Annotated in this window: 109 protein-coding genes, 1 tRNA gene and 1 riboswitch (1 of these 111 running past the window's edge); of the genes, 29 read left to right on the plus strand and 81 right to left on the minus strand. The window is 70.3% G+C overall.

From position 1 onward, the window contains the following. Positions 1-16: 16 nt before the first annotated feature. On the minus strand, positions 17-319 hold the full coding sequence (locus tag ACF1AJ_RS05200) for a thioredoxin family protein (protein WP_391506397.1): 303 nt from the start codon (positions 317-319) through the stop codon (positions 17-19). Positions 320-415: 96 nt separating this feature from the next. Between ACF1AJ_RS05200 and ACF1AJ_RS05205 the strand changes: the two genes are divergently transcribed. The 4 genes from ACF1AJ_RS05205 (at position 416) to ACF1AJ_RS05220 (ending at position 3,794) form a co-directional block, all read left to right on the plus strand. After that, the gene (locus ACF1AJ_RS05205; RefSeq protein ID WP_391506398.1) at positions 416-1,279 is read left to right on the plus strand and encodes an SGNH/GDSL hydrolase family protein; all 864 of its coding nucleotides are present in this window, start codon (positions 416-418) and stop codon (positions 1,277-1,279) included. A gap of 9 nt (positions 1,280-1,288) precedes the next feature. Then, on the plus strand, positions 1,289-1,912 hold the full coding sequence (orn, locus tag ACF1AJ_RS05210) for an oligoribonuclease (protein ID WP_029042786.1): 624 nt from the start codon (positions 1,289-1,291) through the stop codon (positions 1,910-1,912). Positions 1,913-1,960: 48 nt separating this feature from the next. Beyond that, positions 1,961-2,036, plus strand: a tRNA-His gene (locus ACF1AJ_RS05215). 180 nt (positions 2,037-2,216) lie between these two features. Further along, entirely contained in the window at positions 2,217-3,794 is a 1,578-nt protein-coding gene (locus ACF1AJ_RS05220; RefSeq protein ID WP_391506399.1) for an alkaline phosphatase family protein, read from the plus strand. Between the two features lie 61 nt (positions 3,795-3,855). On the opposite strand, the gene ACF1AJ_RS05225 is transcribed toward ACF1AJ_RS05220, so the two are convergent. After that, positions 3,856-4,410, minus strand: coding sequence for an ArsR/SmtB family transcription factor (locus ACF1AJ_RS05225; protein ID WP_391506400.1), 555 nt, complete (start codon positions 4,408-4,410; stop codon positions 3,856-3,858). A gap of 74 nt (positions 4,411-4,484) precedes the next feature. On the opposite strand from ACF1AJ_RS05225, the gene ACF1AJ_RS05230 reads away from it, so the two are divergent. The 4 genes from ACF1AJ_RS05230 to ACF1AJ_RS05245 all read left to right on the plus strand — a co-directional run bounded on the left by ACF1AJ_RS05230 (position 4,485) and on the right by ACF1AJ_RS05245 (position 8,353). Further along, on the plus strand, positions 4,485-5,753 hold the full coding sequence (locus ACF1AJ_RS05230; protein WP_391506401.1) for an MFS transporter: 1,269 nt from the start codon (positions 4,485-4,487) through the stop codon (positions 5,751-5,753). A 353-nt stretch (positions 5,754-6,106) separates the two neighbouring features. Further along, positions 6,107-6,886, plus strand: a complete 780-nt coding sequence (locus ACF1AJ_RS05235) for a hypothetical protein (RefSeq protein WP_391506402.1) — start codon at positions 6,107-6,109, stop codon at positions 6,884-6,886. A 47-nt stretch (positions 6,887-6,933) separates the two neighbouring features. Beyond that, positions 6,934-7,992: a hypothetical protein gene (locus ACF1AJ_RS05240; protein WP_391506403.1), complete on the plus strand. Its 1,059-nt coding sequence runs from the start codon at positions 6,934-6,936 to the stop codon at positions 7,990-7,992. Positions 7,993-7,999: 7 nt separating this feature from the next. Then, complete coding sequence (locus ACF1AJ_RS05245; protein WP_391506404.1) at positions 8,000-8,353, plus strand: metallopeptidase family protein; 354 nt, start codon at positions 8,000-8,002, stop codon at positions 8,351-8,353. A 39-nt stretch (positions 8,354-8,392) separates the two neighbouring features. On the opposite strand, the gene ACF1AJ_RS05250 is transcribed toward ACF1AJ_RS05245, so the two are convergent. From ACF1AJ_RS05250 to ACF1AJ_RS05285, 8 genes are all read right to left on the minus strand, one after another. Then, the gene (locus ACF1AJ_RS05250) at positions 8,393-8,671 is read right to left on the minus strand and encodes a hypothetical protein (protein WP_391506405.1); all 279 of its coding nucleotides are present in this window, start codon (positions 8,669-8,671) and stop codon (positions 8,393-8,395) included. Then, entirely contained in the window at positions 8,668-9,300 is a 633-nt protein-coding gene (locus tag ACF1AJ_RS05255; RefSeq protein ID WP_391506406.1) for an ATP-binding protein, read from the minus strand. The genes ACF1AJ_RS05250 and ACF1AJ_RS05255 overlap by 4 nt, the downstream gene beginning before the upstream one ends. Then, positions 9,284-10,063 (minus strand): energy-coupling factor transporter transmembrane component T family protein, encoded by a 780-nt coding sequence (locus ACF1AJ_RS05260; protein WP_391506407.1) that lies wholly within the window; start codon positions 10,061-10,063, stop codon positions 9,284-9,286. Before ACF1AJ_RS05260 ends, ACF1AJ_RS05255 begins: the two co-directional genes overlap by 17 nt. After that, positions 10,060-11,562 carry an ABC transporter ATP-binding protein gene (locus tag ACF1AJ_RS05265; protein ID WP_391506408.1) on the minus strand — a complete coding sequence of 501 codons (1,503 nt, stop codon included), beginning with the start codon at positions 11,560-11,562 and terminating at the stop codon, positions 10,060-10,062. Before ACF1AJ_RS05265 ends, ACF1AJ_RS05260 begins: the two co-directional genes overlap by 4 nt. 5 nt (positions 11,563-11,567) lie before the next feature. After that, positions 11,568-12,197, minus strand: a complete 630-nt coding sequence (locus ACF1AJ_RS05270) for an ECF transporter S component (RefSeq protein ID WP_391506409.1) — start codon at positions 12,195-12,197, stop codon at positions 11,568-11,570. A gap of 33 nt (positions 12,198-12,230) precedes the next feature. Then, positions 12,231-12,341: riboswitch (TPP riboswitch) on the minus strand. Between the two features lie 46 nt (positions 12,342-12,387). Continuing rightward, entirely contained in the window at positions 12,388-12,720 is a 333-nt protein-coding gene (locus tag ACF1AJ_RS05275) for a spore germination protein GerW family protein (RefSeq protein ID WP_391506410.1), read from the minus strand. A gap of 43 nt (positions 12,721-12,763) precedes the next feature. Beyond that, positions 12,764-14,038, minus strand: a complete 1,275-nt coding sequence (locus ACF1AJ_RS05280) for a DNA polymerase IV (protein ID WP_391506411.1) — start codon at positions 14,036-14,038, stop codon at positions 12,764-12,766. Continuing rightward, entirely contained in the window at positions 14,005-14,169 is a 165-nt protein-coding gene (locus tag ACF1AJ_RS05285; RefSeq protein ID WP_391506412.1) for a hypothetical protein, read from the minus strand. Before ACF1AJ_RS05285 ends, ACF1AJ_RS05280 begins: the two co-directional genes overlap by 34 nt. On the opposite strand from ACF1AJ_RS05285, the gene ACF1AJ_RS05290 reads away from it, so the two are divergent. Next, the gene (locus ACF1AJ_RS05290; RefSeq protein WP_391506413.1) at positions 14,168-15,172 is read left to right on the plus strand and encodes an aldo/keto reductase family protein; all 1,005 of its coding nucleotides are present in this window, start codon (positions 14,168-14,170) and stop codon (positions 15,170-15,172) included. The two genes, ACF1AJ_RS05285 and ACF1AJ_RS05290, sit on opposite strands and share 2 nt — an antisense overlap. Before the next feature lie 15 nt (positions 15,173-15,187). Here the strand turns inward: ACF1AJ_RS05290 and ACF1AJ_RS05295 are convergent, their stop codons facing one another. The 4 genes from ACF1AJ_RS05295 to ACF1AJ_RS05310 all read right to left on the minus strand — a co-directional run bounded on the left by ACF1AJ_RS05295 (position 15,188) and on the right by ACF1AJ_RS05310 (position 17,560). After that, positions 15,188-15,916 (minus strand): hypothetical protein, encoded by a 729-nt coding sequence (locus ACF1AJ_RS05295; protein ID WP_391506414.1) that lies wholly within the window; start codon positions 15,914-15,916, stop codon positions 15,188-15,190. Positions 15,917-15,994: 78 nt separating this feature from the next. Beyond that, on the minus strand, positions 15,995-16,270 hold the full coding sequence (locus ACF1AJ_RS05300; protein WP_391506415.1) for a hypothetical protein: 276 nt from the start codon (positions 16,268-16,270) through the stop codon (positions 15,995-15,997). Between the two features lie 123 nt (positions 16,271-16,393). After that, positions 16,394-17,167, minus strand: coding sequence for a YidC/Oxa1 family membrane protein insertase (locus ACF1AJ_RS05305; RefSeq protein ID WP_391506416.1), 774 nt, complete (start codon positions 17,165-17,167; stop codon positions 16,394-16,396). 90 nt (positions 17,168-17,257) lie between these two features. Then, positions 17,258-17,560 (minus strand): DUF6412 domain-containing protein, encoded by a 303-nt coding sequence (locus ACF1AJ_RS05310; RefSeq protein ID WP_391506417.1) that lies wholly within the window; start codon positions 17,558-17,560, stop codon positions 17,258-17,260. 98 nt (positions 17,561-17,658) lie between these two features. Here ACF1AJ_RS05310 and ACF1AJ_RS05315 point away from each other — a divergent pair, with 98 nt between their 5' ends. Both ACF1AJ_RS05315 and ACF1AJ_RS05320 read left to right on the plus strand, forming a co-directional pair. Further along, entirely contained in the window at positions 17,659-18,321 is a 663-nt protein-coding gene (locus ACF1AJ_RS05315) for an SDR family oxidoreductase (RefSeq protein ID WP_391506418.1), read from the plus strand. Between the two features lie 10 nt (positions 18,322-18,331). Beyond that, entirely contained in the window at positions 18,332-20,077 is a 1,746-nt protein-coding gene (locus tag ACF1AJ_RS05320) for a long-chain-fatty-acid--CoA ligase (RefSeq protein ID WP_391506419.1), read from the plus strand. 15 nt (positions 20,078-20,092) lie between these two features. Here the strand turns inward: ACF1AJ_RS05320 and ACF1AJ_RS05325 are convergent, their stop codons facing one another. The 12 genes from ACF1AJ_RS05325 to ACF1AJ_RS05380 form a co-directional block, all read right to left on the minus strand. Further along, a complete protein-coding gene (locus ACF1AJ_RS05325) occupies positions 20,093-20,635 on the minus strand; it encodes a PaaI family thioesterase (RefSeq protein ID WP_391506420.1) in 543 nt (180 codons plus the stop codon). Positions 20,636-20,709: 74 nt separating this feature from the next. Next, entirely contained in the window at positions 20,710-21,630 is a 921-nt protein-coding gene (locus ACF1AJ_RS05330; RefSeq protein ID WP_391506421.1) for an oxygenase MpaB family protein, read from the minus strand. A 10-nt stretch (positions 21,631-21,640) separates the two neighbouring features. Further along, on the minus strand, positions 21,641-22,195 hold the full coding sequence (locus tag ACF1AJ_RS05335; protein WP_391506422.1) for a YbaK/EbsC family protein: 555 nt from the start codon (positions 22,193-22,195) through the stop codon (positions 21,641-21,643). A 4-nt stretch (positions 22,196-22,199) separates the two neighbouring features. Continuing rightward, complete coding sequence (locus ACF1AJ_RS05340) at positions 22,200-22,772, minus strand: GNAT family N-acetyltransferase (RefSeq protein ID WP_391506423.1); 573 nt, start codon at positions 22,770-22,772, stop codon at positions 22,200-22,202. An 8-nt stretch (positions 22,773-22,780) separates the two neighbouring features. Next, a complete protein-coding gene (gene gatB / locus ACF1AJ_RS05345) occupies positions 22,781-24,301 on the minus strand; it encodes an Asp-tRNA(Asn)/Glu-tRNA(Gln) amidotransferase subunit GatB (protein ID WP_391506424.1) in 1,521 nt (506 codons plus the stop codon). After that, positions 24,301-25,848 carry an Asp-tRNA(Asn)/Glu-tRNA(Gln) amidotransferase subunit GatA gene (gatA, locus tag ACF1AJ_RS05350; protein WP_391506425.1) on the minus strand — a complete coding sequence of 516 codons (1,548 nt, stop codon included), beginning with the start codon at positions 25,846-25,848 and terminating at the stop codon, positions 24,301-24,303. The genes gatB and gatA overlap by 1 nt, the downstream gene beginning before the upstream one ends. Positions 25,849-25,854: 6 nt before the next feature. Next, the gene (gatC, locus tag ACF1AJ_RS05355; RefSeq protein ID WP_172823262.1) at positions 25,855-26,142 is read right to left on the minus strand and encodes an Asp-tRNA(Asn)/Glu-tRNA(Gln) amidotransferase subunit GatC; all 288 of its coding nucleotides are present in this window, start codon (positions 26,140-26,142) and stop codon (positions 25,855-25,857) included. A 90-nt stretch (positions 26,143-26,232) separates the two neighbouring features. Then, entirely contained in the window at positions 26,233-27,990 is a 1,758-nt protein-coding gene (locus tag ACF1AJ_RS05360) for an alkaline phosphatase family protein (protein WP_391506426.1), read from the minus strand. A 53-nt stretch (positions 27,991-28,043) separates the two neighbouring features. After that, positions 28,044-29,342, minus strand: coding sequence for an alpha/beta hydrolase (locus ACF1AJ_RS05365; RefSeq protein ID WP_391506427.1), 1,299 nt, complete (start codon positions 29,340-29,342; stop codon positions 28,044-28,046). Positions 29,343-29,577: 235 nt separating this feature from the next. Further along, positions 29,578-31,836 carry an NAD-dependent DNA ligase LigA gene (gene ligA / locus ACF1AJ_RS05370; RefSeq protein WP_391506428.1) on the minus strand — a complete coding sequence of 753 codons (2,259 nt, stop codon included), beginning with the start codon at positions 31,834-31,836 and terminating at the stop codon, positions 29,578-29,580. A gap of 137 nt (positions 31,837-31,973) precedes the next feature. Further along, entirely contained in the window at positions 31,974-33,074 is a 1,101-nt protein-coding gene (gene mnmA, locus ACF1AJ_RS05375; RefSeq protein ID WP_391506429.1) for a tRNA 2-thiouridine(34) synthase MnmA, read from the minus strand. Between the two features lie 110 nt (positions 33,075-33,184). Further along, a complete protein-coding gene (locus ACF1AJ_RS05380; protein ID WP_391506430.1) occupies positions 33,185-34,366 on the minus strand; it encodes a cysteine desulfurase family protein in 1,182 nt (393 codons plus the stop codon). Positions 34,367-34,411: 45 nt separating this feature from the next. On the opposite strand from ACF1AJ_RS05380, the gene glgX reads away from it, so the two are divergent. From glgX to ACF1AJ_RS05395, 3 genes are read left to right on the plus strand one after another with little or no spacing between them, the layout of a single operon-like run. Then, the gene (gene glgX / locus ACF1AJ_RS05385; RefSeq protein ID WP_391506431.1) at positions 34,412-36,490 is read left to right on the plus strand and encodes a glycogen debranching protein GlgX; all 2,079 of its coding nucleotides are present in this window, start codon (positions 34,412-34,414) and stop codon (positions 36,488-36,490) included. After that, the gene (gene ybaK, locus ACF1AJ_RS05390) at positions 36,490-36,978 is read left to right on the plus strand and encodes a Cys-tRNA(Pro) deacylase (protein ID WP_391506432.1); all 489 of its coding nucleotides are present in this window, start codon (positions 36,490-36,492) and stop codon (positions 36,976-36,978) included. The genes glgX and ybaK overlap by 1 nt, the downstream gene beginning before the upstream one ends. After that, a complete protein-coding gene (locus tag ACF1AJ_RS05395) occupies positions 36,975-37,460 on the plus strand; it encodes a GNAT family N-acetyltransferase (RefSeq protein ID WP_391506433.1) in 486 nt (161 codons plus the stop codon). The genes ybaK and ACF1AJ_RS05395 overlap by 4 nt, the downstream gene beginning before the upstream one ends. A 76-nt stretch (positions 37,461-37,536) precedes the next feature. Here the strand turns inward: ACF1AJ_RS05395 and glgP are convergent, their stop codons facing one another. Further along, the gene (gene glgP / locus ACF1AJ_RS05400; protein WP_391506434.1) at positions 37,537-40,110 is read right to left on the minus strand and encodes an alpha-glucan family phosphorylase; all 2,574 of its coding nucleotides are present in this window, start codon (positions 40,108-40,110) and stop codon (positions 37,537-37,539) included. 58 nt (positions 40,111-40,168) lie between these two features. Between glgP and ACF1AJ_RS05405 the strand changes: the two genes are divergently transcribed. Together ACF1AJ_RS05405 and glgB are read left to right on the plus strand one after the other, a co-directional pair. Then, positions 40,169-42,235 carry an alpha-1,4-glucan--maltose-1-phosphate maltosyltransferase gene (locus ACF1AJ_RS05405; RefSeq protein ID WP_391506435.1) on the plus strand — a complete coding sequence of 689 codons (2,067 nt, stop codon included), beginning with the start codon at positions 40,169-40,171 and terminating at the stop codon, positions 42,233-42,235. 30 nt (positions 42,236-42,265) lie between these two features. Then, a complete protein-coding gene (gene glgB, locus ACF1AJ_RS05410) occupies positions 42,266-44,473 on the plus strand; it encodes a 1,4-alpha-glucan branching protein GlgB (RefSeq protein ID WP_391506436.1) in 2,208 nt (735 codons plus the stop codon). A 22-nt stretch (positions 44,474-44,495) separates the two neighbouring features. Here glgB and ACF1AJ_RS05415 read toward each other — a convergent pair whose 3' ends face one another. The 3 genes from ACF1AJ_RS05415 to ACF1AJ_RS05425 form a co-directional block, all read right to left on the minus strand. Beyond that, on the minus strand, positions 44,496-45,281 hold the full coding sequence (locus tag ACF1AJ_RS05415) for an SDR family oxidoreductase (protein WP_391506437.1): 786 nt from the start codon (positions 45,279-45,281) through the stop codon (positions 44,496-44,498). An 82-nt stretch (positions 45,282-45,363) separates the two neighbouring features. Next, complete coding sequence (locus ACF1AJ_RS05420; RefSeq protein ID WP_391506438.1) at positions 45,364-46,326, minus strand: tetratricopeptide repeat protein; 963 nt, start codon at positions 46,324-46,326, stop codon at positions 45,364-45,366. Positions 46,327-46,497: 171 nt separating this feature from the next. Continuing rightward, complete coding sequence (locus tag ACF1AJ_RS05425) at positions 46,498-48,402, minus strand: hypothetical protein (RefSeq protein ID WP_391506439.1); 1,905 nt, start codon at positions 48,400-48,402, stop codon at positions 46,498-46,500. Positions 48,403-48,593: 191 nt separating this feature from the next. Between ACF1AJ_RS05425 and ACF1AJ_RS05430 the strand changes: the two genes are divergently transcribed. Further along, complete coding sequence (locus ACF1AJ_RS05430; protein ID WP_391506440.1) at positions 48,594-51,428, plus strand: DivIVA domain-containing protein; 2,835 nt, start codon at positions 48,594-48,596, stop codon at positions 51,426-51,428. A gap of 13 nt (positions 51,429-51,441) precedes the next feature. Then, complete coding sequence (locus ACF1AJ_RS05435; RefSeq protein WP_309858893.1) at positions 51,442-52,479, plus strand: AI-2E family transporter; 1,038 nt, start codon at positions 51,442-51,444, stop codon at positions 52,477-52,479. Positions 52,480-52,491: 12 nt separating this feature from the next. On the opposite strand, the gene ACF1AJ_RS05440 is transcribed toward ACF1AJ_RS05435, so the two are convergent. The 10 genes from ACF1AJ_RS05440 to ACF1AJ_RS05485 form a co-directional block, all read right to left on the minus strand. After that, positions 52,492-53,256 (minus strand): alpha/beta hydrolase, encoded by a 765-nt coding sequence (locus tag ACF1AJ_RS05440; RefSeq protein ID WP_391506441.1) that lies wholly within the window; start codon positions 53,254-53,256, stop codon positions 52,492-52,494. Further along, positions 53,253-53,552, minus strand: coding sequence for a hypothetical protein (locus ACF1AJ_RS05445; protein WP_309858888.1), 300 nt, complete (start codon positions 53,550-53,552; stop codon positions 53,253-53,255). Before ACF1AJ_RS05445 ends, ACF1AJ_RS05440 begins: the two co-directional genes overlap by 4 nt. A gap of 77 nt (positions 53,553-53,629) precedes the next feature. Continuing rightward, the gene (locus tag ACF1AJ_RS05450; protein ID WP_391506442.1) at positions 53,630-54,337 is read right to left on the minus strand and encodes a lytic transglycosylase domain-containing protein; all 708 of its coding nucleotides are present in this window, start codon (positions 54,335-54,337) and stop codon (positions 53,630-53,632) included. 54 nt (positions 54,338-54,391) lie between these two features. Continuing rightward, the gene (locus ACF1AJ_RS05455) at positions 54,392-54,937 is read right to left on the minus strand and encodes a DivIVA domain-containing protein (RefSeq protein WP_309858885.1); all 546 of its coding nucleotides are present in this window, start codon (positions 54,935-54,937) and stop codon (positions 54,392-54,394) included. A gap of 12 nt (positions 54,938-54,949) precedes the next feature. Next, complete coding sequence (locus tag ACF1AJ_RS05460; protein WP_391506443.1) at positions 54,950-56,035, minus strand: phosphatidate cytidylyltransferase; 1,086 nt, start codon at positions 56,033-56,035, stop codon at positions 54,950-54,952. A gap of 3 nt (positions 56,036-56,038) precedes the next feature. Further along, positions 56,039-56,593, minus strand: a complete 555-nt coding sequence (frr, locus tag ACF1AJ_RS05465) for a ribosome recycling factor (protein ID WP_018190706.1) — start codon at positions 56,591-56,593, stop codon at positions 56,039-56,041. A gap of 102 nt (positions 56,594-56,695) precedes the next feature. Then, positions 56,696-57,424 carry a UMP kinase gene (pyrH, locus tag ACF1AJ_RS05470; RefSeq protein WP_018190705.1) on the minus strand — a complete coding sequence of 243 codons (729 nt, stop codon included), beginning with the start codon at positions 57,422-57,424 and terminating at the stop codon, positions 56,696-56,698. Positions 57,425-57,552: 128 nt separating this feature from the next. Further along, positions 57,553-58,383 carry a translation elongation factor Ts gene (gene tsf, locus ACF1AJ_RS05475; RefSeq protein WP_391506444.1) on the minus strand — a complete coding sequence of 277 codons (831 nt, stop codon included), beginning with the start codon at positions 58,381-58,383 and terminating at the stop codon, positions 57,553-57,555. 48 nt (positions 58,384-58,431) lie between these two features. Continuing rightward, on the minus strand, positions 58,432-59,394 hold the full coding sequence (gene rpsB, locus ACF1AJ_RS05480; protein WP_391506445.1) for a 30S ribosomal protein S2: 963 nt from the start codon (positions 59,392-59,394) through the stop codon (positions 58,432-58,434). 228 nt (positions 59,395-59,622) lie between these two features. Next, positions 59,623-61,059: a sugar porter family MFS transporter gene (locus ACF1AJ_RS05485; protein WP_391507441.1), complete on the minus strand. Its 1,437-nt coding sequence runs from the start codon at positions 61,057-61,059 to the stop codon at positions 59,623-59,625. A 291-nt stretch (positions 61,060-61,350) separates the two neighbouring features. On the opposite strand from ACF1AJ_RS05485, the gene ACF1AJ_RS05490 reads away from it, so the two are divergent. Then, complete coding sequence (locus ACF1AJ_RS05490; protein ID WP_391506446.1) at positions 61,351-62,028, plus strand: murein hydrolase activator EnvC family protein; 678 nt, start codon at positions 61,351-61,353, stop codon at positions 62,026-62,028. 168 nt (positions 62,029-62,196) lie between these two features. On the opposite strand, the gene ACF1AJ_RS05495 is transcribed toward ACF1AJ_RS05490, so the two are convergent. From ACF1AJ_RS05495 to ACF1AJ_RS05530, 8 genes are all read right to left on the minus strand, one after another. Then, a complete protein-coding gene (locus tag ACF1AJ_RS05495) occupies positions 62,197-63,315 on the minus strand; it encodes a tyrosine-type recombinase/integrase (RefSeq protein WP_391507442.1) in 1,119 nt (372 codons plus the stop codon). Positions 63,316-63,417: 102 nt separating this feature from the next. Continuing rightward, a complete protein-coding gene (gene dprA / locus ACF1AJ_RS05500) occupies positions 63,418-64,953 on the minus strand; it encodes a DNA-processing protein DprA (RefSeq protein WP_391506447.1) in 1,536 nt (511 codons plus the stop codon). 23 nt (positions 64,954-64,976) lie between these two features. Continuing rightward, positions 64,977-66,518, minus strand: coding sequence for a YifB family Mg chelatase-like AAA ATPase (locus tag ACF1AJ_RS05505; protein ID WP_391506448.1), 1,542 nt, complete (start codon positions 66,516-66,518; stop codon positions 64,977-64,979). Continuing rightward, positions 66,518-66,874: a YraN family protein gene (locus ACF1AJ_RS05510; RefSeq protein WP_018190697.1), complete on the minus strand. Its 357-nt coding sequence runs from the start codon at positions 66,872-66,874 to the stop codon at positions 66,518-66,520. Before ACF1AJ_RS05510 ends, ACF1AJ_RS05505 begins: the two co-directional genes overlap by 1 nt. A gap of 136 nt (positions 66,875-67,010) precedes the next feature. After that, entirely contained in the window at positions 67,011-67,334 is a 324-nt protein-coding gene (locus tag ACF1AJ_RS05515; RefSeq protein WP_018190696.1) for a DUF2469 family protein, read from the minus strand. Between the two features lie 85 nt (positions 67,335-67,419). Then, positions 67,420-68,085, minus strand: coding sequence for a ribonuclease HII (locus ACF1AJ_RS05520; RefSeq protein WP_391506450.1), 666 nt, complete (start codon positions 68,083-68,085; stop codon positions 67,420-67,422). A 160-nt stretch (positions 68,086-68,245) separates the two neighbouring features. After that, on the minus strand, positions 68,246-68,593 hold the full coding sequence (gene rplS / locus ACF1AJ_RS05525; protein ID WP_018190694.1) for a 50S ribosomal protein L19: 348 nt from the start codon (positions 68,591-68,593) through the stop codon (positions 68,246-68,248). Between the two features lie 226 nt (positions 68,594-68,819). Further along, positions 68,820-69,317 carry a hypothetical protein gene (locus ACF1AJ_RS05530; RefSeq protein ID WP_391506451.1) on the minus strand — a complete coding sequence of 166 codons (498 nt, stop codon included), beginning with the start codon at positions 69,315-69,317 and terminating at the stop codon, positions 68,820-68,822. A gap of 95 nt (positions 69,318-69,412) precedes the next feature. Here ACF1AJ_RS05530 and map point away from each other — a divergent pair, with 95 nt between their 5' ends. After that, on the plus strand, positions 69,413-70,177 hold the full coding sequence (gene map, locus ACF1AJ_RS05535; RefSeq protein ID WP_391506452.1) for a type I methionyl aminopeptidase: 765 nt from the start codon (positions 69,413-69,415) through the stop codon (positions 70,175-70,177). 93 nt (positions 70,178-70,270) lie between these two features. On the opposite strand, the gene trmD is transcribed toward map, so the two are convergent. Next, a complete protein-coding gene (gene trmD, locus ACF1AJ_RS05540) occupies positions 70,271-70,954 on the minus strand; it encodes a tRNA (guanosine(37)-N1)-methyltransferase TrmD (RefSeq protein ID WP_391506453.1) in 684 nt (227 codons plus the stop codon). 26 nt (positions 70,955-70,980) lie between these two features. Then, complete coding sequence (locus ACF1AJ_RS05545) at positions 70,981-72,192, minus strand: MFS transporter (protein ID WP_391506454.1); 1,212 nt, start codon at positions 72,190-72,192, stop codon at positions 70,981-70,983. Between the two features lie 47 nt (positions 72,193-72,239). Between ACF1AJ_RS05545 and ACF1AJ_RS05550 the strand changes: the two genes are divergently transcribed. Continuing rightward, positions 72,240-72,908, plus strand: a complete 669-nt coding sequence (locus tag ACF1AJ_RS05550; protein WP_391506455.1) for a GntR family transcriptional regulator — start codon at positions 72,240-72,242, stop codon at positions 72,906-72,908. 3 nt (positions 72,909-72,911) lie between these two features. On the opposite strand, the gene ACF1AJ_RS05555 is transcribed toward ACF1AJ_RS05550, so the two are convergent. From ACF1AJ_RS05555 to rpsP, 4 genes are all read right to left on the minus strand, one after another. Beyond that, on the minus strand, positions 72,912-73,304 hold the full coding sequence (locus ACF1AJ_RS05555; protein WP_391506456.1) for a hypothetical protein: 393 nt from the start codon (positions 73,302-73,304) through the stop codon (positions 72,912-72,914). Between the two features lie 75 nt (positions 73,305-73,379). Next, on the minus strand, positions 73,380-74,042 hold the full coding sequence (rimM, locus tag ACF1AJ_RS05560; protein WP_391506457.1) for a ribosome maturation factor RimM: 663 nt from the start codon (positions 74,040-74,042) through the stop codon (positions 73,380-73,382). Position 74,043: 1 nt separating this feature from the next. Beyond that, a complete protein-coding gene (locus ACF1AJ_RS05565; RefSeq protein WP_018190686.1) occupies positions 74,044-74,274 on the minus strand; it encodes an RNA-binding protein in 231 nt (76 codons plus the stop codon). Between the two features lie 4 nt (positions 74,275-74,278). Then, positions 74,279-74,761 carry a 30S ribosomal protein S16 gene (gene rpsP, locus ACF1AJ_RS05570; RefSeq protein ID WP_309858829.1) on the minus strand — a complete coding sequence of 161 codons (483 nt, stop codon included), beginning with the start codon at positions 74,759-74,761 and terminating at the stop codon, positions 74,279-74,281. Between the two features lie 180 nt (positions 74,762-74,941). Here rpsP and ACF1AJ_RS05575 point away from each other — a divergent pair, with 180 nt between their 5' ends. The 4 genes from ACF1AJ_RS05575 to ACF1AJ_RS05590 all read left to right on the plus strand — a co-directional run bounded on the left by ACF1AJ_RS05575 (position 74,942) and on the right by ACF1AJ_RS05590 (position 78,394). Beyond that, positions 74,942-76,078, plus strand: coding sequence for a glutamate--cysteine ligase (locus ACF1AJ_RS05575; RefSeq protein WP_391506458.1), 1,137 nt, complete (start codon positions 74,942-74,944; stop codon positions 76,076-76,078). A 78-nt stretch (positions 76,079-76,156) separates the two neighbouring features. Beyond that, positions 76,157-76,840 carry an SGNH/GDSL hydrolase family protein gene (locus ACF1AJ_RS05580; RefSeq protein WP_391506459.1) on the plus strand — a complete coding sequence of 228 codons (684 nt, stop codon included), beginning with the start codon at positions 76,157-76,159 and terminating at the stop codon, positions 76,838-76,840. A 35-nt stretch (positions 76,841-76,875) separates the two neighbouring features. Next, positions 76,876-77,565: an SGNH/GDSL hydrolase family protein gene (locus ACF1AJ_RS05585; protein ID WP_391506460.1), complete on the plus strand. Its 690-nt coding sequence runs from the start codon at positions 76,876-76,878 to the stop codon at positions 77,563-77,565. 82 nt (positions 77,566-77,647) lie between these two features. After that, entirely contained in the window at positions 77,648-78,394 is a 747-nt protein-coding gene (locus tag ACF1AJ_RS05590) for an SGNH/GDSL hydrolase family protein (protein WP_391506461.1), read from the plus strand. Positions 78,395-78,412: 18 nt separating this feature from the next. On the opposite strand, the gene ffh is transcribed toward ACF1AJ_RS05590, so the two are convergent. The 3 genes from ffh to ftsY are packed head-to-tail and all read right to left on the minus strand — an operon-like array spanning position 78,413 to position 81,430. Next, complete coding sequence (ffh, locus tag ACF1AJ_RS05595) at positions 78,413-79,990, minus strand: signal recognition particle protein (protein ID WP_391506462.1); 1,578 nt, start codon at positions 79,988-79,990, stop codon at positions 78,413-78,415. A gap of 49 nt (positions 79,991-80,039) precedes the next feature. Next, complete coding sequence (locus tag ACF1AJ_RS05600) at positions 80,040-80,543, minus strand: DUF2004 domain-containing protein (protein ID WP_391506463.1); 504 nt, start codon at positions 80,541-80,543, stop codon at positions 80,040-80,042. Positions 80,544-80,554: 11 nt separating this feature from the next. Beyond that, entirely contained in the window at positions 80,555-81,430 is an 876-nt protein-coding gene (gene ftsY / locus ACF1AJ_RS05605; protein WP_018190678.1) for a signal recognition particle-docking protein FtsY, read from the minus strand. Between the two features lie 35 nt (positions 81,431-81,465). On the opposite strand from ftsY, the gene ACF1AJ_RS05610 reads away from it, so the two are divergent. Beyond that, positions 81,466-82,272, plus strand: coding sequence for a CHAD domain-containing protein (locus tag ACF1AJ_RS05610; RefSeq protein ID WP_391506464.1), 807 nt, complete (start codon positions 81,466-81,468; stop codon positions 82,270-82,272). A gap of 28 nt (positions 82,273-82,300) precedes the next feature. Here ACF1AJ_RS05610 and smc read toward each other — a convergent pair whose 3' ends face one another. The 6 genes from smc to ACF1AJ_RS05640 form a co-directional block, all read right to left on the minus strand. Beyond that, positions 82,301-85,843 carry a chromosome segregation protein SMC gene (gene smc / locus ACF1AJ_RS05615; RefSeq protein ID WP_391506465.1) on the minus strand — a complete coding sequence of 1,181 codons (3,543 nt, stop codon included), beginning with the start codon at positions 85,841-85,843 and terminating at the stop codon, positions 82,301-82,303. 140 nt (positions 85,844-85,983) lie between these two features. Further along, positions 85,984-86,691, minus strand: a complete 708-nt coding sequence (locus tag ACF1AJ_RS05620; protein WP_391507443.1) for an ABC transporter ATP-binding protein — start codon at positions 86,689-86,691, stop codon at positions 85,984-85,986. Next, complete coding sequence (locus ACF1AJ_RS05625) at positions 86,684-87,595, minus strand: ABC transporter ATP-binding protein (protein WP_391506466.1); 912 nt, start codon at positions 87,593-87,595, stop codon at positions 86,684-86,686. Before ACF1AJ_RS05625 ends, ACF1AJ_RS05620 begins: the two co-directional genes overlap by 8 nt. Continuing rightward, positions 87,592-88,827, minus strand: a complete 1,236-nt coding sequence (locus ACF1AJ_RS05630; RefSeq protein ID WP_391506467.1) for a branched-chain amino acid ABC transporter permease — start codon at positions 88,825-88,827, stop codon at positions 87,592-87,594. Before ACF1AJ_RS05630 ends, ACF1AJ_RS05625 begins: the two co-directional genes overlap by 4 nt. Continuing rightward, positions 88,824-89,831, minus strand: coding sequence for a branched-chain amino acid ABC transporter permease (locus ACF1AJ_RS05635; protein ID WP_309858779.1), 1,008 nt, complete (start codon positions 89,829-89,831; stop codon positions 88,824-88,826). The genes ACF1AJ_RS05630 and ACF1AJ_RS05635 overlap by 4 nt, the downstream gene beginning before the upstream one ends. A gap of 116 nt (positions 89,832-89,947) precedes the next feature. Then, complete coding sequence (locus tag ACF1AJ_RS05640) at positions 89,948-91,171, minus strand: branched-chain amino acid ABC transporter substrate-binding protein (protein ID WP_391506468.1); 1,224 nt, start codon at positions 91,169-91,171, stop codon at positions 89,948-89,950. Between the two features lie 222 nt (positions 91,172-91,393). Here ACF1AJ_RS05640 and ACF1AJ_RS05645 point away from each other — a divergent pair, with 222 nt between their 5' ends. Beyond that, positions 91,394-92,455, plus strand: a complete 1,062-nt coding sequence (locus ACF1AJ_RS05645) for a GNAT family N-acetyltransferase (protein WP_391506469.1) — start codon at positions 91,394-91,396, stop codon at positions 92,453-92,455. Between the two features lie 140 nt (positions 92,456-92,595). Here the strand turns inward: ACF1AJ_RS05645 and mutM are convergent, their stop codons facing one another. The 10 genes from mutM to ACF1AJ_RS05695 all read right to left on the minus strand — a co-directional run bounded on the left by mutM (position 92,596) and on the right by ACF1AJ_RS05695 (position 103,267). Then, on the minus strand, positions 92,596-93,522 hold the full coding sequence (gene mutM / locus ACF1AJ_RS05650; RefSeq protein ID WP_391506470.1) for a bifunctional DNA-formamidopyrimidine glycosylase/DNA-(apurinic or apyrimidinic site) lyase: 927 nt from the start codon (positions 93,520-93,522) through the stop codon (positions 92,596-92,598). Beyond that, positions 93,500-94,213, minus strand: coding sequence for a ribonuclease III (gene rnc, locus ACF1AJ_RS05655; protein ID WP_309858765.1), 714 nt, complete (start codon positions 94,211-94,213; stop codon positions 93,500-93,502). Before rnc ends, mutM begins: the two co-directional genes overlap by 23 nt. Before the next feature lie 25 nt (positions 94,214-94,238). Further along, the gene (rpmF, locus tag ACF1AJ_RS05660; RefSeq protein WP_018190667.1) at positions 94,239-94,442 is read right to left on the minus strand and encodes a 50S ribosomal protein L32; all 204 of its coding nucleotides are present in this window, start codon (positions 94,440-94,442) and stop codon (positions 94,239-94,241) included. 2 nt (positions 94,443-94,444) lie between these two features. Beyond that, on the minus strand, positions 94,445-94,996 hold the full coding sequence (locus tag ACF1AJ_RS05665) for a YceD family protein (RefSeq protein ID WP_391506471.1): 552 nt from the start codon (positions 94,994-94,996) through the stop codon (positions 94,445-94,447). 11 nt (positions 94,997-95,007) lie between these two features. Beyond that, entirely contained in the window at positions 95,008-97,275 is a 2,268-nt protein-coding gene (locus ACF1AJ_RS05670) for a transglutaminaseTgpA domain-containing protein (RefSeq protein ID WP_391506472.1), read from the minus strand. Next, positions 97,265-98,596 carry a DUF58 domain-containing protein gene (locus ACF1AJ_RS05675; protein WP_391506473.1) on the minus strand — a complete coding sequence of 444 codons (1,332 nt, stop codon included), beginning with the start codon at positions 98,594-98,596 and terminating at the stop codon, positions 97,265-97,267. The genes ACF1AJ_RS05670 and ACF1AJ_RS05675 overlap by 11 nt, the downstream gene beginning before the upstream one ends. Position 98,597: 1 nt before the next feature. Further along, positions 98,598-99,674, minus strand: a complete 1,077-nt coding sequence (locus ACF1AJ_RS05680) for an AAA family ATPase (protein ID WP_391506474.1) — start codon at positions 99,672-99,674, stop codon at positions 98,598-98,600. Between the two features lie 11 nt (positions 99,675-99,685). After that, complete coding sequence (gene coaD, locus ACF1AJ_RS05685) at positions 99,686-100,168, minus strand: pantetheine-phosphate adenylyltransferase (protein ID WP_391506475.1); 483 nt, start codon at positions 100,166-100,168, stop codon at positions 99,686-99,688. Between the two features lie 73 nt (positions 100,169-100,241). Next, a complete protein-coding gene (locus ACF1AJ_RS05690) occupies positions 100,242-102,473 on the minus strand; it encodes an ATP-dependent DNA helicase RecG (protein ID WP_391506476.1) in 2,232 nt (743 codons plus the stop codon). Continuing rightward, a complete protein-coding gene (locus ACF1AJ_RS05695) occupies positions 102,470-103,267 on the minus strand; it encodes a tol-pal system YbgF family protein (protein WP_391506477.1) in 798 nt (265 codons plus the stop codon). The genes ACF1AJ_RS05690 and ACF1AJ_RS05695 overlap by 4 nt, the downstream gene beginning before the upstream one ends. Positions 103,268-103,316: 49 nt before the next feature. Between ACF1AJ_RS05695 and rsmD the strand changes: the two genes are divergently transcribed. Beyond that, positions 103,317-103,895, plus strand: coding sequence for a 16S rRNA (guanine(966)-N(2))-methyltransferase RsmD (rsmD, locus tag ACF1AJ_RS05700; protein WP_391506478.1), 579 nt, complete (start codon positions 103,317-103,319; stop codon positions 103,893-103,895). Between the two features lie 118 nt (positions 103,896-104,013). Here rsmD and thiL read toward each other — a convergent pair whose 3' ends face one another. After that, entirely contained in the window at positions 104,014-105,015 is a 1,002-nt protein-coding gene (gene thiL, locus ACF1AJ_RS05705; RefSeq protein WP_391506479.1) for a thiamine-phosphate kinase, read from the minus strand. A 25-nt stretch (positions 105,016-105,040) separates the two neighbouring features. Here thiL and ACF1AJ_RS05710 point away from each other — a divergent pair, with 25 nt between their 5' ends. After that, entirely contained in the window at positions 105,041-105,538 is a 498-nt protein-coding gene (locus ACF1AJ_RS05710; protein WP_391506480.1) for a DUF3515 family protein, read from the plus strand. Between the two features lie 25 nt (positions 105,539-105,563). Here ACF1AJ_RS05710 and ACF1AJ_RS05715 read toward each other — a convergent pair whose 3' ends face one another. From ACF1AJ_RS05715 to ACF1AJ_RS05745, 7 genes are all read right to left on the minus strand, one after another. Next, positions 105,564-106,658 carry a D-alanine--D-alanine ligase family protein gene (locus ACF1AJ_RS05715; RefSeq protein ID WP_391506481.1) on the minus strand — a complete coding sequence of 365 codons (1,095 nt, stop codon included), beginning with the start codon at positions 106,656-106,658 and terminating at the stop codon, positions 105,564-105,566. After that, on the minus strand, positions 106,570-107,700 hold the full coding sequence (locus tag ACF1AJ_RS05720; RefSeq protein ID WP_391506482.1) for an NAD(P)H-dependent glycerol-3-phosphate dehydrogenase: 1,131 nt from the start codon (positions 107,698-107,700) through the stop codon (positions 106,570-106,572). The genes ACF1AJ_RS05715 and ACF1AJ_RS05720 overlap by 89 nt, the downstream gene beginning before the upstream one ends. Further along, positions 107,693-108,448, minus strand: coding sequence for a lysophospholipid acyltransferase family protein (locus tag ACF1AJ_RS05725; protein ID WP_391507444.1), 756 nt, complete (start codon positions 108,446-108,448; stop codon positions 107,693-107,695). Before ACF1AJ_RS05725 ends, ACF1AJ_RS05720 begins: the two co-directional genes overlap by 8 nt. Before the next feature lie 87 nt (positions 108,449-108,535). Continuing rightward, entirely contained in the window at positions 108,536-109,906 is a 1,371-nt protein-coding gene (gene murA / locus ACF1AJ_RS05730) for a UDP-N-acetylglucosamine 1-carboxyvinyltransferase (protein WP_391506483.1), read from the minus strand. Continuing rightward, a complete protein-coding gene (gene leuD / locus ACF1AJ_RS05735) occupies positions 109,903-110,502 on the minus strand; it encodes a 3-isopropylmalate dehydratase small subunit (RefSeq protein WP_391506484.1) in 600 nt (199 codons plus the stop codon). The genes murA and leuD overlap by 4 nt, the downstream gene beginning before the upstream one ends. Beyond that, positions 110,502-111,986: a 3-isopropylmalate dehydratase large subunit gene (gene leuC, locus ACF1AJ_RS05740; RefSeq protein WP_391506485.1), complete on the minus strand. Its 1,485-nt coding sequence runs from the start codon at positions 111,984-111,986 to the stop codon at positions 110,502-110,504. Before leuC ends, leuD begins: the two co-directional genes overlap by 1 nt. A gap of 153 nt (positions 111,987-112,139) precedes the next feature. Continuing rightward, a protein-coding gene (locus ACF1AJ_RS05745) for an FHA domain-containing protein (protein ID WP_391506486.1) crosses the window boundary here: on the minus strand, positions 112,140-112,338 show its 3' end. The gene runs 290 nt beyond the window's last position; only the last 199 of its 489 coding nucleotides appear in the window; the start codon falls outside the window, past its right edge; the stop codon is at positions 112,140-112,142.

Genomic DNA, 112,338 nt, shown 5'->3' on the forward strand with positions numbered 1-112,338 from the left:
GCACCAGGAGCAGCCGTCAGAGGGCGCGGCCTGCGGCCGCGAGCACCTGGGCGAGGGTGGGCACGCCCTCCGCGCGGAACACCTCATCGCCGCCAGGCGACGCGACGATCACCGTCGGGGTCGAGCGAATGCCGTCGCGCTCCGCGCGTTCCAGGTTCGCTGCGACATCCAGTTCGGTCACCGCAATCCGCGGCGCGACCCTGACCGCCTCTGCCAGCACCGCGCGAGTCTGCATGCACGGCTCACAGAAGGCGGAGGTGTACAGCGTCAGCTGCGCCGCTCCGGTGTCCGCCGGGTCAACGGCCGGTGTCGTATCCACCACCTCAGTGTACGGCCGGGAAAATCAGCGCGACGATCGTCTCCCGCTCGCCGCGGTCGCGAGACGACTGCCCCCTGCACGACCCACAATCGTCCCGTGAGCCGAACGACCTTCACGCGCTACGTCGCCCTCGGTGACTCGCTCACCGAGGGCCTCTGCGACCGCGCCCCCGGGCAGGCGGACGCATACCTCGGCTGGGCCGACCGCCTGGCCGGCATCCTCAACGGCGACGCCCGGCTCGCCGGCGCTTCCCTGGAGTTCGCCAACCTGGCCGTGCGCGGCCGCCGCATCGCCGACGTGGTGGATGGGCAGATCCCGCACGCCGTCGACCTCCGGCCCGACCTCGTCTCCGTCATGATCGGCGGGAACGACCTGATGAGCCCTGCGGCGGACCCGGACGCGCTCGCCACCCGCCTCGAGGCCGGCATCCGCGACCTCCGTGCCGCGGGCGCGACGGTCCTGCTCGCCAACATCTTCGACCCGCAGTTCGCATTCTTCCTCAAGCCGTTCCGAGGGCGGGCGGCCGTCTTCAACGCCAACATCTGGAGCATCGCACGGGATCAGCGCGCGATCGTGCTCGACGTGTGGGGCGTCCGCGAGTTCCGCGACCCGGCGATGTGGGCGTCCGACCGGGTGCACCTGAGCACGCGCGGGCACCGGCTGCTCGCCGCGCAGGCGGCCCACGCGCTGGGCGTGCCGTACGCCGAGGTCAGCGGGCCGGAGACGACGGTCGCGGCGGAGGCGACGGCGCCGGTGCCGCCCGACTCGGTGCCGTTCCGGACCTGGCTGCGGGTGTACGCCATCCCGTGGATCGCCCGGCGGGTGCGGCATGTGTCGACCGGCGACGGGATGGGACCGAAGCTCCCGGTGCCGCAGCGAGTCGAGTTCGGGGCGCTGTCCGGGCCTGTCGGTCTGTCCGGCCCTGTCGGTCTGTCCGGCCCTGTCGGGGGCCAGCATTAGACTCCTGTTATGGCTACTTCCTCGGATCGACTGGTCTGGATCGACTGCGAGATGACCGGCCTCGACCTGGAGGTCGATGAGCTCGTCGAGATCGCGGTGGTCATCACCGACTTCGAACTGAACGTGCTCGACCCCGGTCTCAGCATCGTCATCAAGCCCGACGACTCCGCGCTCGAGAACATGGGCGACTTCGTCCGGCAGATGCACACCACCTCGGGCCTGATCGAGGAGATCCCGAACGGCAAGAGCCTCGCCGAGGCCGAGTACGAGGTGCTCGAGTACGTGCTGAAGTTCGCGCCGACCGCTCGGACGGCCCCGCTAGCCGGCAACACGATCGGCACCGACCGCATGTTCATCGCCAAGTACATGCCGCGGCTCGACAACCACCTGCACTACCGCAACGTGGATGTGTCCTCGATCAAGGAGCTCGCTCGCCGCTGGTTCCCGCGCATCTACTTCAACGCCCCGGAGAAGAACGGCGGCCACCGGGCGCTCGCCGACATCCTCGAGTCGATCCGCGAGCTGGACTACTACCGCTCGGCCGCGTTCGTCGCCCCGCCCGGGCCCACCACGGAGGACACCCAGGCCCTGGCCGCGGGCGTGGTGGAAAAATGGGCTCCCCGCATGTACTAGAATCGATGAGTTGCTTCGGTCGGTCCGCGTGATCGGCGAGGCGCCGTGGTGGGTATAGCTCAGTTGGTAGAGCGCCTGGTTGTGGTCCAGGAGGTCGCGGGTTCAAGCCCCGTTACTCACCCCAAGGTAGGCCAGCTGTGAGCGTCCCTTCGATGACGCTGACAGCTGGCCTTCTTCGTCGCTCTGACCTCTGGTCCGGAACCGTGTCACTAACTGTCTCTCGCTCGGCGCGACTGCTCATTACGCTCGTGCGCATCAGCTCGGGTCGGTGACCGCCACCCACGGAGACGACGGAGGGGCGCACATGACACGCCAAGGCCCGGAGAACGCACTCGACCACGTGGTCGTGGTCATGTTCGAGAACCGCTCGTTCGACAACCTGCTCGGCCGACTCTATGAACCCGGCGAAGTGCCCGCCTTCGAAGGGGTGCTGGGGAAGGACCTGATGAATCCGGTACCGGAATGGCTGCCGGATGCCGGACACGGACCGGTCCCCTACGGCGTGGCCACAGACATGAATACGCCGGCGCCCGATCCCGGCGAGGAGTTCCACCACGTCAACACGCAGCTGTTCGGCATCCTCGATGAGGCCAACGTCGGACACTCTGAGCCGCGCGGATCTTTCAACCTCCCCGCCAGCGGGCGCATGCCGACGATGAGTGGATTCGTGTCCGACTACGCAAGCATGCTGCTGTTCGAGAACGGCCGCATGCCATCGGTCGATGAGTACGCACAGATCATGACCGGATACACCCCCGAGCAGATGCCGGTGATGTCGACGATCGCCCGAGGATTCGCGACATTCGACCATTGGTTCTGCGAGGTTCCCTCGTGCACGTTCCCGAACCGGTCGTTCTTCCACGCGGGCACCTCCTCCGGCCATGTGATCAACTTCCCGCCTGTCGACGCCTTCCCGGTCCACAATCCCGCCGAGACGCTCTTCGACCGGCTGGACGCCGCAGGGCTGACGTGGAGGGTGTACTGCGATCCGCCCTGCCACGCCTCCCTGACGGGGATCATCCATGCGGCCCGCCTGCGGCCGAAGTTCGCGACCCACTTCCTGTCAACGGCGCAGTTCTTCGAAGATGCCGAGAAGGGGAACCTGCCGACGTACTCGTTCATCGAGCCGCAGATCATCGGCACGGCGCACAATGACATGCACCCGCCGTTCGGCGACCTGTTCGAAGCCGTCGCCCGAGCCCAAGGCGTCGAACCCGACCACATCCTCGCCGACCCGCCGTCCTCGATCATCGCCGGGGAGGACCTTCTCGCGCGGATCTACCATGCGATCCGCTCGTCCACGGCGAACGGCTCCAATCACCTCAACACCACCCTGGTGGTCACCTTCGATGAGCACGGCGGCACCTACGACCACGTGCCCCCGCCGCCCGCCGTGCCCCCGACCGCCGCGTCCGCAGCCGGGCAGATGGGCTTCGCCTTCGACCGCTCGGGGGTGAGGATCCCCGCACTGGCGATCTCCGCGTGGGTGCCGGAACGCACAGTGGTGTCAGAGGAATTCCGGGCCACGTCGGTCATCGCCACGATGCGCGAGCGGTGGAATCTCGGCTCGCCGCTGACCGCTCGCGACGCGAGCGCACGCAGTTTCGGAGACATCTTCACGTCGCCCCGCCCTCGCCCGCAGGATGACTGGCCCGATGTCGCGGCCCGGCCCGGCCCGGCCCGCCCTGCGTCGTTCGTTCCGCTGGATGCGCCCATGGGTGGGCTGGGGAAGGCGCTCCTGGGAGGGGTGTACGCGCTCGGCCGGGGAATGGGCCTGGAGGTGCCGTCGCTCGACCCGACGCAGCCGCTCACCGGGAAGGAGGGCACGGAAGCAGCTCAGCACCTGCTCGCCGAGCTCTTCCCGCAGCTGCAGGGAAGGTAGCGGAAAGGGCGCTCACCGCCGCGAGCAGGCACGGATTGGTGGAGGCAGGCCCCGTTGCGTCTCAGTCACCGCTCGTCACCCTGTGCAGCAGGAACAGCCCGCCGTGCGCGGGCAGGTGCCGCCGCTCGGCGTCGGTCTCCACGTACTCGTCGATGACGGCGACGATGCGGCGGTCGAGTTCGGCGACGTCCTCCGGCGAGAGGTGTAGGGAGAAACGCGCGTACGTGGCGATCGACGCCGGACCGGCCTCGGCGAGCTCCTGCTGGAACGCATCCACCGGCGCGAAGCCGTCGCTCAGGTCGAGATCCTCCAGAGGGACGGACAGCCACCAGGTCCGCCCGGTGGAGCGGTACGGCTTCTCGAGGGCGCCCGTCTCCCCCGTCCGCACCTCCGCCGGCTCCAGGAACCCCGCGTCGACCAGCTGGCGCACGTGGTAGTACACCGTGCCCGGGTCAACGCCCAAGCGGTCGGCCAGTTGCTTGTTGGTGAGCTCGCGGTCGCCGCAGAGCCGCACGATGCGGACACGCAGGGGATGCGACAGAGCCTTGAGCTCCTGCGGCGTCGCGGGCCGACGCTTGGCGTCGGGCCCTGCGTCAGTGCTGCGTTCGTCGGTCACGCTCCGACTCTAGCGCGGATTGGGGTTTCATCTATCGATTGAGTTTTCTCAATCCTTATGCAACGCTTGCCGGTATGACCGCGAACGGACTCGGCGCACGGTACTGGAAGCTGTGGACGTCGGCAGGCCTCTCCAACCTCGCCGACGGCGTGATGAAGGTCGCGCTGCCGCTCGTCGCCATCCGCTACACCGACTCCCCGGCGCTCATCGCAGGTCTCTCCTTCGCGTTCACCCTCCCCTGGCTGCTGTTCGCCCTGACGGCCGGAGCGCTCGCGGACCGGCTGGACCGCCGCCGCCTCATGCTCGTCGCGAACGCGGCCCGCGCCCTCTTCCTCGCCTTCCTGACGGTCGTCACCCTGACCGGCATCGGGTCGATCTGGATGCTTTATGCCGCGGCGATCTGCATCGGTGTCGCCGAGACCGTCTACGACACGTCGTCGCAGTCGATCCTTCCGCAGCTCGTCCCGCGCGACCGCCTCTCCCGGGCGAACGGGCGCCTCTACGCGGTGGAACTGACCGCGAACGAGTTCGTCGGCCCTCCGCTCGGCGGCTTCCTGGTGGCGACCGGTGTCGCCCTCGCGTTCGGCGCGCCGGTGCTGCTCTGGCTGGCCGCGATCGGGATGCTGCTGCTCGTCCGCGGGCGGTACCGGGCCGATCGCCTCGAGCGCACGACCATCCGCGCCGACATCGCCGAGGGCCTCCGCTTCCTCCGCGGCAGCACGCTGCTGCGCACGCTCGCGATCATGGTGGGCGTCTTCAACTTCGCCGCCTCAGCCGTCTACACCGTCTTCGTGCTGTTCGCCGTCGGCCCGCAGTCGGCCATGAAACTGACCGACCCGGGATACGGCCTGCTGCTGACGGCGTCGGCCGTCGGGAGCGTGCTCGGCACCTTCCTCGCGGAGCCCGCGGAACGGCTGGTCGGGCGAGCGCGCGGACTCGCGTTGACCATCGTCGGCTCCCTCTTCACGGTCGCAACGCCCTTCTTCACCACGAATCCCTTCATCATCGCGGCGGGGATGCTGATCGGCGGCGTCACCGTCTCGATCTGGAACGTGATCACCGTCTCGCTACGCCAGCGCGTCACCCCCACCCGCCTCCTCGGGCGGGTCAACAGTGCATACCGACTGCTCGCGTGGGGCACAATGCCGCTGGGCGCGCTCGCCGGCGGCCTCATCGGTCAGCTGTTCGGCGTGCGCTGGGTCTTCCTCGTGATGGGGATGCTGGTCGTGCTGCAGCTCATCCCGATGCTCTGGGTGACCGACCGGCGCATGGACGCGGCGGAGGCGGAGGTGGAGGCCGAGGAGCACTCGGAGGCCACCACCGACTCGCCGACAGGTCGTTGACGCGTACACGACTTTGCCAGGCTCTATGCCCGAACCGTCCAGAAACAGCGCCTAGGGTCGATGGTCGACGGCAGTGAAAGCCGTCCGTGCCGCGCAGGCGCGTATCCAGGCCCCAAACCCTCAAGGCCCCCAACCTGAGACGTCCCCCGGCGTCGCCCTGGACACGCAGCCCTTCCCACGCCCGGCACACCCGCGCCGCATGCCGCGCCTTCCGGACCACGGGTCCACCAGGCGCTTCCGCGCGTGCCGCGCGGCAGTCAGCCCGCAGGACCACCCGAAATCACACGGTCCGGTCGCATGGACGCCCACGGCGTCGCCACGCGTCAGGCGGGGAAGCCCGATCCAGGAAAAGCATGCTGAGTTCTCTCCGTACCACCGTCAAGAACAGTCCCATCCCCTTCGGCCGCATCGTCTCCGGTGCCGCCGCCGTGCTGGTCAGCGCCAGCCTCCTCGCCCCCGCGATGGCCCAGCAGCAGGAGAGCGAGCGGAAGACGCAAGAGCTCTCCGAGGCCACGGGGATGCGTCACGAACAGCTCTCCGTGTACGACTCGATCGTGCGCGACCGCCTCGAGCGCCAGGCGAAGACCACGCTGACCGGCGCAGAGGCCACCGTCAACGCGAACCAGGCCAAGGCCGACGCGTCGGCAGCGAAGACCGCGATCGCCGGTCTGAGCGGCTACACCAAGCTCGACGAGGACACCCTCCGCGACAGCATCGTGGCGACCCAGGCCGCGTCCGACGCCCTGGCCGCCGCCGGCGCCGAGGCCGACCGCCGCGCAGCCGAGGCCGCCGCTGCCGCTGCCGCGGCCCTCGCCAACGCGAACACTCCGGCGGGCGCCAAGGCGACCGCCGCGAGCCTCGCCGCCAGCCAGTACGGCTGGGGCGCCGACCAGTTCCAGTGCCTTTCGCAGCTGTGGCAGCGCGAGTCGCAGTGGAACTACCAGGCCTCCAACCCCGGCAGCGGTGCGACCGGCATCCCGCAGGCCCTCCCGGGCAGCAAGATGGCGTCCTTCGGCACCGACTGGGCGACCAACGCCACCACCCAGATCAAGTGGGGACTCGACTACATCGCCCGCGGGTACGGGACGCCGTGCGCCGCGTGGGGCCACTCCGAGGCCGTCAACTGGTACTGACCTGAGAGCCGGGGAGGCGGGCGGCGGCCGCCGGTAGACTCGCGCGAGTGAGCACCGAGCACGCCCCCACCTCCCCCGCTATCCGCGGAGCCCATCTCGTCGGCAGCGTCAACCTGCCCGATGCCGAAACGGTCTTCCGCACCGTGAACGCCCATCTCGGCGACCGGATGCGCCGCATCCCGGACGGCGAGGTGGGCGAGCGCTTCTACTGGGTGCAGTTCCAGACCGGCCGCCTCGACACGATGAGCGGCCTCTCGCGCATCCCCGGAGACGCGCCGCTGCTGCGCGGCGTGTTCGATCCCCGTCCGTTCCGTCTCGACGACGGCGTGTCGGCCGGCGACCTCGTCTTCCCCGACCTCGGCTACGCGGACGCGGCTCTCGACTCGTACGCCGTGTTCCGCAGCCTCCGCGAGGACGGCGTCATCCCGCAGGGCGTGCGCTTCCAGGTGTCTCTGCCGACACCCGCCGGCGTGGTCGGGCCGTTCATCGTGCCGGAGGACCGCGCCGCCGTCGAACCCGCCTACGAGCGGGCACTCTTCGGCGAGTTGCAGCGCATCCTCGACGGCATCCCGCACGAGGATCTCGCGATCCAGTGGGACACCGCCGTCGAGTTCGCGCTGCTCGAAGGGCGGATGCCGTCGTGGTTCGGCGAGGACGTGCTCGCCGGCGTCGTCGAGCGCGCCGTCCGGCAGGCTGCCGCGGTTCCCGTCGACGTGCAACTCGGCTACCACCTCTGCTACGGCGATGTCGAGGAGCAGCACTTCGTGCAGCCCACCGACGCCGGGCGCCTCGCCGCGGTGCTCCGCGGCATCCTCGACGCCGCTCCGCGCCCCGTCACCTGGGTGCACCTCCCGGTGCCGATCGAGCGGGACGACGAGGCGTACTTCGCCCCGCTCGCCGATGTCGTGGTTCCTGCCGAGACCGAGCTGTACCTCGGGCTGCTGCATCACGAGGACGGCGTGCAAGGTGCCCGCCGCCGGGCGCAGGCGGCCGCGACCGCGCAGCCGCGCTTCGGTGTCGCGACGGAGTGCGGATTCGGCCGCGGCCCGAGCGAGCGCACGGCCGGGCTGCTCGACCTGCACGCCGCGGTCGCCGAGGCGTGGTGAGCCGCGCGTGACGCTCGACCTCGACCAGGACGCCTTCGAGGCGATCGTCACGGACGAACTCGACCAGCTGCCCGACGAGATGGTCGACGGGCTGGACAACGTCGTATTCGTCGTCGAGGACCGCCCGGAGGACGGCTCCCTCGACCTGCTCGGCCTGTACGAGGGTGTGGCCCTCACCGAGCGCGACACGTACGGGTTCGGCGAGATGCCGGACCGCATCGTGCTCTACCGCGAACCGCTCCTCGCGATCAGCGCCGACGAGGACGAACTGCGCGACGAAATCCACATCACGCTCGTGCACGAGATCGCGCACTACTACGGCATCGACGACGAGCGCCTGCACGAACTGGGTTGGGCTTAGCCAGGACGGCCGGCGTAGCCCACGGGAATCAGCGGCAGGTCAGGCGCCGTTCCCGAAGATCGACTCGTCTTCCTTGTCGGCCTCCACCGGGTCGGAGTCCGGAGCATCGAAGCGGTACGACACCAGCTTCTGACCCTCGACGTCGCGCTCTTCGCCCGCGACGTACCAGAACGTCGACTCCAGGCCCTCGACGGCGGCGATCACGCCGATGCGCTCATCCACCTTGCCGTCCACCAGGAAGCGGCGGTCGGTCTGCCCGGCGAGCGGGCCGTCGGCGTACTCGACGATGTATTCGGGGTCCTGTCGTGCGTCGGTCATGACTCCACCGTAGTACCCGATCGCGCATCGGTGATCCCACCCGGCAGGTCGAGTCCCGTCACGTCCAGGACGAGATCCGCCGAGACGCGTGGATGCTCGCGGGCGACGAACCGTTCGAACTGCGCCTGCCAGCGGTCCCACTCCGCTGCGAACGTCTCACCGTCACGCGCGAGTGCACGCTCTTTGCGCAGGGCGTCGTCCGCTTCCAGCCAGACGGTCAGGTCAGCACGGGCGGCGTTCCGGCGCGAGAGCGTTCCGCATCCCTCGACCACGAGCGGCTCGCCGCCGGCCACCAGCTCGACCCCGGCCGGATGATGGCCCGCCCAGTCCCAGCGCTGCCAGCTGCCCGCGTCGATCGCACGGAGCGGCTCGAGCAGATCGCGGCCGAGAGCCTCGCTGCCCGCATCGAGACCGTCCCATCCCGGGTACAGGTCGTCCATGCGCACGAGCCGCGGGCGCCCCTCCGCCGGCCAGCGCGCGATGAGGAGGTCGGCGAGCGTGCTCTTGCCGGCGCCGCTCGGTCCATCGATCAGGACGATCGGGGTCCGCGCGGCGCTCGTCGCGCGGGCGACTGCCCGTGCGACGGCTGAGCGGAGCAGGCCAATCGGGTCGTCAGCTGAGCGGTGCATTCCAGCTCCCCGCTGCGACGGCCGCCGCGATCGCGAGCCCGGCGACCAGCGCCGCGACGACCAGGGCGGCCCAATCGCGCCCGCGGAAGACGGAGGGGCGCGCCCACGTGCGCGTTCCGGGCGCGCCGAAGCCGCGCGCCTCCATCGCCGTCGCCAGTTTCGTCCCGCGGCGCAGCGACAGCACGAACAGGGCGAACGACTGCCCGAGGAAGCGCCGGAATGCGCCCGACTCCGCGACGCCGCGTGCGCGGCGCGCCAGGGTGAGGGCGCGCCAGTCCTCCGCGAACAGTCCGACCAGACGCAGGGCAGCGAGCCCGCCGATTACGAAACGCGCGGGCAGGCGCACCAGCTGCGCCAATCCATCCGCCAGGTCGGTCGGGTCGATCGTGACGAACAGCAGCACGGCGGGCAGGCCGATGGCGAGCACGCGCAGGGCGGTCGCCACGCCCAGGGCGATCGAGCCGTCGCTGATCTCGACCGCCCACCACTGCACGTAGACGGTGCCGGACGTCTGCCCGTAGAGCACGGTCGTGAGTCCGGCGAGCGGGGCCGCGATCCACACCGGGGCGGTCCGCACGATGACGGAGCGGAGCGGGATGCGCGCGAGCGTCAGCAGGACGAGCTCCAGCCCCAGGGCGACGCCGGCCGAGACCGGGTCGATCGACAGGAGCAGGGCGACCGTGACGATGAGCGCCGCGCCCAGCTTCGCGACAGGATTGAGCGTCGCGAGCGGCCCTGTGCGCAGCGGCTGCAGCAGGGTCATGCCCGCACCGCCGCGACGTCGAGACGGAGCGCGGCGGCACCGACGGCCTCGATGAACTCGGCGTCGTGCGTCGCCGCGACGATGGCGTGACCGTCCCGGCGCAGCTCGGCGATCATCCGCACGAGGCCGTCCCAGGTGCGCGCGTCCTGACCGAAGGTGGGCTCGTCCAGCACCAGGAGGCGTGGCCGGGTCGCAAGCGCGGTGCCGACCGACAGCCGCCGCTTCTGACCGCCGGACAGCGTGAACGGGTTCGCGCCGGCCAGGTCGGTCAGCGCGAGGCCGTCGAGCAGCTCGTCCACCCGGCTCTCGACGTCGTCGGCCGCCAGCCGCAGGGCTCGGGGTCCTGCAGCCAGCTCCTCTCGCACGGTGGAGGCGATGAACTGGTGCTCGGGGTTCTGGAAGACGCTGCCGATCCGGGTCAGCAACTCGCGGGAGCGCCAGGCCGCCGGGTCGGTGGATGCTCCGGCCGCCAGCGCCGGCTCTGCGACGAGCGCACCGCCGAGCGGTGGCAGCAGCCCGCCCAGGGTCAGCGCGAGGGTCGATTTGCCCGCACCGTTCGCGCCGGTCAGCGCCAGCGCCGTGCCCTCGCGGACGTCTACGTCGACCGGACGGCCGACCGGGACACCGACCGGCGGACGGCCGCGCTTCCGGCCCCGCGTCACCGCAGGTCCCCGGCCGAACACCAGCGACCGAGCCGTCAGCAGCGGGGCGCCCTCGGCGACGGACGGCGAGCGTGGCACCGGCGTGCCAGGCAGCCACACGCCGGCGCGCCGCAGCTCGCCCGCCGTATCGGCGAGGACCTTGCCGGGTTCGCCGTCGGCCAGCACACCGCCGTCGGCTCCGAGCACCACGACGCGCGTCACCAGGTCGCGCCACACCGCCACGCGGTGCTCGACGACGACCAGGGTGGCGCCGGTGGCGTCGACGGCCGAGCGAACCGCATCCCGAACCTCCAGCACCCCGTCGGGGTCGAGGTTCGCGGTCGGCTCGTCGAGCAGCAGCAGACCCGGCTGCATGGCGAGCAACCCTGCTAGGGCCAACCGTTGCTTCTGCCCGCCGGAGAGCTGGCTCGTCGACCGGTCGAGCGGCACGTCGAGACCGACGTCGCTCAGTGCCCGCCGAACGCGGCCCCACAGCTCGTCGCGCGGCACTCCGAGGTTCTCGCACGCGAACGCCACATCGTCGCCGACGCGAGCGAGGATGACCTGGGCGTCCGGATCCTGCAGCAGCAGTCCCGCCGTCCCCCGCGCCGACGCAGGCGGTCGGCCGCCGACGGTCAGCGACCCTTCGGCCTCGCCGTCGTCATCCCCGCCGAGCACACCGGCCAGGCCCGCGAGCAGCGTGCTCTTGCCCGCGCCGGACGCGCCGAGCAGCAGCACGCGCTCCCCCGGCTCGATGCACAGATCGACGCCGCGCGCCGCCCAGGCGTCCCGTCCGGCGTAACGCCAGCCCCAGCCGTCGACCCGGACGGCAGCAGGACCGGCCAGTCCCGACTCCACGGCCGTCAGGCCCGCGACGCCGTCCGCGTCTCGCGGCCCGCGGCGAAGCGGCTGAGCGCCCCCGTCTTCGCGAGGGCGCGGACCAGCAGCCACGAGCCGAGGCCCGCGACCACGATGCCCGAGATCGTCGTGGTGATCGCGTACGTGATCGCGAACTCGGGCTTCGACCCGGGGTACCAGTACAGGAGGTCGAGGATCGACTCGGCGATCCCGGCACCGGCGCCGGCCAGGAGGGCGGGCACCAGGCGCCAGTTCGCGTAGAGGAACAGCGCGAAGACGATCTCGGCGCCGAGTCCCTGAACGACGCCGGAGAGCAGGGTCGCGAATCCCCACTGCGTGCCGATCAGCGCCGAGACGGTCGCGGCGACGACCTCGCCGAACAGGGCGGCACCAGGCTTGCGCACGATCAGGGCGACGAGCACCCCGGCGAACAGCCACGGGCCGTTCAGGATGCCCTGGAACCCTGGGAGGAGGGCTCCCACGGGCTCTGAGATCGGGTTCTGGACGATGCCCCAGACCCAGAAGACGACGCCGGACGCGACGGCGACGACGCTGGCGACGACGATGTCGACGACGCGCCAGCGGAAGACGCGCGAACGCGCGCCGGTGGACGTGGAGAGAAGAGTTGCATGCACTGGACGTGCCCTTTCATTCAGCGAAACAGGGCACGGGATGTGAGATGGCCTCCCTGCGCTGGCATGACCCAGATCAGGTTCGACGGTCGAGACTTGGAGAAGTCTCCTCTCAGCCCGGCTCACCGGACTCCCGTGTTCGCCCCCAATACTAGTCCGCTGAGGGCGGCGCGGTGTTACGTCTGGGGCGCCGCTACTTCTTGAGCGCGCGGATCACCCGCGACCAGGCGTGCCCAACCACCCAGACGAAGGGGATGCCGACGGCCAGGAGCGTGATGAGGTTCGGGCGGAACCGGACCCCGGTCTCGTCAGAGACGTACGCACCGAAGGGCACGGCCCATCCTCCGCCGCCACCGCCGCCGGGGGCGTCCTCGCCGCCCTCGCCCACGACTCCCGCGCCGAACCCGAACTGGACGGCCGCCACCGGCACGATGGTGGTCCCGTCGACGACGACGGGCTCGCCGTAGACCGACTTGATGCCGGAGGCGCTGAGGGTCTCCGCGAGCTTGAGCGAGATGTTCGTCATGCAGCCAACCGTAACGCCCGGCACCCGACGCGGCCAGACCCGTTCAGTCGCTCACGTACTTCGGATTGCGACCGTCGCGCTCCTCCTGGTCGGCGTCGCGCGCGCGACGCACCAGTGAGGCCGGTCCGATCATCCCCCGGCCGAACCGCGCGCTCACCGCGTCGAGGGTGCGCTCGGTCTCGCGCCACTCCTCGTCCGGATCCCAGAGGGCGACCGCGTCGCCGCCCGCGTCGAGCAGCTGCTCCGCGCGGACGCCGATGAGCCGCAGCGGCGTCTCCCGGATGTCGAGGTTCAGGGCGCCGAACACATCCCACGCCTCCTCGAACAGGCGGCGTCCGACGTTGGTCGGCTCCGCCAGCGTGCGCGACCGCGTGATGGTGCGAAAGTCGGAGAATCGCACCTTGATCGACACGGTGCGAGCGATCATGGCGTGCTTGCGGAGCCGCTCACCGACCCGGCCCGATAAGCGCAGGAACTCGCGGCGGAGGACGTCGAGGTCGCCGACATCGGTACCGAAGGTGTTCTCGTGGCCGATGCTCTTCTCACGCGACTCGGTGACGATGCGGCGGTCGTCCCGGCCGTTGGCGAGTTCGTGGAGCTTGCGTCCGCTCGCATCGCCGACGGCCTTCTGGAGCACGTGCAGCGGGGCGTCCGCGAGGTCGGCGACCGTGAGCAGCCCCATCCTCTCCAGCGACGCCTGCGTGCTCGCCCCGACACCCCACAGCGCGCCCACCGGGAGCGGGCGGAGGAACGCGAGCGTCTCCGAGCGCGGGATGACCAGCAGGCCGTCCGGCTTGGCGCGGCCGGAGGCGAGTTTCGCCATGAACTTCGTCGCAGCGACCCCGACCGAGCAGGTCAGCCCGGTCTCCTCCTGCACCCGCGACCGGATCAGCTCGGCGATGCGGCGCGGCGACCCGAGCAAGCGGCGGGCGCCCGACACGTCGAGGAACGCCTCGTCGATGCTGAGCGGCTCCACCAGCGGCGTGACCTCACGGAAGATGTCCATCACCTTCGCCGAGTACTCGGTGTACCGGTCGTAGTGGGGCGGGAGGATGATCGCGTTCGGACACAGCCGGAGCGCCTGCGACATGGGCATGGCGCTGCGCACGCCGTACCGCCGCGCCTCATACGTCGCGCTCGTCACGACCCCACGGCCGCCCGCGTGCCCGACGATCGCGGGCTTGCCGCGGGCGTCCGGGCGCTCCAGCAGCTCGACGGACGCGAAGAACGCATCCATATCGACATGCAGGATGGCGGACTCGGAGTCGTCGACGTCGGCCGCGCTCACCTGCCGCTGGCTGCCATCCGCTCGTCCCACGACTCCAGCTTCTCACCCGCCGCCGACACGCGGGACCCTCCTCCGCCGAAGTGCACGTCGCGGCGGCTAAAACCGGCGAATAGCGACCACGACGTGCACTTCGCGAACTCGGCGACGTACGTTGGGGGCATGGAATTCAGGTACCTCGGCAACAGCGGACTCAAGATCTCCGAGATCATCTACGGCAACTGGCTCACCCACGGCTCCCAGGTCGAGAACGACACGGCGACGGAGTGCGTGCACGCCGCGCTCGACGCGGGCATCACCACGTTCGACACGGCGGACGCCTACGCCAACACCGTCGCGGAGCAGGTGCTGGGCGACGCTCTCAGGAACCAGCGCCGCGCCTCCCTCGAGATCTTCACCAAGGTGTACTGGCCGACCGGCCCGAAGGGTCACAACGACGTCGGCCTCTCGCGCAAGCACATCCTCGAGTCGATCGACGGGTCTCTGCAGCGCCTCGGCACCGACTACGTCGACCTGTACCAGGCGCACCGGTACGACCACGAGACGCCGCTCGAAGAGACCATGCAGGCCTTCGCCGACGTCGTCCGCGCCGGCAAGGCCCTCTACATCGGCGTCAGCGAGTGGACGGCCGACCAGCTGCGGGCCGGACACGCGCTGGCGAAGGAGCTGAACATCCAGCTCATCTCGAACCAGCCGCAGTACTCGATGCTGTGGCGCGTCATCGAGAAGCAGGTCGTGCCGACATCGGGCGAGCTCGGGATCTCGCAGATCGTCTGGTCGCCCGTCGCCCAGGGTGTTCTCACCGGAAAGTACACGCCGGGACAGCAGGCGCCGGTGGGCAGCCGCGCGGCCGACGAGAAGGGCGGCGCGGACGCCATCCGCGGATTCATGCGCGACGAGGTGCTGACCGCGGTGCAGGGGCTCCAGCCCATCGCGGACGAGCTGGGGATCACCATGGCGCAGCTCGCCGTGGCGTGGGTGCTTCAGAACCAGAACGTGTCCGGCGCGATCGTCGGCGCGTCGCGCCCGGAGCAGGTGCGGTCGAACGCCGCGGCTGCGGGGGTGCGGCTCTCGGGCGACATCATGGCGCGCATCGACGAGGCCGTCGGCGACGTCGCAGAGACGGATCCGGCGCTCACCGCATCCCCCGCCAAGCGCCCCGCCTGATCCGCCGCTCGGGCGTCAGACGAGGGCGGCCACCAGCGGGCGCAGCCAGTCGCGGAAGGCGACGGAGTCGTTGCGCAGCGACGCACTGACCACCACGGTGTGCGGACCGACGATCCAGGTGCCCTTCTCGGCGAGCGGCAGCACGTCGATGTCGAGCCGGAAGTACCCGGCCTGACGCCGGAGCTCGTGCTCCCTCTCGCGCACGACGTCCACGATGTCGGCGGCGCGGCGGGCGTGGTGCTTCGCGCTCTCCTCCAGGTACTCGGCGTGCCGCGCGGTCGCCCACCCGGCGGCCGCGTCGTAGTGGGCGATCACGGCATCCTGCAGTTCGATCACCCGGTCGAACGCCTCGAAGTGCGGGGGCCGTAACAGCGGCGCCGTCAGGCGGCGGTGCCGGTCCGCCGCCACCTCGAACCACGCCTCCCACTGGCGCGCCAGGGCCTCGGTGCCGTCCTCCCGCGCAGCATCCGGGTCAGTGGTGGGGGCGGCCGGCCTGCCCGCCGGACGAGCGGGATGGATGAGCGGAGCCGGCCGGGTGGTCGGCAGCGGCCCCGACGCACCGCGCCCGTCCACCGCCTCCGTCCGCCCGGAATGCAGCACAGGGACCACCGCAGGCTCGAGTCGCGGAAGCGCGGGCTCGACCCGGCCGTGCAGGCCGGCGAGCTCACGCACGGCGAGGGCGACGAGCAGGTCCCACGGGCAGTCCTCCGTGACCTGCCATCGAAGGGTGCCCTCGACGAACATGCCGACATTGTAGGTTCGCGGCGCGCCGGGAGGTAGTGGGTTGCCGAACCGGTTCAGCGGCGACGCGGATGCGGAGCATCAGCGGTCGTACGGCTCCTCGGCCACCAGCAGCGACGCCGGGATGATCGCGGTCTCGTACGGTCCGCGTCCGTCGCGGCGGTGCTGCGGCTCGAAGAACGACACCGTCCACGTCGTCAGCCCGTCCTGGGGTCCGTAGACGTTGCGCAGCCCGCGATCGCCCGGCGCGATGATCACGCCCGTCGGCTCGCCGATCCAGTCGTCCGAGGACGCGGGATCATGCTCGCGCACGTAGACCTGGACGCCGACGCCCAGCCCGGGCCCACGTCCCGTCACATCGGGACCCCCGCCCGTCGCCGATCGATCACCGGATGCGCGTCTCCACATGCCGTCCATCGTGCCACCCCGGGGCTGTGCGACCGCTCAGTACCGGCTCTGCGCTGTCCGTCAGGGCCTTCCTCAGTGCGACGTGGTCGGCCGCGTCGATCCCCCGGCACGGCGCGCCGGATCGAGGAGCCGGCGCAGCGTCCACCGCTCGGCGACCGTCCACGTCGTCGACGTGAGGATGTAGACGGCGGCCGCGAGCGGGACGAACGCGGCGAACACCACCGTCACGTAGGGCAGGAACGACAGCGCGCGCAGCATCCCGACCGGCGCTGTCGAGCCTTCCGGCTGCGGCAGCGTCAGCACCCGCCGCGAGATCGTCGTCACGATGGCGATCAACGCGAGGACGCCGAAATAGACGAGGATCGCCGGCCAGACCCCGGCCCCGGCGCCGGTGAGCCCGACGAAGCTGGTGCCGAGCGGTGCGCCGAAGGCGTGCTCCCCGAGCAGCGCGTTGGCGTGCCCGGCGATGGTGGGATGCGTGAAAACGGCGTACAGCAGCGTCACGACGGGGATCTGCGCGAGCAGCGGCAGCATTCCGGAGAACGGCGACACCTGCTCCTCGCGGTACAGCTCCATCGTCTTCTGGGCGAGGGTCTCGCGGTCGCCCTTGTGGCGGCGCTGCAGCTCGGCGAGGCGCGGAGCGATCCGCCGCCGGCTGTACTCGGCGCGCACCTGGCTGACGCCGACGGGGATGAGGACGACGCGGACGAGGAGCGTCAGCATGACGACGGCGACGAGGCCGGCAGCGGTTCCGGCAATCGGCTCGACGGCGGCGGAGAGGGCGGTGACGAGGCCGTACGCCCCGTCGAGAAGGGCCGCGATGGGCGGCCAGGAGAAGAAGTCCATGATGGTGTGATCCCTGCGATTCGGACGGATGCGGACGCGTCTGGTCGCGCGGCGCCGCCGTCCGCCCGGTGGCGGGATACGGGGATGCGGCTACGCGACCGGCAGGGAGGCGCCGGGCGCTCTGGGCCGCGGCCGGCCGTCGGCGTCCGGAGCGGACTGGCTCTCGGCGAGCCATCCCGCGACGGGCAGGATCGGCCGGGACCACGCGGAGCGCACCCGCAGGGAGGCGGCCAGAGCCGCCACCGACCGCAGGGCCGCCGCGGCCACCACAGCGACGAGACCGAGAGCGCCGGCCACACCGGCCAGCGCGACGACTCCGGCGGGGCTGCCGCCGCCGAGCATCCCGAGCGCGGACGCGAAGGCGCGTCCGAGGAGCTCGAGCAGGGCGGTCATGGACTCGACCGTAACAGAGCCCGGCCGGAACGCCGAGAGCGTTCGCGCCAGGCGGACGCGTGTCGCGTCCCGCCGACGCACGGTGGAAGGATGGGGTCATGACTCGAGTCGCGATCATCGGAGCCCACGGAAAAGTCGCCCAGCAGCTCATGCGGGTGCTCTACGACCGCGGTGACGACTTCGTCGGCGTCGTCCGCAACGACGAGCACGCCGAAGATGTCTACCGCCTCGGCGGTCTCGGGGCGCTGGTCGACATCGAGCAGGCGGACGCCGACGCCCTCGCCGAGGCGATCCGCGGCTGCGACGCGGTCGTCTTCACCGCCGGGGCCGGAGCCGGCTCGGGCATCGAGCGGAAGCGCACCGTCGACTACGGCGGCTCGGTGAAGTCGCAGGAGGCGGCAGCGAAGGCGGGCATCCGCCGGTTCGTGCAGGTCTCGGCCTGGGGCGTCGACGCTCCCGTCGACGACGCCGACCCGGTGTGGAAGGCGTACGTCGACGCCAAGCGCGACGCCGACACGGCGCTCCGCGCCTCCGGGCTCGACTGGACCATCCTGCGCCCGGGCGGCCTCACCACCGACGAGGGCACCGGACGGATCACGCTCGGCGACAGCGTTCAGCGCGGCAGCATCGCCCGCGAGGACGTCGCCACCCTCATCGCCGTCGTGCTCGATGAGCCCGCGGCGATCGGCCGGCAGTGGGAGGTCATCGGCGGCGACACCCCGATCGAGGACGCCGTGCGGGCGCAGGTCGCGTCCGCGTAGGCTTGCCGCCGTGACCACCGACAGCGCGACGAGCGACGGAGCCGCGACCGCGGGCGCCGAGCACCTCCCGTACAGCACCAAGCCCTGGATCGCCGGCTATGCGCCGGGCGTCCCGGCCGACGTGGAGGTGCCCGCCGGGTCCCTCTCCCACCTCATCGACGAGTCGGTGAAGACCTACGGCAAGCACGTCGCCCTGGAGTTCTTCGGCTCGACCACCACGTACGCCGAGCTGGGCGACCAGATCGCGCGCGCCGCCGAGGGCCTGCGGAAGCTCGGCGTCTCGAAGGGCGACCGCGTCGCGCTCGTGCTTCCGAACTGTCCTCAGCACGTCGCGGCCTTCTACGCCGTCCTGCGTCTCGGCGCCGTGGTCGTCGAACACAACCCGCTGTACACGCCGCGCGAGCTCCGCCACCAGTTCGAGGATCACGGCGCGACCGTCGCCATCGTCTGGGACAAGGTCGCCGCGACCGTGCAGGACCTCCCCGCCGACCTCGGCGTGACCACGATCATCTCCGTCGACCTCACCCGCGCGATGCCCGCGTCGAAGCGGCTCGCTCTGCGGCTCCCCGTCCCGGCTGCGCGCAAGGCCCGCGAGCAGCTGACCGCAAAAGTGTCCGGAACCATCTCGTGGGATTCGCTGGTCGCCTCCCGCCGGATCGCGAAGTCCTCCCCGCGTCCCGAGCGTGACGACCTGGCCCTCATCCAGTACACCTCCGGCACCACCGGCACACCGAAGGGCGCCATGCTCAGTCACGGCAACCTGAACGTGAATGCCGCGCAGTCCCGGGCCTGGGTGCCGACCATCGAGCGCGGCACGTCGGTCGTCTACGCGGTCCTCCCCCTCTTCCACGCCTACGGGCTGACCCTCTGCCTCACCTTCGCGATGAGCATGGGAGCGCGGCTGGTGCTGTTCCCGAAGTTCGACCCCGATCTGGTGCTGGATGTGGTGAAGAAGCACCCGGCGACCTTCCTGCCCGCTGTCCCTCCGATCTACGAGCGGCTGGTGCAGGCGGCCGAGAAGCGCAAGGTGTCGCTCTCCGGCATCCAGATCGCGATCTCGGGAGCCATGAGCCTGCCGCAGGGCATCGTCGACCTCTGGGAGCACGAGACCGGCGGCTATCTCGTCGAGGGCTACGGCCTCTCCGAGTGCTCGCCGGTGCTGATGGCGAACCCGGTGGGCGCGACCCGTCGCGAGGGCACGGTCGGCCTGCCGCTGCCGGGCACGGAGCTGCGCGTGGCCGACCCGGACGACCCGTCGGTCGACCGCCCGTTCGGCGAGGCGGGCGAGCTGCTCGCCCGGGGTCCGCAGGTGTTCTCGGGCTACTGGCGGAAGCCCGACGAGACCGCCAAGGTGTTCTCCGACGACGGCTGGTTCCGCACCGGCGACATCGTGACGATGGATGAGGACGGCTTCGTCCGCATCGTCGACCGCATCAAGGAGCTCATCGTCACCGGCGGCTTCAACGTGTCGCCGACCGAGGTGGAGGACGCCCTGCGCTCCTTCCCGGGCGTCGCCGACATCGCTGTGGTCGGACTCCCCCACCGCCGCGGCGGCGAAGACGTGGTCGCCGCCGTCGTGATGGAGCCCGGCGCCTCCTTCGACGAGGAGGCCATCCGCGCATTCGGCCGCGACTGCCTGACCCCGTACAAGGTCCCGAAGCACGTCGTGCAGGTGGACGAGCTGCCGCGCTCCATCGTCGGCAAGGTCATCCGGCGCAAGGTGCGCGATCAGCTGCTCGCCGCACAGGCGAAGTAGCAGCGCGGTCGGGCGTCAGCCGCCGATCGGGAACACCAGCAGCGAACCGGTCGCCGTCGCGACCGTCTTGCCCGCGGCATCCGTGATGACTCCGTCGGCGAAGGCGACGCGGTTGCCCGGCTTCGTCACGGTCGCGGTGCAGGTCAGCGGGCCGGTCCCCGCGTGCACCGGACGCAGGTAGTTGACGGTGATCTGGATGGATGTGTAGCCCTGGCCCTGCGGCAGAGTCGTCTGAACCGCGCAGCCGAGGGCGGAATCGAGCACGGTGCACACGAATCCGCCGTGCACCGTCCCGATGGGGTTGTAGTGCGACTCGTCCGGCTCGCACACGAACGTTGCGGTGCCGGGGTCGGCTTCAACCAGCGTCATCCGCATCAGCTCGGTGATGGGAGGCGGCGGCAGCTCGCCGCGCAGCATCGAACGGAGGTACTCGAGCCCGGTCATGGAGGGCATCCGCGCGACGCCCGGAGCCGGGTCCTCCCAGTGGACGGTTCGGGTGCGGGTCTGCGTCTCGGTCTGGGTCTGGGTCTGCGTCTGGTCGGCGCCGGCGTCGCTCATGCCGTCATCCTCGCACGCGCGGCGCCCGCGGGTCAGGCGGCGCGGGTCAGGCGGCGCGGGTCAGGCGGCGCGGGTCAGGCGGCGCCGAGCCGGGCGAGCCGTCGCCGTGCCGCCAGCTCCGCCTGCGGCTGCGGGCCGAGAAGGGTGCGGGCCCCGGCGAGCACCGCGGACGTCGCGCCGTGGAGCGGAAGCATGCGCTCGGCCGCCGTGGTCGGCAGCCCGAGGAGGTCGCGGTGCCGCGGTTCGAGCGTGGACACGGCGGCACGGAACACGATGCGGTACGACGGTCGCAGCGTGCGGCGGAGCGGAGCCCGGCGGATGAACCGCACGATCTCCTCGACCTCCGGACCGCCGCGCAGCTCTCCCGCGTCGGTGATCGCGCCGATCTCGGCCCGGAGCGCCGCCGCGGAGCGCGGAGCGTCCGGCACCCCCATGAGCTCCGCCGCCGTCGCCCACTCGGCCACGTAGCCGTCCGCTCCGCCCGGGATGGGACTGCCCCAGTGCTCGTGCGCCGTCAGGAACGCGTCGGTGAAAGCGAGGTGGACCCAGCGGGCGAGGTCGGGGTCGTTGGCAGAGTACGGCCGCTCGACGCCGTGCCCGTCGACGTAGGTGCCGGTGACCCGGCGGTGGAGGGACCGCACCATCTCGGAACCCGCGATGGCCTGACCGCGGCTGCCGAAGGTGACGGTATGGATCCATTGAATGGTCCCCGCCAGCCGGCCGAGCGGGTCCTCCCGGTAGCGGGAGAAGTCGCGCACTCCGGCCAGCGCGCCCGGGTGCAGGGCTTGCAGCAGCAGGGCACGCACACCGGCGACGAGCGTCGGCATGCCGCCGTGTACGACCCAGGCGGCGCTGTTAGGACCGAAGAAGCCCTCATCCTCGCCATCCTCGAGCCGCAGGATCCACGCGGGCACCTCGTCCGATCGCCCGGCCAGGGTCTCGATCAGACGCGAGCGCACGGGTGCGAGCACCCGTTCGACGGCGGCTCCGGTCATGCGGCCACGCTCATCCCGGGATCTCGAGGCCGAGACCGTCGATGACCTGCGCGTCGGGCAGCTCGCCGAGCAGACGGCCGGGGAGGAGGATCTTGGAGCGGCGGACGCCGGACCCGATGATCACGACGCCGTCGTCGATCACGCGTGCGTCGACGAGCACCGGCCAACCGGAGGGCAGGCCGATCGGGGTGATCCCGCCATACTCCATGCCGGTCAGCTCCACGGCGCGGTCCATCGGCAGGAAGGACGCCTTGCGCACGTCCAGGAAGCGCTTGACGGTGTTGTTGACATCCGCCCGGGTGGTCGACAGGACGACGCACGCGGCGATCCGCTCCACACCCTCGCGCTTGCCCGCGACCACCACGCAGTTGGCGAGGTCGGCGGCATCCAGCCCGAACTGGTCGCGCGTCGCGGCCGTGTCGGACACGTCGGGGTCGATCTCGACGATGCCCACCTCATCCAGCCAGCCGAGCGTCTCGAGCGCCTCGAGGGTCGCCGGAGCGAGCAGGTCGGTGCGGGAGGAGGCCGGTGCGGAGGTCAGTCCGCCGAGAGTGAAGACGCCCATGCGCCTACTCTGCACGCGCCGCCTGGGAGTCCGCAAACAGCTCCGGAGCCGGGGTCGCCTGGCCCACACGCTTGTACATGATCGTCGTGCCGCCGAGCGCTCCGGACGGGCTGACGGCGAAGTCCGGGATGCTGCCGGCCGCATTCCAGCCCCACCGGCGGTACAGCGTCTCCGCCAGGCTGCCGGTCTCCGTGTCGAGCACGAGGAGGGTGAGCCCGGTCTGCTCCGCGTGCCGTTCGAGCGCCGCCATCAGTGCCGGAGCGACGCCGCGACCGCGGGCGGCGGGATGCACCATGAGCTTGACGACCTCCCCGCGGTGAGAACCGTTCGGCTTCGGGGAACGCAGCATCGTGATCGTGCCGACGGCGCGCCCGTCCGGCTCGCGGGCGACCCAGGTCGTGGCTCCCGCATCCGCGAACAGCGCGCGCCACCACGCGGTCGCCTCGTCGGGGGACGGCGGCACGATCCAGCCGACGCTCGCACCGGCCGCCACCGTCTCGGCGAGCACGGCTGAGAGTGCGGCGGCGTCGGCCTCCGCACTCTCCGCCGTCACCCGTTCGACGAGGATGCCGCCCACAGGGCTGATTACTCCGTTGCGCTCGCGCGCTCGAGCACCAGCTCGCGCACGCGTGCCGCATCCGCCTGGCCGCGCATCGCCTTCATGACGGCGCCGATGACGGCACCGGCCGCCTGCACCTTGCCGTCGCGGATCTTCGCGAGCACATCCGGCTGCGACGCCAGTGCCTCGTCGATGGCCGCGATGAGCGCGCCGTCGTCGGAGACCACCGCGAGCCCGCGGGCGTCGACGACCTCCTGGGGCCGCCCCTCCCCCGCGATGACGCCCTCGAGCACCTGACGCGCCAGGCGGTCCGTCAGCGTCCCGGCCTCGATCAGGGCGGCCAGTTCGGCGACGTTCTGCGGGCTGACCAGCGTTCCCGCCGGGACGTTGTGCGCGTTCGCGAGACGGGCGATCTCGCCGGTCCACCACTTGCGGGCGGCGGCCGGGTCGGCGCCGGCGGCGATCGTGGCCTCGACCTCGTCGAGCAGGTCGGCGTTGGCGACGTCCTGGAACTCGAGGGCAGTGAAGCCCCACTCGGCCGTCAGGCGCTTGCGGCGCAGCGACGGCTGCTCCGGGAGCGTGCCGCGGAGCTCTTCGATCCACTCGCGGGCCGGGGCGACCGGCACGAGGTCGGGCTCCGGGAAGTAGCGGTAGTCGTCGGCGTCGGACTTGGGGCGGCCGGCGCTCGTCGTGCCGGAGTCCTCGTGCCAGTGGCGCGTCTCCTGCACGATGGTGCCGCCCGCCTCGAGGATCGCGGCCTGGCGCTGGATCTCGTAGCGGACCGCGCGCTCGATGGAGCGCAGCGAGTTCACGTTCTTCGTCTCGGTACGCGTACCGAGCTCGGTCGTTCCGCGACGGCGCAGGGAGACGTTGGCGTCGCAGCGCACGTTCCCCTCCTCCATGCGGGCGTTCGAGACACCGAGCGCCTTCACGATGTCGCGGATGGCGCGCACGTACGTGCGCCCGACCTCCGGCGCGTCGGCCTCGGCGCCCTCGATGATCTTGGTGACGATCTCGACCAGCGGCACGCCGCCGCGGTTGAAGTCGACTAGAGAGTAGTCGGCGCCCTGGATGCGGCCGGTCGCGCCGCCGACGTGGGTCAGCTTGCCCGCATCCTCCTCCATGTGCGCGCGTTCGATCTCGATCGTCAGCTCGCGGCCGTTCTCCAGCTCGATGGTGATCGACCCGTCGTGCGCGATCGGCTCGTCGTACTGCGAGGTCTGGAAGTTCTTGGCCAGGTCCGGGTAGAAGTAGTTCTTCCGCGCGAACCGGCTCGACTCGGCGATGTCGCAGCCGAGGGCGAGGCCGAGCCGAATGCTCGACTCGATGGCCTTCTCGTTCACCTGCGGCATACCGCCGGGGAGCCCGAGGCAGGTCGGGCAGGTGTTCGTGTTGGCGCCCGAGCCGAACTCGTTGGCGCAGCCGCAGAACATCTTGGTCTTGGTGTTGAGCTCGACGTGGACCTCGAAGCCGAGGACGGGCTCGAACAGTTCGAGCGCCTTCTCGTAGTCCATCAGCTCCGCTGTGTGGGCAGTGGCGTTCGCCATCAGACGGCTCCCTCTTCGCTCGCGAACATCTCGGTGGCGCTCAGATCCGGCGCCTGGCTGAGCAGCGTGCCGCCCCACTTCTGCTCGAGCAGCTGCTCGAGCGCCGCCCCGAACGTGTAGAGGCGCGCGTCGGCGCGGGCAGGCGCCATCAGCTGCAGGCCGACCGGCAGGCCGTCCTCCGGCGCCAGGCCGATCGGGAGGCCCATGCCCGGAACGCCGGCAAGGTTGGCCGGAATGGTGGTGATGTCGTTCAGGTACATCGCCATCGGGTCGTCGATCTTCTCGCCCAGCTTGAAAGCCGTGGTCGGCGCGCTCGGGCTGACCAGCACATCCACCTTCTCGAAGGCGGCGGAGAAGTCGCGCTGGATGAGCGTGCGCACCTTCTGCGCGCTGCCGTAGTAGGCGTCGTAGTATCCGGCGCTCAGGGCGTAGGTGCCCAGGATGATGCGCCGCTTGACCTCCGGGCCGAAGCCGGCGTCGCGGGTCGCCGCCATGACGCGCTCGACGGTCACCGGCGGGTCGGCGGGGTTGACCCGCAGCCCGAAGCGCACCGAGTCGAAGCGCGCCAGGTTGCTCGACGCCTCCGCGGGGAGGATCAGGTAGTAGGCCGAGACCGCGTACTCGAAGCTCGGTGCGCTGACCTCGACGATCTCGGCGCCGGCGGACTCGAGCAGGGCGAGCGCCTCATCGAAGCGCTGCTTGACACCGGCCTGGAAGCCGTCGCCGGCGATCTCGCGGATGACGCCGACACGGACGCCCTTCAGGGCGCCCTCCCTATGTCCGGCGCGGGCGGCGTCGGCCATCGACGGCCAGGTGTCGGCGAGCGAGGTGGAGTCGAGCGGGTCGTGCCCGGCGATCACATCGTGAAGCAGGCCCGCGTCGAGCACACTGCGGGACACCGGGCCCACCTGGTCGAGCGAGCTCGCGAGGGCGATCGCGCCGTAGCGGCTGACGCCGCCGTACGTGGGCTTCACGCCGACCGAACCGGTGACCGCGGCGGGCTGCCGGATCGAGCCTCCGGTGTCGGAGCCGAGCGCGAGCGGGGCCTCGAAGGCGGAGACGGCCGCGGCCGAGCCTCCACCCGATCCACCGGGGATGCGCTCCAGATCCCACGGGTTGCGGGTCGGGCCGTACGCCGAGTGCTCCGTCGAGGAGCCCATGGCGAACTCGTCCATGTTCGTCTTGCCGAGGGGCACGAGGTCGGCCTCACGCAGCCGGCGGACGACGGTGGCGTCGTAGGGCGGGATCCAGCCCTCGAGGATCTTCGAGCCGGAGGTCGAGGGCATGTCCTCTGTCGCCAGGACGTCTTTGATGGCGATGGGGACACCCGCGAGCGGGCCGAGCGGGTCGCCCGCCGCGCGGCGGCCGTCGATCTCGGCGGCCGTGCGGATGGCCTTCTCACCGGCGACGTGGAGGAACGCGTGCACGTCCGCATCGACGGACTCGATGCGGTCGAGGTGGGCGCGGACGGCCTCGACGGAGGAGACCTCGCCCGCGGCGAGCTTTTCGGCGAGGGCGGAGGCGGAGAGCCTGATCAGGTCGGTCATGTCGTCCTACTCCTCGTCCAGGATGGTGGGCACCTTGAAGCGGTCGCCCTCGCGCTCCGGAGCACCGGACAGCGCCTGCTCCACGGTCAGCGACGGCCGGACCTCGTCCTTCCGGAACACATTGGTGAGCGGGAGCGGGTGGCTGGTCGCAGGGACGTCGGGCCCGGCCACCTCCTGGACTTTCGCGACGGACTCGACGATCTGGCCGAGCTCCTTCGTGAGGCTCTCGAGCTCTTCCGGGCTGAGGTCGATCCTGGCGAGGTTCGCCAGGTGGGCGACCTGCTCTGCGCTGATCTCGCTTGCGCTGGTTTCAGACAAGGGTGCGTCTCCGTGGATTCGGTGGTGGGGTGACGGGAGCTCGCGTCGCGGCCCGCCCTATCGATTCTAGGGCGAGCCGAACAGCCCGCGCCCCAGCCCGTTGACCGCTTGGTACGCCTCCTTGTACGTGCGCGGCACCGTCGCGCCGGGCACGCCGTAGCGCGCCATCAGCAGGCCGACGAGGCCGATGCCGGGCGGGCTGAGCGGGCGGTCCTCATCCTCCGGCGCCGGTGCGTCGGACTCCGGGTTCGCCGGGAGGTACTGAGGATGCGTGTCGGGCCACGTGCCCGGCTGCCGCGGGGTCGTCCGGTTGATCGCGTTGTCGATCGTCCTGGCGCCGCGATCGCGCTCGGTGAGGTGCTTCATCCCGAACTTCTTGCACAGCGTCGCGACAACCGCCGAATGGTGCATCTCGTCGTGAATGATCGTGTTCCGCGCCGTGTACGCCGAGATCGCGATGGCCGGCACCCGGACCCCGAGGCGGTCGAAGCCGAAGCCGTTCTCGCCCGGCCCGCTGTCGTCGGGCGGGGTCGCCGGACCCGGCGGGACGTGGTCGTAGGTGCCGCCGTGCTCGTCGAAGGTCACGAGCAGCAGCGTGTTGAGCGCGTTGGAGCCCTTCGCGCTGCGCGCCGAACGGATGGCGGAATAGACCTTGTGTAGCAGCAGGTCGCCCGCGCGCACGTCGGAGATCGCGCCCCCGACGACGACCTCGCCATCGACGTCCTCCCCGGTCATCGGACCGCCCGGTGGGTGCATGTCGTTGTGGTCGTAGAGCAGGCGCGGCTCCACGAAGGCGTAGTCCGGCAGCGTTCCCTCGGCCACATCCGCGTAGAACTGCGACATCGTCCGGAAGTGCGTCTTCCAGTACGGCTCCAGCACCGGCGCGTGGATGAATCCGGTCAGGGAGATCAGCTGGCGGTCGTCGAAGTAGACCCGCCAGCTGCGGCCCGCCTCCTCCAACCGGTTGAAGATGGTCGGCGCGTCGTTCTTCGGGTCGAACCACTTGCGGAGCCCTTCGGCACCGCCGTTGTCGACGTAGCCGTGCGACGTGGACGCGTTGAAGAACGAGCGATTGCAGAACGTCTGCGAGGGAACGGCGCAATGCCAGTCGTCGTAGACCGCGAACTGGCGCGCCAGGGTCGAAAAGACGGGGAGCATGTCGGGCGAGAAACCGCCCATCACGCGGCGGTAGTCGTCCACAGCGGGCTCGCGGCCGGTGTCCTTGCGAAGCACGCCCTGGTAGTCGCGCACGAAACCGCGCATTCCCGGTCGCGCTCCCGGAGGCGGGGCGTTGTAGGGCGGCTGCATCTCGCGCACGCGCGCGTCGGCGTTCGACGGCGGGTCGACGACGTCGTACAGCTGCGTGTTGACGTGCGGATAGACCTCACCGGGGTCGGGCGACGGCTGGCGCATCACGAAGTCGGTCGTGCCCTGGTAGATGTGCGCGGGGATGTCCGGGCCACCCGCCGGGTCCGGGTTGCTGTAGTCGCCGAACGCCAGCCCCTCGAACCGTTCGCCCTTCGGCAGGGTCTCCTCGTCGTAGAGGTGCCCGAGAAGGTTGTCGAACGAGCGGTTCTCGTACATCAGCACGACCAGGTGGTCGAACCCGGGACCGTCGCCCCGCGGCGGAAGCGGCGGGTACTCCTCACCGGACTCGTCCGCCGTCGGAGCGGTGCGCCCGGCAGCCGCACCCAGACTCGCGCCTGCCGCACCGCCCGCTGCCCCGCCGGCGACCGCGCCCGCAGCCACGAGGCCCGCGCCCTTCAGGAACGCGCGGCGGCTCGATCCCCGTCGTTCGGGGGGAGGGTCGTCGTCCGGTGCCATCCCATCCATTATGTGGTCCGTCGCCGACATCGGGCCGGAGGCTCAGGATGCGCTCAGCGCGAGGACGCCGCAGTGCTCGCGTCCGACCCACTCGGCGTCGTCCCGCTGATCACCAAGTCGCCGCGGTCGATGCCGATCATCGACAGGTTGCGCATGCACTCGGTCCCCGCGGTGAAGTACTCGTTGTGACCGGTCGACCCGGCCAGCGACGCATGCGTCAACGGGTCGACGGCGCCGCCCACCCCCATCGGCTTCGCGCCGTACCCCGGCGAGCCGGGGTCACTGCCGAAGAAGGCGCTGTTGACGATCGGATCCATCGGGGCCTCGCCGACGAACACGTTCCCGTTGCTCACCGCGAGTCCGGCGACCGACTGCGCGGCGCTTCCCGGCGATCCCATCAGCGCCAGCGCATCCACCGTGACGGTGTGCCGTTCGAGCGCCATCAGGGCGGCCGTCGACCCGTACGAGTGCGCGAACACGCTGAGGTACGGCTGGTCGGCGCCGCGCAGAGCCCGGATGCCCTCCAGCGTGCGTTCCAGGCTGTCGGCGCCCTGCTCCGCCAGAGCCGTCCCGCCGATGTTGGTGAGCACCGGCGTCTGGTACCCGATCCACGCGACGACGGCGACGCCCGGCGCTCCCCCGTTGCCGCGCGGGCCCAGGACGCGGCGCAGGAAACCGGTCTGCAGGTCGTACTGCTCCTGAGCCACCTTCGCCCACGCCTCGATCTGCTCCCCGACGGACATGTACATGCCGGGCACCAGGACGCTCACGTATTTCGCCGTGCGGATGTCTCCGACGACGATCGCGGCCTTCGCATCGGCGGACGGGTCGAGGGTCACCAGCGTCCGCTTGACTCCATCGTGCTTCGAGAGCGCGGTCGAGACGTTGTGCAACGTGTCGAGCTGCCGCTGCAGCGCCACCCGCTCCGCGCGCCCGTGCTCCGTCTTGAGCGTCTTGGTGACGCTGGCGATGGTCTGCTTGAGGTCGAGGGTGTTCGCGCGGCCCCGGACGTCGTACGGGACGCCCTCCAGGTTGCCGACGACGTGCGGTGCAGCCTGGATAAGCGCCTTCTGCTTGTCGGGGTCGATCAGGTTCCAGAGGCGGCTCACATCCACCGCGGCCGGGGCGTCGAGGAGGAGCGCGTCGAGCTTCGCGCGGTTGGCGTCGAGGAAGGACGGCAGGGCCGAGGCGTCGACGCTGGCGACGGCGCCGAGGAGCGCAGTCGACGCGGAGCGGGCCGCAGGCCCGGCGGGGACGTCGGAGACGGGGCCCGAAGCCGAGGTGTCCAGGGCCGGGACCGCCGCGTACGAGACCGCCGAGACGGGCGCCGCCGGGGTTTCTGCGGGCAGCACGGAAACCCCAGTCAGTCCGGAGACCGCCGAGGTAACAGTGAGAACAGCTGCAAAGCCGACCAGCACTCCGTCCGGGTCCCTCCGAGAGCGAGCGAGCTAAGCCCTTTTGCGTGTGCGTCCGGGGGGAGCGCACATCTCGACTCTACCCATGAACGGGTGGCCGACGGCGAGCCGTTCTACCCCCGATTCAGGGGGAGAATTTCTCTCCTGTCCGCGAGAAGGAGGACCGAAATCGTCACATTTCGAGCGCTGCGGGCCCTTCCTCGACCAGCGTCTTGAACTGGGCGGCGTCGATGATGCGCACGCCGAGCTCCTCCGCCTTGGCGAGTTTGGACCCCGCGCCGGGCCCCGCGGCGACGAAATCGGTCTTCTTCGAGACGCTGGATGCCGCCTTGCCGCCGGCGGCGATGATCGCCTCCTGCGCTCCCTCCCGGGTGAAGCCCTCGAGCGACCCGGTTGCCACGATCGTGAGACCCGCGAGCACGCCGCCTGCGTCATCCGCACGGCCGGGGCCGGGGTGGCCGGGTGTGCTGAACTGCACGCCGTCCGCAGCCCATCTCTCAACGATCTCGCGGTGCCACTCGACCTCGAACCAGGCGAGGACGGCGTCCGCGATGATGCCGCCGACGCCATCCACCGCGGCCAGTTCGTCGCGCGAAGCGGACCGGATCGCGTCGAGCGATCCGAAGTGGTTCGCGAGCGCGCGGGCGGCGACGGGGCCGACGTGGCGGATGTTCAGGGCGACCAGGATGCGCCAGAGCGGCTTCTCGCGGGCCGCCGCCAAATTGGCGAGGAGCTCCACGGCGTTCTTGGACGGGACATACAGTTCGTCACCGAAGAACTCTGCCGCGGACGCGTCGAACGGGCCGTCCTTCTTCTGCCTGCGACGGCGGAACGGAGTGTCTACCTTCTCCTCCCCCGCATCGGTCAGTTTCGGCAGCCCGGTCTCCGAATCCCGCACCACGACCTCGATCGGGAACAGGTCGGCGAGGGTCAGCCCGAACAGGCCCGCCTCGGTCGGAAGCGGCGGCTCCGCGGGGAAACGCGGCTGGGTCAGCGCCGCAGCCGCGACCTCGCCGAGCGCCTCGATGTCGAGGGCGCCACGCGAGCCGATGTGCTCGACGCGACCGCGAACCTGCGCTGGGCAGAACTCGGCGTTGGGGCAGCGCAGGTCGATGTCGCCCTCCTTGGCGGGCGCAAGGCGGGTGCCGCACTCGGGGCAGTTCTCGGGCATGACGAACTCGCGCTCGGTGCCGTCGCGCAGTTCGACCACCGGGCCGAGGACCTCGGGAATCACATCCCCCGCCTTGCGCAGCACGACCGTGTCGCCGATGAGGACGCCCTTCGCCTTGACGACCTCCTGGTTGTGCAGGGTGGCCTGGCGCACCTCCGAGCCGGCGACACGCACCTTCTCCATGACGGCGAACGGCGTGGCCCGGCCGGTGCGACCGACGCTGACGACGATGTCGAGCAGCTTGGTGTTCACCTGCTCCGGCGGGTACTTGTACGCGATGGCCCAGCGGGGCGCACGGCTGGTGGCGCCCAATTCGTCGTGCAGCGCAAGCTCATCCACCTTGATGACGATGCCGTCGATCTCGTGCTCGACCGCGCCGCGATGCTGGCCGTAGTACTCGATGAACTCGTCGACCTTCTTCACGTCGTCGACGACCTTGTAGTGCGTGGAGGTCGGGAGACCCCAACCCTTCAGCAGGTCGTACACCTTCGACTGCGCGTCGACGGGCGGGTTGTTCCAGGCGCCGATGCCATGGACGAGCATGTGGAGGCGACGCAGGCGGTTGCGCATGAGCTCCAGCTGCGCGGGGTTCTTGCCCTCGGCCTTCTGCCGGAGCGACCCGCTCGCCGCGTTGCGGGCGTTGGCGAACACACGCTCGCCGGCCTCCTGCTGATGCGCGTTGAGTTCTTCGAACTCGGCGACGGGGAAGAACACCTCGCCGCGCACCTCCACCAGCGCCGGCGGGTCACCGGTGGCGAGGCGAGCCGGGATCGCCGGGATCCAGCGGATGTTCTCGGTCACGTCCTCGCCGACGACGCCGTCGCCGCGCGTGGCCGCCGTGACGAGCACGCCGTTCTCGTAGCGCAGGTTGATCGCCAGGCCGTCGATCTTGAGCTCGCACAGGTAGTCGACGCGCCGGCCGGCGTCACGCTCGACCTTCGCAGCCCACGCCTCGAACTCCTCCAGCGAGAAGACGTTGTCGAGGCTGAGCATCCGCTCGGCGTGCTGCACCGGCGCGAACAGCGTCGTCTGGGCGCGGCCGCCGACGGTCTGCGTGGGGCTGTCCTGCGACTGGAGTTCCGGATGGAGCCGCTCGAGCTCCTCCAGCCGCCGCATCATGCGGTCGTACTCCTCGTCGCTGACGAGCACCGTGTCGCGCTCGTAGTACGCATCCCGGAGCTCCAGGATGCGTGTCGTCAGCTGCTGCGCCTCGGCTCGCGCTTCCGCGAGCTGGTCGTCGGTCGTCGTCTCGATCGCCACCCCCCAAGCTTATTCGCGACCCCCGACGCCGCGGCCTCCGCTCTCACCGGCTTCCGCCCACCGTCGAGTCCGCGAACTTTGCACGCGAAACGCCGTCGCAGCGTCCAAAGTCTGCGGACTCGACGGCGGGCGGACGGTCAGGCGGGGACGGCGGAGACGGTGCGGTCGATCGTGGTCTGGCCGAGGACGCGGGTGCCGACGTAGACCACGGCGGTCTGGCCGGGGGCGACGCCGTTCAGGGGCACGTCCGGCCGGATGAGGAGCTCGCCGCCGGTGACGGACGCGACAGCGGGCACCGGGTCGGCGTGCGCGCGGATCTGCACCTCGCAGGCGAACGGCGTGGACGGGTCGGCGGGCGGCATCCCCGCCCAGGTGTAGCGCGACCCGGCGATCTCGGCGATGTCGAGCGCCTCACGCGGCCCGACGACGACCGTGTTCTCCTTCGGCCGCACCTCCAGGACGAACCGCGGGCGGCCGTCCGGAGACGGGTAGCCGACGTTGAGGCCCTTCCGCTGGCCGACCGTGTAGGCGTGCGCTCCTTCGTGCGTGCCGAGTCGGTTGCCCTCGCGGTCGACGATGTCGCCGGTCGCGGTGCCGACGCGCTCGGCCAGCCAGCCGCGGGTGTCGCCGTCGGGGATGAAGCAGATGTCGTGCGAGTCCGGCTTGTTCGCGACGCTCAGCCCGCGCGCGGCGGCCTCCGCCCGCACCTCCGCCTTCGACGGGGTCGCGCCGAGGGGGAACATCGCGTGCGCGAGCTGCTCGGCGGTCAGCACGCCCAGGACGTAGGACTGGTCCTTCGCCCACGCGCTCGCGCGGTGCAGCTCGCGGTTGCCGTGCTCGTCGGTGACGATGGCCGCATAGTGGCCGGTGCAGACCGCATCGAAGCCGAGGTCGAGCGCCTTCTCGAGGAGTGCCGCGAACTTGATGCGCTCGTTGCAGCGCATGCAGGGGTTGGGCGTCCGACCCGCCGAGTACTCGGCGATGAAGTCGTCGACAACGTCGAGCTTGAAGCGCTCCGAGAAGTCCCAGACGTAGTACGGGATGCCGATGATGTTCGCGGCACGCTGCGCATCCATCGAGTCCTCGATCGTGCAGCAGCCGCGGCTTCCGGTGCGCAGCGTGCCGGGCATCCGACTCAGCGCCAGATGCACTCCGACCACGTCGTGCCCCGCTTCGACGGCGCGCGCCGCCGCCACCGCGGAGTCGACACCACCGCTCATCGCCGCCAGAACTTTCACCCGCCGATTCTACCCGCCACCCACCGCGCGCCGACATTCGTGCCGAATGTGCGCTTTGACGGCGCGAAAGCGCACATTCGGCACGAATCTGCGCGGTGAATCCTGCGACGCTAGCGGCCGAGGCGCGGCGCACGCTCCGCGAGTCCCGCGCGGGATGCCTGCGCGTACGCGCCCGGCAGCGCCGCGAGCAGCGCATCCACATCCGCGTCCGTCGAGCCGCGCCCCAGCGTGAACCGCAGGGCGCTGCGCGCCTCCGTCTCGTCGCGTCCCATCGCGAGCAGCACGTGCGACGGCTCCGGGATGCCCGCCTGGCACGCCGAGCCGGTCGACACGGAGACGCCCGCGAGATCGAGCAGGAACAGCAGCGAGTCGCCCTGCGCACCGGGGAAGGTGAAGTGCGCGTTCGAGGCGACACGCTCCCCCGACGAGGGCTCGGGCCCGCTGAGCACGGCCTCCGGCACCGCTGCTCGCACCCCCGCGATGAGGCGGTCGCGCAGCGCGGAGAGCCGCGCCGTCTCGGCCTCGCGCTCCACCTCCGCCAGCCGAGCGGCGGTCGCGAACGACACGGCCGCGGCGACGTCCTGAGTCCCGCTGCGCACCTGCCGCTGCTGGCCGCCGCCGTGGATCAGCGGGACGACGGTGGATGCGCGGCTCAGCACGAGCGCGCCGATCCCCACCGGCCCGCCGATCTTGTGCGCGGAGACGCTGAGCGCATCCACCCCGAGCCCCGCGAAGTCGATCGGCACGTGCCCGTAGGCGGCCACCGCATCCACATGCACCGGAACCCCCGCAGCGCGCGCGACCGCGGCGAGCGCCGACACGGGCTGAATCGTCCCGACCTCGTTGTTGACCGCCAGGAAGGTCAGCAGAGCAGCGTCGTCTCCGGCGATCCGCTCCGGCATGAGGATGCGGCCGTCACCGTCGAGGGGAAGCCACGAGATTTCGGCTCCCTCGGCGCGCTCCAGCCACTCGACGGTGTCGACCGTCGCGTGGTGCTCGCCCCCCGGCGCCAGGATGCGGGGCCGGCGCGCCCCGTCGTTCCTGGCCCAGAACATGCCCTTGATCGCGAGGTTGATCGCCTCCGTGCCGCCGGAGGTGAACACCACCTCGATCGGGTCGGCGCCGAGGGTGGCTGCGACGGTCTCGCGGGCCTCCTCCAGCATCCGCCTGGCCTGCTGCCCCTGGCTGTGGATGCTGGACGGGTTGCCGACGACGCCCATGGCCTCGGTGTAGGCGGCGATCGCCTCCGGGCGCATCGGCGTGGTGGCGGCGTGGTCGAGGTAGACCGGCACGGTGCCCTCCGAAGTATCCAGGCGTGTGTCACTACTCTAGATCGCATGACCTCGACCGATCCCCTGCGCAACCTGGGCGTCCGTGTCGGGCCGCACGGGGGTGAGCTGAGGGTCTTCTCGGCCAACGCGGATGCCATGGAGCTGTGCCTGTTCGACGAGCACGACCCGGATTGGCTGGTCAAGACCGTGCCGATGACCCGGGATGCGAACGACGTCTGGGTAGGCCGCTCGCGCTCGCTCACCGTCGGCAGCCGGTACGCCGTCCGCGTGTCGGGCCCGCAGGCGCCCGGCAACCTGTTCGATCCCGAAGCGCTCCTCATCGACCCGTACGCGCGCGGCCTCCTGCATGTCAGTTCCGACGGTTGGCGCTCCGTCGTCGTCGCCGACGGCTTCGACTGGGGGGATGCACGCAAGCCCGGCACCCCGCTCGACCACACCGTGATCTACGAGGCGCACGTGAAGGGCATCAGCCGGCTGAATCCGTCGGTGCCGGAGGAGCTGCGCGGCAGCTTCGCGGGGCTGGCGCACGAGTCGACCATCGCCTACCTGAAGGATCTGGGCGTCACCGCGGTCGAGCTCCTGCCGGTTCAGGCCTTCGTCTCGGAGCAGCGCCTGCAGCAGGAGGGCCTCACCAACTACTGGGGCTACAACACGCTGAACTTCTTCACGCCGCACGGCCCGTACGCGTCGCGCGCGGCGCAGGCGGCCGGCCCGGAGGCCGTGCTCGCCGAGTTCAAAGGCATGGTCAAGCTGCTGCATCTGGCCGGCATCGAGGTGATCCTCGACGTCGTCTACAACCACACCGCCGAAGAGGGCATGGGCGGTCCGCGCACCAGCTTCCGCGGCATCGACAACGCGACCTACTACCGGCACGACGAGACCGGCGCGTACATCGACGTGACGGGATGCGGAAACACGGTCGACTTCGGCAACCCCGTCCCGCAGCGGCTCGTGCTCGACTCGCTCCGCTACTGGGCGAACGAGATGCAGATCGACGGGTTCCGGTTCGACCTGGCGGCGACGCTCGGGCGCGGCGCCGACGCATCCTTCCATCGCGATCATCCACTGCTCGTCGCCGCGGCCGCCGATCCGGCGCTCCAGGGCGTCAAGCTGATCGCCGAGCCGTGGGATGTGGGCCTCGGCGGTTGGCAGACCGGAAACTTCCCGGGCCCGTCCGACGACCACGCCGGCTGGTCCGAGTGGAACGACCGCTACCGCGATCGCGTGCGCAACTTCTGGCTCGCCGACATCGCCGAGGCCCGCCGCAACGGGCAGGCGCCGGTCGGCATCGGCGGTTTCGCCACCCGGCTGGCCGGCTCCTCCAACACCTTCTCGCCCGAGCGCGGACCGCTCGCCTCGGTGAACTTCGTCACCGCGCACGACGGCTTCACCATGGCCGACCTCACCGCGTACGACGTCAAGCACAACCTCGGCAACGGCGAGAACAACCGCGACGGAACCGACAACAACCGGTCGTTCAATCACGGCGTGGAGGGCCCGACGACGGATGAGGCCATCCTGCTCATGCGCGGCAAGGCGATCAGGAACCTGCTCGGCACCCTGCTTCTCTCCGCCGGCGTCCCGATGATCACCGCGGGCGACGAGTACGGACGCAGTCAGCGCGGAAACAACAACGCGTACTGCCAGGACAGCGAGCTCACCTGGCTGAGCTGGCTGCGTACTCGCGAGCAGGGGGAGCTTTACGACACGACGAAGCGGCTCCTGCAGCTGCGGCGCGAGAACCCGGCGCTCCGCCCGAGCCGGTACGCCGTCGATGGGCAGACCACGCCGAACGCCAGCCACATGGACTGGTACGACGCGACAGGTCAGCGCATGGACGACGAGGACTGGAACTCCCCCGAGAACCGCACGCTGCAGTACCTCGCGGCGTCGACGCCCGACAAGGAGGAGTTCAACCGCATCCTGCTCATCGTGCACGGTGTGGAGGACGACGTGGAGGTGTCGCTCCCTGCGGCCCCCGGCGTCACTTCGTACCAACTGCTGTGGGACTCGGCGACCGAGGTCCCGATCCCCGAGGACGCGACCGAGTTCGCCCCCGGCGACACGCGACTCGTCGGAGGCACGTCGATGCAGCTGTACCGGGCGAACGGACCGCGCGTCTGATGGCCCGGCAGAAGGCGCCGGCGGGAACCCCGGCGACGGTCGCGCTGACCGCTGCGGACATCCCCTTCACCGCGCATCCGTACGAGCACGACCCGGCCGCGCCCTCGTTCGGGCTGGAGGCAGCGGAGGCGCTGGGCGTCGAGCCGGACCGCGTCTTCAAGACACTGCTGGCCGACACGGATCTCGGACTCGTCGTCGGCGTCGTCCCGGTGACGGGGATGCTCGACCTCAAGGCGCTCGCCGCCGCGGTCGGCGCGAAGCGGGCGACCATGGCCGATCCGGCCGTCGCCGAGCGCCGCACCGGCTATGTGGTCGGCGGGATCAGCCCGATCGGTCAGAAGACGCGGCACACCACGGTGGTGGATGAGACGGCGCAGCTGTTCGACACCGTCTTCGTCTCCGGCGGCAAGCGCGGCTTCGACGTGGAGCTCTCCCCCGACGACCTCCTGCGGGCGACCGGCGGGACTTTCGGAGCGATCACGAAATGACCGCAGTGACAGTGCGGCGGGCGACCGTCGACGACGCGCGCGGCATCGCGGAGGTACACGTCACCGCGTGGCGCGAGGCGTACGCCGGACACATGCCGGCCGAGTTTTTGGCCTCCCTCGACGTCGATCGCCGCGCCGCCGGCTGGGCCGGAATCCTCGAGCGCGGCGAGACGGACGCATTCGTCGCCGAACGCGACGGCACGATCGTGGGCTGGGCGACCGCGGGTTCGGGACGCGACGACGACGCACCGCGCGACCGCGAGCTCGAGGGCATCTATCTGCTGGCGAGCGCCTACGGCTCGGGCGCCGGCCAGCTGCTGCTCGACGCCGCGATCGGCGACGCACCCGCGTACCTCTGGGTGATGGACGGCAATGGCCGAGCCGAGGCCTTCTACCGCCGGAACGGCTTCACCCGCGACGGTGCGACCATGACACATCCCGCCGGCGACGCCACCGTCCTCGCCGTCCGCCTGACCCGCTGACCCGCCATCAGCTCCTGAGTTTTTAGCCCCGACACGCCGTTCGTGGGCCGAAAAACTCAGGAGCTGTTGGCTCGGGTCAGGAGGCGGTGGTCACGAGACCGAGCTCGGCGGGGGTGAGCAGCAGGTCGTTCACCGGCACCACGCGGACCGTGTAGCCGAAGGATCCCGCCCAGCCCAGGCGGACCGTGCCGACGAACTCGTGCGCGACCGACGCGTCGTGCGTGCCCGGCACGCCGTTGTCGACCGTCAGCGCCTGCCGGTGCACGTCGGTGAGCTCGTCGCCCTCCTGGCTGCGGCCGTAGACGACCTGCACCTCGACGTCGTCCGGCGAGAGCCCGTTCAGCTGGACCAGTGCCCGTACGTGCAGCTCGTCGCCGACCTGCGGCACCGCATCCACTCCGCCCGCGTCCACGTGCGTCACCGCGACGCCGGGCCATGCGGTCTCGACGCGCTGCTTCCAGGTGGCGAGCGACCGCGCCTCGGCGTAGTCGTTCTCGCTCAGCCGGTTCTCGTAGTCCGAGGCCGGCAGGTAGAGCCGCTCGACGTACTCGCGCACCATGCGCTCGGCCGACAGCGGCGACGACAGCGTGGCGAGCGTGTGGCGGATGCGCGAGACCCACGCGGTCGGGACGCCGTCGCCGTCGCGCTCGTAGAAGCGCGGCGCGATCTGATGCTCGATCAGGTCGTACATCGCCTCGGCCTCGAGCGCGTCGCGCTCGGCGCCGTCCCCTGCCGCATCCGCCGACGGAATGGCCCAGCCGTTCTCGCCGTCGTAGAACTCGTTCCACCAGCCGTCGAGGATCGACAGGTTGAGCGCGCCGTTGAGGGCCGCCTTCATGCCCGAGGTCCCGCACGCCTCCAGGGGTCGCAGCGGGTTGTTCAGCCAGACATCGGTTCCGGGATAGAGCAGCTGCGCCATCCCGATGTCGTAGTCCGGCAGGAACACCATGCGCTGGCGGATGTCCGCCTCCGACGCGAACTGCACGAGCTTCTGGATGAGGCGCTTGCCCTCATCGTCAGCGGGATGTGACTTGCCGGCGATGACGAACTGCACGGGCCGCTCGGGGTCGGTGAGGATGCGGCGCAGCCGGTCCGGGTCGTGCAGCATCAGCGTGAGCCGCTTGTAGGTCGGCACACGCCGTGCGAAGCCGATGGTGAGGACGTTCGGATCGAGCAGGTCGCTCATCCACGCCGGCGCGATGCCGCCCGGGTTCTGGTCCTCCCACGCCGCCATGAGGCGGCGCCGCGCGTCCTGCACCAGCTGCTCGCGCATCCGGTTGCGGACGCCCCACAGGTCGGCGTCGCCGACGGCCGACGCGTTGCCCCAGTCGGCGTGCGTCGTGTCCTCGGTGCCGAGGCGCTCGAGCGCGAGGGCGCGCAGCATCGGGTCGGTCCAGGTGGGCGCGTGGACGCCGTTGGTGACCGAGTCGATCGGCACCTCCTGCGGGTCGAATCCCGGGTAGAGGCCGTTGAACATATGTCGGGAGACGTCGCCGTGGAGCTTGGAGACGCCGTTCGCGTGCTGGCCGAGGCGCAGGCCCATGACCGCCATGTTGAACACGTCGGGCGAGCCGCCCGGGTAGTCCTCCGCGCCGAGCGGCAGCACCTGGTCGGCGCTGACTCCCGGGAGGAGGGATGTGGAGAAGTACCGCTGGATCAGCGTCTTGTCGAACCGGTCGATGCCGGCGGGGACGGGCGTGTGCGTCGTGAACACGGTCCCTGCCCGCACGACCTGCAACGCCTGGTCGAAGGTGAGCCCCTCGCCGATCAGATCGGAGATGCGCTCCAGGCCGAGGAAGCCGGCGTGCCCCTCATTGGTGTGGAACACCTCCGCCTCGGGTGCGCCGGTCAGCTCCGTCCACGCCTTCACGGCGCGGACGCCGCCGATGCCGAGGAGGAGCTCCTGCAGCAGCCGGTGCTCGCCGCCGCCGCCGTACAGACGGTCGGTGACCGAGCGGAGGCGCTCCTCGTTGTCGGGGATGTCGGTGTCGAGCAGCAGCAGCTTCACGCGGCCCACTGCCGCCTGCCAGACGCGGGCGTGCAGCACGCCGTCCGGCAGCGCGAGGGAGATCTGGACGGGCGTGCCGTCCGGGTTGCGGAGGACGCTGAGCGGCAGTCCGTCCGGGTCGAGCACGGGGTAGCTCTCCAGCTGCCAGCCGTCCGGCGTGATCGCCTGCGAGAAGTAGCCGGAGCGGTAGAACAGCCCGGCGGCGACGAGCGGCACGCCGAGGTCGCTGGCCGCCTTGAGGTGGTCGCCGGCGAGGATGCCGAGACCGCCGGAGTACTGCGGCAGGGTCGCGGCGATGCCGAACTCGGGCGAGAAGTAGGCGATGGTCTGCGGCGCGGCATCGCCGAGCGACTGGTACCAGCGCGGGTCGTGGATGTACGCGCGCAGGTCGTCGCGGATGTGGTTCGCCCAGTCGACGTAGCCCTGATCGGCGGCGAGCGCGGCGAGCCGCGACGGCTCGACGGCGCCGAGGAGGGCGATGGGATCATGCCTCACCTGCTGCCACAGCTCGGGCGAGATGCGGGCGAACAGCTCCTTGGTGGGCTCGTGCCAGGACCAGCGGAGGTTGCCTGCGATCTCCTCCAGTGCTGAGAGGTTCTCGGGGAGGACGGCGCGGACGGTGAATCTTCGGATGGCCTTCACTCGGTCCACTGTAAACGAGCCGCATGACGGGCGGGTTAATGAGTGTACGGTCGGGTGCGTGGTGAAGAACGCAGCGACCAGGTCATCAGCCGCCGCGACAGAGGCGGCCCCCAGCGCCCCGGAACCGGGCCCGTACGAGCCCTTGCTCGGCCGTATCCCCATCCTCGAGCTCTCCCCCCAGGTGGACGAGGGCCTGTGGGCGGCGACGGCGTTCAGCGGGGAGGTCATCCCGTTCCGCGCGACGGCGTTCCGCGAGGGGCACGACAAGATCGGCGTCGACCTCATCCTGCTCGACCCCGCCGGGCAGCAGACCGAGCACCACATGCGCCCGCTGACCGCCGGCACCGACCGGTGGGAGGTCGAGGTGCAGCTCGACCAGACCGGTCTCTGGCGCTATCGCGTGCAGGCGTACGCCGACGAGTACGCCACCTGGCACCACAACGCCGAGGTGAAGGTCCCGGCGGGGATCGACGTCGAGTTGATGCTGACGATGGGCCACGACCTGCTGGTCACCGCTTCCAAGGACAAGCGCCGCAGCACCGCCGAGCGGAGGCACCTCTCCGAGGCGGCCAAGGTCGTCGCGGACACCAAGCGGCCAGTGGATGAGCGCTTCGCCGCCGCCGTCGACGAGCGCATCCAGCAGGTGCTCACCGAGCGCCCGGTCGTCAGCCTGCCCACCCTCTCGGCCACGCGCGCCATCCAGGTGGAGCGGACGCGCGCCGGGGTCGGCAGCTGGTACGAGTTCTTCCCGCGCTCCGAAGGTGCCAAGCAGCTGCCCGACGGCTCCTGGAAGTCGGGCACGTTCCGCACCGCGGCGAAGCGCCTCCCCGAGGTCGCGGCGATGGGCTTCGATGTCGTCTACCTGCCGCCGATCCATCCCATCGGCCGCACGTTCCGCAAGGGCCCGAACAACACGCTCGACGCCGGCGAGAACGACCCCGGCTCGCCCTGGGCGATCGGCAGCGCGGAGGGCGGCCACGACGCCATCCACCCGGATCTCGGGACCGAGAAGGACTTCGTCTTCTTCCTCGGCAAGGCGAAGCAGGCCGGCCTCGAGGTCGCGCTCGACCTCGCCTTGCAGGCGTCGCCCGACCACCCCTGGGTGACCGAGCACCCCGAGTGGTTCACGACCCTCCCCGACGGGACCATCGCATACGCCGAGAACCCGCCGAAGAAGTACCAGGACATCTACCCGATCAACTTCGACAACGACTACGAGGGGCTGCGGCAGGAGGTGCTGCGCATCGTGCGGCACTGGATGTCTCTCGGCGTCCGTATTTTCCGCGTCGACAACCCGCACACCAAGCCGCTGCACTTCTGGGAGTGGCTCATCCACACGGTCAACGCGACCGACCCGGATGTGGTGTTCCTCGCCGAGGCATTCACCCGTCCGGCGCTCCTCCGCACCCTGGCGAAGGCCGGATTCCAGCAGTCGTACACGTACTTCACCTGGCGCAACACGAAGGAGGAGCTGGAGGAGTTCCTCCACTCGCTCGCGCACGAGACCGCTGACTATCTGCGGCCGAACCTGTTCGTGAACACGCCGGACATCCTCACCGAGTACCTGCAGTTCGGCGGGCCGGCCGCCTTCAAGGTGCGCGCCGCCATCGCCGCGACCGCCGCTCCCACGTGGGGCGTCTACTCCGGCTACGAGTTGTACGAGAACGTCGCACGTCCCGGCGCCGAGGAGTACATCGACAACGAGAAGTACGAGTACCGACCGCGCGACTACGCCAGGGCGCAGGCGCAGGGCCGCTCACTCGCGGGCTACCTGACGATGCTGAACCGGGCGCGCAGCGAGCACCCGGCGCTGCGGCAGCTGCGCAACCTGCACCTCCACTACAGCGAGGACGACAGCATCCTCGTCTACTCGAAGTACCTCGACGGCAAGTTCACCCGCACGGGCAAGCCGGATGCGGTGATCGTGGTCGCCAACGTCGACCCGCACTCGGTGCGCGAGACGATCGTGCACCTCGACGTGACCGCGCTCGGCCTCCCGCTCGGCTCCCAGTTCGAGGTGAAGGACCGGGTGACCGGCCAGCGCTGGACCTGGGGCGCCGACGACTACGTGCGCCTGGACGCATTCACCGAGCCCGTGCACATCCTGGCCGTCCGGCCGCTCTGACCGCCGACCGACAACCTGAGGAGTAGAACCATGTCCCCGATCCCCGAAGGTGCCGCCGCCGTCGACCTGCCCACTCTCGACGACACCCTGCTCGCGACCGTCGCCGCGGGCAGCCACCACGACCCGCACACGATCCTCGGCCAGCACCAGGTCGCCGCGCCGGGCGTCGCCGACCCGATCACGGTCATCCGTGCGCTCCGCCCGCTCGCCACCGAGGTCTTCGCCGTGCTGCCGAACGGCGCCCACATCGAGCTGGCGCACATCGGCCACGGCATCTGGCAGGGCGTCGACATCGTCGGCCCCGGTGCGTACCTGATCGAGGCGCGTTACGAGGACGGGAGCACCTGGACCGCGGACGACCCGTACCGCTTCCTGCCGACCATCGGCCAGCTCGACCTGCACCTGATCGGCGAAGGCAGGCACGAGACGCTCTGGACGGCGCTGGGCGCGCATGTGCGCGACCTCGGCGGCGTCGTCGGGACGGCGTTCACCGTCTGGGCGCCGCACGCGCGCGCCGTCCGCGTGGTCGGCGACTTCAACGGCTGGGACGGCACCCTCCACTCCATGCGCAACATGGGCGCCTCCGGCGTGTGGGAGCTGTTCGTCCCCGGCCTCGGCGAGGGCGAGATCTACAAGTTCGACCTGCTGGCGCAGGACGGGCGCTGGGTCCGCAAGGTCGACCCGATGGCCCAGTTCGCCGAGACCCCTCCCGCGACCGCCTCCCGCATCACCGTCAGCCGCCACGAGTGGGCGGACGACGAGTGGGTGCGCGGCCGCGCCGAGACGGACCCGCACGCGGGCCCGATGAGCGTCTACGAGCTGCACTTCGCGTCGTGGCGGCCCGGGCTCGGCTACCGGGAGGCGGCCGACCAGCTGATCGACTACGTCGGAGCCCTCGGGTACACCCACGTCGAGTTCCTGCCGCTCGCCGAGCATCCCTTCGGCGGGTCGTGGGGCTACCAGGTCACCGGCTACTACGCGCCGACGAGCCGGTTCGGCTCCCCCGACGACCTGAAGTACCTCATCGACCGGCTGCACCAGGCGGGCATCGGCGTCATCCTCGACTGGGTGCCCGGGCACTTCCCCAAAGACGACTGGGCGCTCGCCCGCTTCGACGGCCAGCCGCTCTACGAGCACGCCGACCCGCGCCGCGGCGAGCACAAGGACTGGGGCACCTACATCTTCGACTACGGCAACTCGCAGGTGCGAAACTTCCTGGTCGCGAACGCTTTGTACTGGCTGGAGGAGTTCCACGTCGACGGCCTGCGTGTCGACGCCGTCGCCTCCATGCTGTACCTCGACTACTCGCGTGCCGAGGGCGAGTGGGTGCCGAACATCCACGGCGGCCGCGAGAACCTGGAGGCGATCGGCTTCCTGCAGGAGGTCACCGCGACCGCGTACAAGCGCAACCCCGGAACGGTCATGATCGCCGAGGAGTCGACGAGCTACCCCGGCGTGACCGCGCCGACCTCCTCCGGCGGCCTCGGCTTCGGGCTGAAGTGGAACATGGGCTGGATGCACGACTCGCTGCAGTACATTCACGAGGACCCGATGTACCGCAGCTACCACCACAGCGAGATCACCTTCTCGTTCGTCTACGCCTGGAGCGAGAACTTCCTGTTGCCGATCAGCCACGACGAGGTCGTGCACGGCAAGGGCTCCCTGCTCACCAAGATGCCCGGCGACCACTGGCAGCAGCTGGCTAACGTGCGCGCGTTCCTCGCCTACATGTGGGCGCATCCCGGCAAGCAGCTGCTGTTCATGGGCCAGGAGTTCGGCCAACCGTCGGAGTGGAGCGAGGAGCGCGGGCTCGACTGGTGGATCCTCGACCAGCCGGCGCATCAGGGTCTCTGGAACCTCGTCGCCCAGCTCAACGCCCTCTACCGTGAGAACCCGCAGCTGTGGGCGCTCGACAACGAGCCGGCCGGTTTCGAGTGGATCGACGGGTCGGATGCCCAGGGGAACGTCATCGCGTTCCTCCGGAAGGACCGCGGCGGCGACCCGATCGTGATGCTGTTCAACTTCTCCGGCGCGCCGCACAGCGGCTACCGTGTCGGGCTGCCGTTCGCGGGCGAGTGGGAGGAACTGCTCAACACGGATGCGGAGGCGTACGGCGGCTCGGGGGTCGGCAACCTCGGTTCGGTGACGGCGCTCGACGAGCCGTGGATGGGTCGGCCGGCGTCGGCGGTGCTCACGCTTCCGCCGCTCGGCGCCCTCTGGCTGAAGCCGCGCCGCTAGCCGGGCCTGCGGTCGGCCGCCGTCAGGCGCCGGTCCCGAGCCAGGTGCCGTAGCCGACGCCGTCGACGGCGTGCTCCGGCGCCAGGTTGCGTCCGGCGCGCCAGGTCGTCCCGAGCGGCCCGCCCAGCCGGACGGGCAGGATGTAGCGGCGGCTCCCGCTGGCCCGCTTGCGCTGCTCGGCGAGGTCGCGGGCCGACTCCACCCGGGGCCCGCCGATGTTGATCACGCTGTCGGGCTCCCCCGCGCCCTCGGCGACGTCGACGAGCACGCGGGCGACGTCGGTCACCGCGATGGGCTGGAACCGCACGCCGGAGGGCGACAGGATGGCGCCCAGCGGCCTCCCCCGGTCGAAGATCGCGGTGACGAAGTCGTGGAACTGCGTCGCGCGCACCACCCGGGTGTCGAGCGGCGACTCGAGGTAGGCGCGCTCCTGTGCGGCCTTCGCGCGGTAGTAGGCGTACGACGAGCGATCGGCGCCGACGACCGAGAGCAGCACGGCACGCTGCACGCCGAAGCGGGCGGCCGTGTGCAGGAGGTTCTGCGCTCCGGTGGCGAAGACGTGGGCCGCCCGCTTGCCGACCGCGTTGCTGGCGTCGATCAGGACGTCGACGCGGTCGACCGCCTCCTCGAGCCCGTCGCCGGTCACGATGTCCGCCGTGACGTAGGTGGCGCCGAGGACGAACTGCTCGGAGTCGTCGTCCGGGACGCGGCGGGCGGCGACGACCACCTCGTGGCCGCGTTCGACGGCTTCGGCGGTCACGGCGCGTCCGGCCAGGCCGGTGCCTCCGATGACGAGCACACGGGACATGCGGGGTCACTCCCTCAGCTTCGACTGCCGGAGATCGCCGGCACGACGATGGGCCGCCGTCCGCTGCCCGGTGGGGACGGGCTCAGTACAGCAGCGACGCCAGCCTAGCCCTCGCCTTGCCGACACGCGGGTCGTCGACGCCGACGATCTCGAAATACTCGAGGATGCGCGTGCGCACGGTCTCCTTGCCGCCCGCGTCGAGTTTCGGGAAGAGCGTGAGCAGGCGGTCGAAGGCGTCGTCGATGTGGCCGCCCGAGATATCGAGGTCGGCCACGCCGAGCTGCGCATCCACGTCGTCGGGCGCCTGAGCCCCGGCCGAGCGGAGTTCGTCGGCCGTGTGCCCGCTCAGGCGCGCCAGGAGGCTCACCTGCGCGAGGCCGGCCACCGCAAGGGTGTCGCGCGGGTCCTGCGCGATCGCGGTCTTGTATGCGCGGATCGCGCCATCGTAGTCGCCCCGCTCGATCGCGTCGTACGCCTCGGCGTGCAGCGGAGGGAGCGGCGGCTCCGGTGCAGGCTCCGCCGCCGCAGCATCGGCGTCGGGGGCCGCGCCGCCCTCGACGGTCACGGTGTCGGTCACGCCGTTCTGCGCGGCGAGCTGCAGAAGCTGCTCGAACACGTCCGCGATCTGCGACTCCGGCAGGGCACCGACGAAGAGCTGGACGGGGCGTCCGGCCACGAGCGCGGCGACCGCGGGCACGGACTGGGCCTGGAACGCCTGCGCCAGCTGCGGGTTGGCGTCGACATCCACCTTCACCAGCACCAGACGCCCGGTGAAGCCGGCGATCACGCGGTCGAGGACGGCGGTGAACTGCTTCCACTGGTCGGACCGCTCGGTGCCGAGGTCGACGACGACCGGCACCCGCATCGATAGGTCGATGAAGTCGTTGAAGTTCGCGTCCGTCCCCTCGAAGTAGAGGCTCGGAAGGGTGATCGCACCCGCGGGCGGCTGCCCGGCCGGGGCCTCGCCGGCCGGGGGCCGGTTGACCAGGGAGCTCAGATCGACAGCTCCGCGCAGGTTGGTGGGCGGCGGCGGGACGTTGCTCATTGTTCCTCCAGATGCGTGCGCGCGTCGCGTAACAGCACGGGTATCAAGGATACTCGCGTCCCCGCCGCCCTCGCGCCTCCCAGCACCTTCCGCACCCCCGTCGAGTACGCAAAAACTGCACGCTCATCCGGAAGAGAGCGTGCAGTTTTCGTGTACTCGACGGTGGATGGGTCAGAGCTGCTTGGCGGAGATCATGCCCTGGGAGAAGCCGAGCAGCGTGATCTTCGCGTTGGAGCCCGCGGGCGGCACGTAGAACGCCAGCTGGTAGCCGAAGGTGGACTCGATGCCCGTCTTCGACGAGGCGACGCCGGTCAGCGCGGCAGCCGTCGCGCCTGCGCTTACCTCGGCCCCTGCCTCGACCACCTTGAGCACCTGCGACTCCTGCAGGTCGGTCCAGACGATCGCACCGGAGTCATTTGTGGCCATCGCCACGTCCGTCCCCGTGCCCGGCTGGCTCGTGAACTCGAGCGAGGCGGTGGCGGGGACGATGGCCTTCTGCTTCGCCTTCCACTCGGTGCCGACCTGAGTGCGCAGGGTGTCGCCCTCCGCGCTGAACAGGCTCGCGTACTGGCTCTTGTCCCCGTTCATCAGGATGTCGCCGTAAGCGGCGGCCACCTTCTGCGGCGGAAGGGCCAGGAGCTTGGAGTCCGGCGGGACGACGGCGGAGCCGATGCTCGCCGGGGCGAGGTTCGGAACCTTCGCCTTGGGCTCGAGCGAGACGGCGTACTCGACCTGATAGTTGTCGCGCGGGGTCTCCTGCACCATCGTGATCGCGATCGGCGCCTGAGCAGTGCCCTTGGCGTCCTTCGGCGTCTCGATCACGGCCGCGACGGTGCGCGGCCAGGCGTCGGTGGCCTGCGGGAGCGACAGGACGATCGGGCTGGCCGGGATGGCGGGCAGCGCCGGCTCGTCGGCCTTCTTGGCGCGGATGGCGTAGTTGGCCTCGCGGAGCTGCAGGGCGGGTCCGGTGAAGCGCTCCTTCGCGAGATCGGGGCTGGCCTTCGCGTCGGCCTGCGCGGCGGACTCGGAGACGCGCTTCACGATGCGCTCCAGCTGGGGCACTGTGACGGCGGGAGGCAGCTGGTCCTTGGCATCCGGCGCCTCTGTGGCGAGCGGCGTCGCGGTCTTCGTCGGCGTCGTCGCGGCGTCCGTACCTGTGGTGCAGCCCGTCAGCGCGAGGACTCCGGCGAGGGCGGCGGGGATGATGACGCGGGCGCGGCGGGTCGAGCGGCGGCCGCGCGGGGTGGTCTCGATCATGGCAGTGGGCTTGTACTTGGGGGCCTTGGGCAGCTTGGGCATCTTCGGTCCGCTCTTCCGGCGGGGGCCGCGCGAGCGGCGGTGCGTGTAGAGGCCCCAGAGGTAGAGGGCGATGCCGATGATGAGCAGGACGATGCCGCCGATGATCAGCGGGAAGGCCCACGGCGTGCTCGAGTCAACCGGCCAGGTGACGGTGACGCGCGACGGCGCGGCCTTCGTGCCGTCGGAGGCGACGATGACGCTGACGTCGTCGGGGATGTTCATGCGGGTGACCTGGGCGGCCTGGCCGTCGAACTCCTCGAGCCACAGGTCGGAGCCTGCCGGGTTGGGTCCGGCGGTCGTTGCGGCGGCACCGCTCGTCGACCCGGATGCGGCCCCGGCGGACGCGGACGGAGACGGTGTGGCCGCGGGAGCCGGCGTCGCGGTCGAGCCGGATGCCGCACCCTCGTCACCCTTCGCGCCGTCGTCCTTCGTGTCGGCCGCCTTCGGCGTCACGTTCTTCGTGGTCAGCTTGCCGGTGGAGGTGCGGTAGCCCACCTCCACGTACTTCTGGTCGTCGAGCCAGGCCTTCACGTCCGCTGTACGGCCGTAAGCCACGACCTGCTTCGCGCTGTCGGGGGCGCCCGTGACGGTCAGCGTCTGCTGGCCCGGGTGCGCGTTCAGCACCGACCCGTCGACGACCACGTACCGCGGGTCGCCGGAGACGGAGGTGCCGGCCTCGATGTGGGTCGGCGGAGCGAAGACGGTGCGCTGCGCGATGCCGGCCACGATCATGACCGCGGCGACGACGAACGCGACGATGGCGAGTACGAAACGCAAACAGGACTCCTCGTGTGCCGAAGTTCGGGGGGCGGGCACAGTCACACGACGATACCGGACGTGCCTGAAAGGCAGCTAACCCTTGTCTGGACGCTCACGCAGCCCCCCGTGCGGGCGTAGACCCGCGAATTGTAGGATCGACCCGGCGCGCGCGCAGCGGGTCGACCCGAATCCCCTCAGGAGTAACAACAGTGGCCACCGACGAATCCAACTTCACGCAGGTCTTCCGCGGCTACGACAAGGACGAGGTCGACAAGGCTCTGCAGGAGCTCCGGCGCGAGCTCATCAAGTCGAACACGCAGTCCGCGGAGTCGGCGAAGGAGATCAAGCGGCTGCAGGCGCGCATCGAAGACCTCAACGCGGAGATCGAGGAGGTCGGCAGCCCCACCTACTCGGGCCTCGGCACCAAGCTCGAGAACACGCTGCGCGTCGCGGAGGAGCAGTCCACCCGCCTCATCGCCCAGGCCGACATCGACGCCGAGAAGCTGCGCGCCGGCGTCGCCGCCGAGATCGAGAAGGTCAAGAAGGCAGCGGCGGCGCAGGCCGAGCGCATCCTGGCCGACGCCCAGGCCCGCGCAACGACGCTGCTGGAGGACGCGCAGATCGAGTCCGGCGAGCTGCTCGCCAAGACCCGCTCCGACAAGGAGACCCTGCTCAACGACGCCATGCGCGAGGCAGCGGCCATCCGCGGCGCCGTCGCGACGGAGGCCGCCGAGCTGCGCGCCACCAGCAAGCGCGAGGCGGCGGCCGTCCGTGCCGAGGCCGACCGGGAGGCGGCGGAGCTCAAGGCGGTCGCGTCCCGCGAGGCCGAGGCGGCGCGCGCGGAGGCGGCCGAACTCGACCGCACCATCGCCGCCCGGAAGGCGGAGCTCGAGAACGCCCTCGCCGACGACCGCGCCGCGTTCGAGCGCGAGGCCGCGCAGATCCGTCTCGACCTCGACAAGCGGGTGGCCGAGACCGCCGACCGGCTCGCGGCCGAGGAGGCCGAGACCCGCAACGCATTGGCCGCCGAGGCCGCCCAGGCGCGCGCCGACCTGGCCGCCGAGGTCGAGGAGCAGCGCTCCTTCCTCGCCGCGGAGGCCGCGCAGACCCGCGCCGACCTCGAGAACGAGGACAAGACGACGCGCCTCGCTCTGGCCACGGAGGTCGAGCAGACGAAGAAGGCGCTCGCAGCGGAGGTGGCTCAGACCCGGGCCGCCCTGGCGGCCGAGGCCGAGCAGACGCGTTCGGCCCTCGACGCCGAGGTGACCGCCGCCCGGAGCGCACTGAAGGAGGAGGTCGACCGCACGAAGGCCGAACTGGCCGACGAGGTCACCCGCACGCGTTCCGCCCTCACCGAAGAGGTCACGCGGACGAAGTCGGAGCTCGAGACCGAGGTCACCACCACCCGCTCGGCGCTCGAGAACGAGGTGACCTCCACTCGCGCCGCGCTCGAGAACGAGGTCACCACGACCCGATCCACCCTCGCAGAAGAGGTCGAGCGGACCACCAAGCAGCTCGCCGACGACACTCTCCAGACCCGCACCACCCTGGAGAAGGAGACGACGGAGACGCGGGCACGGCTGGAGGCAGACCGGACCGCGACAGCCGCCCAGCTGGCCGCCGACCGCGAGCAGACGGCGAGCGAACTGGCTGCCGAGGTCGACAGCACGCGCGCCCGCCTGGCCGCGGAGGCCGACCGTCAGCGCCGCGAGCTCGATGCCGAGGCCGCCGAACTGCGGGCGCAGCTTGCCTCCGAAGTGGATGCCGCACGCACCTCGCTCGCCGACGAGATCGCTCGCGAGCGGAGCTCCGTCGAGGCCGAGCTCACCGCCGAGCGCGCCCGCCTGGCCGCGGAGGTCCAGTCGACCACCTCCGCCCTCGCCGCCGAGGTCGAGCAGACGAAATCGGCCCTCGAGACCGAGGTCACCACGACCAAGGCCGCACTCGCCGCCGAGGTCGAGCAGACGAAATCGGCCCTCGAGACCGAGGTCACCGCCACGAAGTCCGCCCTGGCGGACGAGGTGGAGCGGACCAGGACCGAGCTCGCGGCAGAGGTCGACCAGACCACGAAGGCGCTCGCCGCTGAGGTCGAGCAGACGAAATCGGCCCTCGAGACCGAGGTCACCACCACGAAGGCCGCACTCGCCGCCGAGGTCGAGCAGACGAAGAAGGCCCTCGCCGCCGAGACCGAGCAGACGACGTCCGCGCTCGCGGCCGAGACCGAAGAGACACGCACCCGCCTCGCGGAGGACGTGCGCCGGACGACACGGGAGCTCGCCGACCAGCGTGAGGCGACCGCGAACGAGCTCGCCGACCAGCGCGAGCAGCAGCGGCTGGAGCTCGAGCGCGACGCGGAGCGCACCCGCGTCGCCCTTGCCGACGAGGCCCAGCAGACGAGGGTCGCCCTCGAGAAGGAGACCGCGGAAGCCCGCGCCGAGGTCGCCCGTGAGACCGCCGAGGCCCGCACGGCGCTCGAGGCGGAGATCGCTCAGCGCACGGCCGAGTTCGAGCAGGAGGCGGCGAACGCCCGCGCCGCACTCGACAACGAGCTGACGCAGCTGCGCACCTCCACCCTGGAGGAACTGGATGCGCGCACGCGCGAGATCGCGCAGGCCCGCATCGACCTGGACGTCGAGCTGAAGGCGCGCCGCGACGAGGCCGAGAAGGAGTACCTCACGCGGCACCAGGAGGCCGTCGCCCAGACGCAGAAATACCTCGACGAGGCGAACGTGCAGCTGGCGGACGCCGTCAAGCGCACCGCCCAGGCCCGTTCCGAAGCCGAAGCGTTCGAGGCGGAGGCCCGTCGCACCGTCACCGAGGCCAGGAAGAAGGCCGAGGAGACCGCCACGCAGGTCATCCAGGACGCCGAGGAGCGGGCGGCGGCTCTGCTCGAGGAGACGGAGGAGCGCACACAACGCCTCGTGGCGGACGCGGAAGAGCGCCTCGCCCAGATTAGGATTGAGCGCGAGGCTGTGGCCGGGTACTTCGAGAACCTGCGCGGCGTCCTTCAGCAGGCCGAAAGTGTGACTGCCGACCGCGACTGACCCAGGGGGACTTATGAAGATCCAGAACCCGTTCCGCCTCGGCCTCATCGGCGCCCTCGGAGTCGGGCTCGGGATCCTCATCCTCAGTGCGATCACCAGCCTCGCGACGATCATCACGTACATCGGCGCCGCGCTGTTCCTGGCGCTCGGCATCGAGCCGCTGATCTCGTTCCTCGAGCGCCGCAAATTCCCGCGCTGGCTGGCGCTGGTCGTCGCGCTCGTGGTCATCATCGGCGCCTTCATCGGCCTGATCTGGGCGATCGTCCCGGTCGCGATCAGCCAGGCCACCCAGCTCGTCCAGAACACCATCACCTGGGTGAACAACGGCGACGCCGAGAAGTGGTTCCTCAGCCTCCAGCATCAATTCCCCGGCATCGTCAACCAGCAGAACATCGACGCCGTCACCGAGTGGCTGCAGAAGAACCTGCCGGACATCACGTCGAAGGTGCTGCAGACCGGTGTCGGAATCGTGCAGGGCGTGTTCGGCGTCATCATCGTCGTCATCCTGACCATCTACTTCACGGCTTCGCTGCCCGCGATCAAACGCTCCGCGTACCAGCTCGTGCCTGCCTCCCGCCGGGCCCGGTTCGCCGACCTGGGCGACCAGATCACGGACTCCGTCGGCAAGTACGTCATGGGGCAGGTCCTGCTGGCCCTTGTCAACGGCATCCTGAGCGCGATCTTCCTGACGGTGATCGGCGCGAAGTTCCCCATCCTGCTCGCGTCGATCGCGTTCTTCTTCTCGTTGATCCCGCTGGTCGGAACGATCACCGGTTCCGTCATCATCGTCGCGGTCTGCTTCCTGTCCGGAACGCCGACCGCAATCGCCGCGGCGATCTACTACCTGATCTACATGCAGGTGGAGGCGTACGTGCTCAGCCCGCGCATCATGAACCGCGCGGTCTCAGTTCCCGGCGCCCTCGTCGTCGTCGCCGCCCTCGCCGGCGGCACGCTGCTCGGCATCCTCGGAGCGCTCGTCGCGATCCCGTTCGCGGCGGCCATCCTGCTGATCGTCAAGCAGGTCGTCATCCCGCGTCAGAACGAGCTCTGACGCAACGACCGCCTAGGATGCGGGCGGCGGCCATTCGGTCGGCAGCGGCAGAGCACCGGGGTTGATGCGCTGCACGATCTCGGTGAGAACGCGCCGGGTCTGGTTCTCCCCCACCCAGAGGTGCTTCCCGCCCACGACGTCCACCAGCTCGATCTGCGGCAGCGGACGGAACCGCTCGGCAGCCTCGGCCGGACGCAGGAAGTCGTCGAGCTCCGGGATGAGCGCCACGATCGGGCGATGGTCCCCCGACCACGCAGCGAGATGCTCCGGCTTCGCCCGATGCAACGGCGGAGACAGCAGGATGACCCCGTCGACGGGGAACTCGCGCCCGTACATGAGGGCGAGCTCCGTGCCGAACGACCAGCCGAGGAGCCAGGGATGCGGGAGCCCGCGCTCGGTGACGAACGCCATCGCCGCCTCGACGTCGAATCGCTCGCCGACACCGTGCTCGAAGCTGCCCTGGCTGCGACCGCGCGGCGAGGACGTGCCGCGCGTGTTGAACCGCAGCACGGCGACGTCGGCCAGGGCGGGCAACCGGGCGGCCGCCTTGCGGAGGATGTGCGAGTCCATGAAGCCGCCGGCCGTCGGGAGCGGATGGAGCGTCACGAGCGTGGCCACCGGCTCGCGGTCGACGGGGGTTGCCAGTTCGCCGACCAGCGTGAGGCCGTCGGCGGTGTGCAGCTCGATGTCCTCACGACGCGCGGGCAGTTCGACCCCGCCGCGGATCTCGACGGGCTCGCCGCTCGTGCTCTGCGCGGTCACGTTCTCGGTCGTCATGCGATCCTCCAGCAGGACTCGTGCCAGTGCCGTCTCGCGGCCAGGTCGGCCGCATCCCCCAGCACACCGTCGGCGCGCCACGCGACCAGGTGGGCGACGCCCGGCGCGATGTCGCGCCCGCAGCCCGGGCACCGGTAGCTCTTCTGTGCCTGCGCGGCCGAGACCGGCTGGACGTTCCACTCGACGCCACGGCGCACCTCGGTGCGTCGCCATCCGGAGAGCAGTCGCTCCAGGCCGTCCGGCTCGTCGTCCTTCCGGCCGCCCTGACGGCCTCGGGGACGGTTGGAACGCGGCATGGGACCAGTTTAGGCGCGGAGGTCGTGGGTGCTGGTCACGGTCGACCCCGGGTCAGGGTGCTCGGCGTGAGCCGGGATCAGTACCAGCCCTGGCTCTGCCACACGCCCCAGGCGCCGCACGGCGTGCCGTAGCGGCCGGCGATGTAGCCGAGGCCCCAGTTGATCTGCACCGACGCGTCGGTCTCCCAGCCCGGCCCCATCTTGCTGCCGGGGAGCGCCTGCGGGATGCCGTACGCGCCGCTCGGATTCGACGCGTTGACGCGCCAGCCGGATTCGTGGCTCCACAGGGTGTCGAGGCAGCCCCACTGATCGTCGCCCCAGCCGCGCGCCTGCATCATCTGGTAGCCGATGTCCTTGGCCGTGCCCGCACTCGGGATGGGCGCGGTCGGGGCCGACCCGCCGCCGGACGACGACTTCTTGGCCGACGGCGTCGGCGTCGGGGTCGGCGTCGGAGTGGGCTTCGGCTTCTCCTTGACCGTGACCGCGTCGCGCGTGATGGTCTGACCCGCCGCATCCGGAGCCGTCAGATTCTGCGTGGGAGCGCCGTCGTAGCGCTGAGTGGTGGGGATCTCCTGCAGCGATTCAGCGTAGGCCGGCGTGGTGGTCGTGCCCGAGAACGGATCGACCACGTTCACCAGCGCGAAACCCACGGCGGCGGTGAACGCGAACCCCAGAAGGGCCGCTCGCGACCGGATGTGCGGTCGCCGGGATCGCTTGAACGCGACGCCGACCGGGTTGGCCGGAGTCAGCGGCACGATCTCTGCTGCTGCTGCTCGTCTACCCACGATCACAGAACGATAACGGAGATCGGGCTCAGATCCAAGAATCGACGCCCGCACTCAGCGAACCGCCAGCATGACGTCCGTGACACTGTCGAGCAGGAGATCGACCTGGACCTCCCGGTATCCGCCGCGCTGCTCGCGGAACGTGACCGTCCGGACCTCCTCGACGCTCATCGGACGGCCGTCCTGGAAATACCGCACCAGCCGGTTCGCGAACCGGTCGACGTCGTTGCGGTTGTAGCCGAGCGTGAGGAAGCTGACGCGGTCGAACCGGTGCCCGAGCGGACGGTCGAGGCGGTTCAGCACGACCTGGGCGGTCGTGCGCGCCTCCTCGAACCACGAGGCGTCACCCTGCCGGCTGCGGACAGCCTCGCGCTCGCGGGCCGCGAACGCGTCCTCCAGGCGCTCCAGCGCCGCATCGACGTGCGTGGTCGAATAGCCGCCCTTGGCCATCGAGAACGCCGCGTGACGGATGTCGGCGGCCGTCAGCGAGGGCGCATCCTCGTCGGCGTCGTACGCCCGGCGTGCCAGCTTGAGGAACTCATCCACCTGTTCGACGTCATAGCCCGGCTTGGACTTCGGGCTGCGGGGGAAGGTGCTCACTCCCCCATTCTGTCATCGGAAGATGAGGAACAGGACGTAGGTGGCCGCCGCCGACGGCAGGATCGAGTCGAGCCGGTCGAGGAAACCGCCGTGACCGGGCAGCCACGAGCTCATGTCCTTGATGCCCAGATCGCGCTTGATGAGCGACTCGGCGAGGTCGCCCGCGGTGGCGGTCAGCAGCAGGACGACACCGAAGACGATGCCGAACCACCAGACCTCGCCCAGCATGAACACCGAGAGCAGAACACCCGCGATGACGGCCGCGGCGGCAGCGCCGGCGAAGCCCTCCCACGTCTTCTTCGGGCTGATGGTCGGCGCCATCGGGTGCTTGCCCCACGACAGACCGCTCACGTAGGCGCCGGTGTCGACCGAGACGACGAGGATGAGGAACGCGAGCACCCACCACTCGCCGCCCGGCTCCGCCAGGAGCAGGATGACGAAGCTGGCCAGCAGTGTCACGTACAACTGGGCGAAGACCGCCCACAGCAGGTCTCGGCCGAGTGCGCCTGCGCTGCGCCGGGAGGCGGGCACGACCAGCTCCTCCACCAGCCGCCAGACGACGACCAGCAGGATCCCGGCGGAGAGGGCGACGAGCATGCCCCCCGCGTGCAGGAAGAACGTCGCCGGGACGATGCCGACCGCGGCGATCACGGTCGGGATGCGCGGCACGCGGCGTCCCGCCCCGCGGAACGCCTGCGCCAGCTCGAAGCTGGCGAACCCGGCCATCGCCATCCCGAACACCAGGAAGAGCTCCTTGATGAAGATCAGGCTGACCAGGACGAGCGCGCCGACGGCGAGGCCGATCACGATCGCGAGGATCAGGTTGCGGCCCGTGCGCTCGGCGATCCGTTCGTTCGTGGCGTCGAGCTGCGCCTTGCGGGCCTGCACCTGACGCTCGAAGTCGGCGCGGGTGGCCTGCACCTGGGCGCGGAACTCCTCCCGCGAGCGTGCCTTGCCCTTGCGACCGTGCAGTTCGGGCGCGTCGGGAGGCAGCGGTGCTCCCGGCAGCGGTGCTCCCGGCGTCGGCGCTCCCGGCAGCGGCGCTCCCGGCGTCGGCGCCCCCTGCGTCGGCGCCCCGGGGCTGCTCTCGTCGGTCATCGGCTAGACCTCGAGGAGTTCGGCTTCCTTGCGCTTCAGGGCGTCGTCGACCGCGTCGACGTGGGTGCGCGTGATCGCCTCGAGCTCCTTCTCGGCGCGGGCCAGCTCGTCGTCGCCGACCTCGCCCTTCAGCGCATCCAGGTCGTCCTTCGACCGACGACGGATGTTGCGCAGCGCGACCTTGGCGTCCTCGCCCTTGCCTCGGACGATCTTGACGAACTCCTTGCGACGGTCCTCGGTGAGCTCGGGCAGGGTGACCCGGACGATCTCGCCGTCGTTGCCGACGTTGGCCGAGAGGTTGGGCATGTTGACGATGGCCTTCTCGATGTCCTTGAGCGCCGACTTGTCGTACGGCGTGACCAGCAGGACGCGGGCCTCGGGGTTCTGGAGGCCGGCCAACTGCGCGAGCGGCGTCGGCGACCCGTAGTAGTCGACCAGCACCTTCTGGAACAGTGCCGGGTTGGCCCGGCCCGCGCTCACGGTGCCGAAGTCCTCCCTCGCCGCGTCCACGGTCTTGCTCATGCGCTGACGGGCATCGGAAATCACATCCGCGATCACGGTTTCTCCTTCAGATCGGTGGGTCGGTGTCTAGTCTATTGCGCGGTCACGTCGCCGCCGGTGCCGGACCGGCGGCGACGCTCGAAGACCCGCCCGCGGCGTTCAGCCGAGGAGAGTGCCGATCTCGGCACCGAGAAGAGCGGCCGTGACGTTGCCGGCCGGCTCGATCCCGAAGATGCGCATCGGCATCCCGTTGTCCATGCAGAGGCTGAGGGCCGTCGAGTCGACCGCCTTCAGGTTCTGCTGCAGCGCCTCCTGGTGGCTGATCTGGTCGATCTTGCGCGCATCGGGGTTCGTGCGAGGGTCGTCGTCGTACATGCCGTCGACGCCGTTCTTGGCGACGAGCACGACGTCGGCGCTGATCTCGAGCGCGCGCTGCGCGGCGACCGTATCGGTCGAGAAGTACGGGAGCCCGGCGCCGGCGCCGAAGATCACCACCCGACCCTTCTCGAGGTGCCGCTCCGCCCGGCGCGGAATGTACGGCTCGGCGACCTGGGTCATCGAGATCGCCGACTGGACGCGCGTCTCCGCGCCCGCCTGCTCCAGGAAGTCCTGGAGTGCGAGCGAATTCATGACCGTCCCGAGCATGCCCATGTAGTCGGCACGGCCGCGGTCCATACCGCGCTGCGAGAGCTCGGCTCCGCGGAAGAAGTTGCCTCCGCCGACGACGATGGCGATCTCCACGTCCTGTGCGGCCTGCGCGATCTCACGCGCGATGCTGCTGACGATATCCGGGTTGACGCCCAGCTGTCCGCCGCCGAACGCTTCGCCGGAGAGTTTGAGAAGGACCCTGCGTCGCTGTGAAGGATGTCTCTGGGTGGCTGCCGACATGCGTGAATAGCGTCCTTCCGTGCGTGGTTCTGGTTAAAGCTAGTGGGTGCTCGCGGGAGAGGGACATCCTCCCGCGCACAGAAAAGGAGTCCGGATCGTGTTCACGATCCGGACTCCTTCATGACCTGTTACGCGCCGACCTTGAACCGGGCGAAACCGGTGATGGTCAGGCCCGCATCCTTCACCACCTGGGTGATGGTCAGCTTGTTGTCGCGGGCGTACTCCTGCTCGAGCAGGGCGACCTGCTTGAAGTAAGCGCCGAGGCGACCCTCGATGATCTTCGGGAGCGCGGCCTCCGGCTTGCCCTCGTTGCGCGAGATCTCCTCGACGATACGACGCTCGTTCTCGACCTCTTCGGCCGGGACGTCCTCGCGGTTGAGGTAGGTCGGGTTCGCGAACGAGATGTGCTGCGCGATGCTGCGAGCGGTCTCCGCGTCGTCACCGGTGTAACCGAGGACGACACCGACCTGCGGCGGCAGGTCCTTGGAGGTCTTGTGCAGGTAGATCGCGAAGTGCTCGCCGTTCACGACGGCGATGCGGCGGAGCTCCACCTTCTCGCCGAGGATGGCGGCCTCGTCACCGATGAGCTCGGCGACGGTCTGGCTGCCGGCGGGGGCTGCGAGGGCCTCCTCCACAGTAGTGGCGCCGGCGGCCGCGGCCGCGTCGAGAACCTTCTCGGACAGGGCGATGAACTTGTCGCCCTTCGCCACGAAGTCGGTCTCGCACGCGAGCTCGATCATGGTGGCGGTGCCGTTGCCGTTCTCCTTGGCGACGACGAGGCCCTCGCTGGTGGAGCGGTCGGCACGCTTCGCGTTGCCCTTCGCGCCCTTCAGGCGCAGGATCTCGGTGGCCTTCTCGATGTCGCCACCGGCCTCCTCGAGGGCCTTCTTGGTGTCGACCATGCCGGTGCCGAGCTGCTCACGGAGAGCCTTGATGTCGGCGATGCTGATGTTTGCCATGTTCTGACTGGAACCTTCTTTTTCTCGAAGACTTCTGGTTGACGCGGGTTACTTGGACTCGGCGTCCGCGGGTGCGTCGGTCTCGACGGTCGACTCGGCCTCGGCGGCGTCGGCCTCGGCGGCCACGACGGCGTCAGCCTCGACGGCGTCCGCCTCGCCCTCGGCGATGACCTCGGCGGAGTCGGCCTTGGCGGCCGCCAGGTCCGCGTCAGCGGCCTTGGTGGTCTCGGCGCTCGACTGCACCTCTTCGGAGGACTGCTGCAGGAGCTCCTGCTCCCACTCGGCGAGCGGCTCGGCCGGCTCGGCGCCCTCCTCGGGCTTCTGGTGACGCTGGATGAGGCCCTCGGCCGCGGCGTCGGCGACGATGCGGGTCAGCAGGGTGACGGAGCGGATGGCGTCGTCGTTGCCCGGGATCGGGTACTGGACCTCGTCCGGGTCGCAGTTCGTGTCGAGGATGCCGATGACCGGGATGCCCAGCTTCTTGGCCTCGTCGATCGCGAGGTGCTCCTTCTTGGTGTCGACCACCCAGAGCGCGCTCGGCGTCTTGCTGAGGTTGCGGATGCCGCCCAGCGACTTGTGGAGCTTGTCCAGCTCGCGCTTCTTGATCAGCAGCTCCTTCTTGGTGAAGCCGCTGGTGGTGCCCTCGAAGTCGAGCTCCTCGAGCTCCTTCATGCGGGCGAGGCGCTTGGACACGGTCGAGAAGTTGGTCAGCAGACCGCCCAGCCAGCGCTGGTTCACGTACGGCTGGCCGACGCGGGTCGCCTGCTCGGCGATCGCCTGCTGGGCCTGCTTCTTGGTGCCGACGAAGAGGATGGTGCCGCCGTGGGCGACGGTCTCGCGGACGAAATCGTACGTCTTGTCGATGTACGCGAGGGACTGCTGCAGGTCGATGATGTAGCTGCCCGAGCGCTCGGTGAGGATGAAGCGCTTCATCTTCGGGTTCCAGCGACGGGTCTGGTGTCCGAAGTGGACGCCGCTGTCGAGCAGCTGGCGCATGGTGACGACGGCCATTGCCGTTTCTCCTTTGGTTGCGGTTGTCTGCGACGGCCGGCGGCCGCCACTCCTGGTGCCCCGCGCGCATCCGCATCCCACCGCCCGCACGGCGAGGCCGTCGAGTGGAGTGGGAGACCGGTGGATGCGCGCCCCGCCCGGTGAAAGGCGCCTCTCGCGAGGATCTACGGGCACGCGTAGTCACTCCGACGAGCGGAGTGCTTCAGACATCCTAGCAGGAAGCGGGGGTCAGGCGGAGTCTCCGCTGGAGCGCACCTGGACGCCCCGGCGCTTGCCCCCGGCTTCGCGGAAGAGGGTCTCGGCGTGCTCCAGTGCCATCCCGTTCGTCTCGGGGATCTTGAAGAAGACGAAGAAGAACGAGAGGGCTGCGAAGATCGCGTACATGCCGTACGTGAAGGGCAGCGAGAAGTCTGCCATGGGCGGGAAGGACACCGTCACCAGGAAGTTGGCGATCCACTGCGCGGCTGCAGCGACGCCGAGCGCCTTCCCGCGGATCTTGGTCGGGAAGATCTCGCCGAGCAGCACCCAGACCAGCGGGCCCCACGACGCGCCGAAGCAGATGACGAAGATGTTCGCGGCGATCAGCGCGATCGGGCCCCACGGGTTCGGGAGCGAGACGGCGCCGTCGACCTTGACCGCGAAGGCGAAGGAGAGCGCCATGACACCCAGCGACAGGGCCATGCCGACCGAGCCGGTCAGCAGGATGGGGCGGCGGCCGACGCGGTCGACGAGCACGATGGCGATGATCGTCACGACGACGTTCGTGACCGACGTGATGACAGTGATGAGCAGCGAGTTGCTCTCGGTGAAGCCGACCGCCTTCCACAGCGTCGTCGAGTAGTAGAAGATCACGTTGATGCCGACGAACTGCTGGAAGACGGACAGGATGATGCCGATCCAGACGATCGGCTTGAGGCCTAACCGGTTGCCGGCGAGAGTGGCCTTCGCGCCTTCCTTGTCCTCTTGGATCGCTCGCTCGATGTCGCCGATCTGACGGTCGATGTCCTCTTCGGGCACGAGCGTGGTGAAGATCTCCCGTGCCTCGTCATGGCGGCCGTTGGCGAGCAGGAAGCGGGGCGACTCGGGCAGCGTCAGGGCGAGGATGCCGTAGACGACGGACGGGATCACGCCGACCAGGAACATCCAGCGCCATGCCTCGAGACCGAACCAGAGCTGCTGAGAGGCGGACCCGGCCACGCCGGCCAGGAGGGCATCGGAGAGCAGCGCCACGAAGATACCGATGGTGATGGCCAGCTGCTGCAGAGAGGCGAGGCGTCCGCGGGACTGCCGGGGCGAGATCTCGGCGATGTAGGCGGGCGCGACGACGGACGCGATACCGATGCCGAGACCGCCGATGACCCGCCAGAACCCGAGGTCCCAGGCGGAGAACGCGAGGCCGGCCCCGATAGAGCTGGCGAGGAAGAGGACGGCGCCGAGCAGCATCACTTTGAGGCGCCCCCAGCGGTCGGCGAGGCGACCGGCGATGAAGGCGCCGACCGCGCAGCCGAGCAGGGCGATGGCGACGATGAACCCGGTGACGAAGGCGTTCAGCGCGAAGCTCTTCTGGATGGAGTCGACGGCGCCGTTGATGACCGACGAGTCGAAACCGAACAGGAACCCGCCGACCGCCGCTGCGATCGCCAGTCCGGTGACTTTCCTCCGCATCGCCGCCGTGGGCCGTGGTGCGTTCTCGTCGCTCGTGGCGGCTGCGTTCCTGCTCTCTTCAGTCATGTCATCCCTTTTTCGGTTGTGTCGCCCACCGTTCGCGGCTCCCGGTCGGGGGGCGGCGAGGGCGAAACTCACGGTACGCCGCGAATGCGCCGGGGAGAACCGTCGGCCATGGGCGTGTCCACAGACGGGTTGCGTGCCGAGTTGTCCACCGCTTCTGAGCGCGGGTGGGCGCCCGGTGGCGGCGAGGCGGAGGGTAGTGGAAGGACGCGACGAAAGGCGGAACGGATGCGATTGCGTGAGCGGGTGGTCCGCGCGTGGGCACGGCTGCGGCCGGAGCTCCGGCGCCGGCGAGCGGTGTGGCGTGCCCTGGCCGGGTTGGGGCCGCTGGTGACCGCCTTACCCGTCGGTTCGGCTGCTGCGGCCCCCGCCGCTGCGGTTGTCGCTCCCTCGCCGGCATCGCGCCCGCAGGCCGTCGACGTCGGCGTCGACGCCGACGCCGACGCCGACGCCGACGAGACCGAGCGTGACCGGCCATCGGCCGCGGACCAGGGTGCGCGCTGGATGTGGCCGGTCGCAGCTCCTGCCGTCAGCGCGCCCTATGCGGCACCTCCGACGCGGTACGCCGCGGGGCACCGCGGCATCGACGTGACGGCGGTGTCGGGGACGCCGGTCGTCGCACCGGAGACCGCGACAGTGCGCTTCGCGGGAATGGTCGTGGACCGCCCGGTGGTGACGCTCGACCACGGGGGCGGAGTGCTGTCGAGCGTCGAACCGGTGTCGTCGGTCCTCCCGGTGGGCTCGGCCGTCGCCCGTGGGGCGGTCATCGGGGTCGTGGCGTCGGGCGGGCATTGCGGCACGGCGTGCATCCACGTGGGTGTCCGCGTGGACGGAGAGTACGTGTCGCCGATGCTGTTCTTCGGGCGGGTGCCGCCCGCCATCCTTCTGCCGCTCGGCCGCGGGTGAGCCACCGCTGGTCGCGGGTGCGGCACCCTCAGGCGGGACGGTCCAAGCGCGGTGGTCCCAGCCCCGTGGCTCGGGCACGATGGCTCGGGCACGATGGCTCGGGCACGTTGGCTCAGGCGCGTTGGCTCAGGCGCGATGGCTCAGAACCGGTGGCTTAGGCAGCGTGGCTCACGCACGCGGGTGGGCGATGCGGTAGGCCTCTTTCAGCCGTTCTGTCGAGACGTGGGTGTAGATCTGGGTGGTCCCGAGGCTGGCGTGGCCGAGCAGTTCCTGCACGGCCCGCAGGTCTGCCCCGCCGTCGAGCAGGTGCGTCGCGGCCGTGTGACGGAGGGCGTGGGGCCCGGAAGGCCCTCGCCCTGGCACATCGGCGAGCAGCCCCGCGACCAGCTCGTAGACGGCGCGGCTGCCCAGACGCGCGCCCCGCGCACCGAGGAACAGCGCCGGTCCCGACCCGGCGCCTGCGAGCCGCGGACGTCCGCCCGAGAGCCAGGCACGGATGGCGCGCAGCGCCGGCACCCCGAACGGCACCACCCGTTCCTTGGATCCCTTGCCGACCACGCGGACAGTGAGACGGTCGAGGTCGACATCGTCGATGTCGAGCCCGGTGAGCTCCGACACTCGGATGCCGGCCGCGTACAGCAGCTCGATCACCGCCACATCGCGGAGCGACCCGGGGTCGCCGTCCGCCGCCCGCGCGGCGAGCCCCTCGAGGATTTCGTCCATCTGCTCCCGCGTGATCACTCTCGGAAGCGTCTTGTCCGCCTTCGGCGACCGCAGCCGCGCGGCCGGGTCTACGACCGCATGTCCGGCGGCGGTCCCAGCCGCTTCCGGATCCAGGGCCGCGCGACCTGGAGCCGACGCTGCCGGGTCCACAGCCGCGTGATCCCGAGCCGTCCCTGCGGGCTCGCTGCTTGCCGCGGACGGACCCCCGATCCCGTCGCCTGCCCCGGCAGAACTATCCGGTGCAACGCGTCCACCGAGCGCCCCACCGGTCGAGCCGGCCTTTCCGGGCGTTTCGGCTTGTCGGGTCACCCAGGCACTGAAGCCGCGGACCGACGCCGCCCGCCTCGCGAGCGTCGACTTCGCGAGACCCCGCTTCGACCCCTCCCAGAGCCAGTCGCGGTAGAGGTCGAGCGTCAAGCCTTCCGGGGACCAGACCCCCCGCTCCGCCGCAAAGGCGGCGAGCGCCCCCAGGTCCGACCGGTAGGCGCGGATCGTCTGCGGCGAGTACCCGCGCTCCACCCGCAGGTGCCGCTCGTACTGCTCGATGGCCGCATCCAGAATCACCTCCTCAGCTTGACGCCGGACGCTCTCCGCCGACGGCAGCGACGCGCCCTCTGCGAGACGACGTCCGCCGAAGCCCGGCACCACTGCGCCCATCGGCGCGCTTCACGCGTGCCTCCGTTCGCTGAGTGTCCAGCCTCCACCGCTTTCCCTGGCGCGTCCCGCGAGATCGAGCCGGCCGAGGATCGCGGCGACCGTCGTGAACGGCAGAGCCGACCGCGCCGCGATCTCGTCCGCGCTGGCACCGCGTGCCGATGACAGTGCGGACAGGACCGCCCCCTCCGCATCTCCGCCGTCAGACGACACCATCGCGGCGTCGGCCGCAGCCGCCCCTGGCTCGTCCGTCGGGCCGGTTCCCAGCGGGTCTGCGAGCTCCGCCATCTCTTCGGCCGACGTGACGCAGATGGCCGCATACTCCCGGATGAGACGGTGACACCCTGCCGACGCCGGCGAGAGGATGCTCCCGGGAACCGCCCCGAGCGGTCGCCCGAGCTGGGCAGCGTGGCCCGCGGTGTTGAGGGAGCCGGACCGTCGCCCCGCCTCTATCACGACCGTCGCGCTCGCCGCAGCGGCGATCAGACGATTGCGCATCAGGAACCGCCACCGGGTCGGCGCGTTGCCCGGAGGAAGTTCGGCGGCGAGTACACCCTCCCGGGCGACGCGACGCAGCAGGTCATTGTTCCCTGCCGGGTAGAGACGGTCGACCCCTCCGGCGAGAAAGGCGACGGTCAGCCCACCGCTCGCCAGCGTCGCTCGGTGGGCCGCCGCGTCGATTCCGTACGCACCTCCGGACACGACGGCGAAGCCGCGTCCGGCCAGTCCGGCGGCGGCTTCCATCGCCACGTGTTCCCCGTAGTCGGTCGAGGCGCGGGCGCCCACGAGAGCCACCGAACGAGTCAGCAGCGCCAGTCGCTGAGGATCGCCACGGATCCACAGCGCAAGCGGCTCTCCGTCCTCGAGCGACGCGAAGCCCTCCGGCCACAGTTCCGTGTCGGGGGTCACCAGGACCGCGCCGAGCCGTGCCGCCCGCTCGAGAGCCCGGCATGACTCCTCCAGGGAGAGCCGCGACCTCCAACGTCCGAGGCACTCGGCGACCCGCCGGACCCCCCGTGCGTCGACGGGTGGGCGCTCCGGCGGGAAGCTCTCGATCGTCAAAGCAGCGGTGCCCGCGGTTGCCCGACCCTCGTCTGTCTCGAACCGGTGCCCGAACTGCTCGCCCGCTCGTCCCGCCGACCGCATCGACTCCTCCACGGAAGGCCGCCTGAGGGCATCGGCGTGGCGCGCGAGGCGCAGCACCTCCTCCGCTTCGTGGCCTTCCACGATGGCTCGGAGCAGCCCGACCGCGCCCAACGCACCCACCAGGCGCCCAGCTTCCAGGTCTCCGGGTTCGATTGCCGTCGTCAATGCGGCTCGCGCGAACCGTTCGGCGTTCAGCTGGGACGTCCCTGCTCCGCGATCCAGCGAACCGCCCGAGACCCCTGCCACCAGGTGCCTCACCTCGCTGTCGGACAGGCCCGGGATGACCGATGCGGGGCGGTGTCCGTTGCCGGGCGCCGACGGCACATCGGTGCGTGCCGCGTCGGTCAGCGGTCCCCCGGCAACTCCCCCGTCCCTTCCGGCATCCCCGGTATGCTGCGCCACCGCACACCCTTCGCACTGGGCGCTCATGCGCTGATCCCGCGCCGGAGAAACAGCGCCCGGCCGACGTGGTCGACGTCCGGCGACCCAGCGCCGTCGAGGTCGGCGAGGGTCCACGCGAGGCGCAGTGTTCGGTCGTAGCCGCGCATCGTGATGCCGCCGCGCTCCAGCGCCCGATCCAGTGGCGCGATCGCAGATGCACCGAGCCGGCGCTCGCCCGATCGCAGCCAGCTGCCGGCCACGTCGGCGTTGCGCACCCAGCCTGTTCCGCGCAGCCGCTCGACCGCACTGGCCCGAGCCGTCTCGACGCGCGCTCGGAGCTCGCTGCTGGTCCAACCGGGCGGATGGACGTCGGACGCCGCATGAAGGGCCGCCAGCCCCAATCGCCGCACGGTGAGACGGATGTCCACACGATCCATCAGCGGCCCGGACATCCGAGCGAGGTAGCGTCTGCGTGCCATCGGCGAGCACGTGCACTCCGCTTCCGCCGAACCATAGTGCCCGCACGGACACGGGTTCGAGGCGAGCACGAGCTGGAACCGCGCCGGAAACGACGCCGCACCGCTCGCGCGATGGATGGTGATGCTCCCGTTTTCGAGTGGCTGCCGGAGCGCGTCGAGCACGGATGGCGGGAACTCCGCCGCCTCGTCCAGGAACAGCACACCGTGAGTGGCCCGGACGATCGCGCCGGGGGTGATGCGTCCGCTGCCGCCGCCGACGAGCGAGACGGCCGATGCCGTATGGTGCGGCGCTTTGAACGGCGGCCTCCGCACAAGCTCGGCTCCGACGCCCAGACCGGTGAGCGAACGGATGCATGTGGCCTCCAACGCCTCGGCACCGTCGAGGTCGGGCAGCAATGACGGCAGGCGCCGGGCGAGCATGGTCTTGCCCGCACCCGGCGGTCCGACCATGGCCAGATGATGGCCGCCCGCTGCAGCGGCGACCAGAGCCTCGACCGCTTCGCCGTTGCCCGAGACCTCGGACATATCCGGCTCCGGTGCTGCGCGGTGCTCGGACACTGCTGGGAGGACCGGATCCTCGTCCGCCGGGTCGAGCTCGGCGCCGTGCACGATCGCCGCGGCGCGCAGCCCCGTCACTCCTGTCACTTCGATGCCCTCGACCAGGCACGCCTCGTCGAGGTTGCCTGCGGGGACGAGCACCCGATCGAACCCGGCTTCGCGAGCCGCCAGGACCGCGGGCAGCACTCCCGCCACCGGACGCAGCCGCCCGTCCAGCCCGAGTTCGCCCAGATGGACGGCACGCGCCGCGGAGGCCGGGGGTACAACTCCCGCCGCCGACAGCGCCGCGATCGCGATGGCGAGATCGAAACCGGACCCCTGCTTCGGCAGCGCGGCCGGCGACAGGTTGACCGTGAGCTTCTTCTGCGACAGGGAGCAGCCCGCGTTGACGGCGGCGGCCCCGACCCGTTTGCGCGACTCCCCCAGCGCCGTGTCGGGCAGCCCGATGAGGACGAAAGCCGGGAGACCGGCCGAGATATCCGCCTCCACCTCGACGACGTGGCCGCGCAAACCGTCGAGGGCGATGGCGAACGTGCGTGCCAGCGCCATCAGGCGATCCCGGTCAGGTGCTCGACGACCGGTCGGTCGCTCCACGCGTCGGTGACGGCGACCGCGTCGATTCGCACCGCGACGGCCCCGGGCTCCCGTTCACGGCACCACGCGGCGGCGAGACGCCGCAAGCGAGCAGCTTTCCGCGATGTGATCGCTTCGAACGGGTGCCCGAACGTCAGCGACGACCGCGTCTTCACCTCCGCGAACACCATCGTGGTGCCGCGCCGCAGTACCAGGTCGAGCTCCCCCGACGGGCACCGCCAGTTGCGGTCGATGAGGGTGTACCCGTTCTCCTGCAGCCACTCGGCAGCGACCTGCTCGCCGCGACGGCCCAATTCGTCTTTCTCAGCCATGTCAACCTCCGCATCCAGCCTCGGCTGGTGGGCCGATCGGCGGAGCGGAGAGGACGGATCTGTGGAAAGACCGCGAGGAATGGAGCCTGTGAACAGGTCGAGCGTGAACGCTCAGCCGCTCACGAAAGCACGACGTTCACTCGTCGAGCGCAAGCTCCTTGGGCAGCTCGAACTCCTTGGAGGAGAGCTCCTCGATGTTGACATCCTTGAATGTCAGAACGCGCACAGACTTGACGAAGCGGTCGGCCCGGTACACATCCCACACCCAGACGTCGTTCATCGTCAGCTCGAAGTAGAAGTCGTGCTCCGTATCGCGGCGCACGAACTCCACCTCGTTCGCCAGATAGAAACGGCGTTCCGTCTCGATCACATACTTGAACTGCGAGACGACGTCCCGGTACTCGCGATACAAAGCCAACTCGACCTCGCGGTCGTAGTCGTCGAACTCGTCTTCATCCATCGTCCGTCAAGTCTATGCCGCTCGGCCGACTCGCGCGTCGGTGGCGGTCACGCTGTGGATGAACCGACGAAACCAACGACCCCGCTCACTCCGGGATGTCGATCAGCGCGGGCTGCTTCAGCCACGTCATCCGGTGCAGAGCACTCGGGCCCAACTCTGCGATCGCGGCGAAGTGCTCCGGGGTCGAGTACCCCTTGTTGCTCGCCCAGCCGTAGCCCGGATACTCCGAGTCGTGCGCGATCATCATCCGGTCACGATGCACCTTGGCGATGACGGATGCTGCGGCGACGGACGCGCAGTCCCGGTCGGCCTTGATGCGAGTGACCACCTTTGCGGGCCGCATGAGCGCGGGGTTCAGGTAGTCGTAGTTGCCGTCGAGGATGAGGGTGCTGTCATGCACGACGGCGCCCTGTTCCTCCAGATGCGCAAGGGCTCGCGCCCCCGCGAGTCCCAGGCAGCGCATGATCCCGAGCGAGTCGACCTCTTCTGCTGTCGCCAGACCGACCGCGTGATGCATGGCCCACTTGCGGCACAGCGGCTCGAGCGATTCCCGCACGGGTTCCGGCAGCAGCTTGGAGTCGCGCAGTCCCGGCGGGATGCGCTTCACCGCCGTATCGATGACGACCATCCCGACCGCGACAGGGCCGGCGAGCGCTCCGCGACCGACCTCGTCGACGGCGACGATGGAGGTCACTCCCTCGCGATAGAGGGCCTTCTCGAATCGCAGAGACGGCGACACCGGGGTCATCATGCGTTCCTCGTCCTCCGCCCTCTCGATCTGCGGGAAGCCTCGCATCCATTGTCACTCATCGGCGAGAGCCGTCCGTACACGACGCGGCCGGTCGGCCCTGAACGACAGAACCCCCGATCCGCAGAGGATCGGGGGTTCTGGACGCGTTGAGGCGCGGAGATCAGTTCTCGCGCTTCTCCTTGATCTTCGCCTTCTTGCCGCGGAGCTCGCGCAGGTAGTAGAGCTTCGCGCGACGAACGTCACCGCGGGTGACGACCTCGATCTTGTCGATGACCGGGGAGTGGACCGGGAAGGTGCGCTCGACACCGACCTGGAAGCTGATCTTGCGGACCGTGAAGGTCTCGCGGACGCCCTCGCCGGAGCGGCCGATGACGACGCCCTGGAAGACCTGGACGCGAGAGCGGTTGCCCTCGATGATGTTCACGTGCACCTTGACGGTGTCGCCGGCGCGGAACTCGGGGATGTCCTGCTTGAGGGACGCGGCGTCGAGCTGGTCGAGGATGTGCATGGGTGTTCGCTCTCTGTACCCGCCACAGGTCGGGAACGGACTCGGGGCCGGCTCCGATCAGGAGTGTCGGCCGTCTGGGTTCGGTAAGTGGGTGTCCGCGAGAAGTGCTGGCTCCCCCGTGGCAGAGCCTGGCCGCGGCACAAGGGTCAATTCTGCCATGCGGGACACCCGTTTGCCAAAGCGCGTCGAATCGGATGCCGAGACGACACTCCTCGCGCGCGAGCCGTCAGTCGCGCTCGCGCCGCTCCTCGATGACGATGTACTCGCCGCCGTCGACCGACTCGCCAGGCGGAGGCGGCACCTCGCGCGGCTGCGCGGCACGCTGGTACGCCTCGAAGGTCATGGCGACACGCGCCCGGGTCTCCCTGAGGAGCTCCCACAGCACGACCCAGAAGATCGCTACGAACAGCAGGATGCCGAGCACGGCGAGCCAGCCCGTCACCCCGGCCGGGAAGAAGCCGAACGCGATGATCGCCAGGTGCCAGGCACCGAACAGGCCGACGTCGTACCAGGAGACCGCGTGGCTGTCGCGAACGCTGCGGCGGGCCATCACGATCGCGCCGACGACGAGCATGGCGACGAAGAGGATGGGACAGAGCAGCAGGAGGCCGAGGAACGACCAGCCGCTCCCCTGGCTGAAGGCGGCCCAGCCGACCAGCAGCCATGCGGGGAGCACCACGGCGGACGGGAAGAGCCACCAGTAGAACGCCTTGCGGATGATCACGCGCCCAGCGTAGCCGCGGCCGGCTGTGCTGCGGCTGCGCGTTTCCCGGATGCCGACCTGCGAGACTGGTGGGCAGGAAACCGAGAGGAGCCACCGTGATCGAACTGAGGACGCCCTCCGAGATCGAGCAGATGCGACCGGCCGGGAAGTTCGTCGCCGATGTGCTCGCGCAGACGGCGGCGGCGGCCCACGTCGGCGTGAACCTGCTGGAGCTGGATGCGCTCGCGCACGACCTCATCCGTCGCCGCGGCGCCGAGTCCTGCTACATCGACTACCACCCGTCGTTCGGTGCCAGCCCGTTCGGGAAGGTGATCTGCACCTCGGTCAACGATGCCGTGCTGCACGGCCTCCCGCACGACTACCGCCTGCAGGACGGCGACCTCCTGACCCTCGATTTCGCGGCGAGCGTCGACGGCTGGGTCGCCGACTCGGCCGTCAGCCTGGTCGTGGGCACTCCGCGCGACGAGGACCTCCGCCTCATCGACACGACCCGTCGCGCGCTGACGGCGGGCATCGAGGCGGCGCAGCCGGGCGGACGGATCGGAGACATCTCCGCGGCCATCGCCGCCGTCGCACACGCGGAGGGCTACTCGATCAACACGCAGTTCGGCGGCCACGGCGTCGGCCGGACGATGCACGGCGACCCGCACATCTCGAACGACGGACGCGCCGGGCGCGGCTATCCCCTGCGCCCGGGACTCGTCATCGCGATCGAACCGTGGTTCCTGGAGACGACGGACGAGATCTACACCGACCGAGACGGCTGGACGCTCCGCAGCGCCGACGGATCCCGCGGCGCGCACTCCGAGCACACGGTCGCCATCACCGACGACGGCCCTCTCATCCTCACCGCCCCCTGACCCCAGCGAACAGCTCCTGAGTTTTTCGCTCCGAATCACCGATGGGAGCGGAAAAACTCAGGAGTTGTTGGCTGGGAGGGTGCGGCAGGAGGCTCACGCGAGGAGGTCGGGGCGGACGGCGCGCGTGCGCTCGAGCTGCTGCTCGCGACGCCACGCGTCGACGGCCCCGTGATTGCCGGAGAGCAGCACGGGAGGAACCTCCCGGCCGCGCCAGACGGCGGGCTTCGTGTAGCTGGGGTACTCGAGCAGTCCGTCTTCGTGCGACTCCTCGACGAGGCTCTCGGGGTTGCCCACGACGCCGGGGATGAGCCGGCCGACCGCCTCGATCATCGCCATCGTCGCGACCTCGCCGCCGTTGAGCACGTAGTCGCCGATGCTCATCAGCCGCACCCGCGCGCGAGCCGCGGTGTCGTCGAAGACGCGCTGGTCGATCCCCTCGTAGCGCCCGCAGCCGAACACCAGGTGCTGCTCCTGCGCCAGCTCGCGCGCGATCGACTGGGTGAAGACCTCCCCGGCGGGCGACGGGAAGATGACGACGGGGTCAGAGGCGCCATCCAGGATGCCGTCGAGCGCCTCGCCCCACGGCTCCGGCTTCATGACCATGCCGGCTCCCCCGCCGTACGGGGTGTCATCGACCGTCCGGTGGCGGTCGTGCGTGTGGTCGCGCAGGTCGTGGACGCCGAGCTCGATGAGGCCGGACTGCCGCGCCTTGCCGAGCAGGGAGATGTCGAGCACATCGAAGAAGGTCGGGAAGATCGTGACGATGTCGATGCGCATGGGGAAAGTCTAGAAGGGCGCCGCCGTCAAGCCGGGACGACCGCCAGCTCGCGGTCTCGCGGGACGAGCGGGGTCGCCACCGCAGGACACAGGGCGACGACCGCGAACGCGATCGGGTACCCGACCCAGCCGATCAGCGCCCCGACGGCCGGTCCGACGACCGATGCGGCGAGGAACTGACCGGTGTTCTGAGCCCCGAGCGCACGGCCCGACCAGAAGGGCCCCGCGATCTCGGCGACCGACGTGTAGGCCAGGCCGTTGTCGGCGACAGTGACGATCGCCGCGACGATGAGGATGACGGCGGCCGCGACGGAGCCGAGGGCGGACGCCGCCGCCATCAGCAGCATGACCGCGACGGCGCACACGCTGACCCACCGCAGCGGCCGCAGGTGGCTGCCGACCCGGTCACTGAGCACCCCGACGCCGATACGGCCGATGGCACCGGCGAACTGGCTGAGCCCGATGACGATGCCCGCGGCGAGCGACGAGAAGTGCAGCTGCGACACGAGCCACACGAGCCCGAAGGTGGAGACCGTGAACTGCGGCACGACGAGCAGCATGGAGACCGCGTGGATGCGCCACAGCAGCGACGTCTCCCGGTACGGCCGCCACACGGCCTGGGGATGCGCATCCTCCCCCGCGGCGGCCTTCCGCGGCGGCCGCGGCGGATCGACGATCCCGACCGCGCAGAGCACCGCGGACACACCGCAGAGGACGGCCGGCACGATCAGCGCTGCGGCGATGCCCCCGGACGCCGCGAGCAGCGGAACGCTGACCGCGGCGATCGCCACGCCGAGCGGCTGGCACATCTGGCGGATGCCCATCGCCAGCCCGCGCCGCTCTTTCGGGAACCAGCCGATGACAACGCGCCCGCTCGCCGCGTTGGGGCTGGCGGACGCCATCCCTCCGACCAGGAACAGCGCGCCGAGCGCGACGTATGAGTCGACGAACATGGCGGCAACGGCCGCCAGGGCGGTGAGGGCGAGTCCCGACGCGATCACCCAGCGCTCACCGATCCGGTCGCTCAGCGCCCCCCAGGCGATCAACGTGAGCACGAGGCCCAGAGTGGGAGCAGACGCGAGCAGCCCCGCCTGCGCCAGGCTCAGCCCGCGCTCGGTGTGCAGCAGAGGGATGAGGAACGCCGGCGTCGACACGAAGACGGTCGAGCTCGCCTGGGCGAGAACGCCGAAGGCCAGCATGAGCCATGGGCGGGGACGACGCACGGTTCGGGCGAACATGGGTATACCCTAGCGGTATACCACGCCGGTATACCAAAGGAGCCCCGTTGTCCGAGCCGCTACCCGTCGCCGAGGCCTCCCGCGTCTACGACCGCCTCCGTGCCGAGATTCTCGACCTCGACCGCGTCCCAGGTTCGCGCCTCACCGAGCGCGGTCTCGAGGGGGACCTCGGCGCGTCCCGCACTCCCCTGCGGTCCGCGCTCATGCGGCTGGAATCGGAGGGGCTCGTGGGCCGCGATGGGCGTGGCTGGCAGGTCTCACCGATCGACCTCGGCGAGATCGCCCGCCTGAGCGAGTTCCGGGATGCGGTGGAGTCAGCCGCCGTACGGCTCAGCTGCGCTCGCGCCACGGACGCCGCGATCGCCGCTCTGCACGAGCACCTGGACGGGTGGGCGGAGGACCACTCCCCCGACAGCGCCGTGCGGACCGGGACCGAGTTCCACGTCCGACTCGCCGCGCTCTCCGGCAACCCGTTCTTCGCGGACGCGGTCGCCGACGCCATGACCCGCCTCGCCCGCGCGCGGTGGCTGGTCGCCCGCGACGAGGACGCCACGAGCGAGCACCGGGAGATCCTCGCCCTGGTCGCCGCTCGACGGGCGGACGAGGCCGCCGCTCGCATCCACGAGCACGTCGTCGGCACCCATGACCGCCTGGTGGCCGCTCTAGGTGCCGACGCCCGCTCGCTGCGCGGGCGCGGTCTCGCTATCGTCTCCTGACGCTCAGCCGATCACGTCGGTGACCGGCACGATCCGGACGAGCGCGTCAGCGCCCGCATAGATCTGCGGTTCGCCGCTCACCAGCGCATCGCCGTGAAGCCGGGTCAGCGCGACGTACTCCGCGGCCTCGGTCTGCGCCCAGCCCAGCTCGTCCGCCATGAGCCAGGCGTTTCGCCGCAGCACACGGTCGCCGAGCAACCGCACGGGGAGCCGGTCGACGGCCGCGAGCAGTGTCCGGGCGTCCGCCGGTTCACGCCGTCCTGAGCGCACGTCCGCGTGCAGGAGCGACAAGGTCTGCGACCGCAGCAGCGTCGGTGCCAGCAGTGCCTCCGGTCCGCTCCACCCGGACTCGGCCAGCCGGACGGCTGCGGGAGCGTCGATCACGTACGCGGTCATGCCGCATTCTGTCCACGACCCGGCGGCAAAAGGAAGAGGGCGACCCGTTCGGTTCGCCCTCCTCGAGGTCGTGGATCAGTCGTCGGACGTAGGCCCGGCGGGTTCGCCTTCGGAATCCGCCTCCGGCTCGACGTCGCCCTTCGACTCCGTCTCCGGCTCGTCGTCCGGCAGCTCCTCGAAGAGCCCCGCGGGCGGCGTGAGCGTCACGGTGCCTGCGGCGATGTCGACCTCCGGCACGATGGCCTTCACGAACGGCACGAGCACTTCGCCGCCGGCCGTGGCGATGGCGAGCAGGTCCTGCGCGGGAAGGTGGTCGACACGAGCCACGCGTCCGACCGTCACGCCGTCGCGCACCGCGTCGAGCCCGACCAGCTGGTGGTCGTACCAGGCGTCCTCCTCGTCGGGCAGCTGCGCGGCGTCCTGGCTGACCCAGAGGATCGCCTTGATCAGGGTCTCGGCCTCCGAGCGGTCGTCGACGCCGGCGAAGAACCCGACCGGGTGGCCGTTGTACCAGCGCAGCTCACGGAGTTCGAGCGTCTTGCCGTGCCACTTGGATGCGGTGGGCACCTGCAGGGTGAACACCGCACCCGGGACGAACCGCTTCTCCGGTTCGTCCGTGTAGAGCTCCAGCTTGATGGCGCCCTTGAGGCCGTGCGCCTTCGTGAGGCGCCCGACGCGCAGCTCGGTCTGACCGGGCCGGGGGGCGACCTCCTTGCGAGGCAGTTTGTGGTCCGCCACCTCAGTCGTCGACGACGTCGACACGGACGCGCCGGCCGTCGGCCAGCGCGGCAACGAGCGTGCGGAGAGCCTTCGCCGTGCGGCCGGAGCGGCCGATCACCCGGCCGAGGTCCTCGGGGTTCACACGAACCTCGAGGACCTCGCCACGCGGAGAGCTCTTGGCCACGACGTGGACGTCGTCAGGGTGATCGACGATCCCCTTGACCAGGTGCGTGAGCGCGGGTGCGAGCAAGACGTCAGGCCTTCTCGTCGGACGCGTCGTCGGCGATGGCCTCGGCCTCGGCGACGACGTTGGCCTCGGCGGCCTCCTCGCGCTCGACCTCGGCCTCGACGACGGCCTCGGCCTCGGCGGCCACCTCGGCGGGCTTCTCGGCCTTGGGCTTGAGGACCGGCTTCTTCTTCTCGTCGGCGACGAACTCGGCCTTGCCCTCGGCGACCTTGACGGTGCTCACGGCGTTCTTGTCGCCCTTGAAGCGACCCCAGTCGCCGGTGAGCTTGAGCAGCGCGGTGACCTGCTCGGTCGGCTGGGCACCGACGCCGAGCCAGTACTGCGCACGCTCGGAGTCGACCTCGATGCGCGAGGGCTCCTCGGTCGGGTGGTACAGACCGATCTCCTCGATCACGCGACCATCGCGCTTGGTGCGCGAGTCGGCGACGACGATGCGGTAGTACGGAGCGCGGATCTTGCCCAGGCGCTTCAGACGGATTTTGACAGCCACGATTCTCCTGTGTGAGTGGATGAGTTGTATCGAACTGACTGCCGTGGGCGTGGGGGCACACGCGGCAGGAGGTCTATGTTCGTCCGCCGCACCGGATAGAGGGTCGGGTACGTCGAACTCAACTAGCTATTCTGTCAGATACTGCGCTGCTTTGAACAATCGGACGGATGGAACGACCGCATGCAGATCGATTTCTCGGAGTCCGAGCGCTCCACTGTCGGCATCGAGTGGGAGATCGCCCTCGTCGACGGCTCGACGGGCGACCTGGTCCAGATCGCCGACGACGTGCTGCGTGAACTGGGCACGCCCGACGGCCAGGAGCATCCCCAGATCACCCATGAGCTGCTGATGAACACGGTGGAGCTGGTCAGCCGGGTGCACCGCACGGTGCCGGCGGCGATCACCGACCTGCAGGAGCTCATCGGCCTGGTCCGGGGTGTCACCGACCCGCTCGGCGTCGAGCTGATGTGCGCGGGGACGCATCCCTTCGCCCAGTGGTTCGACCAGAAGGTGACGCCGAACGAGCGGTACGACCGGCTGCTCGACCGCACCCAGTGGTGGGGGCGGCAGATGATGATCTGGGGCGTGCACGTGCACGTCGGCATCGACTCGGTCGACAAGGCCCTGCCGATCGTCAACGGTCTGCTCACGTACTACCCGCACCTGCAGGCGCTCAGCGCGTCCAGCCCGTTCTGGGCGGGAGCTCGCACGGGGTACGCCTCGAACCGCGCGCTCATGTTCCAGCAGCTGCCCACCGCCGGGCTGCCCTGGCAGTTCGGCACCTGGGCCAACTACGAGGCCTATGTCGAGGACCTGGTCACGACGGGCGTCGTGGAGGATCACTCCGAGGTGCGCTGGGACATCCGCCCGTCGCCGAAGTGGGGAACGGTCGAGATGCGCGCCTGCGACGGGCTGTCGACGCCCGACGAGGTCGGCGCCGTCTCCGCGCTGATCCACTGCCTGACGGATCGGATGTCGGGACAGCTCGACGCGGGCGTCGAGCCGGTGACCCTGCAGCCCTGGTTCGTCCGCGAGAACAAGTGGCGTGCCGCCCGCTACGGCCTCGACGCCGAGATCATCCAGGCGCCGGACGGCAGCGAGCGGCTCGTCTCGGATTCCCTGCGCGAGCTGGTGGACGACCTGCAGCCGGAAGCCGAGCGGCTGGGATGCGTCGACGAGCTGGCGACGGTCCTCACCATCCTGGACACCGGCGCCAGCTACCAACGGCAGCTCGCCGTCGCGGAGCAGAACGGCGGGAGCCTGCAGGCCGTCGTCAGCTCGCTGACGCACGAGCTGCGCAACGGCCTCGCCCGCTGATCGTTCGGCGAAGAGACCCCGAGCCGATCCACGGATCCGGCAAAGACCATCCATAGCCTCCGGGCGTACGGTGTGGTCATGCTCGCCCGACGCCCCCTCGCGGCAGCGGCCACCGCCATGACGGCCGCCCTCCTGGCGCTGACCGCCCTCTCGGGATGCGCCTCGGCGAATGCGGCCTCCAACGCCGCTCTGGGCAAGCAGCCGGCGACATCGTCCGCCACAAGCGCAGAGCACGTCGCGGTGATCGGGGACTCGATCGAGTCGGGTCTCGGGCTCGACCCCTCCGAGGCCTGGCCGGCCCTCATCGCCTCCGACCACGGCTGGCGGCTGGACAACCTCAGCGTGCCCGGCGCCGGCTTCGTCGCCGAGGGATCCGACGGTCATGACTTCTCCGCCCAGGTGGATGCGGCGATCGCCGCCCAGCCGGATCTCGTCCTCATCGGCGCATCCGACAACGACCTCGGTACCGACCCCGACCAGCTGAGCACGGCCATGCGCTCGACCGTCGACCGTCTCGCCGCGGCCTTGCCGGACGCCCGCATCGCCGGATTCAACGCGCTCAGCGGTCAGGCGAGCGACGAGGAGCTCGCCGCGGGCGACACGGCGCTGCGACAGGCGGTTCTCGACGCCGGCGGCACGTGGCTCGACCTCGGGCAGCCCTACCGCGGCAAAGCCGGGCTCGTGCAGGACGATGATGAGCATCCCACCCTCCCCGGCCAGCAGGCGATCGCAGCGGTCGTCGCCGCGAAGCTGAGCCTGTGAGAGCCTTCCAAGCCCGCCTGCTTATCCTGTAACGCGTGACGGCCCGACGTTCTCTCCTCGCCCTCCTCGCCGCCTCCCTGGTCGCCGCGTCGCTGCTCGGCTGCGTGGCATCGGCTCAGTCCGCCTCGCGAACGGAGACGCCGACCACCTCACCCACGTCCACTCCCGCGCCGGTGACGGCTGTGGCCATCGGCGACTCGATCGCGATCGGCAACGGCGTGCCCGCCGAGGACGCATGGCCGCTCCTGGTAGCCGATCGACTGGGATGGACGCTCACCGATTTCGGCGAGAGCGCCGCCGGCTTCACGGTCAAGGGCCTCAACACGCACACCTTCGACGATCAGGTCAGTGCGACGATCCGGCTGCGACCGGACGTGGTGATCGTCGCAGCGACGCGCAACGACCTGTTCGCTTCGACCGCCTCGCTTCGCACAGCCGCCACCGCGGCGCTGGAGCGCCTGCGCAGCGCCCTTCCCGAGGCGCGCATCATCGGCGTCGGCGCGATCTGGGGATCGGACGCTGCGCCGGCCCAGGTGGCGCTCATCTCGTCCACCGTGAAGGCCGCCGTCCTCGGGGTCGGCGGGTCGTGGATCGAAGTGGGCCAGCCGTTCGCCGATCGTCCCGACCTCGTGCTCTCGGACCATGTCCACCCGACGGTGGAGGGTCAGCGGCTGCTGGCGTCGACCATCGCGACGGCGATCTCGCGCCGTCGTGTCCTGGGGTGACCAAGGCGGGCTACCACCGAGTCGACACGCCGAGAAGTGAGACACAGCGTTCTCGCAGCTTGGACCGTCTAGCCTCGCACCCGTGCGCACCCTCACCCGACGCCGCTCGCGCCCGCTCAGCACTCGGCTCCCTCTGCTCGCGCCCGCGGCCCTGACGGTGGCGCTGCTCGCCCTCGCCGGCTGCGCGTCCGCCCCGACCGCCCACCCTGTCGCCGCGCAGGCGACCGCCGTCGCCGCCCCCGCCGCCGGCAGCGCCGGACGGGAGGCGTCGGGCATCGTCGACGCCGTTGCGATCGGCGATTCGATCGCCTTCGGCAAGGGCGTGACGGCCGATCAGGCCTGGCCCGCGCTCGTCTCCGAGGCGCACGGCTGGCAGCTGACGGACCTCGCGGTGTCCGGGTCCGGCTTCGTCAAGCCGGGCTGGAACGGCACGACCTACCGTCAGCAAGTGGATGCGGCGCTCCGCCTCCACCCGCAGGTGATCCTCCTCGCCGCCACCCGCAACGACCGCGAGCAGGACCCGGCCGCTGTCACCGCGAACGCCGACCGAATGCTGCGGGAGCTGCGCGAGCGCTTCCCGGACGCGACGATCGTCGGCATCACCGGTATCTGGGGCTCCGACCAGCCGCCCGCGACTATGACCCGCGTCGACGACATCGTCGGGGACGCGGTGCGCGGCGTCGACGGCACCTGGCTCGACATCGGCTTCCCGCTCGTCGGGCACCCGGAGCTGCTCCAGGCGGACGGCATCCACCCGAACGCGGCCGGTCAGAAGGTCGTGGCGCAGACCATCGAGTCGAAGCTGCAGCCGCTCAACCTGGCGCTGTAGCGCGCAGCGAGCCCCGGGTCAGCGACCCAGGAACTTCTGCAGAGCGGCCAGCTCCTCCTCGGACGGCCCGCCGGCCGGTGCTGCCTGCGGCGCCGCGGCGCCACCGCCCAGCCCGAACCCGCTGCCGCTCGGCGTGCCGGCCGCCTTGACGCCGGAGGCCAGCGCGGCGTTCTCCGCCGCGCGCTTGGCCGGGTTGCCCGAACGGGAGCCCTTCTTCTTGTTCTTCTGCTGCTTGCGCCCGGCGTACGAGGCGCCGGGGATGGGGCCCATACCGGGGACGTTGGGCACGCCGCCCTTGGCGACGGTCTTCATCATCTTCGCCGCCTGCTCGAACCGGCTGACCAGCTGGTTGACCTCGGTGACGGTGGTGCCGGAACCCTTCGCGATGCGCAGGCGACGAGAGCCGTTGAGCAGCTTCGGGTTGGTGCGCTCGGCCTTCGTCATCGACTGGATGATGGCCTCGGTCCGCACGATCTCGCGCTCGTCGAACTGGTCGAGCTGCTGCTTCATCTGGCCGGCGCCGGGCAGCATCCCCATCATCTTCTTGATCGACCCCATGTTGCGCAGCTGCTGCATCTGCTTGAGGAAGTCGTCGAGGGTGAAGCTGTCGGTCGCGAACTTCTCGGCGACCTTGCGCGCCTCCTCCTCGTCGAAGGCCTGCTGGGCCTGCTCGATGAGGGTGAGGATGTCGCCGAGGTCGAGGATGCGCGACGCCATGCGGTCCGGGTGGAACGGCTCGAAGTCGTCGAGGTTCTCGCCGGTGGAGGCGAAGATGATCGGTCGGCCGGTGACCGACGCGACCGAGAGTGCGGCCCCGCCTCGGGCGTCACCGTCGAGCTTGGAGAGCACGACGCCGGTGAAGTCGACACCGTCCTGGAAGGCCTTGGCGGTCGCGACGGCATCCTGACCGATCATGGCGTCGATGACGAACAGCACCTCGTCGGGGTTCGTCGCCTTCCGGATGTCGGCGGCCTGCTTCATCAGCTCCGCGTCGACGCCGAGACGGCCGGCGGTGTCGATGACGACCGTGTCGTACTGCTTGGTCTCGGCGAACTTCAGCGCGTCCTTCGCGACGCGCACTGGGTTGCCGACGCCATTGCCGGGCTCCGGCGCGAACACCGGGACGCCGGCCTGCTCGCCGACGATCTGGAGTTGGGTGACGGCGTTCGGGCGCTGGAGGTCGGCGGCGACCAGGAGCGGGGTGTGCCCGTCCTTCACCAGCCACTTGCCCAGCTTGCCCGCGAGAGTCGTCTTACCGGCTCCCTGGAGGCCCGCGAGCATGATGACCGTCGGAGGCCGCTTCGCGAACTGCAGCCGGCGCTGCTGGCCGCCCAGGATGGCGACGAGCTCCTCGTTGACGATCTGCACGACCTGCTGGGCCGGGTTGAGAGCCTTGTTGACCTCGTCGCTCAGCGCGCGCTCGCGCACCTTCGCGGTGAAGTCCTTGACCACCGGGAGCGCCACGTCGGCGTCGAGCAGGGCGCGACGGATCTCGCGCACGGTGCCGTCGACGTCCGCCGGCGACAGCTTGCCCTTGGTGCGAAGGTTCTTGAAGGTGTCCGCAAGACGGTCGGACAGCGTGCCGAAAGTAGCCATGATCCGTATATCTTATCGGGCGACGTTGGCTAAGCGCCGTGAGCGTCAGTCAGTCGCCCGACGTCTCGACCGAGACCACGTCGCCCCGCACGTCGAAGGCGACGGTGAGCAGCGCATCCGACTCGTCCGGGGAGATGGAGTAGTCGAACGTCGCGAACACCTCGTCCTCATCCGAGTGGTCCGCCTGGATGACCACGCTCATCAGCTGCAGGGAGCGCAGCACGTCGATGGCGATGTCGCCCGAGTTGTAGACCAGCAGATCGACCAGGCTGTCCCCCAGCTTGTCGACGTGCTCGTCGATGTAGCTGGAGGTGGCGGACTGCCGCGAGCTCAGCTCGGCGACCAGCGCATCCCGGGCCCGCGCGTCGAAGCCCTCCAGCGCCTGGATGAGCGCAGCAGCAGAGTCGAGGGCGAACTCCGGCACCGCGCTCTCGTCGTCGGCCAGGAGCTCCACCTCGACGGTCTGGTCGCCCAGCTCGACTGTGTCGTCCCAGGCGAGCCCACCACTGGCCGTCTCGTCGATGAGGCCGAAGAAATCGTGCTCGATCGCCATGACGCGCCTCCCTATCCGACCAGCTGCTGTGCGAAGACGTGCGGCGTGAAGCCGGTCAGGTCGTTGATCCCCTCGCCCTGCCCCACGAGCTTGATCGGGATGCCGGTGCGCTCCTGCACGGCGAGCACGAAGCCGCCCTTCGCGGAGCCGTCAAGCTTCGTGAGCACCAGCCCGGTCACGCCTGCGTGCTCCAGGAAGGCCTCCGCCTGCGCCAGCCCGTTCTGCCCGGTCGTCGCGTCGAGCACCAGGAGGACTTCGGCGATCGGAGCCTGCTTCTCGACGACGCGCTTGATCTTGGAGAGCTCGTCCATGAGGCCGCCCTTGGTCTGCAGGCGCCCGGCGGTGTCGATGATGACGATCTCGGTTCCGTCGCGCTTGGCCTTCTCGACGGTCTGGAAGGCCACGGAGGCCGGGTCCTGCCCCTGCTGCTGCGGCCGGACGATCTCGGCACCCGCGCGCTCGGCCCAGGTCGCCAGCTGCTCGACGGCGGCGGCTCGGAAGGTGTCGGCCGCGCCGACGACCACCGAGCGGTCGTACGTGCGGAGGAACTTCGCGAACTTGCCGATGGTGGTCGTCTTGCCGACGCCGTTGACACCGACGACCAGCACGATCGCCGGGCGGTCGCTCAGCTTCAGCGTGGTGTCGAGCTTCGAGAGCCGCTCCTCCATCGTCTCGCGCAGCATCCGCTGCAGGTCGGCCGGATCGGTCGTGTGATACCGCTCCACCTTCGCGCGCAGGTCGTCGATGACCGCCTCGGTCACATCCGGACCGAAGTCGGCCGTGATGAGCGCCGTCTCGAGGTCGTCCCAGGTGTCGTCGTCGATGGTCTTCTTGGCGAACAGCCCACGGAGGGCGCCCGACAGAGACCAGGGGGTGCGGTCAGCCATGACACTCAGACTAGCCGCGGTTGTACGGTGTGCTCATGTACGCGCTCGTGGGGGTCTCGGCGGAACTGGCCGAGCAGCTGGTGGCGATCGAGACCGGCGGAGAGGATGCGGTACATCAGGCGCGGACGCGCCTGCGGCGGCTGCGCAGCATCCTGAGCGTGTACCGTTCGGCGTTCGACCGGGAGCAGCAGCGGGCGATGCGTGCGCGCCTGAAGCGGCTCGGAGAGCGGCTCGGCCGGGTGCGCGACGCCGAGGTGCGGGCGCGCGACCTCGACGGACTGCTGGGCGCCGAGTCGACGCCCGAGCTGGTGGACGCGGTGGAGGCGCTGGCAGCGGAGGCCCGCGCCGAGCACGATCGGGCGCTGGAGGGGCTGCTGCAGCACCTGCACGGTCGGGCGCACCGGACCCTCCTCGCCGACCTGCAGGCGTTCGCCGCCGATCCCCCGCTGGCGAAGCCGGGACGGAAGCACCCGCGGCGCGTGGTCAGGAAGGGGCTCGCGAAAGCCGCGCGGCGCGTGAGGAAGCGCTCCGGCCAGACGCTGGAGCAGCGGCACGAGACGCGGAAGGCGGCACGGCGCCTGCGCTACGCGGCCGAGGCCGTCGTCGACGACCTCGGCCGGGAGGCGGTGCGTATCGCCGCAGCGGCGGAAGCAGTGCAGGATGCGCTCGGCGACCACCGCGATCTGGTGCTCCTGGCGCGCCACCTCCGCGAGAAGGCTGACGAACGGGTGTTCAGCGCGTCGGCCGTCGCCGGGATCGCGCTGCTCGCCGCCGAATGCGATCTGAGGGCGGAGGAACTCCTGGCGGGGCTCGACGACAAGCTCGCCGCGATCGAGCCCTGAGCGCGCCTGCTCGCCGCCTGCGCGCCTCCTAGCTCGCCTTCTCCTGCGCCACGCGCTGCCCCACGACCGCCGAGACGCCGTCCTGGCGCATCGAGACGCCGTACAGGGCGTCCGCGATCTCCATGGTGCGCTTCTGGTGCGTGATGACGATCAGCTGGCTGCTCTCGCGGAGGTCTTCGAAGATCGTGAGCAGGCGGCCGAGGTTGGCGTCGTCGAGCGCCGCCTCCACCTCGTCCATGATGTAGAACGGGCTCGGCCGCGCCTTGAAGATCGCGATCAGCAGCGCGACCGCCGCCAGCGATCGCTCGCCGCCGGAGAGCAGCGAGAGCCGCTCGATCTTCTTGCCTGCGGGCTTCACCGAGACCTCGATGCCGGTCGTCAGCAGATCGTCCGGATTCGTCAGGCTGATGCTGCCCTGGCCGCCCGGGAAGAGGATCGGGAAGACCTTCGTGAAGGCCTCTTCCGTGTCGGCGAACGCGGACTCGAAGATGGTCTGCATCCGCTCGTCGATGTCCTCGATGATCGTCAAAAGGTCCTTGCGGGTGTTCGTGAGGTCGGTCAGCTGCTCGGTGAGGAACTTGTGGCGCTGCTCGAGCGCGGCGAACTCCTCGAGCGCGAGCGGGTTGACGCGGCCCAGCTGCGACAGCTTGCGCTCCGCCGCGGCCAGCCGCTTCTGCTGCTGCTCGCGCGAGAACGGGACGGTCTCGACCTCGGCGACGGGCTCGCGTTCCTCGTCGCGCGCGCGGTCGACCGGCACCGGCACCTCCGGCCCGTACTCGGCGACCAGCACGTCCTCGACAAGGCCCAGCTCGCTGCCCGCCCGCTCCAGCAGGCTCGACAGGTGCAGCTTCTTCTCGTAGATCTGGAGTTCCAGGCCGTGCACCGACTCCGTGATGGCCTGCAGGCGCTCCCGCACCGCGTTCTCGTCGCGACGAAGCGTCGCGAGCTCCTCGTTGCGGCTCGCGCGCTCGGCCTCCGCGGTGGCGAGCTCCAGCCGCGCCTGGGCGACGGACCGGTCGACGGAGGCCAGGACGGCTGGGAGGGCGCCGATGACGCTCTGGGCCGCGTCCAGCTGGCGACGGCGGATGACCGCGCGCCGGGCGGCCTCCTCGGCGGCGGCACGCTCGGCCTCCATCCGCCGGACGAGCGCTTCCCCGCGGGCCTGCTCGGCGCGGACGCGCTCCTTGGCGGTCTCGACCGCCAGGCGCGCCTCGACCTCGGCTTCGCGGGCCGCATCCAACTCGGTGGAGAGGGCGTCGCGGGCGCTGACGTCGAGGATGGGGCGCGGACGCGACCGCGCGGCCTCCAGCTCCGCCTTCGCCTTCTCCGCTGCCTGCTCGGCCTCGGCGACCCGCTCGCCCGCCTGCTCGAGCGCCCGGCTGAGGCGGTCGAACTCGGCCTGGGAGGCCTCCAGCTGGACCTTGAGCCGGTTGACCTGCTCCGTCTGCGCCGCGAGCTTCGCGTCGAACTCCCGCAGGGTCGCGAGCGCGGCCTGCGACTGCTCTTTGGCGACCTGCAGCACGCCGCGCTGCTCAGCGAGGGCGAACTTCGCCCGGTCGATCAGCGAGGTGACCTCGGTGAGCCGCTCCTGGGCGGCGTCACGGTCGGCGATGAGTTCGATGCGGCTCTGCTTCGCGCCCGAGCCGCCCCGCAGCACGTGCTCGGTGAGGACGTCGCCGGTCGTGGTGATGATCGTGATCGGGCCGCCGGTCCCCCGGCCGCCGAACGCCTCGAAGGCACGCCGCGCGGAGTCCAGGTCGTCGGCGATGGCCGTGAACGCGAGGATGCCGCGGACGCCGTCGGGGGCATCCACCACACTGGTGGCCGGGACGACGCCGGCGACGCCGCCGAGGTCGACGTCGGCGGCGGGCGCGTCGGCGATGACGACCTCGACCCGGCCGAGGTCGTCGGCGGCCGCGTGCGTCACCGCGGCGACGGCAGCATCCCGATCGTCGGCGAGCACCGCATCGGCGAGGGTGCCGAGAGCCGCGGCGATGGCGGCCTCGTACCCGGGATGGACGCGGATGTGCTCGGCCACCAGCCCGCGCACGCCGGGCAGGCGCGCGGCGACGAGAGCCGACGATCCGTCCTTCTGGTCCAGCGCGAGCGAGAGGGCGCTGACCCGGGCGGCGAGGGCGTCCCGCTCGCGCTCCAGGGTGTGCAGCTCCTCGCGCAGCCGCTCGATCTCGCCCTCCGCCTCGAACACCGTCGCCTGCGCCAGCTCGTACGCCTCGTCGAGGTCGCCCTCTCCGACGTCCGCGGTCGCGGCTTCGGCCTCCCGGGCGGCGAACTCGGCGCGGGCGCGCTCGCGGCGCTCGGTCGCGGCATCCAGCGCGTTCTGCTGACGAAGCACCTCGCCGCGCACCGCGGCGAGACGCTGTGCGGCGGCATCGGCCTGGCCGTTGAGCTTCGAGATCTCCAGGTCGTGGCGTGAGACCAGAGCGCTCTGCGCAGCGATCTCCTCGTCGACCGCGTCCAGGCGCGACCGGGCGCTGCGCGTCGCCGCCTGCGCCGCCGTCCAGGCGGCCTCGGCGTCGACGACGACGCCGCGCAGGCGCTCGACCTCGTCGCGGGCGTCCTGCACGTTCTGCGGGGTCACGCTCGGGTTCGCGTCCGGCGCGTCGCCCTGGGTGCCGAGCAGCGCGACCCGCTGGTTGGCGAGGGTGAACAGCCCGCGCAGGCGCTCCTGCACGGACACCAGGGCGAAGGCGGTGCTGCGGGCCGCATCCACCGCGTCCCCCACCAGCGCCTGCTCCAGGCGCGTGCGGCGCAGCTGCTTCTGCTCCAGCTGCTCCTGCAGCACGATCTGCTCGCTGTGGCGCTCCGACTCGGTGCGGCCGTGGTCGTCGAGGGTGCGGCGCAACGTGACGACCTCGTCGGCGAGCAGCCGCGCTCGCGCATCCCGCACAATGGCGGCGATGGACTGCGCCTCGCGTGCGATCTCCGCCTGGTGCCCCAGCGGCTTCAGCTGTCGGCGCACCTCGCCGGCCAGGTCGCTCAGGCGGGTCAGGTTGGTCTGCATCGCCTCGAGCTTGCGGAGGGTCTTCTCCTTGCGGCGGCGGTGCTTCAGGATGCCGGCCGCCTCCTCGATGAAGCCGCGGCGGTCCTCGGGGCTGGCGTGCAGCACGGCGTCGAGCTGACCCTGGCCGACGATCACGTGCATCTCGCGGCCGAGACCGGAGTCGCTCAGCAGCTCCTGCACATCCAGCAGCCGGCACGACTGCCCGTTGATCGCGTACTCGCTGCCGCCGTTGCGGAACAGCGTGCGCGAGATGGTCACCTCGGAGTACTCGATCGGCAGCGCGCCGTCGGCGTTGTCGATGGTGAGCTGCACCTCGGCGCGGCCGAGCGGACCGCGCGTCGCCGTGCCGGCGAAGATGACGTCCTCCATCTTGCCGCCGCGAAGCGTCTTGGCGCCCTGCTCGCCCATCACCCAGGCGAGCGCGTCGACCACGTTCGACTTGCCGGACCCGTTGGGGCCGACGACGCAGGTGACGCCCGGCTCGAAGGCGAACGTCGTCGGCTGCGCGAACGACTTGAAGCCCTTGAGCGTCAGACTCTTCAAGTACACGCAGGCGAATTTACCGGACGTTCACGCCGCCGCCGCGCCGGAGCGCCGCACTACTCCCCTGCCGAGTACACGAAAACTGCACACCATCCGGGTGGACGGCGTGCAGTTTTCGCGTACTCGACGGTGGGTGGGAGGCGGGGTCAGGCGACGCCCAGGTAGGCCTCCTTGATGGCGGGGTCGGCGAGGAGCTCCTTGCCGGTGCCCGCGCGGGTGATCACGCCGGTCTCCAGCACGAAGCCGCGATTCGCGCGGGCCAGCGCCTGGTTGGCGTTCTGCTCCACCAGCAGGACCGTCGTGCCCTGCTTGTTGATCTCCGTCACGATCGAGAAGATCTGCCGGATGAACTGCGGCGCGAGACCCATCGACGGCTCGTCCAGCAGCAGGAGCCGCGGGTTCGACATCAGCGCGCGTCCGATGGCGAGCATCTGCTGCTCGCCGCCCGACATCGTGCCGCCCACCTGCGTCTTCCGCTCGGCGAGTCGCGGGAACAGCGCGAACACCCGGTCGAAGTCCTCGCCCATCTTGGAGCGGTCCTTGCGCCCGAACGCGCCCATGTCGAGGTTCTCCATGACCGTCATGCCCGGGAAGATTCCCCGGCCCTCCGGCGCCTGCGAGATGCCCCGGACGACGCGGATGTGCGCCTTCATCTTGGTGATGTCCTCGCCGTCGAAGAGGATGGACCCCTTCGACGGGTTCAGGATGCCCGAGATCGTCTTCATGGTCGTCGACTTGCCGGCGCCGTTCGCACCGATCAGGCTGACGATCTCGCCCTCCTCCACGGAGAAGGACATGTCGTGGATGGCCTCGATACGGCCGTACGAAACACTGATGTTCTTCAGCTCAAGCAACGTCATCTTCGGGCTCCCCGAGGTAGGCGGCGATCACGCGCGGGTCGTTCCGGATGGCCTCCGGAGTGTCGTCGGCGATCTTGCGTCCGAATTCCAGCACGACGATACGGTCGGTCACTCCCATGACCAGCTTCATGTCGTGTTCGATCAGCAGAACGGTGTACCCGTCGGCCCGGATGGTGCGGATGAGCTCCATGAGCTCCTCCTTCTCCGCCGGGTTGAAGCCGGCGGCCGGCTCGTCGAGGCACAGCACCTTCGGGTCGGTCGCGAGCGCGCGGGCGATCTCCAGCCGGCGCTGGTAGCCGTACGGCAGCGACCGGGACAGCGAGCCCGCCTGGTCGGCGATGCCGACGAACTCGAGCAGGGCCATGCCGCGCTCGATCGACGACTTCTCCTCGCGCGTGTGCCGCGGCAGGCGGAGCAGCGCGCCGGGAACCGACGTGCGGTGCCGCGCGTCCAGGCCGACCACGACGTTCTCCAGCGCCGTCATCTCACCGAACAGCCGGATGTTCTGGAACGTCCGGGACAGGCCGAGGCGGGTGATCTGATGCTGCTTGCGCCCCTTGATCGTCTGGCCCTCCAGCAGCACGTCGCCGCTGGTCGGCTTGTAGACGCCCGTCATGGCGTTGAAGCAGGTCGTCTTACCTGCGCCGTTCGGGCCGATGAGACCGAGGATCTCGCCGCGGCGGATGTCGAAGGTGACATCGTCGAGAGCGGTGAGGCCGCCGAACTTTACCGTCAGGTTGCGCACCTCGACGATGTTCTCGCCCACCTCGACCGCGATTTCGCGGTCGGGCGCTGCGGCCTCGGCGACCTCCAGGTCGATGCCCGCGGCCTCCAGCTCGTCCTCGTTCACGCCGAGGGCCGGCTCCTCCTCCGGAGCCGTATTCCGTGCGTCCGTCATCGTGCGCCTCCCTTCGCGCTGCCATCGGCATCCAGTGCTCCGCTGTCGACCGCCGGAGTGGCCCCGGTCCGCGGGCCGGGGCGACCCTTCGCGGCGTCCGCCACCCGGCGGTACGCGTGTCTGCCGTAGGCGAGCAGCTTCTGCCGCGCCGGGAACAGTCCCTGCGAGCGGAAGATCATGATGAGCACGAGCGCGATGCCGAAGATCAGGTACTTGTAGTCGGCGATGACGGTGAACCGCAGCGGGATGTACGCCACGATCGCACCACCGAGCATGGCGCCGACCTTGTTGCCGGCGCCGCCGAGGACGACCGCCGCCAGGAACAGGATCGAGGTCTGCACGTCGAACTTCTGGTTGTTCACGAAGCCGACCTGCCCGGCGAACAGCGCACCCGAGAGGCCGCCGACGCCGGCGCCGATCGCGAACGCCCACACCTTGTACTTGAAGGTCGGGACGCCCATGATCTCCGCCGCGTCCTCGTCCTCGCGGATCGCGACCCAGGCGCGGCCGACGCGGCTGCGCTCCAGGTTGCCGACCAGCAGCAGGATCACGATGATGACGGTGATCGTCAGCCAGTACCACGGCACGCCGTTGGAGTTGGAGAATATCGGGATGCCGTCGGCGTTCTCCCCGGGCGGGTGGCCGACGTTCTGGAAGCCGACCTGACCCTTCATCGCCGGAATGATCGTGGCGAGGATGCGGACGATCTCACCGAAGCCGAGCGTCACGATCGCCAGGTAGTCGCCGCGGAGGCGGAGCGTCGGGACGCCGAGGATGATGCCGAACGTCATGGTCACCGCGATGGCGACCGGGATCGTCCAGAGGTACGGGATCTTCACGAACGGCGAATCGGGGCTGGTCAGCATCGCTGCCGTGTAGGACCCGACCGCGAAGAACGCGACGTAGCCGAGGTCGAGCAGGCCGGCATAACCGACCACGACGTTCAGGCCGATCGCGATGAGCGCGTAGACCGCCATCGAGAAGCAGGCCAGCGCCCAGTCGTTGCCGGGGGCCGTCGAGAGCGGGAAGAAGTTCAGGTACGGCAGGGCGTACGCGAGCGCGACGACGATGAGAAGCCACGCCCACTGCACAGCGCGCGGCAGGTTGTTCCAGCGGTCGCGGAGCTGACCGAACGGGCCGGTGCTGCGCTTGCCGCGGGACGCTTCGAGAGCGTCGACGGCCTGCTCTTCGCGAGCATCGGGCAGGACCCTGGGTCCTTCTGACATGCTCATGCGCGGCTCCTTCCAAGCGAGGTGCCGAGAATGCCGCTCGGCTTGATGAGCAGCACCAGGACGAGGACCACGAAGGCCACGACGTCCGTCCACTGCGAGTCACCGAGCAGGATCTGCCCGTAGTTGCCGATGACGCCCAGCAGCAGACCGCCGAGCAGCGCGCCGCGGACGTTGCCGATGCCGCCGAGGACAGCCGCCGCGAACGCCTTGACGCCGAGGATGAAGCCGCCGTTGTAGATCACGCCGGAGGGGACCAGCATCACGTAGAACAGCGCCGCGGCGCCGGCGAGGATACCGCCGGTGATGAAGGTGATCTGGATGATCCGCTCCTTGTTGACGCCCATCAGCGTCGCGGTGTCCGGGTCCTGCGCGACCGCGCGGATGCCGCGGCCGGTGCGAGTGCGCCGGATGAACCAGTCGGTCGCGATCATGAGGATCACCGACGCGATGACGATGATCAGCTGCTGGCTGTTCACGATCGTCCCGAACACATCGAAGATGGGCTGCGGGATGAACATGGTCACCGAAGGCTCGGCGTTCGCGCCACGGATCAGGAAGATCCCGTACTGGATCGCGAACGAGGCGCCGATGGCCGTGATGAGGAACACCAGGCGTGGGGCGTTGCGTTTTCGCAGCGGCCGGTAAGCGACGCGTTCCAGGAGCCATGCCGTGACGGCCGAGGCCAGCACGCCGACGATGAGCGCCAGGATGAGGTCCCCGATGATGGCGCCGGCGCTCAGATTCGGCGCGCTCGGACCGAAACCGAGCGTCGTGAGGGTCACGACGACGCCGTAGGCGCCGACGATGAAGACCTCGGAGTGGGCGAAGTTGATCAGGTTCAGCACACCGTAGACCAGCGTGTAGCCGACGGCGATGAGACCGTAGACCGCGCCGAAGGTGAGCCCGTCGAACGTTGCGCTCCAGAAATTCTGGACCAGTGCGTTGACGTCGAAATTGATCCAGGAGCTGTCGAGGGCGGGATGAAGGAGGAGGGTTTCGAGCATTCGAGCATCCAGGGTTCAGTGCCGGATCTCCGTCGATCCGGCGAGCAAAGCGAGCGTAGTCGAAAAACGAGGGTGCCGCGGGCCGTCGTGTCCCGCGGCACCCTTCAGGTGTCGCCTCAGCCGATGGTGCCGATCGGCACGATCTTGCCGTTCTCGACCTTGTAGCCGTAGACGGCCGGCGCCTGGAGCTCACCGGTGGAGTCCCACTTGTAGTGCTTGCTCAGGCCGTCGGCGTCGTAGTCCTTGACCCACGACAGCAGGTCGGCGCGGGTCGTCTTGCCCTTGTCGATGCCGGCGAGGAGGACGGTGGCCGCGTCGTATCCCTCGATCGAGTAGGTGCCCGGCTCGGCGCTCGCGAGCTTCTTGTAGGCGGACTCGAAGTCGGGGATCAGCTCGCCCGGGATGCAGGGGCAGGTGAAGTACGCGTTGCCGGAGGCGTCACCGGCCAGCTTGATGAACTGGTCGTCCTTCACACCGTCCGGGGCCACGAACGTGCCCTTGTAGCCCTTGTTGACCAGCTGCTGGTCGAACGGAGCACCCTCCGCATAGTAGCCGGCGTAGTAGACCGCGTCGGGCTTCGCGTTGATGATCTTGGAGATCACCGCGGAGAAGTCCTTCTGGCCGGTGGTCACCTTGTCGGTGCCGACGAGCGCGTCGCCGAGTGCCTTCGAGGTCTGGGTGCCCAGGCCGATGCCGTAGTCGGAGTCGTCCTGGACCAGGTAGACCTTCTTGGCCTCCAGCTTGTCCGTGAGGAACTTGGCGGCGGCGGGACCCTGCACGGCGTCGTTGCCGAGGCCGCGGAAGAAGGTCTTCCACCCGTTCTGCGTCAGGCCCGGGTTGGTGGCCGACGGCGTGATGTGGACGAGGCCCTGCTGCTCGAAGATGTTGCCGGTGGCCTTCGACTCACCCGAGAACGGGAGGCCGACGACGCCGACGATGTCCGACTCGTTCACGGCCTGGGTGACCGGGCCGGTGGCCTTGTTCGGGTCGCCCTCGGTGTCGAACTTCTTGAAGCCGACCTGGCATCCCTTGTTGGCCTGGTTGTGCTGGTCGATGGCCAACTGAATGCCGTTGTAGATGTTGATACCGAGCTGGGCGTTCGGGCCCGTCTCCGCACCCACGTAGCCGATGGTCAGGCCAGCAGGACAGGTGGCCTTTCCGTCGCCCGCGGGGAGCACTGCGTCCTTGGGGACATCGACCGACGTGATCGCCGGGATGTCGACCTTCGACGAGTTGCCGTTGGTGGATCCTCCCGTGGACGGCTGGTTCGCACATCCCGCGAGGAACAGTGCGACTGACGCTGCAACAGCCGCACCGATGGTGACTTTCTTCCGTAGCATCTTCTGCCTCTCGACGTTAATCCGTCACGAACTCGCCGTTTTCGCCGGTTCGTGCCACGAATATGTGTGCTGAGAATACAGGGCTCGCAACGTTTTGCAACCACGATCGGAACGCAGATTTACACGATCGAAACCAAACCGTGCGGGATCCTTCACACCGCGCCGCGGGCCTGGGTAGGCTGATCCTTCGGCGTTGAACGGCTCGAGGAGGTGTCCGATCGGATGCGTGTGACCCGGCTGGAGATCCCCGACGAACTCGGCACCTCCGATTCGGCCGCGTTCGAGGAGCTGGTGGGTATCCTCAATGGCATCGTCGTCGATCTGTGGGGCGACGACGACTTCGTCGAGACCGCCGAGCAGGCACTGGCCGCGTACCGGGAGCAGGACTACGTCGAGCGGATCGTCTTCGTGGCGATCGAGGAGGGCGCGATCGTCGGCCGTGTCGAGGCGATCTTCCCGCTGGATGAGGACTCGGAGACCGTGTCGCTGCTGGTCGATGTCGTCCCTGCGCTCCGCGGCCGAGGAATCGGCTCTGCGCTGCTCGAGAAGGGCGAGGAGCTCGCCGCGGAAGGCGGCCGCCGGATCATCTCGACGTACACGGAGCACCCCGTCCGCACTCTGGAGGGAGCCGACCGTTTCGTGCGAGCGCCCGCGGGCGCGGCCGGCCTGCCCGCGACGTCACGGGATGTGCGCTTCGCCCTGCGCCACGGGTTCCAGCTGGGTCAGATCGAGCGGTCGAGCGAGCTGCACCTGCCGCTCCCGCCGGAGCGCGAGGCCGGACTCACCATGACGCTGAACGGCTTCCGCCTCGTGTCGTGGTGGGGGGCCGCCCCGGACGACCTGCTGGAGCGATTCGCAGCGATGAAGGCCCGGATGTCGACTGACATCCCGCAGAGCGGCATCGCCGTCGACCCGGAGGACTGGGACGGCGAGCGGGTGCGGTCGCAGGAGCGCACACTCGTCGCCCGCGGTGAGCCGCTGCTCGTGACCGCCGCGGTCCACGTGGCGACCGGCGAGATCGCGGCGTACACCGAGCTCGCGGTCCCGGCCGACGGCACGAAGGCCGAGCAGTACGACACACTCGTGGCACGCGCGCACCGCGGTCACCGGCTCGGCACCGCCGTGAAGCTGCGGAACATCCAGGAACTCGGCCGGCGCGCTCCGCACATCCGCCGCATCCTCACCTGGAACGCCGACGAGAACGACCCGATGCTGGCCATCAACCGCGCTTTCGGCTTCCGGCCCCACGCGCTCACCGGGCACTGGCAGAAGACCCTCGGCTGATCGGCGGCCCTGCGCGAACGGAGGCGTTCACGGGCGAACGGGCGCCGGTTACCTCCGTTCTCCATGCCGTCTCGGCGCGTCGCGCGGAAACACCTCCGGTTTCCGCTTCGACGGAGGGATCGGAGCGGGGGCTCCGGCGGTCAGGTCGCGGCAGCAGGCATGGACGGGGACCGCCGCAGCCGCTGGCAGTGCGGGCAGAAGTGGGAGCCGCGGTTCATGAACTGCTCGCGCACGATCAGCGTGCCGCAGCGCGGGCACGGCTGACCCTGACGGCCGTAGGCGTTGAGGCTGTGCGAGAAGTACCCCGAAGCGCCGTTCACGTTGACGTACTGGGCATCGAAGCTGGTGCCGCCCTCGGCGAGGGCCTTCTCGAGCACGTGGCGCACCTCCGCGAGCAGCGTCCGCACCTTCGCGCGACTGAGCGAGTTCGCCGGCTGGGCGTAGTGGATGCGCGCGGCCCACAGCGCCTCGTCCGCGTAGATGTTGCCGATGCCGCTGACCAGCGTCTGATCGAGCAGCGCGCGTTTGATGCCCGTGTTCTTGCGGGCGAGCGCAGCGGCGAAACCGGCGTCGTCGAAGGCGGGATCGAGCGGGTCGCGGGCGATGTGGGTCACCTGCGTCGGCACGAGCGCCTCATCGGTGCCCAGACCACCCGGCGCGCCGTCCGCCGTGGCGACGAGGGAGTCGACCGCCATCGAACCGAAGATCCGCTGGTCGACGAAGTGCACCCACAGCTCGCCGTGCAGAGGATGTTCGACGTGCAGCCGGATGCGGAGCAGTCCTGCCTCGTCGGTCCCGGGCTCGCGCAGAAGGATCTGGCCGCTCATCCCGAGGTGGGCCACGATGGCGCGTCGCGGGACGCCGGCGAGAGGGATCCACAGGAACTTGCCGCGCCGGACCGGCTGCTCCATCACCCGTCCGGTGAGCAGCGTCTCGAAAGCGCCGGCAACCGGATCGTGGCGCTTCAGCGACCGCGGCTCGAAGACCTCCACGCCGAGGATGGTCGCGCCGGTGACCGCGGGTGCAAGACCCGCGCGGACGACCTCAACCTCGGGAAGCTCGGGCACGTCGTCTCGTCAGTTCCGTCCACGCGCTCAGCGCAGCGGCCATCTCGGCCTGCTTCTTGCTCGTGCCCTCGCCGGTGGCCGTGACGAGACCCCCCACCTCGACGGTGGCGTGGAACGTCTTGGAGTGGTCGGGTCCGGAGTTGGTCACCGTGTAGACCGGCAGTCCGGCGCCGCGGTGGGCGGCGACCTCCTGCAGGCTGGTCTTCGGGTCCATGGCGGCGCCGAAGCGGTCCGGGTCATCGAGCAGCGGCTCGATCAACCGCAGCACGAGCGCCGTCGCGGCATCGCCTCCGGCATCCAGGTAGGTGGCGCCGATCAGCGCCTCGACGGTGTCGGCGAGGATGGACGCCTTCTCGCGGCCGCCGCTCTGGTTCTCGCCGCGTCCGAGTCGGAGGTACTCCCCCAGCCCGATGCCGCGCGCGACCTCGGCCAGCGCGACAGAACTCACCAGACTGGCACGCCGCTTGGCGAGCTCGCCCTCATCGAGATGAGGATTCTCGCGGAACAGCTTGACCGTCACGGCCTGCCCCAGGATCGAGTCGCCGAGGAACTCGAGGCGCTCGTTGTTGGGGATGCCGCCGTGCTCGTACGCGTACGAGCGATGGGTCAGCGCAAGCTCGAGAAGCTCGGGGTCGATGTCGACCCCGAGCTTCTCCAGAAGTGCGGTGCGGTCAGTATTCTCTCCGACCACAGCGTTCACCGATCGTCAGCGACGATCAGACGTCGGCGACCTTGCGGCCCTTGTACTCGAGGAAGAGGGCGGTGCCCGCAGAGTCCTCGACGACCTTCGCGCGGTGCGGGAGGCTGTAGGTGACCTTGCCGTTCTCGATCGTCTTGACGAGCGTGGGGACCTCAGCCTTCCACTGCGAACGACGGGCGTGGGTGTTGGCGCGCGACTGCTTCCGCTTCGGGACGGCCATGACTATCTCTTCTCTGTGTTCGGTCGGGGTTCATCGGTGTCGGAAGCCTGGAAGGCCGCAAGCGCAGACCAGCGCGGATCGATGATCTGCGACGGCTCGCGGTCCGGTACATCCGCCAGCCTCTCCCCGGTCTCGGGGTCGAGACCCGGGCAGTCCGGCCGGCACACCGGCTGGAACGGCAGTGCCAGCACTACCGCATCCCTGATCAGAGGTTCAAGATCCACGTGGTCGTCGTGAACCTCATGATCGAAAGCTTCGTCAGAAGAATACGCGAAAAGTTCTTGGAAATCGACTTGGACAGGCTGCTCGATGTCGATCAGGCACCGGCCGCACACGCCGATGGCCGTCGTCTGGGCGTCGCCCGTCGCGAGAATCCCCTCGTGCATCGACTCCAGTCGGAGGTCGAGATCGATGGTCCCGCCCTCTGGGACGCTGATCAGGCCCTCGCCGAGTTTCTCCGCCACAGGGATGGTGATGCGCTGTTCGCGCATCGTGCCTGGGCGGCGGATGAGGTCGTACACATTGACGGTGTACGGCGAGTTCTTGGTGGTCACGAGCGACTATTTTACGCCGCTCCACGGGGACGGACGGCGGAAGGCCAGCCCGCTGGCAGCAAGGACACAGGAATGAGCAGTGCCTTCGTCCGCAGCATCGGCCCGGCCTGCTCCTCCAGCGCGGACAGTACGGACTCGAGGTCGTCGGAGAGGCCGCCCGCCCAGCGACGGCTCGGCGGTCCGTAGGCGTCGCGTTCGAGCTCGCCGAGCAGCCGGAAGACCGCATCCTCCGCGGGCGTTCCGCCCACCGCCGCGGCGACCCGACCGGCGAACACGCGCGGCGTCTCGGTCGGCGGTGCCGTCCAGCCGAGGTCGCGCACGGTGTCGCGCAGCTCGTCCCAGACGAGGGAGGCACCGCCCCACTCGTCGCTGAGCTCGCGCAGCCGTCTGCGCCGTCGCATCCTGCGCCACACCGCGGGGATGAGCAGGACGCCGACCACGAGGAGGGCGACGCCGATCCCGGTCGCGAGCGGCTGGGCTCCCGAGGTCGGGGTGAAGGTGGCCGATCCGGCCGGGTTGGCGGGGTCGGTCGGCACGAGCGCCCGCGGTGCGGAACTGGAGGTGGCGGCAGAGCTCGGGGGCGCCGCGGCGGGGTCGGTCTGCGGCCGGGTGTAGTCCGGGACCGTCCCTCGGCCGACCGTCGGCTCGAACGGCACCCAGCCCACGCCGGCGAAGTACAACTCGGGCCAGGCGTGCAGGTCGTCGCTCGTCACCGTGTACTCGCCCGGATTGGTGGCCGTCCCTCCGCTCGTCGCGCCGGGCAGGTAGCCCTCCGCGACACGCGACGGGATGCCCAGGGTGCGGGCCATCAGCGCCATCGCCGAGGCGAAGTGCACGCAGTACCCGCTCTTGGTCTCGAGGAATTTCGCGATCACCCGCGCGCCGTCGCCGTCGTATCCCTGCTTGAGCGGAGTCTGGGTGGAGTACACGAAGCTGTTGTCGCGGAAGTAGTCCTGCAGCGCGACCGCCTTGTCGTACTCGGTGATCGCATCCTTCGTCGCGGTGAGCGCGGAATCCTCGATGATCGACGGCAGGTTGGGCGACAGGAAGAGGTCGCGCTGGACCTCCACCGGCACGAACCCGCCCGCCGCTTTCAGCTGATCGGCTGTGGGCTGCAGCAGGAGGCTGGTCGCGGTGTACTTCTGCCCCTGCGTCGTCGAGTTGATGCCGCCGATCGTGAGGTCGTCCGGGTCCCACGACCAGGTCCCGCTCAACCCCTTCACGGACTGGACGGGCGCCGGAGTCGGCAGCCAGCGGCTCGTCATGTTGTCGATCGCGACCGTGGTCGTGATCTTCGTCGTCTTGACCGTCTCCGAGAGCCCGGCGACCGGTCCGATCTTGGCGCCGTCGCTCAGCCGGTTGGTGTCGCGCTCCCGATGCTTCCACACGGATCCGGTGAACTGGTCGAGGGAGGCCAGCTTGAGGTACTGCCCGTTCGCCGCCGTCGTCGTGTAGGTGAGGGCGCGCACCGCGGCAGGGCGGCGGAGGTCCTTGCCGAGGTCGACGAGCGGCGTGACCGTACCGCCGATGGAGATTCCCCCGGCGGTGAAGGACGTCGCACCACCCTGGTCGAAGCCCGGCGCCGTCCCGGCGAGGACGACCGCGATGGTCACCGCCGAGGCGCCGACCGACAACGCGGCTCCCGGGCGCGGTGTGCCCGGGCGCCTGCTGCGCACGTCGCAGCGCAGCAGCCACAGGTACGCCGCCGCCGATGCGGCCAGGGCCAGGGGGTCGAGCCCGTCGCCGAGCAGCGCGCCCGGCACGACGAGCACCGCGGCGATGCCCACGGCGGTGAACGCCGGCGTCCGGATAGCCACCGCGAACGTGTCGAGAATGAGCGCGAGCAGGCATCCGCCGCCGACGACGAGGAACAGGAACTCGGGGAGCGCCTCCGCCGGAGTGCCCTGCTGATAGATGGACAGCATCGCCTGCTGGAGGTACTGCAGCCAGTTCGTCACGGTCGTCGGCGTGGGGATGACGCCGAGCAGGCCCGACCCCCGGCCGAACGCCGCCGTCATGATCGCCGCGGACTCCACCAGCAGCAGCACGGGCACGACGCCCTTCGGGACGCCGAGGCTGCGGAGCCCCGCGCCGGTGACGAGCACCAGCGAGGCGGTCGCCACGAGCGCGAACCACCAGCCGAAGCCCTGGATGAGCCCGGAGAGCGCGTAGCTCAGCGCCACCACCTGCAGCACGAGAGCGCCAGTGATGCGCCAATAGCCGACCCGGCGCCGCACGCCGACGCGAGCGACGGGGAACGCGACGGACTCAGTCGCCACGCGCCACCACCCCCGCCCGCTGTCTCCGCAGGGCGCGCTGCCAGCACTGCGCGGGGTCGTCTCCCGCGGCGAAAGTCACGCAGAGCCATCCGGCGTCGGCGAGCACTTCGGCCGTCTCGGCCGGCAGGGAGGCGCCGACGAATGCGACGGCGGGGTCGCCCATCGACCGGAGCGCTGCGAGTGCGCCGAGCTCCGCGGGCGGCGAGCCGGCCAGCACGGCGAACACCGGGACCGGGCGCCCGGCCCTCCGCAGACCCGCACCGAGCTCGGCGACGGCGTCGTCCCTGGCCGTGACGCTGGTCTCGACCGCCGCCAGGTCGGCCAACAGCATGCGGTCGGCGCTCCCGACGTCGTAGGTCGCCGTCGTCGCCCCCATCGTGCCCGTGCGTCCGGCACCGCTCCGCCCCGATAGCTGGCGGTCCCCCGTCTCGACGACGCTCACCGCGAATCCCTCGTCCAGCAGGTGCACGCCGATGGATGCGACCAGGTCCACCAGCGTCTCGAACTCGTCAGCCGCCGCCTCGGCGTGGGCGGGCAGCGGACGCGTGTCCATCAGCATCCACGCCTCGGGGTTGCTGCGCTGCTCCTCCTGCCGCACCATCAGCTGGTCGTGCCGGGCGGTGGCCCGCCAGTGCACGCGCCGCAGAGGGTCGCCCGGCCGGTACTCCCGGGCGATCAACTCATCGGCGCTCGGGATGCTGTGGCGCAGCAGCTCGTGCTCCGTGCCCTCGCTGTGGGCGACATCCAGCTCGCCGCGCGACAGCGGGACGACGCGGGGCGTGACCAGCAGCTGGCGTGGCTGCCCGATCGCGTACTCGGCGTAGGCGATCCCGAACGGGTCCGTGCGGCTCACCACCAGCGGGCCGATGGGATGCGCGCCCCGGCGCTGCGGCACGACGTCCTGTCGGAGCACGACCGTGTCGCGGCCGAGCACGCTATCGGCCTGGTGCGCGCCGAGCCTCGGGAACGGCGCGGAATCCTGCACGCCGACCGCCGCAGGAGCCGATTCACGCCAGCGCGCGGCCGGGCTCGGACGCGGCGCCTGATTGCGCGCGGTCGTGACGATCGTGGCCTTCTCCCCCACCGCGACGACGTCGGGGTGGAAGCTGCGGGTGACGGTCAGGCGCGGACGGTCCACGGTCACCGAGATCATGGCCGCCAGGGGCAGCACGGTCAGGAACACGCCGACGAACAGCACGTCCGTGCGCCCGAAGACGGCGGACGCGACGAGCGCCAGCACACCCACGGCGCCGAGCGTCCAGCCGCGGGCGGTCGGGCGCGGCCGCTTCAGCGGCGAGGAGGAACGGCCGCCCGGGGGCATGTCAGCGTCCCGTGGCGCCCGATGCGCCTGAGCCGACGGACGAGCCGGAACCGACCGGCACCGGCGTCGACGCGACGATCCGCCGGACGATGTCGGCGATCACCGGGGCGCTCTCGTGGTGGTGTCCGAGCGCCCGGCTGGTCGGCAGGAGCCGGTGGCCGAGCACCGGCACGGCCAGTGCATCCACATCGTCGGGGAGGACGAAGTCGCGGCCGGCGAGAGCCGCCATCGCCTTCGCCGCGCGGATCAGTTGGAGCGTGGCGCGCGGGCTCGCGCCGAGCCGCAGGTCGCGGTCCTCGCGCGTGGCCCGCACCAGGTCGACCGCGTACTGCTTGACCGGCGTCGAGGCGAACACCGCCCGGGCCGTCACCATCATCGCGCGCAGCTCGTCGGAGGTGACCACCGGGCGGATGCGCGACAGCGGACTCGACGTGTCGCGTGTCGTCAACATGGCGAGCTCCGAGCCCTCGTCCGGGTACCCCATGGCGATCCGGGCCATGAAACGGTCGCGCTGCGCCTCCGGCAGGGCGTACGTGCCCTCCATCTCGACCGGGTTCTGCGTGGCGACCACGATGAACGGGGCGGCGAGTGGATAGGTCGAGCCGTCGACCGTGACCTGGCGCTCCTCCATGCACTCCAGGAGGGCGGACTGCGTCTTCGGGCTCGCCCGGTTGATCTCGTCGCCGATGACGATGTTCGCGAAGATCGCGCCCGGCTTGAACTCGAACCGGCGCTCCGCCTGGTTGTAGACGGAGACACCGGTGACGTCGCTCGGCAGGAGGTCCGGCGTGAACTGGATGCGGCTGACCGTGCAGTCGACCGACTTCGCCAGCGACTTCGCCAGCATGGTCTTGCCGACGCCCGGGACGTCCTCGATCAGCAGATGCCCCTCGGCCAGCAGCACCACCAGCGCGGTCTGCACGGCCTCGTGCTTGCCGTCGATGACGGACTCCACGTTGGCGGTGATCTGTTCCGCGGCGCGCCTCAGCTCGTCGAGGTCCATGCGGGTGGCATCCCCCGGCTCCTCCTCGGGCGCGACGGAGGATTCGGTGGGCTGGCGCGTCGCGTAACTGTTCATGACTCCCCCGGCTAGGTGTCTTGGAGGTATTCGTGCACGGCCGGCGGCACGTACGGGCTCACGTCGCCGCCGAGCGCGGACACCTGGCGCACCAGCGAACTGGAGACGTGGGCGTTCGCCGGGTTCGGCAGCAGGAAGACGGTCTCGACGTCGGCCAGGTGGCGGTTCACGATGGCCATCGGCGTCTCGTACGCCACATCCACCTGCGAGCGGATGCCCTTCACCAGCACGTGAGCGCCGACATCGGTGCAGTAGTCCACGAGCAGGCCCATGGACCAGGAGGCGATGACGATGTTGCCGACGATGCCGGCATCCTCGATCGACCGCTCCAGCAGAGCCACCCGCTGCGCGATGGGCAGCAGCGCCGACTTGTCCGGATTGTGGACCACCACGACGTGGACCTCGTCCCACAGACCGGCTGCACGCTCGATCACATCGAGGTGCCCGAGGGTAACCGGGTCGAACGATCCAGGGACAACGGCGATCCTGTTCATAGACCTCCAGACTATCCCGCGGTTCCCGGCATTTCGTTGTGAATCCGTTACCAACGGGTTTCGTCCGTGCGACTCAGGATTTGCCGAGGAACGCGCGCTCGCTCTCGTCGAGCCGCCGGGCCAGCGCCGCGGCGAGAGCGGGATGCGCGACGAGCGACGGATCCGCTTCGAGCGTCTCCTCGGCGGCGACCCTCGCCTCCGAGATCAGCTCGCCGTCCGTCGCGACCCGCAGCAGCCGGAGCGACGAGCGTCCGCCCGACTGACGGCTGCCGAGCACATCGCCCTCGCGGCGCAGCTCCAGGTCGATGTTGGCCAGCTCGAAGCCGTCGAGCGTCGCGGCGACGGCCTCCACCCGCTCGCGGGCCAGGCTCCCCTGCTCGGCCGAGGTGACCAGCAGGCAGAGGCCCGGGATGTCGCCGCGGCCGACGCGCCCGCGCAGCTGGTGGAGTTGCGAGACGCCGAAGCGGTCCGCATCCATCACGACCATGGCCGAGGCGTTCGGCACGTTGACCCCGACTTCGATGACCGTCGTGGCGATCAGCAGGTCGATGTCGCCGCCCGCGAACGCGCGCATGACCTCGTCCTTCTCATCAGACGGAAGGCGGCCGTGCAGCACCCCGATCCGCGAGCCGGCGAAGAGCGGATCAGCGCGCACCTGCGCGGCGACGGCCTCCACGTTCGCGATCGGCCGGGGCGGCGCGCCGTCGCCCTCCGGCTCCTCCGGCTCCGGCTCCTCGCCATCGTCCTCGGCGTCCTTGCCCGAGATCGCCGGGCAGACGACGAACACCTGGCGGCCCTTCGCGATCTCCTCCGATGCGCGCTCCCAGATCCGGCGCTCCCATCCGGGACGATCGGCCAGCGGCACCACGAAGCTCTCGATGCCCTGCCGGCCGGCGGGGAGCTGCGCGATCGTCGACACGTCCAGGTCGCCGAAGACGGTCATCGCGACCGTGCGCGGGATGGGCGTGGCGGTGAGGACCAGCACGTGCGGCGGGGTGCCGCCCTTCGCCCGCAGCGCCTCCCGCTGCTCGACGCCGAAGCGGTGCTGCTCGTCGACGACGACCAGCCCCAGGTCGAAGAAGGTGACCGCGTCGCCGAGGAGCGCGTGCGTTCCCACGACGATGCGCGCCTGCCCGGACACCGTCCGCAGGAGCGCGCGCTTCCGCTCGGCGGTGGAGAGCTGGCCGGTGAGGAGGGTCGGCATGAGCTGCGCCGAGAGGTCCGGGCCGAGCATCGCGGCGATCGACCTCAGGTGCTGCGCGGCGAGCACCTCGGTCGGAGCGAGCAGCGCCGACTGGCCGCCGGAGTCGGCGACGGCGAGCATGGCGCGGAGGGCGACGAGCGTCTTGCCGGAGCCGACCTCGCCCTGCACCAGCCGGTGCATCGCCGCCGTGCCGGCCAGGTCGCGTGCGATCTCGCCGCCCACCACATCCTGGTCGCCCGTGAGAGAGAAGGGCAGCGCCGCGTCGAACCGTTCGAGGAGCCCGCCGGGAACGGGCACGCGCGGTGTCGCGGCGGCCTCCCGAGACGCTGCACGCTGCTGCAGCAGCGCGGCCTGGAGAACGAACGCCTCCTGGAACCGCAGCGTGTCGCGGGCGCGCTGCCACTGCGCGTCCTTCTGCGGCCGGTGGATGCCTTCGAGCGCATCGCGGTACGGCACCAGGCCGCGCTCGGCGACGATCGCATCCGGCACGGGGTCGGGCACCGGCCCGAGGGCATCAAGCGCCAGAGCGACGGCCTTCTGCACCTGCCAGCTCGCCACCGTCCCCGTCGCGGGGTAGATCGGGATGGGCGTCTGCGCCCACTCCTTCGCGGCCGTGCTGCCCGGGATCACCGCATTCTCCGCATCCGGCTCGAACAGTTCATAGTCGGGATGCGCTAGCTGCAAGGCGCCGCGGTACGCCGACACCTTGCCGGCGAAGATCCCGCGCACGCCCGGCAGGAGCTCGCGGGAACGCCACGCCTGGTTGAAGAAGGTGAGGGTCAGGATGCCCTCTCCGTCCGAGATCTTCACCTCGAGGATGCTGCCGCGCCTCGCACGCATCGGGCGCTCCTGCACGCGCAGCACCTCGGCGATGATCGTCACGTTCTCGTCCAGCGGCAGGTTCGCGAGCGCCGTCAGCTCGCCGCGCTTCGCGTAGCGCCGAGGGAAGTGACTGAGCAGATCGGCGACCGTGCGCATCCCGAAGGCCTTCTCGAACGCCGAGGCCGTGCGGCCGCCGAGGACGCCGGTCAGCCGGGTGTCGAGGCCGACGGTGCCCGCGTCGGCGGACCCGGAGTCGGCCGGGGCGGGGACGGAGGTCATGACTCGATCGTATGCTTCCCCTCCGGCATTCCGTCGTCGGGGGGTGTGTCGTGGGGCTGGCCGGCCGGGGCATCCTGCGCGTCCAGTTCCGCCAGCTCCGACGCGACGGCCGGTTCGCCGGGACGCTCCGAGGCGAGGCGACGCTGGATCTCGCGCGCCGCGCTCGTGCGGCCCAGCTCGCGGAGGCAGCGACCGTACGCCCACTGCGCGGCGAACTGCTGGTCGAGGGTGCCGTACGCCTCGGCGTACTCCACCGCATCCTCGAACGAGACGAGAGCCGCGGCCGCATCCCCGTCCCGCAGCAGCGCCCAGCCGCGCAGGTCGTGGAGCACGACGCCCCAGCGGAGGGTGCGGGGGTCGCCGGTCGCGGCGAGGTCGGAGAGACCCTCCTCGATCCACTGCAGTGCCCGGGGCCGGTCCGCGTCGGCGAGTACGAGAGCGGACTCGACGGCGAGCGACACGTCGCCGTCCCGGCGCGCGGCACGCAGGGCGGCCTCCAGCACGGGAACGGCCTCGCTCGGGCGACCGGCGGCCGACCGGAGCCTGCCGCGCTCGAGCAGCACGCGCACCTCCAGCACGCCCGCGGCCGGCTCCAGCGACTCCAGCAGGGCCTCCGCCTCCTCGATCCGTCCCTGCAGCCCGAGCGCACGGGCGCGCTGGGTCTGCAGCTCGGCCCGGACGACCTCCGACCGGTCCGGTTCGGCGGCAGCGGCGGCCAGCCGTTCTGCGGAGGCGATCGGGTCACCGGGGAGCCACAGGGCGTCGAGCTCTGCCTGCTCCAGGCGTTCCTCCATCCCCATATCTTGGCGGCACTCGCCGTGCCGACGCTAGGCTCGGAGGGCCATGACCCGCATCGTCTCCGGATTCGCCGGCTCGCTCAGCCTCCAGGTGCCGAAGAGCGGTACGCGCCCCACCAGCGACCGGGTGCGCGAGGCGATCTTCTCGGCTCTGGATGCGCGCGACGCACTGCGCGGAGCACGCGTCCTCGACCTGTACGCGGGCTCCGGTGCGCTGGGGCTCGAGGCCGCCAGCCGCGGCGCCGTCTCGGTGGTGCTGGTCGAGAGGGGGGCAGCCGCGGCGCAAGTCTGCAAGCGCAACGCGGCGGCGGTCGTGTCAGCGGCGCGGGCTGCGCGCCAGTCGGTGCCGGACATCGAGGTGCGGGCAGCGTCCGTGCAGGCCTACCTCGGGGGCGCTCGCGGGCCCTTCGACGTCGTGTTCATCGACCCGCCCTACGAGGTGTCGGACGCCGAACTGTTCGCGGTCCTCACCGCGCTGGAACCGCTCCTCGCCGACGAGGCCGAGGTCTGCGTCGAGCGGAGCGCCCGCACGCCGGACCCCACCCTCCCCGACGGTCTCGCGCTGGTGCGCCGCAAGTCCTACGGCGAGACCGCCATCCACTGGATCACCCCCGCTCGCCCGTGACCCCGTCTCGCGGCTCCCCCCACCGTCGAGTCCGCAAACTTTGCGCGCTCGGGGGGGGTGGATGGTGTGCAAAGTTTGCGGACTCGACGGTGGGGGGCGGGGGTGGGAAACAGGGGGGTCAGCCGCGGCGGCCGTCCCATTCGAGGTAGGGGTCCCAGCCGCCGCGCTCGTCGAAGGGGGTGCCTGCGACGAGGACGCCCGCGCCGTCGCGGACGGTGCCGATCGGGCGGAACGAGCCGGGGAGGGAGGTGCCGGGCGGGAAGGTCGCGAGGAGGCCGTGGTCCTCTCCCCCGGTGAGGGCCGTGCGGAGGTCCGGGCCCAGAGTGGTGGGGTCGAGGTCGATCGCGACCCCGCTGGCGTCGGCCACGCGGCGCGCGTCGAGGGCGAGCCCGTCGCTCAGGTCGAGCATCGCCGTCGCACCGGCGTCGGCCGCGAGCGGGCCGTCCACGATCGGCGGACGTGGCCGCAGCTGCGCCGAGACGGTGTCGGGATGCGCGGCCACGACGGCGGCGAGACGCGCGGCATCCGGCTCTCCCGCAGCATCCACCGCCTCCGTGAACAGCACGCGCAGCCCGGCGGCCGCCTGACCCAGTGCGCCGGAGACGGCCACGACGTCCCCGGAACGGGCGCCGCTGCGGAGCACTGGGCGACGTCCGCCGAGGTCGCCGAACGCGGTCACTGCGATCGTCAGCGTCGCCGAGACCGATAGGTCACCCCCGACGACGCCGCACCCGGGCGCCAGGGCCGAGCAGGCCAGCCGGAAGCCGTCGGCGACGCCCTCCAGCCACGCCACCGGAGTCTCCGGCGGCGCGGCAATGGCGACGACCAAGGCGGTCGGGACGGCGCCCATCGCCGCCACGTCCGACAGGTTCGTCGCCGCGGCCTTCCAGCCGAGGTCCACAGGGCCCGACCACGCGAGCCGGAAGTCCGGGCCGTGGACCATCATGTCCGTCGTCACCACGAAGCGCCCGTCGGGAGCGGCGAGCACTGCGGCGTCATCACCCGGTCCCACGAGGGTGGCGCTCGACTCCGGGAGCCGCGGGAAGATGCGCTTGAGCGCCTCCCGCTCCGACGCCTCCCCGATGGTGATGCCGACCGCGTCGCTCCCAGAGATTCCCATGATCTGAAACGGTAGCCTGAAACCGATGAAGTCCCGTCGCCGCGCCCTCCCGGCCGTCCTGCTCGCAGGCGCCGCCCTGCTCCTCACGGGCTGTGCGCCCACCGTCTCCCTCGACCCCGCCGCGAACAGCAACGCGCCTGGTTGCGCCGAGATCAGTGTGCGCCTGCCCGACTCGGTCGCCGATAAGGCGAAGCGCGAGACGGATGCGCAGGCGACCGGCGCCTGGGGCGATCCGGCTGCCGTCATCCTGCGCTGCGGCGTTCCGCCGATCGGGGCGACGACGAAGCCGTGCGTCAACGTCAACGGTGTCGACTGGGTGCTCATGACGGACCCGGCCGCGAAGACGATCGTCTACCAGACCTTCGGCCGCGTGCCGGCGACGGAGGTCATCATCGACCACGTTTCGGGAGTCTCCGACTCGTCGGTGCTGCCCGAGTTCGCCAGCGCCGTCTCCACCGTCAAGCAGACGCAGAAGTGCCTGTCCACGCTCGACACCGACCCGACCGCGACGCCGAGTCCCTGAGCTGCCCGGGTTCGCGACCTCGCGCTCAGGCGGCGCGCGCGAGGGCGACCTGGATGAGCTCGTCGATCAGCGCGGGATAACTCACACCGGACTCCTGCCAGCATCGCGGGAACATCGAGATCGGGGTGAAGCCCGGCATGGTGTTGATTTCGTTGATGACGAAGCCGTCGGAGGTCAGGAAGAAGTCGACGCGCGCGAGCCCCTCCCCGCCGATGGCGTCGAAGCCCCGGATGGCGAGTTCGCGCATCTCGGCCAGCTGCGCGTCCGTGAGGTCGGCCGGGCAGACCAGGTCGATGCCCGGTGCGTCCAGGTACTTCGCTGCGAAGTCGTAGAAGTCGCGTCCGCTGACGACGATCTCACCGGCGACCGATGCTCGCGCAGGCTCGCCGGGCCGGCCGCCGAGGACGGCGATCTCGACCTCGCGGCCGGTGACCATCGACTCGATGAGCACGCGGTCGTCCTCGGCCAGTGCGATCTCCATCGCGGCGTCGAGTTCGGACCAGTCCTTCACCTTCGTCACACCGACGCTCGAACCGGCCCGGGCGGGCTTGACGAACGCGGGGAGCCCCAGCCCGCGCGCGGCCTCGCGCACGGACTCGGCGTCGGTGCTCCACTCGTAGGCGCTGACGGTCACCCAGGGCGCCACGGGGATGCCGGCCTGCTGCAGCACGGTCTTGGTGAAGTGCTTGTCCATCCCCAGAGCGCTGGCGAGCACACCGCTGCCGACGTACGGAAGGCCGACGAGCTCGAGCATGCCCTGCAGGGTGCCGTCCTCTCCCCACGGGCCGTGGAGGATCGGGAACACGATGTCGACGTCACCGAGAGACGAGCGGCCGCCCGCGCGGTCGATGACCGTCAGCTCGCGCGTTGCGACGCTGTCCGGCCACAGGATGCGCGAGCCGTTGTCCTCGACCTCGGGCAGCTTCTCGGCGTTCAGCGCGAAGAGCGATGCGTCGTCCGGCTGCAGCGTGAAGGCGCCGTCGTGCGTGATCCCGATCGGGATGACGTCGTACGTGTCGCGGTCGATCGCCTCAAGGACGCCCGCCGCCGTCGCGCAGCTGATCGAATGCTCGCTTGAGCGACCCCCAAAGAGAAGCGCGACCGCGACCTTGTCCGTCATCCGTTGTCCTTTCGCCCTGCGGCTCGTCCGAATCCGTCGTCAGATGCGGTGCGATGTCTTTCGGATCGAGCGTACCGGCGAGCACCTGGCTCACCTGACGGACGATCGGCATCTCCACCCCGCGCGCCTCGGCGAGGTGCAGGATCGGCGCGACGGAGGCGAGACCCTCCGCCGTCTGGTTCATCTGCTTCACGACGTCGTGGAAGCCGTAGCCCTGGCCGAGCAGCCGGCCCGCCGTGTTGTTGCGGCTCAGCGACGACTCGCACGTGGCGATCAGGTCGCCGAGGCCGGCGAGTCCGGACAGGGTCTCGGCCTGGGCGCCGTAGGCAACGGCGAAGTCCGTCATCTCGACCAGGCCGCGCGTGATGATCGACGCCTTCGTGTTCTCGCCGTAGCCGACGCCGTCCACGATGCCGATCGCGACGGCGATCAGGTTCTTCAGCACGCCACCGAACTCGGTGCCGATGACATCGGTGTTGACGAAGCTCCGGAAGTAGCGGTTGGTCGCCGCGATGGCCACGGCCTGCGCCGTCTCCAGGCTGGCCGACGACACGACGGCCGCCGTGGGCTGCTCGCGCGCGATCTCCAGCGCCAGGTTCGGGCCGGACGCCACCGCGATGCGCTCCACGTCGATCGGGAGGCCCTGGGCGATGACCTCGCTCATCCGCAGCCCGGTGCCCTTCTCGACGCCCTTCATCAGGCTGACGACGACGGTCTCCGGACCCAGGTACGGGATCATCGCCTCGAGGTTCGACCGGAGCGTCTGGCTGGGGATGGAGACGAACACCTGCTCCGCACCGCTCATCGCCTCGCCGAGGCGGCTGGTGGCACGGAGGTTCCGCGGGAGGTTGATGCCTTCGAGGTAGTCGCTGTTGCGCTTCACCTCGTTGATCTCGCGGGCGAGCTCCGGCCGACGCGCCCAGAGCACGACGTCGGACCCGCCGTCGGCGAGGATCTTCGCGAACGTGGTGCCCCAGCTGCCGGCGCCGAGCACGGCGATGCGGCGGGGACGCGCGATGGGAGCCTTCACTGCTTTAGCCATCGAAGCGGCCGGTCTCCTTCTGGTTGTGCTGCGACGGATCCCAGCGCTCGGCCGGGGCCTTCTCGCCGCGCAGGTCTTCGAGCAGAGCGGTGATCGCATCCATGATGACCGCTGTCGCCTCGGTGAGGGTGGCGTTATCGAGGGGCCGGCCGCGGAAGGCCGACAGGTCGACCGGGTCGCCCACCTTGACGTCGATGGTCTTGCGCGGGAACCAGCTGATCTTCTTCGCGTAGCGCGCCATCACCTGCTGGGTGCCCCAGTGCGCGAGCGGGATCACCGGGAGGTCGTGCTCGAGGGCCATCCGGGCAGCCCCGGTCTTGCCGCGCATCGGCCACATGTCCGGGTCGCGGCTGAGCGAGCCCTCGGGATAGATGACCACGATCCGTCCCTCGTCGGCGATCTTCTGCGCCGCCTCGAGCGGCGCCGAGCCGCGGGCGCTACCTCCGCGCGAGACGGGGACCTGGCCCGACCGCCGCAGGAACCAGCCGACCACGGGAACGCGGAAGAGGCTCTCCTTCGCCAGGAAGCGGGGCAGCCGCCCCAGCTTCCAGGCGACCATGCCGACCATGACCGGGTCGATCTCGCTGTAGTGGTTGGGGGTCAGGATGAACGCGCCCGTCCGCGGCAGCTTGTCGCCGTCCACGATCCGGAACCGCGCGAGCATGCTCCCGATCGGCACCACAAGGCCGGCGAGCACCCAGAACACCGACGGTCTGCTCTTCTCCGAGCGCTGCTTCTTCACGGGCATAGCGGTTTCTGGCACCGTCCCATTATCGGTGACCCGGCATCCCGCACCGAGCATGCCGCACGGAATGGACCAGCCGGATGAGCCGGTTCAGCCTTCGAGGACGAAGTCGGCCCCGAGCAGCTGCAGCTTCGTGATGAAGTTCTCGTAGCCGCGGCTGATGATTCCGACGTTGCTCACGGTCGAGCGCCCCTCGGCGGTCAGGGCCGCGATCAGGTGGCTGAAGCCGCCGCGGAGGTCCGGAACCTCGATGTCCGCGCCCTTCAGCTCCACCGGGCCCATGATGACCGCCGAGTGGTTGAAGTTGCGCTGACCGAAGCGGCATGGGTGGCCGCCGAGGCACTCCTTGTGGACCTGGATCTTCGCGCCCATGTCGATGAGCGCGTCGACGAAGCCGAAACGCTGCTCGTACACCGTCTCGTGGACGATCGACACGCCGGACGCCTTGGTGAGCGCCACGACGAGCGGCTGCTGCCAGTCCGTCATGAAGCCGGGGTGCACGTCCGTCTCGATGACGACCGGCTTGAGCTCGCCGCCCGGGTGGTAGAAGCGGATGCCGTCGTCGTGGATCTCGAAGGCGCCGCCGACCTTGCGGAAGACGTTGAGGAAGGTGAGCATCTCGGGCTGGCGCGCACCGCCGACGAAGACGTCGCCGCCGGTCGCGAGCGCGGCCGCAGCCCAGCTCGCGGCCTCGTTGCGGTCGAACAGCGAGGTGTGGGTGTAACCGGAGAGCGAGTCGACGCCCTCGATGCGGATCACGCGGTCGGTGTCGACCGAGATCACGGCGCCCATCTTCTGGAGCACGTTGATGAGATCCATGATCTCCGGCTCGATGGCCGCGCCCTTGAGCTCGGTGATGCCGTCGGCCCGCACCGCGGTCAGGAGCACCTGCTCCGTCGCGCCGACGCTCGGGTACGGGAGCTCCAGCTTGGCGCCGTGCAGGCCGTTGGGGGCCGTCATGCGGATGCCGCTGGGCAGCTTGTCGACGACAGCGCCGAACTTGCGCAGCACCTCGAGGTGATAGTCGATCGGCCGGTCGCCGATGCGGCAGCCGCCGAGGTCGGGGATGAACGCCTCGCCCAGGCGGTGCAGCAGCGGGCCGCAGAACAGGATCGGGATGCGGCTGGAGCCGGCGTGCGCGTCGATGTCGGCCATGTGCGCCGACTCGACCGCGCTCGGGTCGAGCAGCAGCTCGCCCTCCTCGGCGCCGTCGGTCACCTTGACGCCGTGGACCTCGAGCAGGCCGCGCACCACGCGGACATCGGAGATGTCCGGCACGTTGCGGAGCACGCTCGGGCTCTCGCCGAGGATCGCCGCGACCATGGCCTTCGTGACGAAGTTCTTGGCGCCGCGCACCTCGATGCGGCCCTCGAGGGGGCGTCCGCCGTTGATCGTGATGCGATCGCCCTTGAGGCCCACGCGTGCTCCTGCTGCCTGTGCGTCCTGAAGAAGAGATGTCAAAGTTTCACCGGGAGGGTCGTGGGCCGCCAGCTCGCGCGGCCCGATTCGTATTCGGAGATTCGCGCCTCGTCGCGCAGGGTGAGGGCGATGTCGTCCAGCCCTTCGAGCAAACGCCAGCGAGTGTAGTCGTCGATGTCGAAAGACACCTGGACCTCACCGACGGTCGCAGTCTTGGCAACCAGATCCACCGTCGCCGGTATTCCCGGCTGGGCTTCGATCGCCTCCCACAGCCGCTCGGCGTCCTCTTCGGAGATGATGCCGGTCAACAGGCCCTGCTTGCCCGCGTTCCCGCGGAAGATGTCGGCGAACCGAGGGCTCAGGACAACGCGGAAACCGAAGTCGCGGAGCGCCCAGACGGCATGTTCGCGTGACGAACCCGTGCCGAAATCGGGGCCCGCGACGAGCACCGTCGCGCCCTGGTACTCCGGTCGGTTGAGGATGAAGTCCGGGTCCTGGCGCCAGGCGTAGAACAGGGCGTCCTCGAAGCCGGTCTTGGTGACACGCTTGAGGAACACCGCAGGGATGATCTGGTCGGTGTCGACGTCGGAGCGCCGGAACGGGACGGCGGTTCCGGTGACGGTCTCGAACTTCTCCATCAGGCGCCCACCTTCTCTCCGATTCGCGTGCCGGCGCCGCCATCGCGCGGCGTGTCGCCGCCTTCGGCCTCCAGGTCCCAGGGGCTCGAGAGCGTTCCGCGGATCGCCGTGGCCGCCGCGACGAGCGGCGAGACCAGGTGCGTGCGGCCGCCCTTGCCCTGCCGGCCCTCGAAGTTGCGGTTGGAGGTGGAGGCGCAGCGCTCCCCCGGCGCCAGCTGGTCCGGGTTCATGCCGAGGCACATGGAGCAGCCGGCGAAACGCCACTCGCCGCCGAACTCCTCGACGATCTTGTCGATCCCCTCGGCCTCGGCTTCGATGCGGACGCGCGCCGAGCCGGGGACGACCATGACGCGGACGCCGTCCGCCTTCTTCCTGCCCTTGATGATGGAGGCGAAGGCGCGGAGGTCCTCGATCCGGCTGTTCGTGCAGGAGCCCATGAAGACCGCATCCACGGGGATGCTCTTCATCGGGGTGCCCGGCTGGAGGTCCATGTACTCCAGGGCGCGCTCGGCGGCGGCCCGCGCGTTGGGGTCGGCGATCGCGGCCGGGTCCGGGACAGGCTGGCTGAGCGAGACGCCCTGGCCGGGGTTGGTCCCCCAGGTGACGAACGGCTCGATCTCGTCGGCGTCGAGGTAGACCTCGGCGTCGAAGACCGCGTCGTCATCGGTCTGCAGGGTCTTCCAATAGGCGACGGCCTCGTCCCAGTCGGTGCCCTCTGGAGCGTGCGGACGCCCCTTCAGGTAGGCGAACGTGGTCTCGTCGGGGGCGACCATCCCGGCGCGCGCACCCGCCTCGATGGACATGTTGCAGATGGTCATCCGGCCCTCCATGGAGAGCGAGCGGATGGCGCTGCCGCGGTACTCGAGCACGTAACCCTGGCCTCCGCCGGTGCCGATCTTGGCGATGACGGCGAGGATGATGTCCTTCGCGGTCACCCCGGGGCGCAACTCGCCCTCGACGGTGATGGCCATGGTCTTGAACGGCTTGAGCGGGAGCGTCTGGGTGGCGAGCACGTGCTCGACCTCGCTCGTTCCGATGCCGAACGCCATGGCGCCGAACGCGCCGTGGGTGGAGGTGTGCGAGTCGCCGCAGACGACGGTGATGCCCGGCATGGTGAGGCCGAGCTGCGGGCCGACGACGTGCACGATGCCCTGCTCGACGTCGCCCAGCGAGTGGAGACGGATGCCGAACTCCTCGGCGTTGCGGCGCAGCGTCTCGATCTGGGTGCGGCTGGTCAGGTCGGCGATGGGCTTGTCGATGCCGATCGTCGGAGTGTTGTGGTCTTCTGTCGCGATGGTGAGGTCGGGGCGGCGGACCGGACGGCCGGCCATGCGCAGGCCGTCGAAGGCCTGCGGGCTGGTGACCTCGTGGACCAGGTGCAGGTCGATGTAGATGAGGTCGGGCGAGCCGTCCTCGCCCTTGGCGACCAGGTGGTCGTTCCAGACCTTCTCGGCCAGTGTCAGTGGCCCGGTGGGGTTGCTCATGCTCTTACGAACTCCTTAGCGTGTGAACGGATCAGCCGTCGACGGACTCCGCGGCGAGAGTGGCCTGAGACTAGGACTCGCCGCGGCGGCTAAGGAGGAGAAGACCCGCGTACACGAGTGACAGGGTATCACCCGATCGCGGGCGGGCCTCTGTCAGGAGCGCTCTGCGCGGATGCTCAGGTCGCCGAGAAGCAGCTCCGCGCCGTCGGGCACGGCGGCGGGTTCTCCCGGCTCGGCGCGGGTTCCGTCGACGACGACGCCGTTGGTCGAATAGAGGTCGGTGACGGTCAGCGTGTCGCCGTCGACGACGAGGAGCGCGTGGGTCTTCGACACCGTCGAGGTCGGGTCGTCG

Origin of the sequence: Leifsonia sp. NPDC014704, from assembly GCF_043083605.1 — a bacterium.
Taxonomy (GTDB): Bacteria; Actinomycetota; Actinomycetes; order Actinomycetales; family Microbacteriaceae; genus Leifsonia.

Excerpts from the sequence above, each read along its gene's own strand:
- ACF1AJ_RS05695 (WP_391506477.1), bottom strand. The coding sequence starts at position 103,267 with ATGGAGGAACGCCTGGAGCAGGCAGAGCTCGACGCCCTGTGGCTCCCC.
- ACF1AJ_RS05420 (WP_391506438.1), bottom strand. The coding sequence starts at position 46,326 with ATGAGCAACGTCCCGCCGCCGCCCACCAACCTGCGCGGAGCTGTCGAT.
- ACF1AJ_RS05235 (WP_391506402.1), top strand. The coding sequence starts at position 6,107 with ATGCTGAGTTCTCTCCGTACCACCGTCAAGAACAGTCCCATCCCCTTC.
- ACF1AJ_RS05675 (WP_391506473.1), bottom strand. The coding sequence starts at position 98,596 with ATGCCCCCGGGCGGCCGTTCCTCCTCGCCGCTGAAGCGGCCGCGCCCG.
- ACF1AJ_RS05315 (WP_391506418.1), top strand. The coding sequence starts at position 17,659 with ATGACTCGAGTCGCGATCATCGGAGCCCACGGAAAAGTCGCCCAGCAG.
- rpsB (WP_391506445.1), bottom strand. The coding sequence starts at position 59,394 with ATGGCCGTCGTCACCATGCGCCAGCTGCTCGACAGCGGCGTCCACTTC.
- leuC (WP_391506485.1), bottom strand. The coding sequence starts at position 111,986 with ATGAGCAACCCCACCGGGCCACTGACACTGGCCGAGAAGGTCTGGAAC.
- ACF1AJ_RS05545 (WP_391506454.1), bottom strand. The coding sequence starts at position 72,192 with ATGTTCGCCCGAACCGTGCGTCGTCCCCGCCCATGGCTCATGCTGGCC.
- ACF1AJ_RS05575 (WP_391506458.1), top strand. The coding sequence starts at position 74,942 with ATGCAGATCGATTTCTCGGAGTCCGAGCGCTCCACTGTCGGCATCGAG.
- ACF1AJ_RS05415 (WP_391506437.1), bottom strand. The coding sequence starts at position 45,281 with ATGTCCCGTGTGCTCGTCATCGGAGGCACCGGCCTGGCCGGACGCGCC.
- ACF1AJ_RS05715 (WP_391506481.1), bottom strand. The coding sequence starts at position 106,658 with ATGACGGACAAGGTCGCGGTCGCGCTTCTCTTTGGGGGTCGCTCAAGC.
- trmD (WP_391506453.1), bottom strand. The coding sequence starts at position 70,954 with ATGCGCATCGACATCGTCACGATCTTCCCGACCTTCTTCGATGTGCTC.
- ACF1AJ_RS05230 (WP_391506401.1), top strand. The coding sequence starts at position 4,485 with ATGACCGCGAACGGACTCGGCGCACGGTACTGGAAGCTGTGGACGTCG.
- ACF1AJ_RS05310 (WP_391506417.1), bottom strand. The coding sequence starts at position 17,560 with ATGACCGCCCTGCTCGAGCTCCTCGGACGCGCCTTCGCGTCCGCGCTC.
- ACF1AJ_RS05490 (WP_391506446.1), top strand. The coding sequence starts at position 61,351 with ATGCGATTGCGTGAGCGGGTGGTCCGCGCGTGGGCACGGCTGCGGCCG.
- ACF1AJ_RS05520 (WP_391506450.1), bottom strand. The coding sequence starts at position 68,085 with ATGATGACCCCGGTGTCGCCGTCTCTGCGATTCGAGAAGGCCCTCTAT.
- tsf (WP_391506444.1), bottom strand. The coding sequence starts at position 58,383 with ATGGCAAACATCAGCATCGCCGACATCAAGGCTCTCCGTGAGCAGCTC.
- glgX (WP_391506431.1), top strand. The coding sequence starts at position 34,412 with ATGACCTCGACCGATCCCCTGCGCAACCTGGGCGTCCGTGTCGGGCCG.
- rpmF (WP_018190667.1), bottom strand. The coding sequence starts at position 94,442 with ATGGCCGTCCCGAAGCGGAAGCAGTCGCGCGCCAACACCCACGCCCGT.
- ACF1AJ_RS05360 (WP_391506426.1), bottom strand. The coding sequence starts at position 27,990 with ATGGCACCGGACGACGACCCTCCCCCCGAACGACGGGGATCGAGCCGC.
- ACF1AJ_RS05505 (WP_391506448.1), bottom strand. The coding sequence starts at position 66,518 with ATGGCGCTGGCACGCACGTTCGCCATCGCCCTCGACGGTTTGCGCGGC.
- pyrH (WP_018190705.1), bottom strand. The coding sequence starts at position 57,424 with ATGTCGGCAGCCACCCAGAGACATCCTTCACAGCGACGCAGGGTCCTT.
- ftsY (WP_018190678.1), bottom strand. The coding sequence starts at position 81,430 with ATGGCTGACCGCACCCCCTGGTCTCTGTCGGGCGCCCTCCGTGGGCTG.
- ACF1AJ_RS05255 (WP_391506406.1), bottom strand. The coding sequence starts at position 9,300 with ATGCACCGCTCAGCTGACGACCCGATTGGCCTGCTCCGCTCAGCCGTC.
- gatB (WP_391506424.1), bottom strand. The coding sequence starts at position 24,301 with ATGGCGAACGCCACTGCCCACACAGCGGAGCTGATGGACTACGAGAAG.
- ACF1AJ_RS05460 (WP_391506443.1), bottom strand. The coding sequence starts at position 56,035 with ATGACCGACGAGAGCAGCCCCGGGGCGCCGACGCAGGGGGCGCCGACG.
- ACF1AJ_RS05290 (WP_391506413.1), top strand. The coding sequence starts at position 14,168 with ATGGAATTCAGGTACCTCGGCAACAGCGGACTCAAGATCTCCGAGATC.
- ACF1AJ_RS05630 (WP_391506467.1), bottom strand. The coding sequence starts at position 88,827 with ATGAGCATGTCAGAAGGACCCAGGGTCCTGCCCGATGCTCGCGAAGAG.
- ybaK (WP_391506432.1), top strand. The coding sequence starts at position 36,490 with ATGGCCCGGCAGAAGGCGCCGGCGGGAACCCCGGCGACGGTCGCGCTG.
- ACF1AJ_RS05330 (WP_391506421.1), bottom strand. The coding sequence starts at position 21,630 with ATGACCGGAGCCGCCGTCGAACGGGTGCTCGCACCCGTGCGCTCGCGT.
- rsmD (WP_391506478.1), top strand. The coding sequence starts at position 103,317 with ATGACCCGCATCGTCTCCGGATTCGCCGGCTCGCTCAGCCTCCAGGTG.
- ACF1AJ_RS05260 (WP_391506407.1), bottom strand. The coding sequence starts at position 10,063 with ATGACCCTGCTGCAGCCGCTGCGCACAGGGCCGCTCGCGACGCTCAAT.
- ACF1AJ_RS05250 (WP_391506405.1), bottom strand. The coding sequence starts at position 8,671 with ATGACCGACGCACGACAGGACCCCGAATACATCGTCGAGTACGCCGAC.
- ACF1AJ_RS05645 (WP_391506469.1), top strand. The coding sequence starts at position 91,394 with ATGCGTGTGACCCGGCTGGAGATCCCCGACGAACTCGGCACCTCCGAT.
- ACF1AJ_RS05515 (WP_018190696.1), bottom strand. The coding sequence starts at position 67,334 with ATGGATGAAGACGAGTTCGACGACTACGACCGCGAGGTCGAGTTGGCT.
- ACF1AJ_RS05680 (WP_391506474.1), bottom strand. The coding sequence starts at position 99,674 with ATGAACAGTTACGCGACGCGCCAGCCCACCGAATCCTCCGTCGCGCCC.
- ACF1AJ_RS05485 (WP_391507441.1), bottom strand. The coding sequence starts at position 61,059 with ATGCGGAGGAAAGTCACCGGACTGGCGATCGCAGCGGCGGTCGGCGGG.
- coaD (WP_391506475.1), bottom strand. The coding sequence starts at position 100,168 with ATGAACAGGATCGCCGTTGTCCCTGGATCGTTCGACCCGGTTACCCTC.
- leuD (WP_391506484.1), bottom strand. The coding sequence starts at position 110,502 with ATGGAGAAGTTCGAGACCGTCACCGGAACCGCCGTCCCGTTCCGGCGC.
- ACF1AJ_RS05710 (WP_391506480.1), top strand. The coding sequence starts at position 105,041 with ATGAAGTCCCGTCGCCGCGCCCTCCCGGCCGTCCTGCTCGCAGGCGCC.
- ACF1AJ_RS05635 (WP_309858779.1), bottom strand. The coding sequence starts at position 89,831 with ATGCTCGAAACCCTCCTCCTTCATCCCGCCCTCGACAGCTCCTGGATC.
- thiL (WP_391506479.1), bottom strand. The coding sequence starts at position 105,015 with ATGGGAATCTCTGGGAGCGACGCGGTCGGCATCACCATCGGGGAGGCG.
- rplS (WP_018190694.1), bottom strand. The coding sequence starts at position 68,593 with ATGCACATCCTCGACCAGCTCGACGCCGCGTCCCTCAAGCAGGACATC.
- ACF1AJ_RS05285 (WP_391506412.1), bottom strand. The coding sequence starts at position 14,169 with ATGCCCCCAACGTACGTCGCCGAGTTCGCGAAGTGCACGTCGTGGTCG.
- ACF1AJ_RS05395 (WP_391506433.1), top strand. The coding sequence starts at position 36,975 with ATGACCGCAGTGACAGTGCGGCGGGCGACCGTCGACGACGCGCGCGGC.
- gatA (WP_391506425.1), bottom strand. The coding sequence starts at position 25,848 with ATGACCGACCTGATCAGGCTCTCCGCCTCCGCCCTCGCCGAAAAGCTC.
- ACF1AJ_RS05305 (WP_391506416.1), bottom strand. The coding sequence starts at position 17,167 with ATGGACTTCTTCTCCTGGCCGCCCATCGCGGCCCTTCTCGACGGGGCG.
- ACF1AJ_RS05555 (WP_391506456.1), bottom strand. The coding sequence starts at position 73,304 with ATGACCGCGTACGTGATCGACGCTCCCGCAGCCGTCCGGCTGGCCGAG.
- ACF1AJ_RS05275 (WP_391506410.1), bottom strand. The coding sequence starts at position 12,720 with ATGACGAACATCTCGCTCAAGCTCGCGGAGACCCTCAGCGCCTCCGGC.
- ACF1AJ_RS05600 (WP_391506463.1), bottom strand. The coding sequence starts at position 80,543 with ATGGCGATCGAGCACGATTTCTTCGGCCTCATCGACGAGACGGCCAGT.
- ACF1AJ_RS05610 (WP_391506464.1), top strand. The coding sequence starts at position 81,466 with ATGTACGCGCTCGTGGGGGTCTCGGCGGAACTGGCCGAGCAGCTGGTG.
- ACF1AJ_RS05725 (WP_391507444.1), bottom strand. The coding sequence starts at position 108,448 with ATGCCCGTGAAGAAGCAGCGCTCGGAGAAGAGCAGACCGTCGGTGTTC.
- ffh (WP_391506462.1), bottom strand. The coding sequence starts at position 79,990 with ATGGCTACTTTCGGCACGCTGTCCGACCGTCTTGCGGACACCTTCAAG.
- ACF1AJ_RS05625 (WP_391506466.1), bottom strand. The coding sequence starts at position 87,595 with ATGACGGACGCACGGAATACGGCTCCGGAGGAGGAGCCGGCCCTCGGC.
- ACF1AJ_RS05335 (WP_391506422.1), bottom strand. The coding sequence starts at position 22,195 with ATGGGCGTCTTCACTCTCGGCGGACTGACCTCCGCACCGGCCTCCTCC.
- ACF1AJ_RS05220 (WP_391506399.1), top strand. The coding sequence starts at position 2,217 with ATGACACGCCAAGGCCCGGAGAACGCACTCGACCACGTGGTCGTGGTC.
- ACF1AJ_RS05445 (WP_309858888.1), bottom strand. The coding sequence starts at position 53,552 with ATGCCGCGTTCCAACCGTCCCCGAGGCCGTCAGGGCGGCCGGAAGGAC.
- ACF1AJ_RS05640 (WP_391506468.1), bottom strand. The coding sequence starts at position 91,171 with ATGCTACGGAAGAAAGTCACCATCGGTGCGGCTGTTGCAGCGTCAGTC.
- ACF1AJ_RS05435 (WP_309858893.1), top strand. The coding sequence starts at position 51,442 with ATGAAGATCCAGAACCCGTTCCGCCTCGGCCTCATCGGCGCCCTCGGA.
- ACF1AJ_RS05690 (WP_391506476.1), bottom strand. The coding sequence starts at position 102,473 with ATGACCTCCGTCCCCGCCCCGGCCGACTCCGGGTCCGCCGACGCGGGC.
- ACF1AJ_RS05295 (WP_391506414.1), bottom strand. The coding sequence starts at position 15,916 with ATGTTCGTCGAGGGCACCCTTCGATGGCAGGTCACGGAGGACTGCCCG.
- ACF1AJ_RS05325 (WP_391506420.1), bottom strand. The coding sequence starts at position 20,635 with ATGAGCGACGCCGGCGCCGACCAGACGCAGACCCAGACCCAGACCGAG.
- ACF1AJ_RS05440 (WP_391506441.1), bottom strand. The coding sequence starts at position 53,256 with ATGACGACCGAGAACGTGACCGCGCAGAGCACGAGCGGCGAGCCCGTC.
- ACF1AJ_RS05510 (WP_018190697.1), bottom strand. The coding sequence starts at position 66,874 with ATGGCTGAGAAAGACGAATTGGGCCGTCGCGGCGAGCAGGTCGCTGCC.
- ACF1AJ_RS05720 (WP_391506482.1), bottom strand. The coding sequence starts at position 107,700 with ATGGCTAAAGCAGTGAAGGCTCCCATCGCGCGTCCCCGCCGCATCGCC.
- orn (WP_029042786.1), top strand. The coding sequence starts at position 1,289 with ATGGCTACTTCCTCGGATCGACTGGTCTGGATCGACTGCGAGATGACC.
- ACF1AJ_RS05580 (WP_391506459.1), top strand. The coding sequence starts at position 76,157 with ATGCTCGCCCGACGCCCCCTCGCGGCAGCGGCCACCGCCATGACGGCC.
- glgB (WP_391506436.1), top strand. The coding sequence starts at position 42,266 with ATGTCCCCGATCCCCGAAGGTGCCGCCGCCGTCGACCTGCCCACTCTC.